The organism is Rhodobacter sp. P2_H5, from assembly GCF_056403335.1.
Genome location: NZ_JBFUFS010000001.1, coordinates 1 through 111524, shown reverse-complemented (window position 1 = coordinate 111524; position 111524 = coordinate 1). Strand labels below are relative to the sequence as shown.

General features: G+C 63.5%; 109 protein-coding genes, 1 tRNA gene and 1 pseudogene (1 of these 111 running past the window's edge). 68 read left to right on the top strand and 43 right to left on the bottom strand.

Going from position 1 to position 111524, the window contains the following annotated elements; all coding sequences use genetic code 11:
• The 3 genes in view from AC1DVR_RS00555 to AC1DVR_RS00545 are tightly spaced (at most 21 nt apart) and all read right to left on the bottom strand, a layout consistent with a single transcriptional unit that may run on beyond the window.
• Positions 1-96: the 5' portion of a hypothetical protein gene (locus AC1DVR_RS00555; RefSeq protein WP_477998562.1), read on the bottom strand. 123 nt of this gene lie to the left of the window's left edge; 96 of the gene's 219 nt are visible here — the first part of the coding sequence; it begins with the start codon at positions 94-96; its stop codon lies beyond the left edge, outside the window.
• 21 nt (positions 97-117) lie between these two features.
• Entirely contained in the window at positions 118-1224 is a 1107-nt protein-coding gene (locus AC1DVR_RS00550; RefSeq protein WP_477998561.1) for a WD40 repeat domain-containing protein, read from the bottom strand.
• Positions 1225-1237: 13 nt separating this feature from the next.
• Positions 1238-1522 carry a hypothetical protein gene (locus AC1DVR_RS00545; RefSeq protein ID WP_477998560.1) on the bottom strand — a complete coding sequence of 95 codons (285 nt, stop codon included), beginning with the start codon at positions 1520-1522 and terminating at the stop codon, positions 1238-1240.
• Between the two features lie 395 nt (positions 1523-1917).
• Here AC1DVR_RS00545 and AC1DVR_RS00540 point away from each other — a divergent pair, with 395 nt between their 5' ends.
• The 8 genes from AC1DVR_RS00540 to AC1DVR_RS00505 all read left to right on the top strand — a co-directional run bounded on the left by AC1DVR_RS00540 (position 1918) and on the right by AC1DVR_RS00505 (position 10901).
• Positions 1918-3585 carry an aromatic/alkene/methane monooxygenase hydroxylase/oxygenase subunit alpha gene (locus AC1DVR_RS00540; RefSeq protein ID WP_477998559.1) on the top strand — a complete coding sequence of 556 codons (1668 nt, stop codon included), beginning with the start codon at positions 1918-1920 and terminating at the stop codon, positions 3583-3585.
• 111 nt (positions 3586-3696) lie between these two features.
• Positions 3697-4764 carry a 2Fe-2S iron-sulfur cluster-binding protein gene (locus AC1DVR_RS00535; protein ID WP_477998558.1) on the top strand — a complete coding sequence of 356 codons (1068 nt, stop codon included), beginning with the start codon at positions 3697-3699 and terminating at the stop codon, positions 4762-4764.
• A gap of 39 nt (positions 4765-4803) precedes the next feature.
• Positions 4804-5862, top strand: coding sequence for an aromatic/alkene monooxygenase hydroxylase subunit beta (locus tag AC1DVR_RS00530; protein WP_477998557.1), 1059 nt, complete (start codon positions 4804-4806; stop codon positions 5860-5862).
• Positions 5863-5886: 24 nt separating this feature from the next.
• Positions 5887-6255, top strand: a complete 369-nt coding sequence (locus AC1DVR_RS00525) for an MmoB/DmpM family protein (protein WP_477998556.1) — start codon at positions 5887-5889, stop codon at positions 6253-6255.
• A 72-nt stretch (positions 6256-6327) separates the two neighbouring features.
• Positions 6328-7353: an amidohydrolase family protein gene (locus tag AC1DVR_RS00520; RefSeq protein ID WP_477998555.1), complete on the top strand. Its 1026-nt coding sequence runs from the start codon at positions 6328-6330 to the stop codon at positions 7351-7353.
• Between the two features lie 4 nt (positions 7354-7357).
• The gene (locus tag AC1DVR_RS00515) at positions 7358-8152 is read left to right on the top strand and encodes an iron-sulfur cluster assembly protein (protein WP_477998554.1); all 795 of its coding nucleotides are present in this window, start codon (positions 7358-7360) and stop codon (positions 8150-8152) included.
• 51 nt (positions 8153-8203) lie between these two features.
• The gene (gene groEL / locus AC1DVR_RS00510) at positions 8204-9835 is read left to right on the top strand and encodes a chaperonin GroEL (RefSeq protein ID WP_477998553.1); all 1632 of its coding nucleotides are present in this window, start codon (positions 8204-8206) and stop codon (positions 9833-9835) included.
• A 22-nt stretch (positions 9836-9857) separates the two neighbouring features.
• Positions 9858-10901 (top strand): NAD(P)-dependent alcohol dehydrogenase, encoded by a 1044-nt coding sequence (locus AC1DVR_RS00505; protein WP_477998552.1) that lies wholly within the window; start codon positions 9858-9860, stop codon positions 10899-10901.
• A gap of 58 nt (positions 10902-10959) precedes the next feature.
• Here AC1DVR_RS00505 and AC1DVR_RS00500 read toward each other — a convergent pair whose 3' ends face one another.
• Together AC1DVR_RS00500 and AC1DVR_RS00495 are read right to left on the bottom strand one after the other, a co-directional pair.
• A complete protein-coding gene (locus AC1DVR_RS00500; RefSeq protein ID WP_477998551.1) occupies positions 10960-13323 on the bottom strand; it encodes a transketolase in 2364 nt (787 codons plus the stop codon).
• Between the two features lie 134 nt (positions 13324-13457).
• The gene (locus tag AC1DVR_RS00495; RefSeq protein WP_477998550.1) at positions 13458-14123 is read right to left on the bottom strand and encodes a GntR family transcriptional regulator; all 666 of its coding nucleotides are present in this window, start codon (positions 14121-14123) and stop codon (positions 13458-13460) included.
• Between the two features lie 155 nt (positions 14124-14278).
• Here AC1DVR_RS00495 and AC1DVR_RS00490 point away from each other — a divergent pair, with 155 nt between their 5' ends.
• From AC1DVR_RS00490 to AC1DVR_RS00475, 4 genes are all read left to right on the top strand, one after another.
• Positions 14279-14572 (top strand): ribbon-helix-helix domain-containing protein, encoded by a 294-nt coding sequence (locus AC1DVR_RS00490; RefSeq protein WP_477998549.1) that lies wholly within the window; start codon positions 14279-14281, stop codon positions 14570-14572.
• 119 nt (positions 14573-14691) lie between these two features.
• Complete coding sequence (locus AC1DVR_RS00485; protein ID WP_477998548.1) at positions 14692-15087, top strand: VOC family protein; 396 nt, start codon at positions 14692-14694, stop codon at positions 15085-15087.
• 20 nt (positions 15088-15107) lie between these two features.
• Entirely contained in the window at positions 15108-15632 is a 525-nt protein-coding gene (locus AC1DVR_RS00480) for a Twin-arginine translocation pathway signal (RefSeq protein ID WP_477998547.1), read from the top strand.
• A gap of 12 nt (positions 15633-15644) precedes the next feature.
• Positions 15645-17216: a GMC family oxidoreductase gene (locus tag AC1DVR_RS00475; protein WP_477998546.1), complete on the top strand. Its 1572-nt coding sequence runs from the start codon at positions 15645-15647 to the stop codon at positions 17214-17216.
• Positions 17217-17279: 63 nt separating this feature from the next.
• Here AC1DVR_RS00475 and AC1DVR_RS00470 read toward each other — a convergent pair whose 3' ends face one another.
• A complete protein-coding gene (locus tag AC1DVR_RS00470) occupies positions 17280-18572 on the bottom strand; it encodes an MFS transporter (protein ID WP_477998545.1) in 1293 nt (430 codons plus the stop codon).
• A 95-nt stretch (positions 18573-18667) separates the two neighbouring features.
• On the opposite strand from AC1DVR_RS00470, the gene AC1DVR_RS00465 reads away from it, so the two are divergent.
• The 13 genes from AC1DVR_RS00465 (at position 18668) to AC1DVR_RS00405 (ending at position 31005) form a co-directional block, all read left to right on the top strand.
• Positions 18668-19120 carry a MarR family winged helix-turn-helix transcriptional regulator gene (locus AC1DVR_RS00465; protein ID WP_477998544.1) on the top strand — a complete coding sequence of 151 codons (453 nt, stop codon included), beginning with the start codon at positions 18668-18670 and terminating at the stop codon, positions 19118-19120.
• A gap of 132 nt (positions 19121-19252) precedes the next feature.
• Positions 19253-20464, top strand: a complete 1212-nt coding sequence (locus tag AC1DVR_RS00460; RefSeq protein ID WP_477998543.1) for an amidohydrolase family protein — start codon at positions 19253-19255, stop codon at positions 20462-20464.
• Complete coding sequence (locus tag AC1DVR_RS00455) at positions 20461-21693, top strand: amidohydrolase family protein (protein WP_477998542.1); 1233 nt, start codon at positions 20461-20463, stop codon at positions 21691-21693. Before AC1DVR_RS00460 ends, AC1DVR_RS00455 begins: the two co-directional genes overlap by 4 nt.
• Positions 21694-21745: 52 nt before the next feature.
• On the top strand, positions 21746-22747 hold the full coding sequence (locus AC1DVR_RS00450; RefSeq protein ID WP_477998541.1) for a GntR family transcriptional regulator: 1002 nt from the start codon (positions 21746-21748) through the stop codon (positions 22745-22747).
• A 1-nt stretch (position 22748) separates the two neighbouring features.
• Complete coding sequence (locus tag AC1DVR_RS00445; RefSeq protein WP_477998540.1) at positions 22749-23906, top strand: ABC transporter substrate-binding protein; 1158 nt, start codon at positions 22749-22751, stop codon at positions 23904-23906.
• A gap of 292 nt (positions 23907-24198) precedes the next feature.
• Positions 24199-25176, top strand: a complete 978-nt coding sequence (locus AC1DVR_RS00440) for an ABC transporter ATP-binding protein (protein ID WP_477998539.1) — start codon at positions 24199-24201, stop codon at positions 25174-25176.
• 36 nt (positions 25177-25212) lie between these two features.
• Positions 25213-26478, top strand: coding sequence for an ABC transporter substrate-binding protein (locus AC1DVR_RS00435; RefSeq protein WP_477998873.1), 1266 nt, complete (start codon positions 25213-25215; stop codon positions 26476-26478).
• Between the two features lie 78 nt (positions 26479-26556).
• Complete coding sequence (locus tag AC1DVR_RS00430; RefSeq protein ID WP_477998538.1) at positions 26557-27408, top strand: ABC transporter permease; 852 nt, start codon at positions 26557-26559, stop codon at positions 27406-27408.
• 1 nt (position 27409) lies between these two features.
• Positions 27410-28249 (top strand): ABC transporter permease, encoded by an 840-nt coding sequence (locus tag AC1DVR_RS00425; protein ID WP_477998537.1) that lies wholly within the window; start codon positions 27410-27412, stop codon positions 28247-28249.
• Positions 28249-28914 carry an aspartate/glutamate racemase family protein gene (locus AC1DVR_RS00420; RefSeq protein ID WP_477998536.1) on the top strand — a complete coding sequence of 222 codons (666 nt, stop codon included), beginning with the start codon at positions 28249-28251 and terminating at the stop codon, positions 28912-28914. Before AC1DVR_RS00425 ends, AC1DVR_RS00420 begins: the two co-directional genes overlap by 1 nt.
• 9 nt (positions 28915-28923) lie before the next feature.
• On the top strand, positions 28924-29826 hold the full coding sequence (locus AC1DVR_RS00415) for a polysaccharide deacetylase family protein (RefSeq protein WP_477998535.1): 903 nt from the start codon (positions 28924-28926) through the stop codon (positions 29824-29826).
• The gene (locus tag AC1DVR_RS00410; RefSeq protein ID WP_477998534.1) at positions 29826-30101 is read left to right on the top strand and encodes a hypothetical protein; all 276 of its coding nucleotides are present in this window, start codon (positions 29826-29828) and stop codon (positions 30099-30101) included. The genes AC1DVR_RS00415 and AC1DVR_RS00410 overlap by 1 nt, the downstream gene beginning before the upstream one ends.
• Positions 30094-31005, top strand: coding sequence for a GTP-binding protein (locus tag AC1DVR_RS00405; protein ID WP_477998533.1), 912 nt, complete (start codon positions 30094-30096; stop codon positions 31003-31005). Before AC1DVR_RS00410 ends, AC1DVR_RS00405 begins: the two co-directional genes overlap by 8 nt.
• A 54-nt stretch (positions 31006-31059) precedes the next feature.
• Here the strand turns inward: AC1DVR_RS00405 and purU are convergent, their stop codons facing one another.
• Positions 31060-31944, bottom strand: coding sequence for a formyltetrahydrofolate deformylase (gene purU / locus AC1DVR_RS00400; RefSeq protein WP_477998532.1), 885 nt, complete (start codon positions 31942-31944; stop codon positions 31060-31062).
• A 287-nt stretch (positions 31945-32231) separates the two neighbouring features.
• Between purU and AC1DVR_RS00395 the strand changes: the two genes are divergently transcribed.
• The 4 genes from AC1DVR_RS00395 to AC1DVR_RS00380 all read left to right on the top strand — a co-directional run bounded on the left by AC1DVR_RS00395 (position 32232) and on the right by AC1DVR_RS00380 (position 35279).
• Positions 32232-32681: a PaaI family thioesterase gene (locus AC1DVR_RS00395; protein ID WP_477998531.1), complete on the top strand. Its 450-nt coding sequence runs from the start codon at positions 32232-32234 to the stop codon at positions 32679-32681.
• Positions 32682-32694: 13 nt separating this feature from the next.
• Positions 32695-33771 (top strand): C45 family autoproteolytic acyltransferase/hydolase, encoded by a 1077-nt coding sequence (locus AC1DVR_RS00390; protein WP_477998530.1) that lies wholly within the window; start codon positions 32695-32697, stop codon positions 33769-33771.
• A gap of 10 nt (positions 33772-33781) precedes the next feature.
• Positions 33782-34129 (top strand): diacylglycerol kinase family protein, encoded by a 348-nt coding sequence (locus tag AC1DVR_RS00385; protein ID WP_477998529.1) that lies wholly within the window; start codon positions 33782-33784, stop codon positions 34127-34129.
• 112 nt (positions 34130-34241) lie between these two features.
• Positions 34242-35279, top strand: a complete 1038-nt coding sequence (locus AC1DVR_RS00380; protein ID WP_477998528.1) for an AI-2E family transporter — start codon at positions 34242-34244, stop codon at positions 35277-35279.
• 15 nt (positions 35280-35294) lie between these two features.
• Here the strand turns inward: AC1DVR_RS00380 and AC1DVR_RS00375 are convergent, their stop codons facing one another.
• Positions 35295-35990 (bottom strand): TetR/AcrR family transcriptional regulator C-terminal domain-containing protein, encoded by a 696-nt coding sequence (locus AC1DVR_RS00375; protein WP_477998527.1) that lies wholly within the window; start codon positions 35988-35990, stop codon positions 35295-35297.
• Between the two features lie 117 nt (positions 35991-36107).
• Between AC1DVR_RS00375 and AC1DVR_RS00370 the strand changes: the two genes are divergently transcribed.
• Positions 36108-37313 carry an HlyD family secretion protein gene (locus AC1DVR_RS00370; protein WP_477998526.1) on the top strand — a complete coding sequence of 402 codons (1206 nt, stop codon included), beginning with the start codon at positions 36108-36110 and terminating at the stop codon, positions 37311-37313.
• 12 nt (positions 37314-37325) lie between these two features.
• On the top strand, positions 37326-38876 hold the full coding sequence (locus AC1DVR_RS00365) for a DHA2 family efflux MFS transporter permease subunit (protein WP_477998525.1): 1551 nt from the start codon (positions 37326-37328) through the stop codon (positions 38874-38876).
• 8 nt (positions 38877-38884) lie between these two features.
• On the opposite strand, the gene AC1DVR_RS00360 is transcribed toward AC1DVR_RS00365, so the two are convergent.
• Positions 38885-39661: an IclR family transcriptional regulator gene (locus tag AC1DVR_RS00360; RefSeq protein ID WP_477998524.1), complete on the bottom strand. Its 777-nt coding sequence runs from the start codon at positions 39659-39661 to the stop codon at positions 38885-38887.
• A gap of 98 nt (positions 39662-39759) precedes the next feature.
• Between AC1DVR_RS00360 and AC1DVR_RS00355 the strand changes: the two genes are divergently transcribed.
• A complete protein-coding gene (locus tag AC1DVR_RS00355; protein ID WP_477998523.1) occupies positions 39760-41937 on the top strand; it encodes a malate synthase G in 2178 nt (725 codons plus the stop codon).
• Complete coding sequence (locus tag AC1DVR_RS00350) at positions 41934-42356, top strand: GlcG/HbpS family heme-binding protein (RefSeq protein ID WP_477998522.1); 423 nt, start codon at positions 41934-41936, stop codon at positions 42354-42356. Before AC1DVR_RS00355 ends, AC1DVR_RS00350 begins: the two co-directional genes overlap by 4 nt.
• A gap of 9 nt (positions 42357-42365) precedes the next feature.
• Here the strand turns inward: AC1DVR_RS00350 and AC1DVR_RS00345 are convergent, their stop codons facing one another.
• The 5 genes from AC1DVR_RS00345 to tsaD all read right to left on the bottom strand — a co-directional run bounded on the left by AC1DVR_RS00345 (position 42366) and on the right by tsaD (position 45569).
• Entirely contained in the window at positions 42366-42764 is a 399-nt protein-coding gene (locus AC1DVR_RS00345) for a DUF1761 domain-containing protein (protein WP_477998521.1), read from the bottom strand.
• A gap of 61 nt (positions 42765-42825) precedes the next feature.
• Entirely contained in the window at positions 42826-43245 is a 420-nt protein-coding gene (locus AC1DVR_RS00340) for an EVE domain-containing protein (protein WP_477998520.1), read from the bottom strand.
• Complete coding sequence (locus tag AC1DVR_RS00335) at positions 43242-43514, bottom strand: YciI family protein (protein WP_477998519.1); 273 nt, start codon at positions 43512-43514, stop codon at positions 43242-43244. Before AC1DVR_RS00335 ends, AC1DVR_RS00340 begins: the two co-directional genes overlap by 4 nt.
• A gap of 1 nt (position 43515) precedes the next feature.
• Positions 43516-44475, bottom strand: coding sequence for an NAD(P)H-dependent glycerol-3-phosphate dehydrogenase (locus AC1DVR_RS00330; RefSeq protein ID WP_477998518.1), 960 nt, complete (start codon positions 44473-44475; stop codon positions 43516-43518).
• Positions 44472-45569: a tRNA (adenosine(37)-N6)-threonylcarbamoyltransferase complex transferase subunit TsaD gene (gene tsaD, locus AC1DVR_RS00325; RefSeq protein WP_477998517.1), complete on the bottom strand. Its 1098-nt coding sequence runs from the start codon at positions 45567-45569 to the stop codon at positions 44472-44474. The genes AC1DVR_RS00330 and tsaD overlap by 4 nt, the downstream gene beginning before the upstream one ends.
• Positions 45570-45666: 97 nt before the next feature.
• On the opposite strand from tsaD, the gene AC1DVR_RS00320 reads away from it, so the two are divergent.
• From AC1DVR_RS00320 to AC1DVR_RS00305, 4 genes are all read left to right on the top strand, one after another.
• The gene (locus AC1DVR_RS00320; RefSeq protein WP_477998516.1) at positions 45667-46362 is read left to right on the top strand and encodes a uroporphyrinogen-III synthase; all 696 of its coding nucleotides are present in this window, start codon (positions 45667-45669) and stop codon (positions 46360-46362) included.
• 55 nt (positions 46363-46417) lie between these two features.
• Complete coding sequence (locus AC1DVR_RS00315) at positions 46418-47503, top strand: COG4223 family protein (protein ID WP_477998515.1); 1086 nt, start codon at positions 46418-46420, stop codon at positions 47501-47503.
• 3 nt (positions 47504-47506) lie between these two features.
• Complete coding sequence (locus AC1DVR_RS00310; RefSeq protein ID WP_477998514.1) at positions 47507-48952, top strand: heme biosynthesis HemY N-terminal domain-containing protein; 1446 nt, start codon at positions 47507-47509, stop codon at positions 48950-48952.
• Between the two features lie 246 nt (positions 48953-49198).
• A tRNA-Thr gene (locus tag AC1DVR_RS00305) sits at positions 49199-49274 on the top strand.
• 77 nt (positions 49275-49351) lie between these two features.
• Here the strand turns inward: AC1DVR_RS00305 and dcd are convergent.
• The 8 genes from dcd to AC1DVR_RS00265 form a co-directional block, all read right to left on the bottom strand.
• Complete coding sequence (dcd, locus tag AC1DVR_RS00300) at positions 49352-49966, bottom strand: dCTP deaminase (protein WP_477998513.1); 615 nt, start codon at positions 49964-49966, stop codon at positions 49352-49354.
• Positions 49950-51008 carry a M48 family metalloprotease gene (locus tag AC1DVR_RS00295; protein WP_477998512.1) on the bottom strand — a complete coding sequence of 353 codons (1059 nt, stop codon included), beginning with the start codon at positions 51006-51008 and terminating at the stop codon, positions 49950-49952. The genes dcd and AC1DVR_RS00295 overlap by 17 nt, the downstream gene beginning before the upstream one ends.
• A complete protein-coding gene (locus AC1DVR_RS00290; RefSeq protein WP_477998511.1) occupies positions 50953-51318 on the bottom strand; it encodes a hypothetical protein in 366 nt (121 codons plus the stop codon). Before AC1DVR_RS00290 ends, AC1DVR_RS00295 begins: the two co-directional genes overlap by 56 nt.
• Before the next feature lie 558 nt (positions 51319-51876).
• Positions 51877-54183 carry a virulence-associated E family protein gene (locus AC1DVR_RS00285; protein ID WP_477998510.1) on the bottom strand — a complete coding sequence of 769 codons (2307 nt, stop codon included), beginning with the start codon at positions 54181-54183 and terminating at the stop codon, positions 51877-51879.
• Positions 54180-54425 carry a helix-turn-helix transcriptional regulator gene (locus tag AC1DVR_RS00280; protein WP_477998509.1) on the bottom strand — a complete coding sequence of 82 codons (246 nt, stop codon included), beginning with the start codon at positions 54423-54425 and terminating at the stop codon, positions 54180-54182. The genes AC1DVR_RS00285 and AC1DVR_RS00280 overlap by 4 nt, the downstream gene beginning before the upstream one ends.
• Before the next feature lie 304 nt (positions 54426-54729).
• Positions 54730-55893, bottom strand: coding sequence for a tyrosine-type recombinase/integrase (locus AC1DVR_RS00275; protein ID WP_477998508.1), 1164 nt, complete (start codon positions 55891-55893; stop codon positions 54730-54732).
• 1237 nt (positions 55894-57130) lie between these two features.
• The gene (locus AC1DVR_RS00270) at positions 57131-58456 is read right to left on the bottom strand and encodes a hypothetical protein (protein ID WP_477998507.1); all 1326 of its coding nucleotides are present in this window, start codon (positions 58454-58456) and stop codon (positions 57131-57133) included.
• Positions 58449-59495 (bottom strand): hypothetical protein, encoded by a 1047-nt coding sequence (locus AC1DVR_RS00265; RefSeq protein WP_477998506.1) that lies wholly within the window; start codon positions 59493-59495, stop codon positions 58449-58451. Before AC1DVR_RS00265 ends, AC1DVR_RS00270 begins: the two co-directional genes overlap by 8 nt.
• A gap of 382 nt (positions 59496-59877) precedes the next feature.
• Here AC1DVR_RS00265 and AC1DVR_RS00260 point away from each other — a divergent pair, with 382 nt between their 5' ends.
• Positions 59878-60189 (top strand): hypothetical protein, encoded by a 312-nt coding sequence (locus AC1DVR_RS00260; protein WP_477998505.1) that lies wholly within the window; start codon positions 59878-59880, stop codon positions 60187-60189.
• A gap of 1186 nt (positions 60190-61375) precedes the next feature.
• On the opposite strand, the gene AC1DVR_RS00255 is transcribed toward AC1DVR_RS00260, so the two are convergent.
• The 5 genes from AC1DVR_RS00255 to ahcY form a co-directional block, all read right to left on the bottom strand.
• The gene (locus tag AC1DVR_RS00255; RefSeq protein ID WP_477998504.1) at positions 61376-61771 is read right to left on the bottom strand and encodes an acyl-CoA thioesterase; all 396 of its coding nucleotides are present in this window, start codon (positions 61769-61771) and stop codon (positions 61376-61378) included.
• Between the two features lie 136 nt (positions 61772-61907).
• On the bottom strand, positions 61908-62369 hold the full coding sequence (locus tag AC1DVR_RS00250; RefSeq protein ID WP_477998503.1) for a hypothetical protein: 462 nt from the start codon (positions 62367-62369) through the stop codon (positions 61908-61910).
• Positions 62370-62687: 318 nt separating this feature from the next.
• Positions 62688-63908, bottom strand: a complete 1221-nt coding sequence (locus tag AC1DVR_RS00245; RefSeq protein WP_477998502.1) for an MFS transporter — start codon at positions 63906-63908, stop codon at positions 62688-62690.
• Positions 63909-64006: 98 nt separating this feature from the next.
• Positions 64007-64348 (bottom strand): DUF2853 family protein, encoded by a 342-nt coding sequence (locus tag AC1DVR_RS00240; protein WP_477998501.1) that lies wholly within the window; start codon positions 64346-64348, stop codon positions 64007-64009.
• 186 nt (positions 64349-64534) lie between these two features.
• On the bottom strand, positions 64535-65935 hold the full coding sequence (gene ahcY / locus AC1DVR_RS00235; RefSeq protein WP_477998500.1) for an adenosylhomocysteinase: 1401 nt from the start codon (positions 65933-65935) through the stop codon (positions 64535-64537).
• Between the two features lie 75 nt (positions 65936-66010).
• On the opposite strand from ahcY, the gene AC1DVR_RS00230 reads away from it, so the two are divergent.
• Both AC1DVR_RS00230 and AC1DVR_RS00225 read left to right on the top strand, forming a co-directional pair.
• A complete protein-coding gene (locus AC1DVR_RS00230; RefSeq protein ID WP_477998499.1) occupies positions 66011-66601 on the top strand; it encodes an HD domain-containing protein in 591 nt (196 codons plus the stop codon).
• Between the two features lie 186 nt (positions 66602-66787).
• On the top strand, positions 66788-67663 hold the full coding sequence (locus tag AC1DVR_RS00225; protein WP_477998498.1) for a LysR family transcriptional regulator: 876 nt from the start codon (positions 66788-66790) through the stop codon (positions 67661-67663).
• A gap of 33 nt (positions 67664-67696) precedes the next feature.
• Here AC1DVR_RS00225 and AC1DVR_RS00220 read toward each other — a convergent pair whose 3' ends face one another.
• The 3 genes from AC1DVR_RS00220 to AC1DVR_RS00210 all read right to left on the bottom strand — a co-directional run bounded on the left by AC1DVR_RS00220 (position 67697) and on the right by AC1DVR_RS00210 (position 69281).
• The gene (locus AC1DVR_RS00220) at positions 67697-68008 is read right to left on the bottom strand and encodes an H-NS histone family protein (RefSeq protein ID WP_477998497.1); all 312 of its coding nucleotides are present in this window, start codon (positions 68006-68008) and stop codon (positions 67697-67699) included.
• Positions 68009-68077: 69 nt separating this feature from the next.
• Positions 68078-68632, bottom strand: coding sequence for an ActR/PrrA/RegA family redox response regulator transcription factor (locus tag AC1DVR_RS00215; protein ID WP_477998496.1), 555 nt, complete (start codon positions 68630-68632; stop codon positions 68078-68080).
• A gap of 37 nt (positions 68633-68669) precedes the next feature.
• The gene (locus AC1DVR_RS00210) at positions 68670-69281 is read right to left on the bottom strand and encodes an SCO family protein (RefSeq protein WP_477998495.1); all 612 of its coding nucleotides are present in this window, start codon (positions 69279-69281) and stop codon (positions 68670-68672) included.
• A gap of 85 nt (positions 69282-69366) precedes the next feature.
• On the opposite strand from AC1DVR_RS00210, the gene regB reads away from it, so the two are divergent.
• The 12 genes and pseudogenes from regB to AC1DVR_RS00150 all read left to right on the top strand — a co-directional run bounded on the left by regB (position 69367) and on the right by AC1DVR_RS00150 (position 85303).
• A complete protein-coding gene (gene regB / locus AC1DVR_RS00205; RefSeq protein ID WP_477998494.1) occupies positions 69367-70746 on the top strand; it encodes a sensor histidine kinase RegB in 1380 nt (459 codons plus the stop codon).
• Between the two features lie 86 nt (positions 70747-70832).
• Positions 70833-72413 (top strand): PAS-domain containing protein, encoded by a 1581-nt coding sequence (locus tag AC1DVR_RS00200; protein WP_477998493.1) that lies wholly within the window; start codon positions 70833-70835, stop codon positions 72411-72413.
• Positions 72414-72455: 42 nt separating this feature from the next.
• Positions 72456-72923: pseudogene (tsaE, locus tag AC1DVR_RS00195) on the top strand (tRNA (adenosine(37)-N6)-threonylcarbamoyltransferase complex ATPase subunit type 1 TsaE); the annotation flags it as partial.
• Positions 72912-73919: an aminoglycoside phosphotransferase family protein gene (locus AC1DVR_RS00190; RefSeq protein WP_477998872.1), complete on the top strand. Its 1008-nt coding sequence runs from the start codon at positions 72912-72914 to the stop codon at positions 73917-73919. The pseudogene tsaE and the gene AC1DVR_RS00190, both read left to right, overlap by 12 nt.
• Positions 73901-74587 (top strand): nucleotidyltransferase family protein, encoded by a 687-nt coding sequence (locus tag AC1DVR_RS00185; RefSeq protein WP_477998492.1) that lies wholly within the window; start codon positions 73901-73903, stop codon positions 74585-74587. Before AC1DVR_RS00190 ends, AC1DVR_RS00185 begins: the two co-directional genes overlap by 19 nt.
• Positions 74580-77513, top strand: a complete 2934-nt coding sequence (gene addB / locus AC1DVR_RS00180) for a double-strand break repair protein AddB (RefSeq protein WP_477998491.1) — start codon at positions 74580-74582, stop codon at positions 77511-77513. The genes AC1DVR_RS00185 and addB overlap by 8 nt, the downstream gene beginning before the upstream one ends.
• Positions 77500-80820 carry a double-strand break repair helicase AddA gene (gene addA, locus AC1DVR_RS00175; RefSeq protein WP_477998490.1) on the top strand — a complete coding sequence of 1107 codons (3321 nt, stop codon included), beginning with the start codon at positions 77500-77502 and terminating at the stop codon, positions 80818-80820. The genes addB and addA overlap by 14 nt, the downstream gene beginning before the upstream one ends.
• A 32-nt stretch (positions 80821-80852) precedes the next feature.
• Positions 80853-81179 (top strand): thioredoxin, encoded by a 327-nt coding sequence (gene trxA, locus AC1DVR_RS00170; protein WP_477998489.1) that lies wholly within the window; start codon positions 80853-80855, stop codon positions 81177-81179.
• Positions 81180-81266: 87 nt separating this feature from the next.
• Positions 81267-81824, top strand: a complete 558-nt coding sequence (gene hslV / locus AC1DVR_RS00165; protein WP_477998488.1) for an ATP-dependent protease subunit HslV — start codon at positions 81267-81269, stop codon at positions 81822-81824.
• Positions 81821-82873 (top strand): hypothetical protein, encoded by a 1053-nt coding sequence (locus AC1DVR_RS00160; protein ID WP_477998487.1) that lies wholly within the window; start codon positions 81821-81823, stop codon positions 82871-82873. Before hslV ends, AC1DVR_RS00160 begins: the two co-directional genes overlap by 4 nt.
• Complete coding sequence (hslU, locus tag AC1DVR_RS00155) at positions 82870-84165, top strand: ATP-dependent protease ATPase subunit HslU (RefSeq protein ID WP_477998486.1); 1296 nt, start codon at positions 82870-82872, stop codon at positions 84163-84165. Before AC1DVR_RS00160 ends, hslU begins: the two co-directional genes overlap by 4 nt.
• Before the next feature lie 28 nt (positions 84166-84193).
• Positions 84194-85303 (top strand): alpha/beta hydrolase, encoded by a 1110-nt coding sequence (locus AC1DVR_RS00150; RefSeq protein WP_477998485.1) that lies wholly within the window; start codon positions 84194-84196, stop codon positions 85301-85303.
• Positions 85304-85306: 3 nt separating this feature from the next.
• Here the strand turns inward: AC1DVR_RS00150 and AC1DVR_RS00145 are convergent, their stop codons facing one another.
• Genes AC1DVR_RS00145 through AC1DVR_RS00135 form a run of 3 tightly spaced genes read right to left on the bottom strand, consistent with a single transcriptional unit; the run spans position 85307 to position 87595 of the window.
• Entirely contained in the window at positions 85307-85909 is a 603-nt protein-coding gene (locus AC1DVR_RS00145; protein WP_477998484.1) for a Smr/MutS family protein, read from the bottom strand.
• Between the two features lie 3 nt (positions 85910-85912).
• On the bottom strand, positions 85913-86938 hold the full coding sequence (gene mltA / locus AC1DVR_RS00140) for a murein transglycosylase A (protein ID WP_477998483.1): 1026 nt from the start codon (positions 86936-86938) through the stop codon (positions 85913-85915).
• A 9-nt stretch (positions 86939-86947) separates the two neighbouring features.
• Positions 86948-87595 (bottom strand): Tim44/TimA family putative adaptor protein, encoded by a 648-nt coding sequence (locus tag AC1DVR_RS00135; RefSeq protein ID WP_477998482.1) that lies wholly within the window; start codon positions 87593-87595, stop codon positions 86948-86950.
• A gap of 119 nt (positions 87596-87714) precedes the next feature.
• On the opposite strand from AC1DVR_RS00135, the gene AC1DVR_RS00130 reads away from it, so the two are divergent.
• Together AC1DVR_RS00130 and secB are read left to right on the top strand one after the other, a co-directional pair.
• Entirely contained in the window at positions 87715-88203 is a 489-nt protein-coding gene (locus AC1DVR_RS00130) for an FxsA family protein (protein WP_477998481.1), read from the top strand.
• Positions 88204-88245: 42 nt separating this feature from the next.
• Positions 88246-88743, top strand: a complete 498-nt coding sequence (gene secB / locus AC1DVR_RS00125; RefSeq protein ID WP_477998480.1) for a protein-export chaperone SecB — start codon at positions 88246-88248, stop codon at positions 88741-88743.
• On the opposite strand, the gene dnaQ is transcribed toward secB, so the two are convergent.
• Genes dnaQ through AC1DVR_RS00105 form a run of 4 tightly spaced genes read right to left on the bottom strand, consistent with a single transcriptional unit; the run spans position 88740 to position 91450 of the window.
• Positions 88740-89435 (bottom strand): DNA polymerase III subunit epsilon, encoded by a 696-nt coding sequence (dnaQ, locus tag AC1DVR_RS00120; RefSeq protein WP_477998479.1) that lies wholly within the window; start codon positions 89433-89435, stop codon positions 88740-88742. The two genes, secB and dnaQ, sit on opposite strands and share 4 nt — an antisense overlap.
• Positions 89428-90021, bottom strand: coding sequence for a dephospho-CoA kinase (gene coaE / locus AC1DVR_RS00115; protein ID WP_477998478.1), 594 nt, complete (start codon positions 90019-90021; stop codon positions 89428-89430). The genes dnaQ and coaE overlap by 8 nt, the downstream gene beginning before the upstream one ends.
• Positions 90018-90857: a shikimate dehydrogenase gene (locus AC1DVR_RS00110; protein ID WP_477998477.1), complete on the bottom strand. Its 840-nt coding sequence runs from the start codon at positions 90855-90857 to the stop codon at positions 90018-90020. The genes coaE and AC1DVR_RS00110 overlap by 4 nt, the downstream gene beginning before the upstream one ends.
• Entirely contained in the window at positions 90854-91450 is a 597-nt protein-coding gene (locus AC1DVR_RS00105; protein ID WP_477998476.1) for a Maf family protein, read from the bottom strand. The genes AC1DVR_RS00110 and AC1DVR_RS00105 overlap by 4 nt, the downstream gene beginning before the upstream one ends.
• Positions 91451-91849: 399 nt before the next feature.
• Here AC1DVR_RS00105 and AC1DVR_RS00100 point away from each other — a divergent pair, with 399 nt between their 5' ends.
• The 7 genes from AC1DVR_RS00100 to AC1DVR_RS00070 all read left to right on the top strand — a co-directional run bounded on the left by AC1DVR_RS00100 (position 91850) and on the right by AC1DVR_RS00070 (position 99251).
• Entirely contained in the window at positions 91850-92308 is a 459-nt protein-coding gene (locus tag AC1DVR_RS00100; protein ID WP_477998475.1) for a CopD family protein, read from the top strand.
• A gap of 149 nt (positions 92309-92457) precedes the next feature.
• A complete protein-coding gene (rho, locus tag AC1DVR_RS00095) occupies positions 92458-93729 on the top strand; it encodes a transcription termination factor Rho (protein ID WP_477998474.1) in 1272 nt (423 codons plus the stop codon).
• A gap of 9 nt (positions 93730-93738) precedes the next feature.
• Positions 93739-95016, top strand: coding sequence for a tRNA uridine-5-carboxymethylaminomethyl(34) synthesis GTPase MnmE (gene mnmE, locus AC1DVR_RS00090; protein WP_477998473.1), 1278 nt, complete (start codon positions 93739-93741; stop codon positions 95014-95016).
• Positions 95017-95027: 11 nt separating this feature from the next.
• Positions 95028-96896 (top strand): tRNA uridine-5-carboxymethylaminomethyl(34) synthesis enzyme MnmG, encoded by a 1869-nt coding sequence (gene mnmG / locus AC1DVR_RS00085; protein ID WP_477998472.1) that lies wholly within the window; start codon positions 95028-95030, stop codon positions 96894-96896.
• The gene (gene rsmG, locus AC1DVR_RS00080; protein WP_477998471.1) at positions 96893-97522 is read left to right on the top strand and encodes a 16S rRNA (guanine(527)-N(7))-methyltransferase RsmG; all 630 of its coding nucleotides are present in this window, start codon (positions 96893-96895) and stop codon (positions 97520-97522) included. Before mnmG ends, rsmG begins: the two co-directional genes overlap by 4 nt.
• Positions 97515-98336 carry a ParA family protein gene (locus AC1DVR_RS00075; protein ID WP_477998470.1) on the top strand — a complete coding sequence of 274 codons (822 nt, stop codon included), beginning with the start codon at positions 97515-97517 and terminating at the stop codon, positions 98334-98336. Before rsmG ends, AC1DVR_RS00075 begins: the two co-directional genes overlap by 8 nt.
• 3 nt (positions 98337-98339) lie before the next feature.
• A complete protein-coding gene (locus AC1DVR_RS00070; protein ID WP_477998469.1) occupies positions 98340-99251 on the top strand; it encodes a ParB/RepB/Spo0J family partition protein in 912 nt (303 codons plus the stop codon).
• A 3-nt stretch (positions 99252-99254) separates the two neighbouring features.
• Here AC1DVR_RS00070 and hemW read toward each other — a convergent pair whose 3' ends face one another.
• From hemW to rph, 4 genes are read right to left on the bottom strand one after another with little or no spacing between them, the layout of a single operon-like run.
• On the bottom strand, positions 99255-100412 hold the full coding sequence (gene hemW / locus AC1DVR_RS00065; RefSeq protein WP_477998468.1) for a radical SAM family heme chaperone HemW: 1158 nt from the start codon (positions 100410-100412) through the stop codon (positions 99255-99257).
• A 2-nt stretch (positions 100413-100414) separates the two neighbouring features.
• Positions 100415-100789 carry a RidA family protein gene (locus AC1DVR_RS00060; protein WP_477998467.1) on the bottom strand — a complete coding sequence of 125 codons (375 nt, stop codon included), beginning with the start codon at positions 100787-100789 and terminating at the stop codon, positions 100415-100417.
• Positions 100786-101394 (bottom strand): RdgB/HAM1 family non-canonical purine NTP pyrophosphatase, encoded by a 609-nt coding sequence (gene rdgB / locus AC1DVR_RS00055; protein WP_477998466.1) that lies wholly within the window; start codon positions 101392-101394, stop codon positions 100786-100788. Before rdgB ends, AC1DVR_RS00060 begins: the two co-directional genes overlap by 4 nt.
• Before the next feature lies 1 nt (position 101395).
• Positions 101396-102112 carry a ribonuclease PH gene (gene rph, locus AC1DVR_RS00050; protein WP_477998465.1) on the bottom strand — a complete coding sequence of 239 codons (717 nt, stop codon included), beginning with the start codon at positions 102110-102112 and terminating at the stop codon, positions 101396-101398.
• Positions 102113-102217: 105 nt separating this feature from the next.
• Between rph and hrcA the strand changes: the two genes are divergently transcribed.
• The 3 genes from hrcA to AC1DVR_RS00035 all read left to right on the top strand — a co-directional run bounded on the left by hrcA (position 102218) and on the right by AC1DVR_RS00035 (position 105099).
• A complete protein-coding gene (gene hrcA, locus AC1DVR_RS00045) occupies positions 102218-103288 on the top strand; it encodes a heat-inducible transcriptional repressor HrcA (protein ID WP_477998464.1) in 1071 nt (356 codons plus the stop codon).
• 89 nt (positions 103289-103377) lie between these two features.
• Entirely contained in the window at positions 103378-103854 is a 477-nt protein-coding gene (locus tag AC1DVR_RS00040; RefSeq protein ID WP_477998871.1) for a nucleotide exchange factor GrpE, read from the top strand.
• An 87-nt stretch (positions 103855-103941) separates the two neighbouring features.
• The gene (locus AC1DVR_RS00035; protein WP_477998463.1) at positions 103942-105099 is read left to right on the top strand and encodes a WD40/YVTN/BNR-like repeat-containing protein; all 1158 of its coding nucleotides are present in this window, start codon (positions 103942-103944) and stop codon (positions 105097-105099) included.
• A 9-nt stretch (positions 105100-105108) separates the two neighbouring features.
• Here the strand turns inward: AC1DVR_RS00035 and mutS are convergent, their stop codons facing one another.
• On the bottom strand, positions 105109-107694 hold the full coding sequence (mutS, locus tag AC1DVR_RS00030) for a DNA mismatch repair protein MutS (protein WP_477998870.1): 2586 nt from the start codon (positions 107692-107694) through the stop codon (positions 105109-105111).
• A 112-nt stretch (positions 107695-107806) separates the two neighbouring features.
• On the opposite strand from mutS, the gene AC1DVR_RS00025 reads away from it, so the two are divergent.
• The 4 genes from AC1DVR_RS00025 (at position 107807) to msrQ (ending at position 111178) form a co-directional block, all read left to right on the top strand.
• On the top strand, positions 107807-108706 hold the full coding sequence (locus tag AC1DVR_RS00025; protein ID WP_477998462.1) for a D-amino acid aminotransferase: 900 nt from the start codon (positions 107807-107809) through the stop codon (positions 108704-108706).
• Between the two features lie 47 nt (positions 108707-108753).
• Positions 108754-109491, top strand: a complete 738-nt coding sequence (locus tag AC1DVR_RS00020) for a sulfotransferase-like domain-containing protein (protein WP_477998461.1) — start codon at positions 108754-108756, stop codon at positions 109489-109491.
• Between the two features lie 188 nt (positions 109492-109679).
• On the top strand, positions 109680-110579 hold the full coding sequence (gene msrP, locus AC1DVR_RS00015; protein WP_477998460.1) for a protein-methionine-sulfoxide reductase catalytic subunit MsrP: 900 nt from the start codon (positions 109680-109682) through the stop codon (positions 110577-110579).
• The gene (gene msrQ, locus AC1DVR_RS00010) at positions 110579-111178 is read left to right on the top strand and encodes a protein-methionine-sulfoxide reductase heme-binding subunit MsrQ (protein WP_477998459.1); all 600 of its coding nucleotides are present in this window, start codon (positions 110579-110581) and stop codon (positions 111176-111178) included. The genes msrP and msrQ overlap by 1 nt, the downstream gene beginning before the upstream one ends.
• Before the next feature lie 95 nt (positions 111179-111273).
• Here the strand turns inward: msrQ and AC1DVR_RS00005 are convergent.
• The coding region (locus AC1DVR_RS00005) for a hypothetical protein (protein WP_477998458.1) at positions 111274-111524 on the bottom strand (251 nt) is incomplete at its 5' end.

The following is a 111524-nucleotide window of genomic DNA, read 5'->3' as shown; positions in this document are numbered from 1 at the left end:
GGCGATCATCTCTTCGCCGATCAGGGCGATGCGCTGAAAGAAGGCGTCCTTGCTTTTCTCTTCTTCGGTCAGGTCGGCGGTCTGTTGCGTGGTCATGGTGGCACCTTTTGCAGGGTTTCAGGATTTGAACATGGCGTCGGGAAACTCAACCAGGGCGGCAGAGCCGTCAGACCCGGCGAGGGCGAGGAAATTGCCGTCCGGCGACCATTCCAGCGCGGTGATCCCCGCCCCGGTATCTTCGCGCAGCAGGATTTCCGAGGGCTGGCCGATCTCGGCCAGACTCAGCAGGCCATTGGCATAGCCCACCGCCACCAGATTGCGGTTCGGGCTGGTAGCCACGGCGTTGACAAGCACCAGACCGGGCTTGCCGGTCATCACGTCGTGCCCGGTTTCCAGCGACCAGGCGGCGACCCGGTAGGCGCCGGCCGCGACAACGCTGCCGGTGGTGGGGCTGAAAAGGGCACGTCCGACCGGGGCCGGGAAGTTGCGGCGCGGCGTGACGCGATTGGTGGTCGCGTCGATCAGGCAGAACCCTTCCGTGCCCAGCGCCGCCGTCAGGGCCAGGCCCTTGGGATGCCAGATCAGGCGGGTCGGAGTGCCGTCCAGCGCCGTCTCGACCGGCGGCGCCTCGGGCGTGGTCAGCGACCAGCGGCACAGGCCATTGGCATAGCCGACGGCGAGCGTCGTGCCATCCGGCGAAAAGGCCAGCGCCTTCACCGGATTGGCCGCCGGAATGCTGCGCGGCGCATCCTCGGTGGTGAGCGAGATCAGAACCTGCATCCCGCAGGCATAGGCCAGCGTCTTGCCATCGGGCGAGGCGGCCAGCACCGCGATTCCCTTGGGCGCCCGGGCCGCAACATGCGCCGCAATGCCCCCGGGGCTCAGCGAGTTGATCCGCCCGGTGTCCTTGGCAAAGGCAAAGCCCGAAGCCCCCAAGGCCACCACGTCCGAACTGCGCCCGGCCGAGAAATCGGCGGGCTTCAGCGGCAGGAAGGGCTTTTCGCGCGGCGCGATTGTCAGCCGCCCGGTGTCCAGCGCCCGCTTCGTGCGCAACCTGGGCGAAGCCTTGTCCGCGGTCGCCGCCAGCAGGACCGCGCCATCAGCGCAGGCAAAGGCCACGGCAGAACTGTCGGCGTTGAAGGTGATCTGCTGCACGGGTGAAGGCACCATCCAGTCACGGGCGATCAGGTCGAAAAGCTGCAGATGCGCGCGTTCGTCTCTCATGGGTATCCCCTTCTCAAGATTGGCAGAGTGCGGCGATGTCGGCGTCGATCTTGACCATCAAGGCCTCCATCCGGGTGATTTCGTCTTCGGTTTCCTGCAGGGCGGCGCGCAGGGCGGTGTCCTCGACATAGAGGGCGGCAAGCAGCGGGCTGTCGGCCTGCGCGGGGTCGCCTTCGGCCAGATCACGCTCGGCGGTCATGACCTCGATCTCTTTGCCGGCGACGCGCTGGCGGCGGCTCAGAAGCTTGGAGTTTTCCTGGCTCAGCAGAATCACCAGGGCGACCCGCAGTTTCTGCAACTCTCCCATCTTTCCTGAAAATGCCGCTGCATCAGCCACTTGAGTGCTCCATCCCCAGTTCGGTCCCCATTCGCAGATCCAAGGGTAACGGCGCGTGAAAAGATTGCGACAGAAACCCGCAACGTAAATTTCCGTTACATATTGTCGCAGTTCGTTACGGAAAATTATCCGTTTGGCCGCGCCGAACTTCCGGCCCTAGGTTTCCTCATCGAAGAAAAAAGACGGCTGCCGCCCAGATGCGGTGGTTCAAGAACGAAGGAAGGGAGGCCTGCGTTGCGACCGACATTCACATCCCGTGAAGCTGATCCGACGTGCTGGATGGCGGCGTCATGCCGTTCTCTGACCTTTGCCGACGGTCCTGCCCACATCAACCTTAACCAAAAAGGTGAGCAACAATGTCGACTCTGACACTCAACAAGATCACGGCGCAGAAGGGCATTTCGGTGGCCGAAGCCACCAGGAAATGCGCGGACCTGGGGTGGAATCCTTCCTATGTGCAGGAAGCGATGACCTATCCTTCGGATTACAAGATCACCAAGGCCCCCCGCGACCCGATGAAGCAGGTGCTGCGCTCCTACTTCTCGATGCAGGAGGAAAAGGACAACCGGGTTTATGGCGCGCTGGACGCCGCCCTTCGCGGTGACATGTTCCGCAATGTGGAGCCGCGCTGGGTCGAATGGATGAAGCTGTTCCTGGCGATCATCCCCTTCCCGGAAATCTCGGCCGCCCGTTCCATGGCCATGGTCAGCCGCCTGGCACCGGGCGAGGATCTGCGCACCGGCTTCACCATGCAGATGGTCGATGAATTCCGCCACTCCACCATTCAGATGAACCTGAAGAAGTGGTACATGGAAAACTACATCGACCCGGCCGGCTTTGACATTACCGAAGAAGCGTTCGGGAAGTGCTATGCCACCACCATCGGCCGCCAGTTCGGCGAAGGCTTCATCACCGGCGACGCGATGACCTCGGCCTGCATGTACCTGACCGTCGTGGCCGAAACCGCCTTCACCAACACGCTGTTCGTGGCCATGCCCTCCGAAGCCGCCCGCAATGGCGACTATGCTCTGCCGACCGTGTTCCTCTCGGTGCAGTCGGACGAAAGCCGCCACATCGGCAACGGCCACTCGCTGATGATGGCCGCGCTGAAAGAGCCCGAGAACCACCTGTTGATCGAACGCGACATGAAATATGCCTTCTGGCAGAACCATGCCATCGTCGACGCGGCCATCGGGACGTTCATCGAATACGGCACGACCGACCGCGACAAGAACAAGGAAAGCTATGCCGAGATGTGGCATCGCTGGGTCTACGAAGATTACTACCGCACCTACATGCTGCCGATGGAAAAGTACGGCATCAAGATCCACCATGATGACGTGACGGCGGCCTGGGAGCGGATCACCAAGAAGAACTACGTCCACAAGGTCGGGCAGTTCTTTGCGGTGGGCTGGCCGGTGAACTTCTGGCGCATCGAAGCCCAGACCGAGAAGGACTTCGAATGGTTCGAACACAAGTACCCGGGTTGGTACGCCGAGTTCGGTGAATTCTGGAAATGGTACGCCAAACTGTCCAAGCCCGGCCAGCAGGTCATCACCTTCAACCCGGATGTGGGCTATGTCTACCCGCACCGTTGCTGGTCTTGCCTGGTGCCCTGCCTGATCCGCGAGGATATGGTCACGGACACGATCAATGGCGAGCTGCACACCTTCGCCCATGAAATCGACCGCTGGACCGCGGTTGAGGCTTTCGCGGACGAATACCAGGGCCGCCCGACCCCGGCGATGGGCCGCTTCTCGGGCAAGCGGGAATGGGAGACGATCTATCACGGCGTCGACCTTGCCGATGCGATCGTGGACCTGAACTTTGTCCGCTCGGACGGCAAGACGCTGGTGCCGCAACCCCACCTGCGCTTTGACGACAAGGACATGTGGACGCTGGACCATGTGCGCGGCAATACGCTCGGCTCGCCCCTGATCACGCTGCGCGGCATGGATGAGGCCGCCCGCAAGGCGCACCTGGCGGAATACGCCAAGGGCTTCACCATCAACCCCTGCAACTGACCCCCGGAAGCTGAACCTCTGACTCTGGGCCGGATCTTCCGGCCCAGACCACCAAGAGCCGGCCCTTACGGGAGCCGGGTTGAAAGACATGGCCAAAAAAGGGGCTCACAGATGACAGAAACCTTCACCGTCAGGCTGGAACCCGTGGGCGTCGAATTTGACGTCGAAACCGGGGAAACCATCCTGAACGCCGCCTTCCGTCAGGGCATCTCGCTGCCGCACGGCTGCAAGGAGGGCCAATGTTCGGCCTGCAAATGCAACCTGCTGGAAGGTGACGTCGAACTGATGAAATACTCCACCTTCGCCCTGTCGGATGCCGAACGGGAGAATGGCGGGATCCTCTTGTGCCGGTCTCTGGCGCAGGAAGACCTGGTGATCGACCTGTTGAATTTCGATGAAGAGCTTTTGTCGAAATCCATCGCGGTCAAGGACTTCAAGGGGCGGATCACCGCAAAGTCGAACCTGACGCACGACATTCGTTCCATCGAGATCACACTGGAAACGCCGATCAAATTCTGGGCCGGACAATATGTCGACATCACCGTCAGGACCAAAGATGGGGAGGAGATTACGCGCTCGTTCTCCATGGCAAATACGCCGGACCAAGCCAAAAACCTGCGCTTCATCATCAAGAAATACCCCGACGGAAAGTTCTCCAATGAGCTCGACGCCGGAGGAATCGAAGTCGGCGCCAGCGTCTCCGTCCGCGGACCCTACGGCTCCTGCTTCCGCAGAGAAGGACGAGACGGACCCATAGTCCTGGTCGCCGCAGGCTCGGGCATGTCACCGATCTGGTCGATCCTGCATGACCATGTGGCCAGCGGCGAAAAGCGGCCCGTCTACTTCTTCTACGGCGCGCGGACCCAGGCCGATCTGTTCCACCTGCCGCAGATTGCCGCGATCACCGAAGCGCACCCGGAAGTCACCTTCATCCCGGTCCTGTCCCATGCCGGCGACGATCCGACCTGGAAGGGTGCGCAGGGCTTTGTCCACCAGGTCGTGGGCACCGAACTGAAACGCCTCGGGATCGAGGGCGGCGGCGATGCCTATGCCTGCGGCCCACCCCCGATGATCGACGCGCTGAGCCCGGTGCTCTTCATGCTCGACTTCGACCCGGACCGCACCTTCTACGACAAGTTCACGCCGTCCACCGCGCCGGCGCCGATCAAAGCACACTGACACCAAGGGGTTAGCCCCATCACCACAAGGGAGAGAGACATGGTTGCCACTTCAAGCTCGGTCGGTTCCGGCGCCGCAGGGGCCGCGATCTTCGCGGACAGCGAAAGCCGCCGCTACCGCTACTTTGAACCCCGCGCCAAGCGCGCCACCCATTACGAAGACGTGACGGTGGACGTGCAGCCCGATCCGGAGCGCTATCTGATCCAGAACTGGATCATCAACTTCTCCAACGGCAAGGGCGCCTACGAGAAGGACAACACCCATGCCAAAAGCTCGAACTGGCACGCCTTCCGCGCGCCGGATCAGGAATGGGAGCGCACCCATTACCAGCGCCAGTCCCGCATCGAGGTGATGGTGCAGGCCGTCATCGCCAATGGCCGCAAATCCGGCGCCCAGCATGTGTTCGACGCCGCCTGGGCCAAGACGCTGCAAGTGCATCTGGGGGCGTGGAAACATGCCGAATTCGGCCTTGGCACCAGCCTGATGCAAGCCCAGCGCTACGGCTATACCCAGATGATCAACAACGCGACGCTGACCAATTCCAGCTACAAGCTGCGGCTGGCGCAGGACATCACGCTCTATCTGGCCGAGATCGGCATGGACATGCCGGGTTGGGATGACGAGGCCGGCAAGACCGCTTGGCTGGAAGACCCGATGTGGCAAGGCACCCGCGAGGCCGTGGAGACCATCATGGGCTGCACCGACTATCTGGAGCAGTACTTTGCCATCAACCTGGTCTTCGAACCCCTGGTGGGCGAGCTGTTCCGCTCGGGCTTCCTGATGCAGTTCGGCGCGGCCAACAACGACTTCATGACGCCCTCGGTGATTGCGGCGGCGGAAGGCGACTACGAACGCAACCTCGCCAACACGATCGACCTGATGTGGCTTCTGGCCAATGACGAAAAGTTCGGCGCCCAGAACCGTGCCCTGTTCCAGGGTTGGGTGAAGAAGCACGCGGCGCTGGCCGACACGGCCGCCAAGCTTCTGCAGCCGATCTGGTCCAAGCCGCATTCCAAGCCGGTCAGCTTCGAAGAGGCGCGTGCCGTGTCCGAAGAACGTTTCGCCAAGATCCTTGGCGAACTTGCCCTGTCCCGCTGACCAGTTCCGCTGAAAGGAAAACCCATGTCCACGGTTGCACGCGACAATTCGCACGACAACATCTTCAAGTCGATGAAGGACATCACGTTTGAAAAAACCGTGTCCCATCAATGCGGCGTCACCATGTCGGATTCGGTCGAGGCCCGCGCCATCGCCGAATTCATGGACCAGAAGCCGGGGGTGACGGTCACCTACAACCCCGCGCTGATCCGCATCGACGGCTCGGGCAAGCTGATCTTCAAGATGGACGAGATCAGCGAATTTCTCGGCCGCGAGATGACGGCCGAACTGTTCGAGGTGAACTCCTCCACCCACTACGGCCGCATGGTCAGGATCGACGACAACACCGTGATCCTGTTCGGCGACATGAACGAAATGCTCGAATTCATCTGACCCGGCCCCCGGGCGCGGGGGAGGCTCCCCCCTCGCGCCCCTCTTTCCAAACCCATCCGAAAGGCATCCCAGATGTTTGTAACCCCTGAAGGCAAAGAGATCTTCGTTCTCGACGGCCACACCCATTTCTGGGACGGCAGCCCCGAAAACCAGAAGAACATCCACGGCAAGCAGTTCATCGACTGCTTTTACGCCTACCACACCGGCCTCTCGCCCAAGGAGCTGCTGTGGGAGAAGTCGAAGTTCGAGAAATACTCGGCCGACGATCTCTACAACGACCTGTTCATCGACGGGCCGGATGACATGGCGATCCTGAATTCGACCTATCTGTCGGACTTCTACAAGACCGGCTTCAACAACATCGAACGCAACATGTCGGTGGCCAAGAAGTTCCCGAACCGCTTCATCGTGAACGGCGCCTTCGACCCGCGCGATGGCGAGAAGGCCCTGGAATACATCCACTTCATGAAAGAGACCTACGACATCAAGGGCGTGAAGATGTACACGGCCGAATGGAACGGCTCTTCCAAGGGCTGGCGGCTGAACGACCCGGACGCTTACAAGTGCTTCGAGCTTTGCGACAAGCTCGGCATCAAGAACATCCATGTCCACAAGGGCCCGACGATCATCCCGCTGAACAAGGATGCGTTTGACGTGCATGACGTGGACTATGCCGCGACCGATTTCCAGAACCTGAACTGGATCGTCGAACACTGCGGGCTGCCGCGTCTGGACGACTTCTGCTGGATCGCGACGCAGGAAACCAACGTTTACGCCGGTCTGGCCGTGGCCCTGCCCTTCATCCATTCGCGCCCGCGCTACTTTGGCGAGATCATTTCCGAACTCTTGTTCTGGCTTGGACCTGAGAAGATCATGTTCGGTTCCGACTATGCGATCTGGACGCCGAAATGGCTGGTCGAAAAGCTTTGGGCCTTCCAGATCCCGGAGGATATCTCGGCCGAACGCGCCGGCGTGCAGCTGACCGACGAGATCAAGGAGAAGATCCTCGGCCTCAACATGGCGCGGCTCTACAACATCGACGTGGCGGCGAAGAAGGCAGAGCTTGCCGCCAGCCCGCTGTCGATCGCGGCGGAGTAAGCCCATGACCGCGCCCCTTTTGGACGACGCCCAGTTGAACCAGGTATGGGCGCGGCTGGATCTGGTGATGGACCCCGAGCTGGATGAACCCGTGACCGACATGGGCTTCATCGAGGCGGTATCCGTCACCAGCCAGGGCCAGAACTCGGCCACGGTGCAGGTCAGCTTCCGGCTGCCGACCTATTGGTGCTCGCCCAACTTCGCCTTCCTGATGGCCGAGGATATCAAGCGCCAGGTCGAGGTTCTGCCCTGGGTGGCCCAGGCCGTGGTCACCCTGCACGACCACATGGCGGCGGAGGAGATGAACGCCGCCATCAACGCCGGCGCCAGCTTCGGCTCGGTCTTTGCCGATCTGCACCCGGATGAGGACCTGAGTGCTTTGCGCGAGAAGTTCGACATCAAGGCGTTTCAGCGCCGGCAGGAAAGCGTGATCAAGGCCCTGATTGCGATGGGGTTCCTGCCCGCCGAAGTCATAGCCATGCCGCGCGCCCTGCTGGAGGCTACGGACCTTTCTGACCCGGAAGCCGCCCGGCAGAAGGTCCGCTACCTCGCCATCCTCAGCCAGAAGGGGCTGTCGCCCCTGCCGCAGGACCTGGCCTTCCCGACCTACCAGGGCGATCCCATCACCGACTACCCCGCCTATATGGGCCATCTGCGTTCGGTCCGGATCAACATGGAGTTTTCCGGCTCGCTCTGCCGGGGGCTGAAACGCTCGCGCTACATGGAGGCTGACCTGTCGGGCGAGGTGCCCGTTCTGGTCGATTTCACCACCCCTGCCCCTGCTCACGCCTGCCGCTGACAGGCGATCCCAAAAACACTGCAAACACCGGCTTTGGCCGAAGGAGGAACTATGCCCAAGATCATGATCCACGGCAACGACGCCCGCCGCGCTCTGGCACATGGCGTGCAGAAGCTGTCCGCCGCCGTTGAATCCACCCTCGGCCCGATGGGCATGAACGCGATGATCGACCGGCCGATGGGCACGCCTCTGATCAGCCGCGATGGCGTCTCGATCGCCTCGGAGATCGAGCTTTTCGACCGGTTCGAGAACATGGGCGCCCAGGTGGTGCGCGAGGTCTCGATGCAGACGAACGAGGTTGCGGGCGACGGCACCACGACCTCGATCGTGCTGGCCAATGGCATGATCCAGTCAGGCACCATCCTGATCGACAAGGGGGCCAAGCCGGTCGAACTGTGCCGGGGGATTTCCCTTGCGGTGGAGGCCACGACCCGCGCCCTGCGCGCCGTGGCCAAACCGGTCAAGGATCATGCGGCGCTGTCGGCGGTGGCGAGGATCTCCGCCTCGGATGCCGATCTGGGCGGGCTGGTGGCCGAAGCCTTCCGCCGTGTCGGCGCGCAAGGCGTGATCACCACCGACTACGGCACCGGCAACCAATCCACCCTGCAGGTGGTCGATGGCATGGCCTTTGACCGCGGCTATGTCTCGCACCACATGGTCACCGATCTGGAGGCGATGCGGGCCGTCGTCCACAAGCCCTATATTGTGCTGACCGACATCAAGCTGAAGAGCCCAAGCCAGCTGGACGCCGCCAAGGCCATCGCCGCCGAGGACAACCGCCCCCTCGTCATCGTCGCCGAGGAAATCGCGCCGGAGGTTCTGCTGACCCTTCTGGGCAAGGATGGCCCCGGCAAGTTCCTCGTCGTGCATCCGCCGGAATTCGGCCATTGGCGCCGCAACATGATGGAGGATCTGGCGATCCTGACCGGCGGCAAGGTCCTCGCCCGCGATCTGGGCGACAGTCTGGAGGCGATCACCAAGCTGGACCTCGGCAGCGCCGAACGGGTCGAGGCGACCCATACCGACACGATGATCATCCGCGGCAACGGCGACCCGCAGGCGATTGCGGCGCGGCGGGCGCAGGTGCAGCGGCTTTATGAAATCGCCCCGCCCAACATCGACAAGGACAAGCTGCAGGAACGCCTGGCCAAGCTTTGCGGCGGCACGGCGACCATTCTTGCCGGCGGCGTGACCCCGGTCGAACAGAAGCGCACCATCCAGCTGATCGAAGACGCGCTGAACGCGGTACGGGCGGCTTCGGAAGAGGGCGTTCTGGTCGGCGGCGGCGTGGCGCTGGCCCGCATCGCCCCCGCACTGGCCGACCTTGCCAAGACCGAACAGGGCGATGTGCGCAAGGGCATCGAACTGGTGCAATCCGTCCTGACCCTGCCCCTGGCCCGCATCGCCTTCAACGCCGGGGCCGAGCCCAACGACGTGGTCCGCAAGGTCTGCGCCCTGCATGGCGACCACGGCTTCAACGCGGCAACCGGCGCTTATGAGGATCTGATGCAATCGGGCGTGATCGATCCGGTCCGCGTCACCTGTTCCGCCCTGATGAACGCAGGCTCCGTCGCCACCCTGATCCTGACGACCGAAACCCTGATCGCCGATTTGGCCGAGGACGAGGACCCCACCGCCGGCGGCGCCCTGGGGGGCGGCGCAGAGAAACTCGGTCGCAAATAACCAATTCAGGAAAGGGCGCGCCATGAAAGCCGCAAGACTTTACGAATACGACCCGACGATGAACGTCCAGCTGAAGATCGAGAACGTCAAAGCCCCGACCATCATGGGCCCCAATGATGTGATCGTGAAGGTCGGCGCCGCGGGCCTCTGCCGCACCGATCTGCACATCATCGAAGGCGTCTGGAAGGATATCATGGATCAGGGCGGCAACCTTCTGCCCTATATCATGGGGCATGAAAACGCCGGCTGGGTCGAAGATGTCGGCTCCGGCGTCACCTCGGTCAAGCCGGGCGATACGGTGATCTGCCACCCGCACCGGACCTGCGGCATCTGCCTGTCCTGCCGTTACGGCGACGACATGCATTGCGAGCACAGCCTGTTTCCGGGCCTTGGGCTGGACGGCGGTTTTGCCGAGTATTTCCTGACCTCGGAACGTTCGCTGATCAAGCTGAACCCCAATATCACCCCCTTGGACGTGGCGCCGATGGCCGACGCCGGGATCACCGCCTACCGCGCGGCCAAGAAGGCCGCCAAGGGGCTGCGGCCGGGGGCCTATTGCGTGATCGTGGGGGTCGGCGGTCTGGGCCATATCGCCTTGCAATGCCTCCATGAAATCTCGGGCTGCCGGATCATCGCGGTGGACCGCGAACCGGCCGCGCGCCAGCTCTGCAAGGAATTGGGGGCTGATTTCGTGCTGGATGGCGGCCCGAATGTGGTGGAGGAGATCAAGTCGATCACCGGCGGCGGCGCCCAGGTGGTGATGGATTTCGTCGGCGAGCTGGGTGTCGAAAACCTCTGCTGGAAGATGGTCCGCCCGGGTGGCGAGCTGATCATGATCGGCTATGGCGGCAAGATCGAGGTGCCGACCGCGCATCTGGTGATCAACGAAATCAACATCGGCGGCTCCCTTGTCGGCAACTACACCGAACTGGTGGAGCTGATGGAGCTGAACGCCGATGGCAAGGTCAAGATGCACTATGCCCAGTACAGCCTCGACAACATCAATCAGGCGCTGGACGATTTCAAGAACCGCCGCTTTACCGGACGTGGGGTGATCGTACCGTAAGGGCGAAACCGCAAGGGAAATCAAAGGGGAGCGAGATCACTCGCCCCCCTTTGCTTTGTCAGCCGTGGCCCGCGATCTTCGCCCCCGGCGTCAGCCCGGCCACCCGCTCCACGATGCTGCGGGTGTCGATGCCGAAATGGCGGTAAAGGTCGCCGATCGTGCCGGTCTGGCCGAAATGCTCGACCCCCAGCGAGACGGTCCGATGCCCGCGCACCCCGCCAAGCCAGGCGAGCGTCGCAGGATGGCCGTCGATCACCGTCACCAAGGTGCAATGCGGCGGCAGATCGGCCAGAAGCCGTTCGGCCTGCGACAGGGCCGCCGGATTGCCCCGCGCCCGGGCGCGCTGTGCCGCTGTCCAGCCCGCGTTCAGCCGGTCGGCCGAGGTGACGGCCAGCACGCCGACATCACGCCGCCCTTCGGCGATGAGGCCCGCCGCGCGGATCGCCTCGGGTGCGACGACGCCCTGATAGGCGATCACCACGTCGCAATTCGGCCCCGGCTTGCGCAGCCAATAGGCGCCGTCGATGGCGCCCTGCCGGAAGGCCTCGTCAGCGCGCTTGCCCGGCTGCTCGATGGGATTGGTCGACAGGCGCAGATAGACCGAACCGCCGGTCTCGTCGCGCAGCCAGGTCCGCTCATCCGGGTCCGCATCGCCATCGCGTTGCAGATAGTCGAAGGCCCAGGCCATGATGACCTCCAACTCATCGGCAAAGGCCGGTTCAAAGGCGGCAAGCCCATCCTGCGCCATGCCGATCAACGGGGCAGAGATCGACTGATGCGCCCCACCCTCCGGCGCCAGCGTCACGCCGGAGGGGGTGCCGACGATCATGAAGCGGGCATCCTGATAGCAGGCGTAGTTCAAGGCATCCAAACCCCGCGCCACGAAAGGGTCATAGACCGTGCCAATCGGGATCAGCCTTTTGCCGAACAGCGAATGCGCCAGACCTGCCGCGCCGAGCAGCAGGAACAGGTTCATCTCGGCAATCCCCAGCTCGATATGCTGGCCTTCCGGGGTGAATTCCCATTTCGCGGTGGAGGGGATCTTTTCATCCAGAAAGGTATCCGCCTGCGCCTTGCGGGCAAAGAGTTTGCGGCGATTGACCCACGGCCCAAGGTTGGTGGTGCCCGTCACATCGGGCGAGGTGGTGACGATCCGCGCGGCCAGCGCCGAATCCCCCTTCGACAGATCATCGAGAATCTTGCCAAAGGCCATCTGGGTCGAGATATCCCGCTCGGCCCCGGTCGAAAGCGCGGGGACCGGCAGCTTGGCATCCTGCCACCGCCGTGGGTATTTGGCGAAGAACGGCGCGCGGGCCAGGAAATCCTTCAGGCCAGCGACATCCGCCACGCCAGCGAAAGGTTCCCACTCCTGCCCCTCGGGAATGCCCATATGGGCCTGCCATTCGGCCATCTGCGCCTTGGTCATCAGCCCACCATGGTTGTCCTTGTGGCCGGCAATCGGGGTGCCCCAGCCCTTGATCGTATAGGCGAGAAAGCAGGTCGGGCGGTCGTGGTCCACCGCGGCAAACACTTCGGCCATGGTCTCCACGCAATTGCCGCCGAGGTTTTCCATCAACTCTGCCAGCTCAGCATCGCTGCGCCGCGCGATGAGGGCGCTGACCGGGCCCTGATCGCCCAGATCCTCCAGCAGCCGCGCCCGCCAGACCGCGCCGCCCATATAGGTCAGCGCGGAATAAAGCTGGTTCGGGCAGGCGTCGATCCAGTCCCGCAGGGCGGCCCCGCCCGGCTCGGCAAAGGCCGCGCGCTGCAGGGCGCCGTGCTTGATGCGCACGACGTCCCAGCCGAAGGCGTCAAAGATCTTCTCGACCCGCTGGAACAGGCCTTCCCGCACGATGCCGTCCAGCGATTGCCGGTTGTAATCGATCACCCACCAGGTGTTGCGCAGGTCGTTCTTCCAGCCCTCTTGCAGGCATTCGTAGATGTTGCCCTCGTCGAGTTCGGCATCGCCCACCAGCGCCACCATCCGGCCCAGGGGCAGATCGCCACCCCAGGACTTGGCCGCGATGTAATCCTGCACGATCGAGGCAAAAGAGGTGATCGCCACGCCGAGGCCGACCGAGCCGGTCGAGAAATCCACGTCATCGGTGTCTTTCGTCCGGCTCGGGTAGCTTTGCACGCCGTGATAGCCGCGGAAATTCTCCATCTTTTCGCGGCTCAGATGTCCCATCAGATACTGGATCGCGTGAAACACCGGCGAGGCATGCGGCTTGACCGCCACCCGGTCCTCAGGCCGCAGGGCGGAGAAATAGAGCGCCGCCATGGTCGAGACCAGCGAGGCGGAAGAGGCCTGATGCCCGCCCACCTTGATGCCATCCACCTTGGGGCGGATGTGGTTGGCGTGGTGGATCATCCAGTGCGACAACCAGAGCAGGCGCTGTTCGATGGTCTTGAGATGGGTCATGACGGGCTTTCCGAATGTGCTGGGGATGATGCAGGATATCGCCAAGGATCGGGTGAAACCCGGCGTTCTCTGGTGCCCTCCGGATGAAATTGAGCGGAAGGCAGCAAGAATCCGGCCGATATTGGCGGATGCCGCTAAGGGTCTTTCTCGAGGACCGAAGGGATCCCGGGCTGGATATGAGACCGATCGATATGGCGCTCCATGATCTGCGCCGCCTCTTCCGTCTGGCCCGAGAGCAGCGTCTCGACAATCGCCCCATGCTCCTGCCAGACCGGAGCGGCCGCGGCGGTATCGCGCAACACCTCGGCCATGGCGCGGCGGAGGTGGTGCCAGTTGGTTTTCATCGCGGCCTGGATGACGGGATTGCCGCTCCACGCGTAGATCATTTCGTGGAAAAGGACATCGGCCTGCACCAGTTCGGCCAGATGCCCACGCTCGACCGCCCTTTGCCCCAGCTTCAGAACCCGCGCCGCCTCCTTGCGGTGGTGGTCGTTCAGGGCGCGGCCGGCGAGACGGACGGCAAAGGGCTCCACGACCCGGCGGTATTCGTGAATGGCGCGGAGCAGCCCGGCGTCGATTCGCGTGACGACAACGCTGCGCCGACCGGTGTCCTCCACAAGCCCCTGCGCTTTCAGGATCGCGATGGCGCTGTTGACCGGCTGGCGCGACACCTTCAGCCGGGCCGCGATCTCGTCCTGATTGAGCCGGGCACCGGGGGAAAGCTCGCCACTGCAGATGGCATGGGCCAGGATGTCATAGGCCTCTTCGACCAGGGACCGCTTGGGCTTTACCGCTTCCATGGCCGGCTCCTTCGCATCGGGGGACTGGCAGACTTGTCACGTCACGGGCAGAGGCGTAGTCTCGGATCTGCATCTCGCATACGAAATGCAAAGCAGTGACTCGCTGCGGAGGTTTTCGCGTCTTTGGCAGCGAGCGGTTTCGGGGAGGAAATCGGATGTGCCAAGTTTTCGCCGGGCAAGACCCGCAGAGCTATGCCTGCACCACGCGCAGATTGCGCCTGAACGGTCAAAGCACCAGCATCCGTTTGGAGAATGAATTCTGGGGCGTTCTGGACATCATTTCCCGCAATGACGGCATGACAACCCCGGCCTTCATTTCAAAGTTGCATTCCGAAGTGCTGCAATTGCGCGGTGAACCGGAGAATTTTACCTCGCTCTTGCGCTGTGCCTGCCTGAAATTCATGGAAATGTCTCCGGCTCAAACAGCGATGGCGGTCGCTGCGGAATAAACGGGCCGATGGGTGGTCTGATGATGCCCGTCAAAGAATCGCAAGGGTAGTACGTCCATACTACCAGCCGCTTCCGCCGCAAACTTAGCCTTGTCTTGCGGGCATGCAGGGAGGGCACTATGGCCAAGACCATACATTCGATGATCCGGGTTCTTGAGGAGGAGCGTTCGGTTCATTTCTACCAGAAGGCCTTTGGCCTGTCCGTGGCGGACCGTCTCGACTTCACGGGGTTCACGCTCGTCTACCTGAGCAATCCCGAAAGCAGCTTCGAGCTTGAGCTGACAATCAACAAAGGCCGGACCGAGCCCTACAATCTGGGCGACGGCTACGGCCATCTTGCGGTGTCGGTCGATGACCTTGACGCGGAACACGCCCGCTTTGAGGCCGAGGGGTTGGCCCCCCGCAAGCTCGTGGCCTTCAGTCCCGACGGCACACTCGTCGCACGCTTCTTTTTCGTAGCCGATCCAGATGGTTACCAGATCGAGGTGCTGGAGCGGTCCGGTCGTTTCAAATGATGATCCAGGGAGGATGAGATATGCTAGACAAGGCAAGCCCGAAGGGGCTGACGCGCCGCCAGCTGTTATCACGCGCAACGGCCGTCGGGGCGACATTTGTGATCGGGGCCGGGTTCATGGCGGCGCCCGATGCGGCTTGGGCGGTGGAAACCACGGCGCTGAAACCCGAAACCCTCGCGACGCTGGTGCAGATGGCGCGGGATATCTACCCGCATGACAAGATCGCGGACGAGTTTTACGTCATTGCCGTCAAGGGCTATGACACCGCCGAAGCCGCGCCCGGAATTGAGGCCGGAATTGCCGCGCTGAATGCGGCGGCCGTTGGCAAGGGATTTGCCAGCTATTCCGCCACAGGTTGGGAAAGCGACCGCGTCGAGATTCTGCGTGGCATGGAGAAGAGCGCCTTCTTCCAGCAAATCCGCGGCGGGCTTGTGACCGGTCTTTATAATCAAAAGGCGGTCTGGCCGATATTTGGCTATGAGGGCGAAAGCTTCTCGAAGGGCGGTTATATCAACCGCGGCTTCAACGACATCAACTGGCTGTAAGGGAGAACGGATATGGTTGCGAAATTCGACCTGACAGACAATTCCGTTGTCGTGATCATCGGCACCGGCGCAGGTGGCGGCACTTTGGCCAACGAGCTGGCGCAAAAGGGCATCAAGGTGGTCTCGCTGGAAGCCGGCGGGCGCTATCTGCCGGAAGATTACATCAACGACGAATGGGAGAGCTTTGGCCAACTGGCCTGGCTCGACAAGCGCACCACAAGCGGCGATTGGCGCGTGGCGCATGACTTCTCTGGCCTGCCGGCCTGGATCGTGAAGGCGGTCGGCGGCACGACAACCCACTGGGCCGGCGCCTCCTTGCGGTTTCAGGATCATGAGTGGAAGCCCCTGACCAACTATGGCCCGGTCGATGGCGCCAACCTGATCGACTGGCCGATCGACGCCGCCGAAATGGCGCCGTGGTACGAGAAGGCCGAAGAGAAGATGGGCGTCACCCGCACCGGCAAGCGCCCCGGCCTGCCCGGCAACAACAATTACAAGGTGCTGGAAAAGGGCGCTTTGGCAGTCGGCTACACCAAGGTCCACACCGGCCGCATGGCAATCCAGTCCGACGATTCAGGCAATCGCACCTCCTGCCAGCAGACCGGCTTCTGCTTTCAGGGCTGCAAATGGGGCGCCAAATGGTCGACCGCCTATACCGAGATCCCGGATGGCGAGGCGACCGGCAATCTGGAGGTGCGCGAGCATTCCCACGTCGCCAAGATCAACCATGACGACAAGGGCAAGGTGACTGGCGTCACCTATTTCGACAAGGATGGGAAATCGCAGACCCAGGCGGCGCGGATCGTCTGTGTCGCGGGCAACTCGATCGAAAGCCCGCGTCTCTTGCTGAACTCGGCGTCCGAGATGTTCCCGGATGGCCTCGCCAACTCCTCCGGTCAGGTCGGGCGCAACTACATGCGGCATGTCACCGGCTCGGTCTATGGGGTCTTTGACAAGCCGGTGAAGATGTGGCGCGGCACGACGATGGCCGGGATCATCCAGGACGAGGCGCATCTCGACCCCTCACGCGGATTCGTCGGCGGGTACGAGATGGAGACGCTCTCGCTCGGCCTGCCCTTCATGGCCGCCTTCCTCGACCCCGGCAGCTGGGGCCGCGAGTTCACCACCGCGCTCGACAGCTATGAGAACATGGCGGGCATGTGGATCGTGGGCGAGGATATGCCGCAGGAAACCAACCGCGTCACCGTCAACAAGGACAAGCTGGACCAGTTCGGCCTGCCCTCGCCCAATGTCAACTTCTCGGACCACCCGAACGACGTGGCGATGCGCAACCATGCCTACAAGCGCGGGGCCGATATCTACAAGGCCGTGGGGGCAACCCGGATCTTCCCGACGCCGCCCTATCCGTCGACCCACAACCTCGGCACCAACCGGATGTCGGAAAATCCGCGCGACGGGGTGGTGAACAAATGGGGTCAAACCCATGATATCGCCAACCTTTTCATCTCGGACGGCTCGCAGTTCACCAGCGGCGCGWCAGAGAACCCGACGCTGACCATCGTCTCGCTGGCGATCCGGCAGGCCGATCATATCGCCTCCGAAATGGCCAAGGGCACGATCTGAGCCCAGGGGCGCAGAAAGAACGGCCGGGCGGCATTCCTTGCAGGGATGCCGCCCGAAACTGTATCACGCCAGTGCGGCTGTGCGCTTCGGCTCGGGCTTGGCGATGGTCAGGATGGAAAGTGCTGCGATCAGGCACAGGATCCCGGCGGCAAACAGCGCAGGCATATAGGTGTCAAACCCGGTGCGAACCGCCCCCGCGACAAAGGCGGCCGAGGCGGCACCCAATTGGTGGCCCATGAAGACCCAGCCGAAGACCAAAGGCGCGCGTTCCGGCCCGAAGCGTTCTGCGGCGAGCTTCACCGTGGGCGGCACGGTGGCGACCCAATCAAGCCCGTAGAAGACCGCAAAGACCGACAGCTCCGCGATCGAAAAGCTGCTGAACGGCAGATAGATCAGCGACAGCCCGCGAAGCCCGTAAAAGCAGAACAGAAGCCAGCGGTTGTCATAGCGGTCCGACAGCCAGCCGGAGGAGATGGTGCCGATCAGGTCAAACACCCCGATCACCGCCAGAAGCCCCGCCGCCCCCACCGCCGCAATGCCAAAGTCGCCGCAGATCGAGATCCAGTGCATCTGGATCAGGCCATTGGTGCTGAAACCGCAGACGAAGAAGGTGAAGAACAGCACCCAGAACACCATGCTCCGCGACGCCTCGGCCAGGGCGCGGAGGGGTTGCAGGACCAGCGCCCCAAGGCTCGCCGCGCGAACCGGGGCCGGGGTGATCGCCGTCTCGCCAAAGCGCGGCAGGCCGAGGTCTGCGGGGCGATCGCGCATGAAAAGCAGGATCAGCAGCACGGTTGCCAGAAGGAAGCCGACCAGAACCGTCAGCGCCGTGCGCCACCCCACCGCCTCGGTCACCGCAGCCAGCATCGGCAGGAAGATCAGCGAGCCCGTCGCATTGGCTGCCGTCATCAACCCGACCACCAGCCCGCGCCGCGCGGCAAACCAGCGCGTCGCCACCGTGGCGCCCAGCACCAGCGCCGTCATGCCTGTGCCCACCCCGATCACCACACCCCACAACGCGATCAACTGCCAAAGCTGCGTCATGAAGAACGAGCCGATGACCCCGGTCATGATCAGCGCCAGCGCAAAGGAAGCGACCTTGCGGATGCCCCATTGGTTCATGAAGACCGCCGCAAAGGGCCCGAGCACGCCGTAAAGCACCAGCCGCACCGCCAGCGCGGTGGAGATCTGCTCGGTGGTCCAGCCGAACTCTTTTTCCAGCGGCTGGATCAGCACCCCGGCAGAGCCCATCGCCCCGGCAGTGGCCAGCATCGTCAGAAAGGTCACGCCGGCGACCACCCAGCCGTAGTGGATGCGACGGGCGGCCAGCGCCCTCGATAGAGGTTGTGCGATCATCGGTGGTCCTCTGCCCTATAATGTCTGCATATGCTTATATTGCGGCATACACCAGCATATGCTATCACTTCAAGAACAATCCGAAGGGGGACGCGATGGCCGATCAGGGCAGCAGGGGCGTGAAATGCTATGCGACGGCGCTGCGCAAGGCCTCTCGGCTGATGTCGCAGGCCTATGATGCGGCTTTGGACGGCAGCGGCATCAAGACAACCCAACGCGCCATCCTCGCCACGCTGGAGCGTGACGGGCCAATGACCGTGGGCGCGCTGGCCCAGGTGATGGTGATGGACCCCGGTGGTCTGGCCCACACGCTGAAACCCTTGATCCGCGACGGGTTGGCGGTGACCTCGGTCGACCCGGACGACAAGCGCAACCGGCTGATTGAAGCCACGGCAGAGGGCATCCGGCGCCTGCGCGCTTCGGATCAAGGGTTTGCCGCGGCGCAGACCCGGTTTGAACAGGCTTTTGGCGCGGAAGAGGCCGCCCGCCTGCGCGCGGCGCTGAATCTCCTGATCTCCGAACCGGTCCAGCAGGCGCTGCGGGGCTGATCGGCCAAAGCCTTGCAAATGGGCATCCGGGCGAGCCGTGCGAGAAAGCCACCTTTGCCTTGGTCCGTATCCTTGGCATTGCCGCGAAAGCTGGTGCATCCTTGGCCGGGCCAGCAAATCCGCAGGGACCCCATGCCTCCGACACCCTCTCACAGCCAGATCTTCGACAACGCCCGCCTGCCGGATGGCTCTCTGGTCCGAATTACGGTGGAGGCCGGGCGCTTCGCCGCCTTGGCGCCGATGCAAGGGGCGACTGTCGTCGAAGGCACGCAGGATCTGGCCGCAGCACTTGTCCTGCCCGCCTTTGTCGAAGGGCATATCCACCTCGACACCAGCTTCTGGGGTGACAAGTGGATCCCGCATCAGCCCTGCACCGCAGGTTTTGATGTGCGCGAAAGGGTGGCGTTTCAGGCACAGAACATCGCGAAGGCCGCACCCATGCAGGACCGCGCCCGCGCCCAGCTGGAGCTTTGCCTTGCCAATGGCTCCACCGTGATCCGCAGCCATGTGATGGTCTCGGCCGAGGTCGGCCTGTCGCATGTCGAGGCGGTTCTGGCCGTGCGCGAGGAATACCGCGGCCGCGCCGAGGTGCAGCTTGTGGCCTTCCCGCAAAGTGGCATCCTCTCCAGCCCCGGCACCGGTGCCCTGCTGGATGCGGCGCTGGGCGCGGGATGTGATCTGATCGGCGGGCTGGACCCGGGGTCGTTTGACCGCGACATCGCCGGGCATCTGGATGTGGTCTTTGGCCTGGCCGAGAAGCACGGCTGCGGCATCGACGTCCATCTGCATGACCATGGCTCGCTTGGCATCTATCAGATCGAGGACATCGCGCGGCGGTCTCGCGCCGCCGGGATGCAGGGTCGGGTGGCGATCAGCCATGCCTATGCGCTGGGCGAGGTCGATGCCGACACGCTGGCGCGCACCGCCGCGACCTTGGTTGCGGGCGGCGTGGCGATCATGACCAACGCGCCCGGCTCGCATCCCTTCCCGCCGGTCAAACCGCTGAGCCGCGCCGGGGTCACGGTCTTCTCCGGCAGCGACAATATCCGTGACAGCTGGTGGCCTTACGGCGATGGCGACATGCTGGGGCGGGCCATGCTGATCGGCTATTGCTCGGGTTTTTACGAGGATGCCGAGCTGGAGCTGGCCTTCGATTGCGTGACAAGCGCGGGGGCCAAGGCGCTGGGTCTGGGCGCCCACGGTCTGACGCCCGGCGCGCCCGCCGATTTCGTGGCGCTTGACGCCGCCCATATCCCGCAAGCCGTGGTCACCCCGCACAGATCCCGCCGGGTCTTCAAAGCCGGGCGGCTGGTGGCAGAGGATGGCAAGGTCTTGGCCCCGTGAGTGACTTTCTGCTGACCAACCTGTCCCTGCCGGGCCGCGAGGGTCTGTGGGACATGGCCATCGGTGCGGGCCGCATCGCCGGGATCGAGCGCCGCATCGAGGCCGACCTGCCCCGCCAGGATGCGATGGGCTGTTTCGCCTTCCCGGGCTATGTCGACGCCCATATCCACCTCGACAAGGCGCATATTCTTGACCGCTGCGACATGACGGCCCCCAGCCTCGCCTCTGCCGTGCGCGAAACCGCCCGCGTCAAGGCCGGGGCGAGCGCCGAAGACGTCTACGCCCGCGCCGCCCGCGTGGTCGAGGCCGCCATCCTGCACGGCACCACACTGATGCGCAGCTTTGTCGAACTGGACCCCCGCGCCGGCATGCGCGGGTTCGAGGCGCTCACCCGGATCAAGCGTGACTATGCCCATGCCATCGAAATCCAGATCTGCGCCTTCGCCCAAGAGGGCCTGACCAACGAGCCCGAGACCGAGGGCCTGCTGATCCAGGCGCTGGAGGCCGGGGCCGATCTGGTCGGTGGCTGCTCCTACCGCGACCCCGACCCCGTGGCGCATATCGAGCGGATCTTTCAACTGGCCAAACGCTACGGGGTAGATGCCGATTTTCACATCGACTTCGACCTGAACCCCGAAGGCGGCGATCTGCCCGCGCTGATCGCCGCCACTAAGGCGCATGGCTACCAAGGCCGGGTTGTTGCGGGCCATGTCACCAATCTGTCGGCGATGGCGCCCGATAGGGTCGAGAGCCTCGGTCGGACGCTGGCCGAGGCGGGGATTGCCGTGGTGGCGCTTCCGGCAACCGACCTTTTCCTTCTGGGGCGGGAGGCCGACCGGCTGATCCCGCGCGGCGTGGCGCCTTTGGGGCGACTGGCTGCGCTGGGCGTGGGCGTGGCGGTCGCCACCAACAATGTGATGAATCCCTTCACGCCCTATGGCGATGCCAATGTGCTGCGGATGGCCAATCTTTACGCCAATCTCGGCCATTTCGCCGCGCCGCAGGATCTGAACGCCTGCTTTGCCATGGTGGCCGAAGGGGCCGGCGCCATGATCGGCAAGCCCCGCGCTCTCACTCCCGGTGCCAGCGCAGATTTCGTTCTGGTCGAGGCGCCGGACCCCGCCGCCGCCGTCCGCACCCTCGCTCCGGCGCGGGCGGGCTGGCGTGCCGGCACGCCCACCTTCACGCGGCCTGCGGCAACGCTGTCGCAAAGCCGCGCCACCGCTTGACTTCACGGCCAAGCCCTGACGCACTGCGGCAGAAGCCAAGACCAGAGGCGAGATGGAGAAGACCGAGAGCCGCCCCTATTACCTGATCGTCCAGGATTGGCTGGCCGAGAACATCGCGCGTGGCACGCTGCCCGCCGGGGCGCGGCTGACGGTGGCCGGCGTGGCGCAGAGGCTTGCGGTCAGCCGCTCGCCGGTGATGCGGGCGATGGAAAATCTGGTGGCGAGCCGGACCCTGACGCCGCAGGGCCGGGCAGGTTATCTGGTTGGCCCCGAACCCGTCGATGGTGCGGGTCCGGGGCGGGCCGAGGTGCTGAACCTTTTCTCCCTCCCCGTCAGCCTGCCAGAAACGGATGACCTGCTGAACGCCCCGCCGGAATGGGAGCGGGTTCTGGCCGAGGTCGCCGTGGCGGTGGAAACCTCCATTCCCTTTGGCATCTACCAGATTTCCGAAAGTGCGATGTGCGAGCATTTTGCCGTCAGCCGCACCGTGACGCGTGAGGTTCTGGCCCGGCTGCACGAACGCGGCTCAATCCTGAAGGACCGCGGCGCGCATTGGACGGCGGGGCCCTTGTCGGCCCGTGCCCTGGACGAACAGCACGAGGTGCGTCGCCTGCTGGAACCGGCCGCGCTGCAAAAAGCCGCCCCGCTTCTGGCCCGCGCTGCCTTGGCCGAGATGTCAGCCCGGCTGGATGCCGCGGCGGCGGTCGGGCCGACGATCCCGCCCGATGTGATGGCGGCACTTGAGGCCGATCTGCACGACACCTGCCTTGCGACCCAACCCAACCGGCGGATCGGCGGGCTGATCGCGCAGGTGCAAAGCGCCCGGGTGGTGAACCGGCTTTTCGCCACCCATGTCGTCCAGCATGACGAGACCGACCTTCTGGCCGAACACCGCCTTGTGCTGGCACATCTGCGGCTGGGCGATGCCGCAGGTGCCGCCGGGGCGCTGCGCTTTCACCTTGACGCCGACCACGACCGCACCCGCGACCGGCTGAAGGTCCTGTCGGTCTTTGCCGACCCTTCGGTGGCGCCCTATCTCGTCCGGGTGTTCTGACATGCCCGCCCGCCCCCCGAAACTCCGCGTCCTTGGAAGGTCGGAACTGATCACACTGCCGATCCGCAAGCAGGCCCAGGCCGATCTGGGCTTTCCGATCGAGTTCGAGATGGTCGACAGCATCGAGGGCCTGCAGCGTGTGATCACAAGGCCCGACAGTTTTGACCTGTATCATCAATGGCATACCGTCGACCTGACCTGGACCGCCCGCTGCATCCAGCCGATCCAGCTGGACCGGCTGACCCATGGCGCCGAAATCCTGCAGACCGTGCGCGGCAAATCCGGCCCAAGCCGGGCCATCGACACCGTCTTTGACCGGCTGTTCGTGCAGGAGGACGGTCGCCTTGGCCCCGCGCCTACGGCCGAGCTGTCGATGCTGCCCTTGCTGCACGGGGTCGACAGCTTTGCCTATGGCGCGCGCCTGCGCGGCCTGATCGGGGATGAGGCCGAAAGCTGGGGCTGGCTTCTGGACCCGCGCCTGAAAGGCCACGTCGCGCTGATCAATGACCCGGTCCTCGGCATGATCGAGGCCGCCCTCGCGGTCGAGGCCGAACGCGGCGCCGCCTTCGCCAATATCGGCAACCTCACGCTGGAAGAAGTGGACGAGGTGGCCGAGGCGCTGATTTCGCGCAAGCGGCTGGGCCATTTCCGCGGCTTCTGGAACTCGGTCGAGGACTCGGTGCGCCTGATCTCCAAGGGCGTGCTGATCGCCTCGGTCTTCTCGCCCGCCGTGGCGCAGCTGCGCAGCAAGGGGGCGAAGATCACGGTGTCGACGCCGGTCGAGGGCTGTCGCGGCTGGCATGCCGACCTCTGCCTCTCTGCGGCCTGCGAGGGAGAGCAGCGCGACATGGCCTATGCCTATCTCAACTGGTGGATGCAGGGCTGGGCCGGCGCCTCTGCCGCACGGCAGGGCTATTACGCGACCTTTCCGGCCCGGGTGCAGGCCCATCTGGAGCCCGGCGAATGGGACTACTGGTACGAAGGCCAGCCCGCGCCCCATCCGCTGAAGGACCCCTATGGCCGGATCTCGATCCCGGCTGGCCATCTACGCGAGGGCGGATCGCACCGCGACCGGATGAGCCGAGCCCGGGTCTGGAACAGTTTCATGGACGAACACACCCATGTCGTCCGGCGCTGGCGCGAGTTTCTTTCCGCCTGAATTTTGAATCCATAGTGCATTTACATGGGATGTTTTCAGAGGCTCTGCATCGGCTGCACCACATTCAGAGTGCCTATTGATCAAGAATTCACCGTCATTGCGAATCACCCTGATAACGCTCTGATGCATTTCTTGTCCAAAATTCATGCAAAAGCGGATTTCCCTGCCTGAAATATTTCCTGCGTCCGAGATGCCGGATCGCTGCGGCTAGGATAGCGCAGACGGCACTTGGTGATGCCCCGGGACGGCAAGCTAGGCTGTTGCGTGACCCATCCGGCGCTGGAGCATCCCCTTGCGAACCCCCCATGATCTGGAACTCGTCCATGTGACCAAACGCTACGCCGGGGGCGCGGTGGCGGTGTCCGACATCAGCCACCTGTTCCGGGGCGGCAGCTATGTCTGCCTGTTGGGCCCCTCGGGTTGCGGCAAATCCTCCACCCTGCGGATGGTGGCGGGGCACGAGACGGTCTCCGAAGGCCAGATCGTGCTGGCGGGCAAAGAGGTCACCAGCCTGCCCCCTGCCAAGCGCGGCACGGCGATGATGTTCCAAAGTTATGCCCTGTTTCCGCATCTGAGCGTCACCGACAATGTTGCCTTCAGTCTGAAGATGAAGGGGGTCGAGGCCGATGTGCGCCGCAAGAAGGCGCTGGAGCTTCTCGAACTGGTCGACATGACGAAATACGCCGACCGCCTGCCCGCCCAGCTGTCGGGCGGCCAGCAGCAGCGCGTGGCGCTCGCCCGTGCCTTGATCACCAACCCGCAGGTGCTGCTCCTGGACGAACCCCTCTCCGCGCTCGACCCTTTCCTGCGCATAAGGATGCGGGCCGAGTTGAAGAAGCTGCAGCGTGAGCTGGGGATTTCCTTCCTCCACGTCACCCACGGCCAGGACGAAGCCCTGGCGCTGGCCGATGAGGTGGTGGTGATGAACAACGCCCGCATCGAACAGGCCGGTCCCGCGCGCGAGGTGTTCAACGCGCCCAAGACCGAATTCGTCGCGAAATTCATGGGGGGCCACAATGTGCTGGCCCTTCCGCAGGGCCGCTTCGCGCTGCGCGCCGACGAGGTGCGCCTGGCCGCGGACGGCACTGAGGCCATCGTCACCGCGGTTGAATATGCCGGCGCGCATGTGGCCCTGACCGTCAGGGCGGCCGGCGATCAGGAGATCGTCGCGATGATCCCGGAGGCTCTTTTCTTTGCCGACCCGAAATCACCGGGCGAGGCCGTCCGGCTGACCTGGGACCAGAGCCGCCTGCACCCGCTTTCCGCCTGAAACACCCCAAGAAACCAAAACAACAGCGAGGACATGATGAAGAAGAACCACTATTCCCGCCGCAGCCTGCTCAAGGGCGGCGCCGCAGCTTTCGCCGCCTCGGCCCTGCCCGCGCCGATGATCTGGGCGCAGGACATCAAAGACATCACCCTGCGGCAGGCCGGGACCGGCGTGTCGGCCTTCAACGAAGTGGCGGCCAAGGTGAAGGAAGACCTTGGCTTCACGCTGGAAATGACGGCGCTGGATTCGGACTCGGTCACGCAGAAGGTCGCGACCCAGCCCGACAGCTACGACATCGCCGATATCGAATACTGGATCTGCAAGAAGGTCTGGCCGACCGGCAACCTGCAGGCGATGGATGTCTCGAAGATCAAGAACTACGACAAGATCGTCGGCATCTTCACCACCGGCAAATTGACCCCCGACAGCGTGATCGCACAAGGCACCGCCCCCCATACCGTCGGCTTCGTCGATGCCGCGGATGGCAAGACCTTCGCCAAGGCGCCCACCGGCTGGATGACCCTGATCCCCACGATCTACAACGCCGACACGCTGGGCATCCGCCCCGACCTCATCGGCCGCCCGATCGACAGCTGGGCTGAACTTCTGAACCCCGAGTTCAAGGGCAAGGCCTCGATCCTCGACATCTCCTCGATCGGGATCATGGATGCCGCCATGGTCTGCGAAGCAATGGGCAAGATCAAATACGCCGACAAGGGCAATATGACCAAGGACGAGATCGACCAGACCATGGCGATTTTCACCGAGGCGAAGAAAGCCGGCCAGTTCCGCGCCTTCTGGAAGTCGTTCGACGAGAGCGTGAACCTGATGGCCTCGGGCGAGGTGGTGATCCAGTCGATGTGGTCGCCCGCCGTAACCGCCGTCCGCTCCAAAGGCATCGCCTGCAAGTTCCAGCCGCTCAAAGAAGGCTATCGCAGCTGGGGTGGCGGGCTGGGCCTGTCCTCGGGGCTGAAGGGCGTGGCCCTCGACGCGGCCTATGAATACATCAACTGGTATCTGTCGGGCTGGGTCGGCGGCTTCCTGATGCGTCAGGGCTATTATTCTGCGGTGCCGGAAACCTCCAAGCTGTTCATGTCGGACGACGAGTGGGGCTACTGGTTCGAAGGCAAGCCCGCCATGGGCGACATCACCAACCCGCAGGGTCAAGTCATGGAACATGCCGGCGCGGTCCGCGATGGCGGGTCGTTCGCCGACCGGATGGGCCATGTCGCCTGCTGGAACTCGGTCATGGATGAGAACCAGTACATGGTCCGCAAGTGGAACGAATTCATCGCCGCCTGAGGCTGTGATCACAAACCGCCCTTTCCCCGCCCGGGGAGAGGGCTTTTCCGGGCAATGAGGGCGCGCGTGGACCGGTTGATGAAATCCCCCAACCTTCTGGGTTGGCTTCTGGCACTGCCGCTGGTCCTGGTGCTGGTGGTCTTTCTGGTCATTCCGGTGATCATGATCGTGGTGGTCAGCTTCTGGCAGGCAACCGAGTTTTCGATTGTCCCTGCCTTCGACCTTGGAAATTACGAGTTCCTGTTCGGCTCTCCCGTCACCTATCAGGTGTTTTTCAACACCCTGCGCTATGCCGTGATGACTTGGGCCCTGACGCTGGGGATCGGCTTTACCGTGGCCTATTTCTTGGCCTTCCACATCCGCAGCCAGACGACGCAGATCGCCCTTGCGCTGATCTGCACTGTGCCGTTCTGGACCTCGAACATCATCCGGATGATCAGCTGGATTCCCTTCCTCGGGCGCAACGGGCTGGCCAATTCGGCGCTGCTGAGCATGGGGGTGATCGACAAGCCCCTGGAGTGGCTCTTGTTCTCCGACTTCTCGGTCATGCTGGCCTTCGTCCATATCAACACGATCTTCATGGTGATCCCGATCCTCAATACCATGATGCGGATCGACAAATCCCTGATCGAGGCGGCACGCGACAGCGGCGCATCCGGCGCGCAGATCCTGTGGAACGTGATCATCCCCCTGACCAAGCCCGGCATCATGATCGGCACGATCTTCGTGCTGACGCTGGTGATGGGCGATTTCATCACCGTGCGCTTCATGTCCGGCAGCCAGAGCGCCAATGTCGGGCGGCTGATCTCCAACGACATCGGGCTCTTGCAATACCCGTCCGCCTCGGCCACCTCGGTCGTGCTTTTGCTGTCGGTGCTGGTGGTCGTGGGCGGCCTGCTGCGTATCGTCGACATCAGGAAGGAGCTGTAAGATGGAACCGCGTCCGCGCAGCTTCTACATCCTCGGCGCCTTCTTCTGGCTTTATGTCCTGTTCCTGTATGGCCCGACCATCACCATCGGCATCCTCAGCTTTCAGGGGCCGACCGGTGGCCTGACCTTCCCGATGCGGGGGGTCTCGCTGAACTGGTTCCATGAGTTGTTCAAGCAGCAGGCGGTGGGCGATATCTGGGGTTCGTTCCGGCGTTCGCTGGCCCTGGGGCTCATGGTCATGGTGACGACGGTGGTCGTCTCGGTCATGGGGGGGCTGGCGTTCCGCAAAAGGTTCAAGGGCTCGGGTGCGCTGTTTTATCTCGCGGTGGCGGGGCTGGTGATTCCTTCCATTCTCGTCTCGCTCGGCGTCGGTCTGTTCTTCTCGCAGGCCGGGATCCCGGTACATTGGGCGACCTCGGCCTTCGGGGCGCAGCTGACCTGGACGCTGCCCTTCGGCCTCTTGGTGATGTTCGCCGTCTTCAACCGCTTCAACCCGGCCTATGAGGAGGCCGCCCGCGACCAGGGCGCCACCCCGTGGCAGACCGTGCGTCATGTGGTCCTGCCGATGATTGCGCCCTCGCTTCTGGGTGTGGCCTTGTTCGGCTTCACCCTCAGCTATGACGAGTTTGCCCGCACGCTGCTGACCTCTGGCAGCCGCAACACCCTGCCGTTGGAGATTTTCGGGATGACGACCAACGTCACTACCCCGGTGATCTTCGCCCTGGGCACGCTGACGACGGTGTTTTCTTTCTTCGTGATCGGCGTCTTCCTCCTGTCGGTCTGGGCGATGAACCGCCGCCGCAAGCGCGCCGGGTCAGATGCGGGCAAGGGCATGATCTGATGCGGATTTCTGTGATCAACCCGAACTCCACCGCCTCGATGACCGAAAAGATCGCCGAGGCCGCGCGCATCGCCGCCCCCGAGGCCGAGATCGAGGCGCGGACCTGCTTTGGCGCCCCGCCCGCCATCCAGGGCCCGGAGGATGGCGCCGCCGCCCTGCCCTACCTTCTGGCAGAGGTGATTGCCGCCGAGGCAGCCGGCGCCGATGCCGCCCTGATCGCCTGTTTCGACGATACCGGCCTGGCCGAGGCGCGTGAAGCCGTGTCCATCCCGGTTCTCGGCATCGGCGAGGCCGCCTTTCATGCCGCGATGATGCTGGGCAAAAGCTATTCCGTCGTCACCACGCTTTCGGTCTCGGTCCCCGTCATCGCGGGCAACATCGCGACCTATGGCCTGTCTTCGCATTGCCTGAATGTCCGCGCCTCGGAAGTGCCGGTGCTGGAACTGGAACGGGAAGGCTCCGACGCCCGTGCCAAGATCTCGACCGAGATCGCCCGCGCCATCTGCGAAGACGACGCTGGCGCCATCGTTCTGGGATGTGCCGGGATGGCCGACCTTGCTGCGGCTTTGGAGGCTGAGCATGGGGTGCCGGTCATCGACGGTGTGGCGGCGGCCACCGCCTTTGCCGCGGCGCTGGTGCGGATCAGACCCAAGTCACATCTATAGGAGACCGATATGGCCAAGAAAATCCTCTGCGCCTTTGGCACCGATATCGACTCGGTCGCGGGCTGGATCGGCTCTTACGGCGGCGGCGACAGCCCCTCCGACATCCAGCGCGGCATCTTCGCGAGTGAGGTCGGCATCCCGCGCCTGCTGCGCCTGTTCAAGCGGTACGGCCTCAAGACCAGCTTCTTCATCCCTGGCCATTCGCTGGAAACCTTCCCCAAAGAGATGGAGATGATCGTCAAGGACGGCCACGAGGTGGGCGCCCACGGTTACCTGCACGAAAACCCCATCGCCATGACGCCGACGCAGGAGGAAGACGTCCTCGTCAAGTCGATCGAGCTGATCAAGGACCTGACCGGCGCCGCCCCGCGCGGCTATGTGGCGCCCTGGTGGGAGATGTCGAATTCCACCGCCGCCCTGCTTCTGAAACACGGCTTCCAATACGACCACAGCCAGGGCTACCGCGACTTCCAGCCCTTCTACGCCCGCGTCGGCGACAGCTGGACGACCATCGACTATTCCAAACAGGCCAAGGACTGGATGAAGCCCTTGAAGCACGGGGCCGAGATCGACCTCGTGGACATTGCCGCCAATTGGTATGTCGATGACCTGCCGCCGATGATGTTCATGAAGAAGGCGCCGAACAGCCATGGTTTCGTGAACCCCCGCGACATCGAGGAGATGTGGCGCGACCAGTTCGACTGGGTCTACCGCGAGATGGATTACGCCGTCTTCGCCTTCACCATCCATCCCGATGTGGCGGGCCGCCCCCAGGTGCTTTTGATGCTGGAACGGCTGATCGAGTATATCTCGAAACACTCCGGCGTCGAATGGTTGCCTTTCGAAGATATCGCCGCCGATTTCCGTGCCCGTTACCCCTTTGGCGGCACGGCGCGGCCAGAGGTCATCTGATGTGCAACGCCTGCGGCTTTCCGGCCCGGCCCGGGCATTGGACGGATGCAGGGCTTCTGACCGCACACGACCGCCTGCGCGCCCGCTTTCGCCGGGCCCAGGTGCTGGCGCGGGTGCTGCGGCCCTATGGCCTGACCGCGCATGATGATGGGGTGACGGAGGGCATAACCCTGTCGACCCTGAGCGGGGCGAGCGTGATCGTCACCCGCCCCGACGACCTTTGGCCCACGGTCGAACGGCTGGCGGGGCGCCCGGTCGATGTGCTGAATGGCTGACACCCGCCTGCCGCTGACCCTGCTCGGCGGGTTTCTGGGTGCCGGCAAGACCACCTGGCTGCGCCACCAACTGCACCACGGCCTGCGCGCCCACGTTGTGGTGAATGAGGCGGCGGGCGTTTCGGTCGACCATGCCTTGCTGGCCGGGGCCGCCGGGATCACCGAACTTGCCGGCGGCTGCGCCTGTTGCGAGGGGCGGGCCGCCATGGTGGCAGCACTGCGCCATCTGGTGGACCGGCGCAGCAAGGGCGAGGATCTGGCGGACCTGGTGCTGGAAACCTCAGGCCTTGCCGATCCGGCGGCGATCCTTGATGCCATCGCGGCGGACCCGGTTCTGGTGCATCACATCCGAATGACCGGCACGGTGGTGCTGGTGGATGCGGTGAACGGGCTTGCCGGGGCCTCGGTTGCGCCGCTGGCTTTGGCGCAGATGCGGGCGGCGGATCGGTTGATCCTGACCAAGACAGACGCCACCGCGCCGGAGAGGGTGGCCCGGCTCGCCGCCACATTGCGGCAGCTCAACCCCCTGGCGGCGATCTCCGCCGCCGTTGCAGGCCAGCCCGTGGCCTTTCCGGCGAGCGAGGCGCTGCCGTTGGACCTGCCCGCCACCGCCGACACCCCGATGCGTGCCGTGACCCTGTCCTTGCCACCCGAGGCCGATTGGGCCGCGCTGTCGCTTTGGCTTTCGGCGCTGCTCCACGGCCATGGCGACCGGCTTTTGCGCATCAAGGGCGTGGTGGACAGCCCCGCCGGGCGGCTGTTGATCCAGACCGTGCGGCACAGCGTGCAGCCGCCCGAAGTGCTGCCCGAAGGCCATGGCACCAGCAACACGCTCGCGGTGATCGGTGCGGTGGAGGACGGGCAGGCACTCGCCGCCTCACTCGCGCGCTGGTGTGGGGCATGAAAAAACCCGGCGCCGTGGCACCGGGTTATTCAAGATACCAGGGGCGAGGAAGCCTCAGCCCATCCGTTCCGAAGCATAGGAACCGGGCGAGGCCGGGAAGACCACGGTCTTGTTGCCGTTCTGGAAGACGCGGTGGTGGATATGGGCGTGGATGGCGCGCGACAGGACTTGGGCTTCGACATCGCGGCCAAGGCTAACGTAATCCTCGGCGCTTTGGGCATGGGTGATGCGGACGGTGTCCTGTTCGATGATCGGACCCTCGTCCAGATCGGCGGTGACGTAGTGGGCGGTGGCGCCAATCAGCTTCACGCCGCGTTCGTAAGCCTGCTTGTAGGGGTTCGCACCCTTGAAGGATGGCAGGAAGGAGTGGTGGATGTTGATGATCCGCCCCGACATGCGCTGGCAGAAGGCATCCGACAGAACCTGCATGTAGCGCGCCAGAACCACCAGCTCGGCGCCGGAATCGTCGACCAGCGCCAGAAGGCGGGCTTCCGCCTCGGCCTTGTTCTCCTTGGTCACCTTGATGTGGTAGAAGGGCAGATCATGGTTCACCACGACCTTCTGATAGGTCAGGTGGTTCGACACCACGCCGACGATATCGATCGGCAAGGCGCCGATGCGCCAGCGGTACAGAAGGTCGTTCAGGCAATGGCCGAAGTTCGACACCATCAGCAGAACCTTCATGCGGTCCTTGCCGGCGTGCAGGGCCCATTCCATGCCGAAAGCCTCGGCCACCGGGGCGAAGCCTTCGCGCAGCGCCTCGGGCGTCGCCCCGGTTTCGGCGCGAAAGGAGATGCGGGCGAAGAACATGCCGGTCAGGTCATCATCAAACTGCGCGGCATCCGTGATGTTGCAACCCTTGTCCGCAAGATAGGTCGAAATCGCGGCCACGATGCCGCGGCGTGAGGTGCAATGCACGGTCAGAACATAAGTCGTCATGCCGGTAGTCCCTTGTCTTTCTCTGGAGGGCGAGCGGTGATGTGCAAACAGGGGCCGCGGCCCATGCCGCCACCCTTGCTTCGGACCGGGATCCAAACAGAGCAGCCCGCCGAAGACAAGCGCAGAAGCGATTTCCGACCGATTCCGCCGCATTTGGCGCATCAAATCGCACAGCTTTCCAGCGTCACCCCGACCGGACTGACAAATTCCGCTGGCGGGCGCGCATGATTGACAGTGCTCTGCTTCTCCCGTTTCACTGCGAGGGGCAATGACAAGGCAATCCCGACATGACAAGCCCGACCCTTTTTCCGCCTGACGCGCTTCTGCAACCGCCCTTTGCCGAACTTCTGGAGATCCGCATCGTCTCTGCCGCCCCCGATCGGGTCGAAGCCGAGATGCGGGCGGACCCGAAGCTGATGAACCGCAACGGCGTGTTGCATGGCGGGGCGATCATGGCGCTGGCCGACAATGTCGGCGGCGTGGCGGCAAGCCTGTCGTTGGGCGAGGGGGCGATGACCACCACGCTGGAAAGCAAGACCAACTTCTTCCGCTCGATCCCGCCGGGCGATCTGGTGCGCGCCGTGGCGGTGCCGCTGCATCAGGGCCGCAAGACCGAGGTCTGGCAGACCAGCATCCTGCGCAGCGATGGCAAGCTGGCGGCCCAGGTCATCCAGACCCAGATGACCCTGCCGAAGGACCGCGCGCCGCTGGCTGCCTCCCCCATCTCCGGCGCCTGAAAGGATCGGCCAGATGCCCGTCATCGACTGTCACGGAACCGGCCTCGCCCGCGGGCTTGCCCATGGCGAAGGCGCGCGCGACCTGATCGGGGCGGCGCTGGCGCGGTGGGAGGCGGCCACCCTCTCCGCCCAGCCCGGCAAGCTGCGGATCGCGGACTATGCCGCGACCTTCCTGGGCCGGACCGGGCTTTTCGCCCGGGTGCGCGCCCGCTTTCCCGACCTGGCCGAGGAGGTGCGCGGCATCGCCCTTGGCGCCGGCGTGGCCGAGGATCTGATCGCCGCTTACAACCTGATGGACGAACAGTGGTGGTACGATCTGGACCAGACGCCCCACGCCGCGCCAAGACCTGAACCCGGCTGCAGCCTGATCGGGCTGGCCGGGCCGGGGCACAGCCTGCTGGCGCAGAACATGGACCTGCCCCGGGATATGGACGGCGCACAGATCATCCTGCGCCTCAGCGGCCCGGACCTGCCCGAAACCTTGTTGCTGAGTGCAGCCGGCATGATCGGGCTGACCGGGGTAAACCGGGCCGGGGTCGCGATCTGCGTCAACACGCTGTTGATGTTGCGGCACCAGACCGGCGGCCTGCCCGTGGCCTTCGTGCTGCGCGCCGCCCTGGCCAAGCGCAGCGCAGCCGAGGCTTTGGCAGTGCTGCGCGATCTGGCCCATGCCAGCGGCCAGCATTACGCCGTGGCCGATGCCTCTGGCGTGACCGGGCTGGAATGCGCGGCCGGAGGCGCCGTCACCAGCAGCGCGGGGCAAAGTGTTCTGCTGCACACCAACCACCCCCTGCGCAGCGCCGATCTTGACGGCACGGCACTGGCGCTTCTGACCGGGCGCGGCAGGATCGCCAATTCCGAGGAAAGGCTCGCCTGTCTGCAAGACCGGGTCACGGCCCTGACAACCGGTGCAGAGGTCGAGGCGCTGCTTTCGGACCCGAGCCTGCCGATGTGCATGGTCGCCGAGGAGGACGGCCGCAGCCAGACCTTCGGGACGGTCCTGTTCCAGCTGGGCGACCGGACCGAGGCGCGTTTTCGTCTGGGTCTGCCGGGGCGGGCCCCGTGGCAGAGCCTTGGCTTTGCGGATTAGGATGGCCTGGATGAAACAGCGCCTGGGCTCTTTCCGCCATGCGGCGCGCGGGGTCTGGCTGCTGCTGGCGCAGCCCAATGCGCGGATCCATCTTGCGGCGGCGCTGGGCGTGATCGTGTTGGCGCTGGTGCTGCGGGTCAGTGCGGGCGACTGGGCCCTGCTCGTCCTCGCCATCACCGCCGTTCTGGCCGCCGAGGCGATCAATACCGCGGTGGAGCGGGTGGTCGATCTGGTCAGCCCAGAGTGGAGCAGCCTCGCCCGCGATGCCAAAGATCTGGCGGCGGCCTGCGTGCTGATCACCGCAATCGGGGCTGTGGCCGTCGGGCTGGTGGTGTTCCTGCCCTATCTGCGGGCCTGACCCCCCGCGCCTGCCGCGGGGGCGCCGCCCGAGTAACCCCTTGTGCAATGTTGCAAAAACCCATTCTACTTTGGCGCGGACCCGCATCGGGTGGCAGCGACGGAGGGCGGACGTGCCAAACAGCAAAACCTTCACCACGCTTCTGATTGCGGTGAGCCTTGGCTTTGCCTGGATGATCTCGCCCCTGTTCGGCGCGATCTTCTGGGCGGTCACGCTGGCCATCGTGTTCGACCCTCTGGCGCGGCGCTTGCAGGTCCGGATGGGCGGGCGGCGCAATCTGGCCTCGGCGGTGATGATCCTGGGCATCCTGCTGGTGATCATCCTGCCGGCCCTGCTGATCCTTGCGGCGGTCTTCCGCGAGGCGGCCTCGCTGGTCGAGGCGGTGAAATCCGGCCAGATCGACCTGCACGCGATGTTTCAGGACCTGATGAACGCCCTGCCCGTCTGGACCAAGGACATGCTGGCGCGCGTCGGAATCAGCGATCTGACCACCCTGCAGGACGGCATCCCCGCCGCGGCCAGCGACTGGATCGCGGCCAACGGGCGGACCTTCCTGTCCTTCGGGCGCTCCACGGCGGGGGCGGTGGTCGCCATTTGCGTGATGCTGTACCTGACCTTCTTCCTGTTTCGCGACGGCGACAAGCTTCTCGCGCGGATCAAGGCGGCCATCCCGATGGAGCGCGACCTGATGGAGGATCTGCTGCAGACTTTCACCATCGTGGTGCGCGCCACGGTGCGCGGTGATCTTGTGGTGGCGCTGCTGCAGGGCACGGTGGCGGGACTGGGCTTCTGGGTGCTCGGGGTCCATGCCGTGCTTTTGTGGATGGTGCTGATGTCCGTCCTGTCGCTGTTTCCGGTCTTCGGGGCGGCGCTGGTCTGGGTACCGGTCGCGATCTATTTCCTGGCCAAGGGAATGATCTGGCACAGCATCGCGCTGACGCTTTATGGCGTGCTGGTCGTCGGCCTGATCGACAATCTGGTGCGGCCCTGGCTGGTCGGGCAGGCGACGCGGATGCCGGATTACCTTGTGCTGATCTCGACCCTGGGCGGGATCTCGACCTTTGGGATGCAGGGCTTCATCACCGGACCGGTTCTGGCCGCCCTGTTCCTCGCGGTGTGGAGCACTTGCCTGTCGCGCCCGAAGGGTTGACGGGCGCCAAAAGGCTCAGCCCTGCGCCGCCTGGGTCTCGGTGCCGTAGAACTTGAGGAACATCGCCGTGGCGCTGCCGGCGTTGCGGGCGATTTCGGCCTCGGTGGGCAGGGTCGTCACCTTGCCGAACAATCTCCGCCGAAACAGACCGGCGGTCGCCAGTTCGACGAATTGCGAGGAGGCGAATTCGACGTCGGGGATGGTAAGCCTGCCCTTGTCGATCTCGGCCTGCAGGATCGTCGACAAAAGCCGCACCGTCCGCGCCGCGCCCCGGTCGAAGAAGCGCATCCCAAGCTCTGGCATCCGTTCGCTGACCCCGATCACGACGCGATGCGCCCGGATCACCGTGTCCGAGCACAGGATGCGGATCACCGCCGCCGCAAAGCTCTGCAACCGCTGCTCCAGCGTGCCGGTGCCCTGCAGGGCCGCCTCGACCCCGGCGAAAAGCACGGCGCGTTCGCGTTCGATCAGGGCCTCGAACAGGTCTTCCTTGCCAGTGAAATAGACATAGATCGTGCCCTTCGACACCCCCGCCTCGCGCGTGATGTCATTCATGCTGGCGGCGTCATAGCCCATCGAGGAAAACACCCGGTGCGCCCCTGACAGGATCTGCTCGCGCTTGGCCGCGTCCTGCCCTGCAGCACAGCGGCCCCCGGTCGCCATCGGCTTACCGGGGCATTCGCCCGCAACCGGATTGTCTGCTTCAGTCATCGGAACACTCTCTGAAAATAAATCGAACCGCTCAGTTCGATTTCAGTTGATTTTACCGCGCGGCCGTCCTACGTGCTGAATCGAACCAATCAGTTCGATCTGGACAGAGATAGACACATGTCGCTTGATGATCAACCCCAGCCTAACGCCGGAACTGGCAATGCGCGCCTCGCCCTTGTGCAGACTCCCGCGGTCCAGTCGCCCGCATTGAAAGAAACGCCCGCCCCCGCCGCACCCGTGGCAGAGGCGCCCAAAGCGGCGGCCTCGGCCAAGCCGAAAAGCCGGCGCAAGACGGTGGTGCTGAGCATCATAGCCCTGGCCCTGGTCGGCTTCGGTGCGACCTATGGCCGCGACTACTGGCTGAATGGCCGCTTCATGGTCAGCACCGATGACGCCTACGTTCAGGGCAACATCGCGCAGGTTTCTGCCAAGATCCAAGGCTATGTCAGCGAGATTCCGGTGGTGGAAAACCAGAAGGTGCAGGCCGGCGACGTGCTGGTGCGCCTCGACGATGGCGACTACCGCATCGCGCTGGACCTCGCCAAAAGCAAGATCGCGACCCAGGCCGAGACGCTGAAGCGGATCGAGGCCCAGACCGAAGCCGCCAAGGCCGCCGTCCTGCAGGAACAGGCCAATCGGGATGCGATGACCGCGGCCCTGAAGAATGCCAAGCTGGTCGATGACCGCGCCCGCAGCCTTGCCGCCTCGAACGCGGCGACGCGGGCCCAGGTCGATTCCGCCGATGCAGCCCTGGCGCAGGCCACCGCCGATCTGGCCGGCGCCGAGGCGAAAATCGCCAGCGCCGAGGCGAATGTGGCCGTGATGCAGGCCGAATATCAGGAAACCCAAAGCGGGACGCGGGCGCTGGATCTGGCCGTGCAACAGGCGCAGCGCAATCTGGACCTGACCCTGCTGCGCGCGCCCTATGCCGGCACGATCACCAATCTAAGCCCGCAACAGGGCGATCTCGTCAGCCCCGGCCAGATCCTCGGCGCCATCGTGCCGACCGATCAGCTTTATGTCGAGGCGAACTTCAAGGAGACCCAGCTGGACGGGATCAAGACCGGCGCCACGGCGAAGATCGTGGTCGACGGCCTGCCGGGTCAGGATTTCGCCGGCACCGTCACCTCGATCTCGCCTGCGACCGGCTCGATGTTCTCGCTGCTACCGGCCCAGAATGCGACCGGCAACTTTACCAAGGTCGTCCAACGCGTGCCGGTCCGGATCAGCCTGCCCGAAGATGTTCTGGCCAGCGGCAAGATGCGCGCCGGCCTGAGCGTGGTGATCGACATCGACAGCCGCACCGGTTCGGTCGGCAACTGAGGCGAACACATCATGGCTGGCCCCGCCGCCCCCACCACCATCAGCAAGCGCAAGGTCTTTGCCTTTCTGGCGATGGTCTTCGGCATGTTCATGGCGATTCTCGACATCCAGGTCGTCTCGGCCTCGCTGGCCGAAATTCAGGCGGGGCTGAGCGCCAGCTCCTCGGAAATCTCCTGGGTGCAAACCGCTTACCTCATCGCCGAAGTGATCATGATCCCGCTGTCGGGCTTCCTGAGCCGGGTCCTGTCGACGCGGATCCTGTTCACCGTCGCGGCGGCGGGCTTCACGGCCTCGAGCTTCCTGTGTGCCACGGCCAGCAACATCGACCAGATGATCATCTACCGCACGCTGCAGGGCTTCCTCGGCGGTGGCATGATCCCCAGCGTCTTCACCGCCGCCTTCACGATTTTCCCGAAGTCGAAACAGGCCATCGTCTCGCCGATCATCGGGCTGGTCGCCACTCTGGCCCCCACCGTTGGCCCGACCATCGGCGGCTATCTGAGCCACACCCTGTCCTGGCACTGGCTGTTCCTCGTCAACGTCCCCCCGGGCATCGCCGTGACCATCGCGGTCTGGTTCCTTGTCGATTTCGACAAGCCCAACTTCGCCCTCTTCAAGAAGTTCGACTGGACCGGGCTGGTGGCCATGGTCGCCTTCCTCGGCTCCTTCCAATATGTGTTGGAGGAAGGCCCGGGCAACGACTGGCTCAACGACGAGACGGTCTTCGCCTTTTCGATCACGCTGGTGATTGGCGCCGTGGCCTTCTTCTGGCGCGCCTTCACGGTGGAGGAACCTGTGGTGGACCTGCGTGCCTTCAAGGACGTTAACTTCGCCTTCGGTTCGACCTTTTCCTTCGTCATGGGGTCGGGCCTGTACGGCATGACCTATCTTTACCCGCTCTACCTCGGCCAGATCCGCGGCTTTGACAGCATGATGATCGGCGAGACGATGTTCGTCAGCGGCTTGGCCATGTTCTTCACCGCGCCCTTCGCCGGCATTCTCGCGCGCAAGGTCGACATGCGGATCATGATCATGATCGGCCTTCTGGGCTTTGCCGTCAGCAGCTGGATGCTGACCGGCCTGACCGGCGACTGGGACTTCCGCGAGCTTTTCCTGCCGCAGATCCTGCGCGGCGTGTCGTTGATGCTCTGCATGGTGACGGTCAACAACCTGGCCCTGGGCACCCTGCCGCCCGAGCGGATGAAGAACGCTTCCGGCCTCTTCAACCTGACGCGGAACCTTGGCGGTGCGGTCGGGCTGGCGCTGATCAACACCCAGCTGGTGGACCGTGGCCGGCTGCACTTTGCCCGCCTGGCCGATGATGTCACCTGGTCAAACCCGGCGGTGACCCATCAGCTGGACACGATGGCGCAGGCGATGTCCGCCAAGGGGCTGGACGGCCACAAGGCGGCGCTGGCGCAGATGATGGCGCAGGTGAGCCAGCAGGCGCGGCTCTTGTCCTTCATCGACGTGTTCTTCCTGCTGGCCGTGCTTTTCGCCTCGCTGGCGGGCTTTGCCTTGCTGATGCGCAAGCCGGGCGGGCCGGTGGGCGCGGGGCACTGAAACCGCAGTCAGGCCTCGCCCTCGATCGCCGCTGAAAGCTGCTGGGCAATCACGCGCACCGTCTGGCCATAGCGGGCGATGCGGTCCGGCGTGACCCTTGCGGCGAGGCCCGAGATCGAGATGGCGAACAAGGGCTCGCCCTCTGCCGACAGGACCGAGGCCGCAACGCAGCGCATTCCCGTGACGAACTCCTCGTCATCGACCGCGTATCCCTCCACCCTGATCCGGGCAATTTCGGCCAGCACATCCTCGGGCTTCATCAGGCTGGTCGCGGTCAATGGCCGCAGTCCATTCCGCCGGATCAGAGCCACAATCGCCTCATCCGGCCAGGCCGCGATCATCGCCTTGCCCATGGCCGAGTTGATCACCGGCGCCCGCCCACCGGGCGGGGCGATGGCGCGCATGATCTCGCGGCTTTCCACCTGGGCCAGGGTGACGACCTCGCCATCGTCCAGCACGCCAAGGTTGGCCGTCTCGCGCGTCGCATCGCGCAGGCGGCGCAGGTAGGGCAGGGCCACGGTGGCATGATTGACCCGCCGCGCATAGGCGGAGCCGACGAAACCGGCCCGCCGCCCCACGACCCAAAGTCCGCTTTCAGCGGAGGCCTGGGCAAAGCCACGCTGTTCCAGCGTGGTCAGCAGGCGGTGCGTCGTGGACACCGCCAGATCAACGCTGCGCGCCAGATCGGACAGGCGGATGCCCTCGGTCCGGGTGGCAAGCTCCTCCAGGATCCGCAAGGCGCGTTCCACCGACTGAACGCCTTGCCCCTCCGAGGTCTTGGTCATGCTCCGCCCCTTTTCCACATGGTGGAAAGTTTTGCGGTTGTTTTGGCCGCAGGGCAAGGGGCTGGTTATAGCGGAAGGGCCTTAGTTCGGAGACCGCCATGTCCGCTTACGTCCCCCGCGCCGGCTTGCGCGTTGATGCCGCCCTTGCCAGCTTTGTCGAAACTTCGGTTCTGCCCGGCACCGCCGTGGCACCCGAGACCTTCTGGCAGGGCTATGCCGCCCTCCTCGCCGATCTGGCCCCCGAAAACCGCCGCCTGCTGGAACGCCGCGAAACGCTGCAGGCCGAGATTGACACCTGGCTTGCAGCCCGGCGCAGCGCGCCGCTGGATGGGGCGGAGTGGCGGGCGTTTCTGACCGGGATTGGCTACCTTGTACCCGAGGGCCCCGACTTCGCCATCGAAACCGGTCCGGTGGACCCGGAGATTGCCAGCCTTGCCGGGCCGCAGCTGGTGGTGCCGGTGTCGAATGCCCGCTTTGCGCTGAATGCCGCGAACGCGCGCTGGGGCAGCCTTTACGACGCGCTGTACAGTTCGGACGCGATGGGCACGAAGCCCGAGCGTGCAGGTCTGGACCCGACCCGGGCGGCAGAGGTCGTGGCCTGGACCGCCGATTTCCTTGACAAGGCGGTGCCGCTGCAGGGGGGCAGCCATGTCGGCGCCCGTGCCTACAGCGTTAAAGACAATATGCTTTTGGTTCAGACCGCCGATGGCTCCCTCGCGCCGCTTGCCAGCCCCGCACAATTCGCCGGAACCGGGCAGCAAGGCGACCGCCGCCTGATCCTGCTGCAGAACCACGGCCTCCACATCATCCTCGGCTTTGACGCCACCCACCCGGTCGGCGCGAAAAGCCCCTCGGGCCTGTGCGATGTGGAAATGGAAAGCGCCCTCAGCGTCATTCAGGACTGCGAGGACAGCGTCACCGCCGTCGATGCCGCCGACAAGGTCGCGCTCTACGGCAACTGGCTGGGCCTGATGAAAGGCGATCTGGCCGAGACGCTGACGAAGAACGGCAAGACCATCCACCGCCGCCTGAACCCTGACCGAGTCTTCGCGGCCCCGGATGGTGCGACCCTCACCCTGCCCGGTCGCGCCGTCATGCTGGTGCGCAATGTCGGGCATCTGATGACCACCGATGCCGTCCTGTGGAACGATGCCGAGACCCCCGAAGGCATGCTCGATGCGCTGATCACCGTCGCCTGCGCCCTGCATGATCTGCAACGCGGCAGCGGCCTGCGCAACTCCCGCACGGGGTCGGTCTATGTGGTGAAGCCCAAGATGCACGGGCCCGAGGAAGTGGCCTTTGCCGACAGGCTCTTCGCCCGGGTCGAGGATATCCTGGGCCTTTCCCGCAATACGGTAAAGCTTGGCGTGATGGATGAGGAGCGCCGCACCTCTGCCAACCTGCTCGAATGCATGCGCGCGGTGAAGGATCGCCTCGTTTTCATCAACACCGGTTTTCTGGACCGGACGGGGGATGAGATCCACACCTGCATGCAGGCCGGCCCCGTCGTGCCCAAGGGAGAGATGAAGGATATGCCCTGGCTTGCCGCCTATGAGGCCGGCAATGTCGATGCCGGCCTGGCGACCGGCCTGCCCGGACATGGCCAGATCGGCAAGGGCATGTGGGCCAAGCCCGACGCGATGGCCGAGATGCTGGCTGCCAAGGCCGCGCATCCGATGGCCGGGGCCAGCACTGCCTGGGTGCCCAGCCCGACCGCCGCCACCCTGCACGCGATCCACTACCATCAGGTCGATGTCACCGCCCGGCAAACCGCGCTGACGTCGCGACCGCGCGCCAGCCTTGACGCCTTGCTGACCCCGCCCTTGCTTCAGGGTCGCAACCTTTCCGCCGAACAGATCGCCCATGAGGTCGATCTGAACTGCCAGTCCATCCTCGGCTATGTCGTCCGCTGGGTCGATCAGGGCATCGGCTGCTCCAAAGTGCCCGACATCGACAATGTGGCGCTGATGGAGGACCGGGCGACCCTGCGCATCTCGGCCCAGTTCCTCGCCAACTGGCTGCTGCATGGGTTGATCACCGAAGCGCAGATCGACGCCAGCCTACGGCGCATGGCCCTGCGGGTCGATGACCAGAACGCTGGCGATCCGGCCTATCGGCCGATGGCCCCGGGCTTTGACGGGCCGGCCTTCCACGCCGCCCGCGATCTGATCCTGCAAGGCGCCACCCAGCCTTCGGGCTATACCGAACCCCTGTTGCACCGCGCCCGTCGTGTGGCAAAGTCTGGCATCACCCACATCGAGGAAGCAGCCCAATGATCACGATCACCCGCCTTGATATCGCCGATGCCCGCATCCTGATCGCCGGGGCTGCGGCCCGGGCCACGGCCATCGGCGTGCCGATGTGCATCGCCGTCACCGACGAAAGCGGCCAACTGGTGGCGTTCGAGCGGATGGATGGTGGCAAGGTCACCTCGACCACCATCGCGATCGACAAATCCTTTACCGCCTCCGCCGCGCGCAAGGCCACGCATGAATATGGCGCCGCGAGCCAGCCGGGCGCGCCAGCCTATGGCATCGCTTCCGCCATCGGCGGCAGGCTGATGGTGGTGGGCGGCGGCTTGCCGGTTCTGGTCAAGGGCGAGGTCGTGGGCGGCATCGGCGTCTCCTCCGGATCGCCCGCGCAGGATCAGGACGTGGCCCAGGCCGGGATCGACGCTTTCCTCAAAACGATCTGAGCCGAGGCTTCAGAGGAACAGGGACAGGATCACGCCCATGATGGTGCAGCCCACCACGGCATTGACGGCATCCAGAGCAGCCAGCTTGTAGGGCCGCCCAGCGAAGGCGTAGTTCATCGTCACCCAGGGCGTTATCAGGAAAGCCCCGATGCCGAAACCGCCCATGATCCCCTCGGGCAGGGTGTCGAGGCCGGCCTTCACGAAGACATGGCGCATCATGCCGGCGACCAGCAGTTCGGCCAGAAAGCCCACGACGAAGGGCAGGGGGCTGCGGTTGCCCATCGGCTTTCCCGCCGCATCCAGAGGGATGCCCGCCGCCTGCATCCAGGGTTTGGACATCCGGATGTACCAGAAGGCGCCAAAGCCATAGGCCACGGCTGCGGCCAGGATCACGGCGAAAATCTGCATGGGTCATCTCCTGTTCTGACCGCGCGACGTTACCGCTTTTGGCGGCGGCGCGGAACGGGTTTCACGGGGTCACACCGCCCAGACCACAGATGATCCGCCATTCCTCCGGGCTGACCGGCTGGACCGAGAGGCGCGAATTGTTGATCAGCACCATCTTTTCCAGCCCCGGCTGGACCTTGCAGGTCTCCAGCGTCACGGGCGTGACAAAGGATTTCACCGCGCGGATATGGACACAGTCCCAGCGCGGATCGTCGGTCGTGCTGTCATGCGCGGATTCGGCGGAAACCTCGACCACGCCGACGATCTCCTTGCCGACGTTGGAATGGTAGTAGAAGCCAAGGTCGCCGATCTTCATCGCCCGCATGTTGTTGCGCGCCTGATAGTTGCGCACGCCATGCCATTCCTCGCCCGCTGCACCGCGGGCGACTTGCTCGTCCCAGCTCCAGGTGTCGGGCTCGGACTTGAAAAGCCAGTAGTTCATCCGATCACCCGGTTCCACGCGCGCAGTTCGACCGAGGCGAAGAGCCCGGCCTTGGCATAGGGGTCGCCGGCGGCCCAATCCTGCGCCTGCTGCATCGTCTCGACCTCCACCACGACGAGCGAGCCGCACATGGCGCCATCGGCATCGAGGAAGGGCCCGGCAAGGTCAACGACGCCGCTGGATTTCAGATACTCCACATGCGCCGGCCGGTTTTCGGTGCGGATGTGAAGCGAATTGGGCTTGTCGGTGCAGATCAGGGCTACGCGCATGTCATTCCTCTTTCAACGGGCGGGACATCAGGCTGCGGATGGCCTGGTCCAGCGGGATATCCTTGGCGATCAACCGTGCCACCATCGTGGCAATCGGCATGTCGATCGACCGGCTTTCGGCAAGGTGTCTGACCGCTTGCGAAGTGGCAACCCCCTCCACCGTGGTCCGCGCATCAAAGCTTTGCCCGGCGCCCAGCGCGAGGCCAAAGCGCAGGTTGCGCGACTGGGTCGAGGTGCAGGTGAGGACCAGGTCGCCGAGGCCGGAAAGACCGGAAAGCGTCTCTGATCTGGCCCCCAGGGCCGAGGCGAAGCGTTGCATCTCGGCAAAACCCCGGGTGATCAGGGCTGCACGGGCTGACTCGCCAAGCCCCGCACCGATCACCACACCGGCTGCAATGGCAATCACGTTTTTCAACGCCCCGCCGAGTTCTGCGCCGATGACATCGGCGGTGCGGTACAACCGCAGGGTCTGGGTCGAAAGCAGGTGTTGGAGCGCCTCGGCCTCGGGTCCCGCGCAGGCGAGGGTCAGGGCGGTCGGAAGCCCGCGTGCGATATCGGCGGCAAAGCTCGGGCCGGTCAGGATGGCGGCGGGGCTTTGCGGGCAGTGCTGCGCGATCAAGGCTGTCGGGCCGCGCAGGCTGGTCAGATCGACCCCCTTGCAGCAGGCCACCAGCGGCAGGCCATCCAAGGCGCCGCCCTGCGCCGCCAGAAACCCGCCGAGCGCCTGCATCGGCAAGGACAGCAGGACCGCCTCGGCCCCCGCCAGATCCGCGATTTCCGCCGTAACAGAGACTGTTTCGGGCAGCGTCACCCCCGGCAGGCGCGCCTCATTCGCGCGGCAGGCCCCCATCTCGGCGACCTGCGCCGCATCGCGCGCCCAAAGCCTGACGGCATGGCCTTCGCGCCCCAAGGCAATGGCCAGCGCCGTCCCGAAAGCTCCTGCGCCTACGACGCCGATCATGCCTTGGCCCCCTTCTTGCCCGAGCCGATCAGCGGAGCCGCCAGCTTGTCCAGCGGCCAGCGCGGGCGGGCCACAAGATCGCTGCCACTTTCGGCGCCCATCAGGTGACGCTCGATCCCGGCCCAGGCGATCATCGCGGCGTTGTCAGTGCAAAGCCGCAGGGGCGGGGCGGTGAAACGCACGCCGAGACGGTCAGAAACAGTCTCTAACGCCGCCCGAATGGCCTTGTTGGCCGCAACGCCACCCGCCACGGCGAGGGCGGGGCTTTCTGGGTTCAGGGCCAGATAGATCTCCAAGGCTCGGCGGGTTTTCTCGGCAAGAACGGCGACGACAGCGGCCTGAAACCCGGCGCAGATGTCGGCGCGGTCTTGCACGGTGATGCCACCCTTTTCGGCCACCAGCGCATCGCGCACCCGCAGAACCGCCGTCTTAAGCCCGGAAAAGGACATGTCGCAGCCCGGACGATCCAGCAGCGGGCGTGGCAGGGGGAAGCGTCTCGCGTCACCCTTGGCCGCCTCGGCCTCCACCCAGGGGCCGCCGGGCTGCGGCAGGGCGAGAAGCTTGGCGACCTTGTCAAAGGCCTCACCCGGAGCGTCGTCGATCGTTCCCCCCAGACGCTGGAACAGGTCCGGCCCCTGCACGATCAGGAACTGGCAATGCCCGCCGGAGACGAGCAGCATCAGATAGGGAAATTCCAGCCCATCGGTCAGGCGCGGCGTCAGCGCGTGGCCGGCGAGATGGTTCACGCCCAGAAGGGGCAGGCCCGTCGCGGCGGCGATCCCCTTGGCGATCATCACCCCCGACAGCACCCCGCCGATCAGCCCCGGCCCCGAAGTCACCGCCACCGCGTCCAGATCGGCCAGCGTCAGCCCGGCCGAGGCCAAAGCGCGCTCCACCGAATGGTCCAGCCGTTCGGCGTGGGCACGGGCGGCGATTTCGGGCACCACGCCGCCGAAATCGGCATGAAGGGCGGACTGCCCCTCGACATCCGAACTCAGCACCTGAGCTGTACCGTCGGGAAAGCGGCGCACCACGGCGGCTGCGGTGTCATCGCAGCTGCTTTCAATGCCCAGAAAGGTCAAGGTTGCGTCCATGGCATCCATCACGAATGTTCGGGCCAGATTGCCCCGGAACCTTTGCGGAGGTAACACCTTGGTCATGGCCATACAATCCTCTCGCCCCGTGGTTTTGTTGACCCGCCCGCAAGCGCAATCGGCCCGCTTCGCCGAAGACCTGCGCGCGGCGGCGCCGGGGATGGCGATCGTGATCTCTCCGCTGCTGGAAGCCAGGCTCCTGACCCCGGCTCTGACCGGCGGGCCATGGTCCTCGGTGATCCTAACCTCGGAGACCGGGGCCTTGGCGGCGGGGCGGCTGAAGGCGCAGCTGCCCGACACGGCCTTTTGCGTCGGGCGCAAGACGGGGGAGGCGGCGCGTCTGGCGGGCTTCAGCCCCATCACCTCTGACGGCGACGCCGAGGCCCTGCTGGCGCTGATTCTCTTGCACCCCAAGGCGCCCCTCCTGCATTTGCGCGGGCGCGAGGCGCGGGGCGATCTGGCTCGGCGGCTTTCGGCCAGCGGTTGGCCTACGGAGGAGCTGGTGGTCTACGCGCAGGATCCCCGCCCCCTGACCTCCGAGGCGGTCGCCCTGCTGCAGGGTGCCGCACCGGTGATTGCGCCGCTGTTTTCGCCGCGCAGTGCCGAAATTCTGGCATCCGAGTGCCGCCGGGTCGCCGCCACCGCCCCAATGACCGTGATCGCGATGAGCGCAGCCGTGGCCCGATCCGCCGATATCAGGCAAGCCGCGATGCAGATTGTCGCCCATCCGGACGGAACAAACATGCGGGATGCGGTGTTAACCCATTGGTCGCAGGCCAGCGCGCTTGAATAGCGGCGCTGCCCGGCATTACCTTGGAACCAGAAGTGCAGTGCGAAGAGGACGAACCATGGCCGACACGGATGACACGGGCGCGATTGATCTGGGCAAGGCGGATGCGGGCACGGCGGAGCCTCTGCCCGCCGCTACCCCTACGCCCGATCCGGTTCCGACACGGCCTGTCAAACCGCAAAAGGGCCGCTCGGTGATCTGGCCGATCTTTGGCGGCGTTCTGGCCGCCGCGGCGGGCTTTGGTTTGGCGCAGGTGGTGCCGAACGGTTGGCCCTTGCAGGACACCAGTGCCCTGTCCACCCAGCTTGCCGCAGAGGTGAACGAGGTCAAGGCGCTGAAGGCGCAGATCGTCGAACTGGGTCAGCGCATCGAAACCGTTTCCGCCCTCGCCGACCGGGTCAGCAAGCTGGAAACCACGCCCCCCGCCGCGCAAGGCGGCGATCAGGTCACCGCCCTTGAAGCGCGGATTGCGACGCTGGAGGCGCGGCCGGCTGGCACCACTGGCGACCCCGCCGCGCTGACCCAGCTGAGGTCCGAGGTCGAGGCGCTGAAGGCCAATGGCGCGGGCATCGTCTCGCCCGAAGTGCAGGCGGCTTTGGATGCCAAGGTCAAGGACACCGAGGCAAAGCTGGCCGCGATCGAAGCGGCGGCGCAAAGCAATGCGCAGGCCGTCACCGCCCGCGCCGCCCTTGTCCAGATTGCGGCGGCGCTGGACAGCGGGGCACCCTATGCGGCGGCGATCGCCGATCTGAAGGGCACCACGCTGCCCGCCGTTCTGACCGACCACGCCACCTCCGGCCTGCCAACGCTGCAAGGCCTGCAAGCCGATTTCCCCGCCGCCGCCCGTGCCGCTCTTGAAGCCGCCCTGCGCGCCAACATGGGACAGACCTGGAGCGAGCGTGTGACCACCTTCCTGCGCGCCCAGACCGGCGCCCGTGCCCTTGCCCCGCGCGAAGGCAACGACCCCGATGCCGTCCTGTCGCGTGCCGAGGCCGCAACTGCCAAGGGCGACCTTGCCGCGGCGCTGAAAGAGCTGACCGCCCTGCCGCCCGAAGGTCAGGCAGCCATGGCGGATTGGCAAGCCCGCGCCCAGCTGCGGCTGGATGCGGCGGCTGCCCTGCAATCCTTGACGCAGGCGGGGTAAATCATGCTGTGGTCGCTGCTCCGTATCCTGTTCTTCGTCGTCGTGGTGCTGGCCCTCGCCTTTGCCGCCAACCTCCTGCTGCAGGCCGATGCCGTGATGCGGATCGCCTTTGCCGGGTGGGAGTTCAGCCTGCGCCCGTTGCAGCTGGCCATTGCGGTTTTGGTCGTGATGCTGGCGGTCTGGGTGATCTTCAAGGTGCTGGGCCTGCTGGTCGCCGTCCTGCGCTTTCTCACCGGGGATGAAACCGCGATCTCGCGCTATCTGGACCGCGACCGCGAAAGGCGCGGGTTTCAGGCGCTGGCCGATGGCGCCATGGCGCTGGCCGCGGGCGAAGGGCGTCTGGCGCTGATCAAGGCGCAACGGGCGGCGGGCTATCTGCAACGGCCCGAGCTGACCAACCTGCTGATCGCCCAGGCCGCCGATTTCGCCGGCGACACCAAACGCGCGGGCGAGGCCTACAAGGCGCTTCTGGCCGACCCCCGCTCGCGCTTCATCGGGATTCGCGGGCTTCTGAAGCAAAAGCTGGCCGAGGGTGACATGGACACCGCGCTGAAGCTGGCCGAAAAGGCTTTCGAGATGAAGCCGCGCCATGCCGAGTCGCAAGAGATCCTGCTGAAGCTGCAATCGGGCGCCGCCGATTGGAAAGGCGCGCGCGCCACCCTGACCGCGCAGTCGAAATCCGGCGCTCTGCCCCGCGATGTCTACCGTCGCCGCGATGCCGTGCTGGCCCTGCAAGAGGCGCGCGGCGTGATGGATGAAAGCGCCAGCATCGAGGCGCGTGAGGCGGCGATTGCCGCCAACAAGCTGTCGCCCGACCTGATCCCCGCCGCCGCCATGGCCGCGCGCAGTTATATCGACAAGGGCGATGCCAAGAGCGCCACCCGCGTTCTGAAAAAGGCCTGGGAGGCGCTGCCGCACCCCGACCTCGCCGCCGCCTTTGCCGAGATTGCGCCGGAGGAAACCCCCGACGCCCGCCTGAAGCGCTTCCGCATCCTGACGGCGATCCACCCGGATGATCCGGAAACCAAACAGCTGCTGGCCGAGTTGAACATCGTCGCCGAGGACTTCCCCGCCGCCCGCCGCGCCCTGGGCGATCTGGCCACCAGCCACCCGACGCAGCGCAGTCTTGCCATCATGGCGGCCATCGAGCGTGGCGAAGGCGGCGATGACGCCACTGTGCGCGCCTGGCTCTCCAAGGCGATCATCGCGCCGCGCGGCCCGCATTGGTGCTGCGACAAGTGCCAGGCCGTCCACGCCGCCTGGGCGCCGATCTGCGAGAATTGTCAGGGCTTCGACACGCTCAGCTGGCGCGAGCCCGCCGAAACCGCCGGCGCCACGGGAAGCGAGCTGTTGCCCGTGTTGGTCCACGCCCCGCACCCACCCGCCGCAGAACCGGAGCCGGAGCCCGAACCCATCGACCTGGAGGCCATCGGCCGCCGCGCGAACTGAAGCTGATCTGGCCTTACCCCGGCCAGATCAGCACTTTCCAACCGATTGAAACGCGCGAGAGCGCCGCCTTCCTCTGGACAACAGCGCCGAGTGTGGTTACACGACGCCTCGTGCCCCAATAGCTCAGCTGGTAGAGCAATTGCTTCGTAATTGTTGGGTCCGTCCCAGAATGATGCGCAAAACCAGTCGCTTACGGGGCTTGACTTGGGAATAGTAGGGCCATAGTAGGGGCCTGACCAGAAAAGTGCCGCCGTAGCTCAGCTGGTAGAGCACGTCATTCGTAATGATGGGGTCGGGAGTTCGAGTCTCTTCGGCGGCACCAGTTTCTCAATTGCTTCGGTCACCTACTCTTCGTCTATGCGCTTTCTGCCGTAATTGTTGGTTATGCCCAGCAAAGGGCTAACCCTTTAGCGAAACGACTTTTGTGAGCACAACAAGGTCGGCATCTTCTGCCGCGCGCGACGTAGTCGGCCTTACATGCCCGACGTACTTACGTTCCTCACCCGGCCCCATGTACATCGCGTCTTCGGCCAGCTTATGAAACCTTGCCTGTACGATCCTACTGCCAACAATTAGTTCCACTGGGCTGTTGGAATGGTTAAAAAGTTCAAGAGATATGCAACCCCTAAACCCCGGCTGAAACATCGAATTAAGCGCCATTCCAAGACGGTTGTAGCTGCTTCTGGTAACTACGTCGGCGTACAGGTCATTTGGGAGGCCCACATACTCAAGGGTTGTCGCCAACACCGTCTGGGATGGATACAAAATGAAACTTTCACCTAAATCGCGACGCGACTCTTGGAAAAACATCGACGGGTCGCGAAAGTCGCTCCCCTTTACCAACGTGATGCTTGATTTTCTTGTTTGGACTGAAACCAAAAAGTCACAGCCAAGCCGAAGGTCAATTGAAATTTCACCGACTTGCTCACCGGACAAAATAGGGTCAATGAATATCTGGTCGGCATCGCCACTGTTAAGGCGGCGTGCGATTTCTGACTTAGGGACCAACGGCATCTTTCCACCTCACGCGAATTTCATAATTTCTTAGAGACTTTTCGCAAAGATCGTTCACAATGCTTTCGATCCTTAACAATGAAGTCTCTGCTCGAACCCATGGTGCGGTTCTGTTGTCCAGTTGGTCTTCTAGATATCGCCATGCCGCAGGGAAGAAACCAAAGAATTCTTGATCCGAGGCTATCGGGTAGGTTCTAACATCGTGAAAGCTTGGCGTAACGTCTGGAACGACAAACCTTTGAGCAAGGGCGGGCAGTCCGCGCATAGAAAGCGCGGTTTGGAACATATTCACAATACTGTTAGTTTGCCCAGACAGGAAGTCGTCGACAACGGAAATTCGATCTGACGTCGCCGGGTGAGTTGCTGAGGCCGCTTGCAAACCCCCTAAGCGTACGAGGATTTCATTTAGCGAATTCGCACAATAACATGCTGCGAATAGATCTGCAAAGTGCTCCATTCGATGAACGTGCGCACGCTGCATAGCTTGTGCGTCACCCAAATTGACACCTATCGGTGGTGCGATCATTAGAGTGGTTGCCGATATTTGACTTCTCATATCAATAAAATGGCCAAGCTCGTGAAACAATGGAATACAAAACACCGGTCGATGCTTGTATACGCTTGGAGCCATTATTCGAACAACTGTCGGATCGTAGCCACTTGAGTCATAGTGGACAATCGTGGTTTTAATAAACTCCCATAAGTCGAGTAGATTAAAAAAGAAGCCTATGTCCTCCAAATCCGCATTCGAGATTAATGCATCTATCGAAGTCCACTGCTTAAGCGCAACACGCAGCGCGTACTGAATCTCGTAAGGGCTATCACTGGATCTGCTGCCCTTGACGAACTTCCGTGCGTTCCACAAATGGAATTCAAACGCCTTTACAACATCATCCGGATAAATGCCCAAGTTCGCGAGAACGTGCTCAATTACACTTAATGTTTTTGAGCAGAACTGTTTGAAGCCGTTATCGAAATAGGCGCTCTCAGCAAGCGATGCGAATTCCTGTTGTAAAATGTGCAGGTTGACAGTTGAACGCAACTGAGCCCTCCATGGCCTTTAGAACAACATCGGCTTGCTCTTTTGAAGGACCCTCCGACAAGTCAATTGCCTCAAAGACAGTGCGCAGATTTTGATCTTTTAGCATTTGAACTGCAAGTGAAACAACCTCAACGGGCGTTTCATGAGAGATTCCGCTTGGATCTTTCAATACCACTTTTGCTCGGCTTAGCGTCTTAACGAAAGAATCGAAAAGCGCGCGGGAATAACTATCATCCTTCGATCTTAGCGCAAGGAACATCCGAAAGCTCTCTAGCGCACGATCGCCCTTAGGGGGTGTTGCAGCAAGCATCGCCATCCTCCACTGATTCGCAGATGATGCCTTATTGCGGAGTCAAGCGCAAACTGAAAAATTATATGATTCTCTACAGTTACTTAGCATGGACTTGCATCCAGCCACATGAGGAAACGGGGCCATGGGGGGTGCTGAAGGATCGTCCCGTATACCTAGTCTGAATTGCTGACCACGCCTCCAACTTGATGACGCCCGCGCAAAGCGCAGGCAGACCATAGGGCGATGGCAGGTGGTTTTGCAGGGCACAGTAGCCCTTGGGCCGCCAACACCCACAGGCGGCCCGCTGCGGCGGGCTTTGGCCCATAGCGCAGGGGCCAAAGGTTGCGCCAAGCGCTCACAGCCTACAGCGCCGATCACTCGATGAAATGGCGAGCTACACTACCATCTGCCGAAACTTCGGAAAATGATGATTTGTAACTTGTAACAACAACTTAGTATATGAAAAGGCTAGCGTAAGCGCAGGGGTGTGGAGGCAGTACGCCCCCACGCCCCTTGCCTAGTTTGTTGGGCCGCTATGTTACAAGGCGCGGTTGGTACAGGCCCCGGCAGGTCGGCTCAGAAGGGCGGCTCCTGAAGGGTTTGTCTGCTGGCAGGGACGATAGCAACAGCCCCTCCAAGCTTGCGTTCAGCGACATACTCCACCTTTCGTTCGTCGGCGCTTCCACGCGCAAAGCCCTTTCTTTGGGTATGTTCGCTCTGCGCCAAGTCGAACAGACGGTGCGTGCCTGTCTCCCAGCCCAAGTCTTCCATAATAGAGCGCACCCGGCGCGCCTCATGCGGGGTCATCCTCGCCGTGTCCAGCCCGAGAAGCAGTTTGACGCTGTCCATGGAAACCCGGCCCGTCCGGTTTCCGAACGTCCCCTCCAAGACATCCTTGAAAGCATCTTCGACCATCCTTTTCCCTTGTGCCGCCTGTGCCACGGGCCACAAGTGCTTCGAGAGTTCGATGGGTTCGCCCGCCCGTTCGCGGACCACGGCCTCTGCCCACAGCTGATCGACGTCGGTGGCAAGCCGCTTGAGGTCGATCGTACTTACTTGCACGGGCCAAATGCGCCGGTTCCCGGTCAAGTCGTGCAGATACGCTCCCTCGTTCGTCGTGCCAAGGATGATGCAGTGCCGCGCGAAGGACGACGCATCCCGGGCATAGGCGCGCCGGAACATGTCGATGCAGGTGCTGAGGAAGCGTTTCAGGGTTTGGCTTGCCGTCTTGCTGATACCGTCCAACTCCTGACATTCGACAATCCAAGCCCGAGAAAGGAGTTCGGCTTTGGTCTTGTCATCGCTTTTCAAGTCAAGACTGCCGCAAAACCATTCCGGCCGAACAGCGAGCCGCGCCGCAAGCTGGGATTTTCCGGCACCCTGCGGCCCTTCAAGGACAAGCATGGTGTCGAATTTCACCCCAGGACTCTTGATGCGCCGAACGCCCGCGATCAGAAACTTGCTGCCAAACTCTTTGTTCAAGTCCGAATCTTCGGCCCCGCAGTAGGTGGCAAGCCAAGAATCAAGACGGGTCTGACCGTCCCAGTGCAGGTCATCAAGATACTCGATGACCGGATGGTAGGTCGCCTCGTGGGCAAGGCTGATCAACTCCCGTTTGATGGACGCCGGGGCGGCGCTGAAATGCAACTCTCTGCTGAAGGCACTTGCCAAGATGTCCCCGATGTCGTTCAAGTCTCGCCCCTCTAGACCAAAACCGGTCACCTCGTCGGATTGAGTGAATGCGTTTCTCCTTGAATCAACGCAGAGCAAGGAAAGCGCGTATCGCACGTTCTGAGGCAAGTCGCTTACCGGCTTTCCTTTTTCGGTCACTGGCCAAACCCCCGTGCGGGCATCGAGAAATGCCATCGCCCTCGCGATCTGGCGGATGCCATACTTTACCGGACCGTCTTGCGCCAATATATGAGCGCTAATGGGAAGGTCAGGGTCTGTGATGATCGACAGAACGTGACCCGGTGCGACACCTTTGCCCAGCATCCAGACTGTCGCCGCCAAAACCAACTCTGATCTGGAGGAATACTCTTTGTCTGGCGGGTTCTGTCCGGTCAGGATGACGTTCTGCCACTTCGCATCACGTGGCAAGAAGTCCTCCACATCTGCGGGCAGCGGAAGCGGCACCAAGTCGGCCAGCTCGACTTTCCTTTTCGACAAGGCACTCACGTTAGACGCCGAACTGGCGGGCGTATTGGTTAGAGCAAGTTTCAGCGTGAAATCTGCAGCACCGTATTCCACGGGCGGCCTTTCAAGTTTGACGGGCTCCAAACAAACGGACAGTTCCGGCACTCGACCGGCTGCCCGCTTTGCGTCATTCAACCAGTTGACCGTTGATGGCAGTCGCAGGAGACGGCTTACATCGTGGGTCGGACCGCTCCCTTGAAATGCCGCCAAGAGGGCAGAGTTCAGTCGCTCGGCGGCGCTGATTTCCATCGGTTCAGCCAGCCGCCAGACAGCCTGATAGCCGCCGCCGGTGAACCAATAGGCAGTAGCGGCAGGGACACCCTTGGGCCTCAGACTGGGATCGGCAAGCATCCCCAGAATGCGATCGCGGGCTTGGTCGGACGTCCCCGGATAGTCCTTCGCGTCTAGATCGACGTGGAGGAAACGGGCCGCACTAATGTTGTCCTTTCCGCGCGCGCCGACAAGAAACTCGGCATTCATAAGGAAATAGACGTTCCGCTTGTGCTGCTCCCCGTTGTGGGCAACGACGTAGTGTTCTGCAAGTCCGACCTCCTCTGCTCCGAAGGTCTTGCTCTTGGGGGCAGCCGGGCCGTCGCTTTCCATATGTTCAAGGTGGAAGTCACTCCCGCGCGTAAGCCAACGAATGAATTCAATGCTGCGCTGGGGTTCGGGATGGAGGCCGGTCATTGCTTGCCCTCCACTGCCTGATACTGGCCTGCCAGCCAAGCGTCGATGTCGCTCTTGCGATAGAGAACGCGGTTCCCGATCTTGAAATAGGCTGGGCCTTTCCCTTGCCAACGGCCCTTTTCGAAAAAGGACGTACTCAAACCCAAGGTCTTTGCGAGTTCCTTGGTGTTCAAATAGGCTTCGTTGTCGGATTTGACGGGGCGGCTACCCGCGAACGCGGGCGCTCTGGCGATGAAATTCATGTGTTACCTCGGTCTTGACCCAGACCTTTGCTGGATCGGTTTCAAACTGGGTGCATCTCTTTGCAATCGTTCGAAGACCAAGGCCGGGAGTCTCACCCGATGTTTCAGGGGCCATACCATGGGCACCCGCCTTCATGATTTCGGGCTTTCACCGACCAGCGCTCGTCACGCGTTTTTGGGCACGTCGTCTTCCATGTGGGTCCAGTTATACATCCTCTTCAGGCCCCGGCAACGGGGCAAACGCCCCCAAAATGGGCTGTCCAAAACAATCTAGGAACATCCAAGCCAGAGGGTCGAGGTTGCGTCACTTGGGTGCGGCAATCTTGAGGATTTGTTCTGCAACACGCTCGACCGGCCCGCGCAGTCGCTCCGAATCAATGACGATGTAGCCGCCCGTCACGTCGCCGCTGATCCTGTGGTTCAGCAAGCGTTTCAGCGCATAGTGGGGGATGTCCAGGCTTTCTGCTATAGTGATGAAGGTACGGCGCAGGTCGTGCATCGTGAAATCCAGTCCACAACGCTCGGTGACGCGTGCCGTGAACTTCTTGGTTTCCACAATGTGTCCCACCTTGCTGACGCTCGGGAATACCCACGACGACTGGCCAGCATCGGTCTTGCGCCGCGTGAGAAGTTCCACCAGGAATTCGGACAGGGGTAGGTCAAGTGGATCGCCGTTCTTGGTCGTCGGAATGTGCAAGGTGCGCGCCGGAAGGTCGATGTTTTCCCACCGCAGCCCGCCAACTTCTGACCGACGCATCCCTGTGAACAAGGCGATCAGGAGGAAGTCGCGAGAGTATTCCGGCTCCTCCATTACTGCCGCCCACCAGTCCGGCAGGCTTTGGGCGCTCACGACTCCACGGCGGCGCTTTTCGGGAAACCAAGCGCGTGCCTGTGTCAGAATAGTCACCGGGTTTGCAGGGAACTCGTCGAACCCCGCCGCCGTGAAGTTATACACTGAGCGCAGGTGCCGCATGGTCTGATTCGCCGTCACCTCCCCGTGGTCCTTTGCGATGCGCTGATGCCGTTTTAGAACCATTTGACGGCTGATCTTGACGACTGGCATTTTCCGCCAGTCTTTCAGGTGGATGTTCTGGGTTCGTGTATAAAGGGTTACGGTATTGACTGCCAAAGCGGACCGGGCCGCAAAGAAAGAAGTGAAGGCTTGGTCAAGTGTGATGGCCTCCATCGCCGCTTTGCGCCGGTCGGCAGAGGGGTCTTTGCCCGCCGCCATGTCGCTGAGCACCGCCATCGCTCGTTTGCGCGCATCGTCCACCGACATGACATCGGTGCGCCCGATGGTCACGCGCTTGGTGCGGCGGTTAACCTGACCTTCAACGACGAAGACTTTGGATTGCTGGCCGACCCGAAGCCCGAAGCCGCGCAACATGCTGTCGCGGTGCAGAACCTGCCCCGTCTTGGGCAGTTCGATTTCTTCGACGGCACGTTTGGTAAACTTGAAAGTTGACATTGAGACCTCCTTTGGCCTCAACTCACCTTATGTCGAAAAGGTCGAATTTGCAATCATTTTCAGATACTTATCTCTTCAAGCGCGGTCCAAAACCATCCAACCCCGGCTATCGCGCGCGTAAGGGAGCGAAGGTTTGGACGGGGGTATTAACACTTAAAGTGCTTCAAGGCATATTGCACGTGCAATCCTTTGTTGGACAAACAGCAGGAGGGTCGGACCGGTTTGTCGCTCGCAAGAGCAGCCTCTTGGGCGCGTGGGCAAGCGTCAGACGCGTTGAGTTGCCCACCATCCCAAGGGCGCATTAGTAGGATGCTTAAGTTGGACAGCAGATCAGGACGCGAGCGGCGGAATCGCCAGCGGTCTATCCGATGATCTGCGAGGGTGAGCCCTCTAGTCCTGCCGGTTGGTTGGTTGGATGCAGCCCAACAGACGCAAAATCATTAAATCCCCCTCCGGTGCCCGCTCTCTGTCCCGTTTCAAACAAAGTCCCCAACGGGGATCGTCCGTAAATGTAAACCGCCTTACCTTTATACATACCGAACAGAATCTTTCCCCCTTTCGTGATACTGCGCGTGTACGATCTCGGCCTGCCGGGCGGCCCGTCCGTTTACCTCACAATCCATGTCTATATGGATAATCGCGCCCATTGACCCGTGCCGCGCCTCCTCGCCCAGGAAGCGCGCGATCTCTCCGTGAATATACGAAGTAACAGTCCATAGCCCTCGGTTGGACGAAACAGTGTGAGCCACGGCAATAGTTCCTGTTGGTTCGGCCACCGCTGGCCACAAATCCATTATACGGGTCAGCGCACCGCACGATGCTCCAAGTTTGCAATCTGGCAGAGGCGACGAATGGAACCACTATATTGGACTCCCCTCAGGACGCCAATGGCTAGATCGACAACCTGCGGCAAGAGTGAAGAGCCCTTAAGCCTAGGGCCGCAAAAGCGAACGAAATTTCGTCACTTGATTTCGTACCTATCTAAAAATTGAATATGTCAATATTTTCAACTGTCCCATCAGAACTGATCGCTACAACGAACTTTTAAGAGCAATTATTACAATTTCCAAGCTACAAAACCTAGTCGGCATCGCCACATAAAACCGACTGACAAGCTGAGCTCAAATTAAGCGCCAGTCATGTATCCTGTCCACCAATCACCCGTAAACGCGATTGGAGGCCACCCTTTCATCCAAGAATTGCAGGCACCAAAATGAAATTTGGCGCGGAACCATCTTCACTTGGCCCCCAGTGACGCCCGCAGAAAGTGCTGACAGGACTTCTGCACCGACGCAAAATCGTTCCGTACGCTTGCCTCCAAGAATACCTTGAGGCCCTTACTCGCGTTCTTAGGCACCTCGAGCCCGATCTCCTTAATAAGGGCACACCACCGCTGGGCCGGACCCGTGCTGGTAAGCTCAGCAAGAATTACACGGTCGTTAAGCAGGCGCTCGGAGACATAGTACATCCAACGATCTATCGATATACTCGAAATCATTTCATCGGCGGCTTCTTGGGCCGCCCATGAAACTCCGTAGAGGTTTCCGAGTCGAACACAGAGAATGGCAGTAAAACAAATACTCAGTGCAGGGCCAGGAATGGATGTGCCGAGACTCGCAAGCTCACGCATTGGCGCTGGCTCATTGTAGAAATTATTAGACCCTTGATGGGCGCGAATTACTTTAGCCGCCACCTCCGTGAAAGTGCCAGAACGAAGACTCTCGGGAACATAGTCGAAGCCGTGCACAGCCGTAAGGATGGCATTTAGGCACCGAATTGATCCTGAATTTCCCTCGTTAAATTCCGCCGCATAGGCCTGACCGATCTGCCAGCGTTCCGACTCTTTCAGTTTTGTCCAGAAAGTAACGACCACCAAAATCGCATTGCGAGACGCATGCTCAAGTTGAGCGCCTTTGGCTGATCGAACTGTCGATAGCAGAACGCTGACTGCAGTCCTGAGAAAAAAGTACGGCGATCCGCGAAGCTTTGCAATTTCTGCCGAGTCGGCCGTCAAAGTCTCCTGCGACAATTTCTCGCGGAACTTCTTAAAATCCTCTGCAACAGCTACGCTTTCTTGGCCAAGGATCGCTTGGACGCAAACTCTCAGGCAAATTATAGCTTCTTCCCTAGTCATATACTCATCTTCATCACCGGCGGTGATATCCAACGAGGAGAAGTGGGATATAACAGCCTGAGACTGAAGGAAGCGAAGCGCTTGGGTCGAAGTTAACACACCAAGATCTCTGGCGAGCGAAATGGCCTCGGCGTCAGAAACTGATACCTGAACATCGGAAGAGCCCGAGATATCCGGTCGCTGGAGCAGCTCGCCAATAAACTCCATTCCAAGGAGGCCAAGCTGGTTTTTCAACAGCGCCATCGCTCGCATCCACGTAAAGGATGCAGCAATCTCGTAGTTCTCAGCTTCAAAATTGGTAGCGATCTGCGTACGCTCGCGCTGGCGAAGTTGAGTTGCGAAAGCCGCGATTTGTTTTGGATCGGACATATTGTCGGGAACTTTAGCAACTGAGTTGCTCTTCCACACAACGATTTCATCGCTAGCCATCGATCTTCCTTTCCAGCTCCATTCCGCCGTCTTGCGATCTGAATAGAATGGCCGTGAGATTTTCTGGAACGAGCGATTTGGCACCTTCGAATGCACGTCGCCTCGCGCCACCAATTATAGATGCATTTGGACTAGACTTCTTCGGCCTGTAGAAAACTCGATACGCAAACACCCTACCAGTCTCATCAAAGAAGACAATTCCGTCACACCTCATAAACCCGTTTAGTAACTCCTCAGCACGTTGAAGGCTCAAGAGAGACTCTGCACTTCCCTCGGCACGATATCGCTCAAATTGTGCGAATAGGTCCAATGGTGGATTCAGAACAACGGCATCTTTTAATTCCGTTAGCTTTAGACAAGTCTCATCTTTTGAGCAAGCCAACATCGTGCCATGAGAAGCAGAAAGCCCCTTATCTAACAGCTGAATGAAGTAGGTAATAAACTGATTTCGGTATACTTCGTTTTGTAGAGATGAGGTGCAGGCCTCGCCGAAGTGATTTAAGTCAGGCTGCGTTATTTGGGCGTCTCGGGAGGTCGAAAACATCAACTTCAAGCGGGAACCTTTGCCGCCCACAAGCTCTATTGTATTTTCTCCAACTTTCTTCGCCAAAACCGCCATTTGATCGCTGGTGATTGAAAGCCCGCCAAGTAAATTGACTGATGTTGGGCTGATCGAATACGTAAAAACGCCAAAGCGAATCGTCTTCGCGGTAATTCTTTCAACATAAACAAACCAGTTATCGCCAGATAGCGGCGCGCATTCTTTTAATATTCTCTTGCCGGGAGAGCCCTCCAGCGGCCCGCTGCCAATTTGATAAAACGATGAACCTGGAAATCTGGTTAGGAAGCGTCCAATAGATTCACAGAGTAGTACGGTAGGCGTTAGCTCCACTCCTTCTTCTTTATAGCTTAAGAGCGCACCTGATAGATACGACAACAAATTCTGAGTGTGCCCACAAATAAGTCCTTCGTCCCCGAGAAGATCGTTTATCTTACCAGTCGCCTGGTCTCGAAATGAAATAATAGCGGAGTAAGCCATTGTTTGCCCGCATGTCATGTGCACCCGCAGAAAGCCGTAGGCGAGACACCAAGTCAATTGCCTTTCGTCCTAACCATCCGAAATTGTTGCGGTGTTTGTCGCGACGGTCATAGTGTCGATAGGTCGAGATGTGGTGCTACTATACGCTTTTCTCCGTCTCAAGGGTGACGGTCCTTGCCCAAACGTGGAAGAGCGCCTGTCTGACTCCTTGTTCGATTTCTGATGGGGAGTCTCCTTCAGCTCGCCAAGTGGGGGTGGACCGAGGTGGCGCTGCCAAGTGAAAGCCCCAAAAAGCTGTCGATGGGGGGGGGGCAAGGTCCAAAAACGCCACGGCTTCGAACGCCGATGAAGAGTTGATGAGACTACACTGCCCAGGAGCACCATGCAGAACGTGCATATTCGCTCGGTGTTCAATGCTTTCGTTGGGTTCAAGTTCCCCAGTGAGTCGCAGCTATCGCTTTCGAACCAACAGCGACCAAGGTTCAACGCCCAAGGCCTCGGCCAGCCGCGCAACGATCTTAACCGTTGGGTTGCGGACGCCGCGTTCAACGCCGCTGACATAGGTGCGGTGGAGGTCGGCACGAAAAGCAAGCTCCTCTTGCGAGAGGCCAAGGCGCTCCCGTTCAGCCCGCAAATTTTCCCCAACGACCAACCTGATGTCCATGCAGGTTGTGAAGGCTGGCGCAGCCTATGAATCTACAGACTATGAGTCTCATTTCGTTGTGCGGCTGGTCAAATCGCCACAGTCCAGCCAAGAATGTAGACTATCAGTCACAAATGAACGCGCAGGTGCGAGGGAGGATAGCAACATGGGGCGCAGTACCGCCGAAGCGAGAAGGGCAGATGCCGAAACACTCAAAAGACACCGCATGGTGCTCGGTGCTTGTGTGGACTGCGGAAAGCGTGAGGCAGCAATTCTTGCGGCGAAGGCACCCTGCGACCGGGTTCTCCCATCCGCTAAGCCCTTGCCTGCTCCGCTCCATGCCGTTCTGCCTAGTTCGACCAAGCCTCAGGTCGCGCGGCCCTTACCGACGACAGCGGGGATGAAACGCTGCCCCCATTGTGCCGAGGACATCAAAGCCGAGGCCGTGGCGTGCAGGTCTTGCGGTCGCGACCTTGACTGCGGCGATGAGTCAGAGGGCCGGATGCAGCACGACTTTCAGTTCGGAAAGTGCATTCATTGCGGCTACGCTGAAGCGTGGGTCGCCAAATATGAGAACCTCTGCATTCTTGACCTAAGCAAGCCGCAGAAGGTTGTGCCAAGACAGGTAGCGACCGGCATAACCTGCCCCAAGTGTTCGTCAACCTCGATCACAGATCATAAACGAGGCTTTGGCGTTGGAAAGGCATTGGTCGGTGGGGTGCTCACTGGTGGAGTTGGTCTGTTGGCAGGGTTCATCGGTAGCAACGCAGTCATGGTGACTTGCCTCCGCTGTGGTCACAACTGGCAGGCAGGAAAACGGCGATAGCGAAATCGCCTTTTCGGTTCCGGGGACTTCCCCTTAGCTCGCCAACGGGGGTGGACCGAGGGCGCGCCGTGGGGTGGAAGCCGGAAAAGCCGTTGAGGGGGGGTAGTGCAGGGGTGCAGTTGCCACAGCGGCCCGCTTTGCGCCCGGTTTTGCTAGTAGGGCGTTAGTAGGGGAGAGGGGTCAAATCGCCGCAAATGGCATCGAAGCCCGTCCAACACCACTGGCTCAGAAAGCGCTTTCGTTGTAGTGTGTTAGCTAGCTTGAGCCGACCCAAGGCAACCCTGTCCAAGAGGTCAAGTTTACAATTCGTAAGCAATGGGTCGGCGGTTCGAGTCCGTCTTGGGGCACCAGTTCCTTCATTTCCTTCGCAAAACCGCCTGGAGAAATCCGGCGCACCGGTATCTTTCCGCGTCAGTCCAATGTGGCCTTGACCGGAATCGGCTGGCCGTGTTCGTCGAGTGCCACGAAGATGAAATTGGCTTCCGTCACCTTTTCGCTGTCATGCAATTGCCGCGGGCGGCGCCAGGCATCGACATGAATGGTCATCGAGGTGCGGCCGACCTTGACCAGAGTGGCGTAGAGCGAAACCTCATCCCCCACCTTGACCGGGCGGTGAAAGATCATGCCGTCCACCGCGATCGTCGCACTGCGGCCACCCGAGGTCAGGGCGGCGATGTTGCCGGCGGCAAGGTCCATCTGGCTCATCAGCCAGCCGCCAAAGATATCCCCGGCGGGGTTGGTGTCGGCGGGCATGGCGACGGTGCGGATCGTCGGGTTGCCCAGCGGCGGCTTGTCCTCGCGGCCCATCGGCGGTCTCTCCTTTGGCTTTTTCGGTCCCGGCCATCCTGTCCCCCGGGATGGCGGGCAAATCAAGCCCTCGCTCCGGCCTTTGTGCGGCCAGAGAGAAGATTGCCCAGGCGCGCCGCAGTTTCGGTCACTCGGCCTATTCCGGGTCGTCAAAACCGGCGGGAATGCCGCCGTGCTGGCCTGGGGGCAGACCTGCGTCCTCCATAAGCTCCAAGGCCATGCTGTCGGCATTGGGTCCCGCCGCCGACAATTGGCGCCAGATGTCGCGCGCGGCGGGGGCGATGCGCGGCTCGGTCAGGGCGCGGGCGGTATGCAGCCAGACCGTCAAGCCATCGCTGCGGGCATATTCACGCTTCTTGCGCAGCGCCGCCACCTCTTTGGCCGCGGCAGTGGCAAAACGCACAGCTTCCGCCGGCGGCCATTGGGCCATCTCGTGAAGGTTGACACCCTTGGTAAGATAGAACGCCACCCAGTAGCGCGCAGAGGCGGCCTGCTCGTCCACAAAATGGCGCTTCGCTGCCGCGAGTTTGTCGGCCAGAGCCTGCGCCTCATCGATGAGGGCGGTCTTGGCCTTCTCTTGCTGCCAATTGCTGAACATGGGGTCCTTTCTCGCCAGCGGGGATGGAAAGGAAACCAGCGATCCGGGGATGTCCCTAGCACGACCGGGCGAAGGACCCAAGCACAAGGGCATCCCTTTGGGTCTTTCCGGTTGGCGATGTTAGGAGGAATGGCGGGCAATAAAATGAGGGGCCCCCACCCCTAGGGACCCCTCATCCACCCCACGCGCACCCAGCACCGCACGTGTTTGATAAAAGGTCCAGGACATGATGCCCTTCTCATAAACGTAGCGGAAAACCGCCCCGCAGGCAAAGACCAAGCGTGGAAAACTTGAGCTAATCGCCCGGCGCGGGTGGCCTCAATCCCTCAGGTCGGGGAGGAGGAATGCCACCAGACCCAGCGCCGGCAGGAAGGCGCAGAATTTGTAGACCATCACGATGCCAAGATGGTCAGCCACGATGCCCAGGCCCGAGGCGCCGAAGGCGGCGATGCCGAAGGCCAGACCGAAGAGCAGCCCCGCCACCATCCCGGTGTGCTGCGGCATCAGATCCTGCGCATAGACCACCATCGCCGGAAACGCCGATGCCAGAACCAATCCGGCGGCAGCGGCACAGATGACGCTCGGCACCAGCGGCAGCCAGGGCTGCACGATGGTCAGCGGCAGGATACCAAGGATCGACAGGATGATCACCCGGCGACGGCCGATCCGGTCGCCGATCGGGCCGCCGATGATGGTGCCGGCGGCCACAGCGGCAAGGAAGATGAACAGGCACAGATTGGCCTCAGCCTTGGACAGGCCAAACCGCTCGATCAGGTAGAAGGTGTAGTAGCTGGAATAGGAAACATTGTAGATGAACTTGGACACCATGAGCACGATCAGAACGCTCATCCCCAGCCGCACCACGGCGCGCGGCACCGGCACGGCGCTGCGGGCGCGACTTTTGCGGGCGAGGGCGCGGGCGGCGCCGACCGCGATGTACCAGCGGCCCACCAGATACAGCAGGCCCATCCCGGCCAGGGCGACCACCGCGAACCATTCAATGGCGATCTGGCCGCGCTGCAACACGATGAAGGCGGCCGCCAGCGGGCCCAGCGCCGAGCCGGAATTGCCGCCAACCTGAAACACCGATTGCGCAAAGCCCGGCCGCATTCCGGCACCCAGACGCACGATGCGCGAGGCCTCCGGGTGGAAGATTGCCGATCCAAAGCCGATCAGCGCCACCGAGAGCAGCACCAACAGGAAGCTTTCCGAACGTGCCAGCATCACCAGCCCGATGCCGGACGACGCCATGCCCAAAGCCATGGCATAGGGCATGGGCCGCCGGTCGGTGTAAAATCCGATCAGGGGCTGCAGGACCGACGCGGTGCCCTGAAACACGAAGGTGATCAGCCCGATCTGGGTGAAGCTCAGCGCCAGGTTGTCCTTGAGCAGCGGATAGGCCGCGGGGATCAGCGACTGCATCAGATCGTTGAGGAAATGGCCCAGCGCGACCGCAAGGATCACCGGCAGCACCGTGGATTCAGGCTTGGGCGCGGCAATGGTTTGGGCGGTCGACTTGGCGGGTGATTCGGCGGACATGACGGCCTCGGATAGGATCGAGCGGCACATTGGCCGCCCGATCCGAGAATGGCAATTCCACCGGTGTCTCCGCGGCAGCTTCCCTCATCAGAAAGTGTTCAGGCGAAAGCGCTTTCCTTGCCGAAATGCTTGGTCAGCATGTAATAGACCACGGCGCGGTACTTGTTGCGCTCCGAGCGACCGTAGGTGTCGAGGACGGCGGAAATCGCCTCGTCCAGCGCAGGCCCGTCGGACAGGCCCAGCTTCTTGATCAGGAAGTTCTTTTTGACAGTCTCAAGCTCGCCGGCATTGGTGCCGGCAACGGTCGCCGAATCCGCATCGTAAATGGCCGGGCCACAGCCGATCGTGACCTTGGTCAAAAGAGCGAGGTCCGGATTCATCTTGCATTTGGTCGTCAGATCCTCGGCATATTTCGCAATCAAATCATCCCTCTTACCCATGATACTCTCCCTTTTCATGCCAAAATACCCCAGCGCCCGCAGGCTCTGGATGGGATGACAGCTTAGGTCCGCCCCCCGAAGCCGCAAAGGGAATATTTGCCGCAGGGTCCGGATCGGCGGGAAGGCCACAGGCAAAAGGCCCGCCGGTGAGGGCGGGCCTTGCAGGACTGCGCGGGCAGCTTGCGCTTAGTAGCGGTAGTGCTCGCTCTTGAACGGGCCTTCGACATTGACGCCGATATAGGCAGCCTGTTCCGGCTTCAGCTGGGTCAGCTTCACGCCGATCTTCTTAAGGTGCAGGCGGGCGACTTTTTCGTCCAGCGCCTTCGGCAGGATATAGACGCCCGGCGCATATTCGGCGCCCTTGGTGAACAGCTCCAGCTGGGCCAGAACCTGGTTGGTGAAAGAGGCCGACATCACGAAGGACGGGTGGCCGGTGGCATTGCCGAGGTTCAAGAGACGGCCTTCCGACAGAAGGATGATCCGGTGCCCGTTGGGCATCTCGATCATGTCGACCTGTTCCTTGATGTTGGTCCATTTGTGGTTGCGCAACGCCGCCACCTGAATCTCGTTGTCGAAGTGGCCGATGTTGCCGACGATGGCCATGTCCTTCATCTCGCGGATATGCTCGATGCGGATCACGTCCTTGTTGCCGGTGGTGGTGATGAAGATGTCGGCGTTGGCCAGCTCATCCTCAAGCAGCGTCACTTCATAGCCGTCCATCGCGGCCTGCAGGGCGCAGATCGGGTCGACTTCGGTAACCTTCACCCGGGCGCCAGCGCCGCGCAGCGAAGCGGCAGAGCCCTTGCCCACGTCGCCATAGCCGCAGACGACCGCGACCTTGCCGGCCATCATCGTGTCGGTGGCGCGGCGTATGCCGTCGACCAGCGATTCCTTGCAGCCATACTTGTTGTCGAACTTCGACTTGGTGACAGAGTCGTTCACGTTGATCGCCGGGAAGGGCAAGAGACCCTTCTTGTGCAGGTCGTACAGACGGTGGACGCCCGTGGTGGTTTCTTCCGACACGCCCAGGATGTCGCCGCGCTGCTTGGTGAACCAGCCGGGCGAGGCGGCAAGGCGCTTCTTGATCTGATTGTAGAGGCAGACCTCTTCGTCCGAGGTCGGGACGGCGATCAGGTCGGTCTCACCGGCTTCGACACGGGCGCCCAAAAGGATGTACAGCGTTGCGTCGCCGCCATCGTCCAGGATCATGTTGCAGGTGCCGCCAACGCCGCCGAACTGGAAGATCCGGTCGGTGTAATCCCAGTATTCTTCCAGGCTTTCACCCTTGATCGCGAAAACCGGGGTGCCCGAGGCTGCAATCGCCGCAGCCGCGTGGTCTTGCGTCGAGAAGATGTTGCAAGAGGCCCAGCGCACATCGGCGCCCAGCGCCTTCAGCGTCTCGATCAGGGCGCCGGTCTGGATCGTCATGTGCAGCGAACCGGCGATCCGCGCGCCTTTCAGCGGCTGCGAGGGGCCGAATTCCTCACGGCAGGCCATCAGGCCGGGCATTTCGGTTTCGGCGATGGTCAGCTCCTTGCGGCCGAAGTCGGCCAGAGCGATATCCTTGACGATATAATCGGCGGCCATGCGGCGCACTCCTTGATCCTGTGGTTGGCGGCCAGATAGCATCTACAGGGCAATTCGACAACCGATGGTAAAGACATGAAGCAACCCAGGGCCTGGCAACGCATGCTTTCAGGGCGCAGGCTGGACCTTTTGGACCCCTCTGCCGTCGATATAGAGGTCGAGGACATCGCGCATGGCCTGGCCTTCGTCGCACGCTGGAATGGCCAGACGCGGGGCGACTGGCCCTATTCGGTGGCCGAGCACTCGCTGCTGGTCGAAGAGATCTACCGCAGGCGCGGCGGTGACGATCCGCGCTGGCAGCTGGCGGCCCTTCTGCATGACGCGCCGGAATATGTGATTGGCGACATGATCAGCCCGGTGAAGGCCGCCGTGGGGCCCAGCTATGGCGAGCTGGATGCGCGGCTGACGGCGGCGGTGCACATCCGCTTTGGCCTGCCTGCCGCTTTGCCCGCGGCGATCAAACGCGAGATCAAGCAGGCGGACAAAGTCTCGGCCTGGCTGGAAGCGGTGCAGATTGCGGGGTTTTCCGAAGGGGAGGCCGACAAATTCTTTGGCCGTCCGGCAGATCAGATCTTGAGGGGTCTGGAAATAAGACTGCGTCCGCCCGCTGTGGTGCGGGCGGACTATATTGCCCGGCACAAGGCCTTGTTGGAACAGCTTGGCTGAGACTTAGCGGCCACGCTTGGTTTCCTTGCGGCGAGGCAGCGGGTCGATCCGGGTCGCCAACATCAGGGCGTCTGCAAGCAGGGTTAACATATCTATCTCCATTTGAGTGTTTCGATAATCCGTATATAGGGAGATATCGGCGGTTTTCCGAGTCAAAGAAACTTTTGGGATGTTAGATAGACTATCATGTCAATCGACTGGCGCAGCTTCCCCTCCCTCACCTCGCTGCGCGCCTTCGAGGCGGCGGCGCGGCTGCAAAGCTTTTCGCTGGCGGCGCGCGAGCTGAACGTGACCCATGCCGCCATCGCCCAGCAGGTCCGCGGGCTGGAGGATCATCTGGGCCGCGAGCTGATCTATCGCGCCGGGCGCGGCCTTGCCCTGACGGCCGAGGGCACGCGGCTGGCGCAGGCCCTTGCTGACGGCTTTCGCAACATCGCCCTGGCGCTGGAGGAGGTGAAGGGTGCGGGCCCCGGCGCCCCCCTGCGGGTGACCCTGACGCCGGCCTTTGCGGCGCAATGGCTGATGCCGCGCCTTGGCGCTTTCTGGAAGGCGCATCCCGAAATTGAAATCTCGCTGAACCCCGAAAAGCGCGTGGTGGATCTGCGCCGCGAGGGGATTGATATCGGGCTGCGCTTTGGCAATGGCAAATGGCCGGGGCTGGATGTCGAATTCCTCACCGCCGCCGATTATGTCATCGTGGCGGCGCCCCTATTGCTCAATGGCAAAAGCAATCTTTCTCCGGAGGAGCTGTCCGCCATGCCCTGGGTGATTGAACAGGACTGGCCCGAGGCTTTGACCTGGCTCAAAGGCTTTGGCCTGAAACCGGATGCCATGAATATAGCCTATATGCCAACCGAAGAGCTTGCGCTTTCAGCAGCGCGGCAAGGCTATGGCCTGCATGTCGAAGCCGAGGCCCTGGTGGAGCACGATGTGGAAACCGGCGCCCTGCAGATTGTCGGGCGCGTCAAGGATGACAGCCTGGCCTATTACATGGTCACCCGCCCCGGTCCGAAACGCGCAGAGCTCAAGGTTTTCATCAAATGGTTAAAGGCCGCCCTTTAGGCGGCCAGCAACCCTTTTCAACGACCGAGGCAATCAGATGGCGAGGTCTTCGGGATGCTTGCCCGAGGACAGCGCATCGATGAACCAGCGCGGCTTGCGGCCACGGCCGGACCAAGTGTCTGATGCATCGGCCGGATTGGCATATTTCGCGCTCGCCGGGGCGCGGCGGCGCACGACGGTGGCGCCGGTCAGCTCTTCCAGCGAAAAGCCTTTGGCGCGGGCGAATTCCTGGAGTTCCGAAAGAGCTTCTTTCTTCTTGCGATCTTCAAAAGTGGCAATAGCCTTGACCACTTGAGATTGCAGATCCTTCAACTCTTTAAGCGTCAAATTGTTTAGGTTTTCCACAGCGTCTGTCCTTTTTGTCCCGATAGGGATTTATTAGGAGGCATCGCCGTGAAACGCAAGCGCGAGGCTTTATTTGGGGCTGCGTTTTGCAAGAATACGCTGAAGCGTGCGGCGGTGCATCGACAGCCTGCGCGCTGTTTCCGACACATTGCGGTCACACATTTCATAAACGCGCTGGATATGTTCCCAACGCACCCGATCTGCCGACATCAGATGATCCGGCATCGGCGGAGGAATTTCGCTGCGGGCCAAAAGCGCATTCATCACATCATTGGCATCAGCGGGCTTGGAGAGATAATCAATCGCCCCGATCTTGACCGCCGCAACTGCCGTGGCAATCGCGCCATATCCGGTCAGAACCACAACCCGGCAGTCCGGCCGGGTCTGGTGCAATGCTTCGACCACATCCAGCCCATTGCCATCGCCCAAGCGCAAATCGACCACGGCATAGGCCGGCGGGCGCGCCAGGGCGATCACTTTGCCTGCGGCGACACTTTCCGCGGTTTCAGTTTGAAAGCCGCGCTTGTCCATCGCCCGGGCCAGTCGCTTTACAAAGGCCTCGTCGTCATCGACCAAAAGCAGCGAACGGTCCGGGCCGAGATCGGGTATTGCTTCATCCGCCACGTCTGTCCTCCCCGACCACCGGCCCGTGCAGGGTAACCTAGCTTGCCTTCAGGAAACAAGCAGTCCTGTCGGCAATTTGCTCGGGTGTCGCATCTCTCTGGAAGAAATCGGCAAATCCGGTCTTGGGCAACATCAGATAGGTCATGGTCGTATGATCGACCGTATAGCCCGGGTCACGCTTTTCGGGCAGCTGGTAAAAGACCTTGTAGGCCTTGGCCGCCGCAGCAATCTGCTCTTCGGTGCCGGTCAGACCGACAAGGTGATCGAAATTGCTGACGTAATCGCCCAGGACCTGCGGCGTATCGCGGGCCGGATCGACGGAAATAAAGACCGGAGTCACCTCCAACCCCTGTTTGGCCAGAAGATCCGCCGCCTCGGCATTGCGCGCATTGTCGATCGGGCAGACATCCGGGCAGGAGGCATAGCCGAAATAGATCAGCGCCGGTTTGGCGAGCAGGGTCTGATCGGTGACCGCGGCCCCCTTCGTGTCGCTCAGCGTGAAGGGCCCGCCAATCTGCCCGCCCGCCACCGCGCCACTGCGGCATTCGGCAAAGGCATCGCTGCTTTGGGCCCGCATGATCTGATAGCCCTGCCAACCCAGCAAAGCGGAAAGGGCAACAGCGCCGGCAGCGGCGTAAAACTTGAGCATCGGGTCCTCCATCACGGTCGCGCATTGATCCGACCTTTGCGCATCAATAACAATGCGTGACGCAAGGGGCGAGGGGCCGATTTTCATGAGTCACACAGATGTGCATCCCGGCTTTCGCTATGTCCATGGCGATTGGGTGCGGTTGCGCACGCTCACCATGCTGCGCTGGATCTCGATTGCCGGGCAGATGGTGGTTCTGGTGGTGGCGCCCTGGTACTTCGATCTCGTCCTGCCGATCGGCCCCTGTTCGGTGGCCATCGGCGCCTCGGTCGCGCTGAACATCTGGATCACCCTGGTCTTTCCCGCCAACAAGCGGCTCGCCGATCACGAGGCCATGCTGATGCTGCTGTTCGACCTCGGGCAGATGGTCTTTCTGGTCGGCGTGACCGGCGGGCTCAACAACCCCTTCGCCCTTCTGGTCATCGTGCCCGTCACCATTTCCGCCTCGGCGCTGGAGCTGAAATCGACGATCTTCCTGGGTGGGCTGTCGATCCAGCTCGTGACGGCGATCGGCTTCATCTACAAGCCCCTGCATTTCAAGGACGGCTCTCTGCTGATGCTGCCCACGCAGCTGGAAATCGGGTTCTGGGCGGCGATTGTCAGCGGGACTGTATTCCTCGCCGCCTATTCCCGGCGCATCGCGGTGGAAATGCGGGCGATGTCGGATGCCTTGCTGGCGGCCCAGATGGCGCTGGCGCGCGAACAGAAGCTGACCGATCTGGGCGGCGTGGTGGCCGCCGCCGCGCATGAACTTGGCACTCCCCTCGCTACGATCAAGATGGTCGCCGCCGAACTGTTCGACGAGTTGGCGGGTCAGCCCGGCCTGCAGGACGACGCCAAGCTGATCCGCGACCAGACCGACCGCTGCCGCGATATCCTGCGCTCGATGGGGCGGGCCGGGAAGGATGACCTTCTCTTGCGCCAGGCCCCCCTGATCACCGTGGTGCGCGAGGCGGCGGAGCCGCATCTCAACCGTGGCAAGACGGTCGAGATCACCGACCATGACAGCGCGCCCTTCCAACCCGCCGTTCTCCGCCGGCCCGAGATCATCCACGGCCTGCGCAACCTGATCCAGAACGCGGTGGATTTTGCGGCCTCGACGGTCTGGGTCGATCTGGAATGGCGCAACAGCGAGATCCGGGTGCGGATTGTCGATGACGGCGCGGGTTTCCCGCCCCATCTCATCCACCGCATCGGCGACCCCTTTGTGCGCCTGCGCCGCGAACCCCAGCAGGAGGGCCTGCGCCCGGAATATGAAGGCATGGGTCTGGGCCTGTTCATCGCCAAGACGCTTCTGGAACGTTCGGGCGCCACCTTGACCTTTGCCAATGCCACCGACCCCTTTCTGGCACCCAGCGAGCGCCCGCAACGCGGCGGCGCGGTGGTCGAAGTCGTCTGGCCCGAAGCCGCCCTGCGCGCGCCGGAGAATCTCGTTTCGGGCGAAAACCAACCCAACCTTCCATAGGTCCGCTCAAATCTTACCCGAAAGCCTAACCGTTCGTTAACCGCCACCGCCTTAGGTTGCAGATCGGGATTGTCGGGGATGGCATCATGGATCTGGACTGGGTAACGAGTGTGGAGCTGGCGCTGACCGCCCTGTCAGCTGCCGGGTTGGCTTTGGCGGCAACAGTCTATTGTGAACGACGGCACAGGGCTGCCCGGGTCACGATCTTTACCGAGGATACTTCGGCCACGGTCTTCCTGTTCGATGGCGATATTCTGGTTGACAGCACCCCCTCGGCCCGGGCGCTGCTGGCTGCCAGCCCGGTCAGCGGGTCGGCCTGGGCCAAGCTGATGATCTACCTCGCCCCGCATTTCGCCGAGCTTGAGGCCCGGCTTTTGCAGCTGCCCTATGAAGGCGCGCTGACGCTGGCTTCGGCTCCTGCGCGGGGCAACCCCTTGCTTTTGCAGGCTGAACAGCGGGGCGGCCTGACGCGCGTGCTTCTGGCCGACCCCAGCCGCGAGGACCGGACCCCCGGGCAGGACCTGATGGCGCAGCGCGCCATGCAGGAAGAACTGGACCTTCTGCGCGACACCATCGCCCGCGCGCCCCTGCTCATGTGGCGCGAACGCAGCAACGGCGACATCATCTGGGCCAACGCCGCCTATATGCTGCGCGCCTCCGAGGTGCTGGACGCCGGGCAGGACCTGACCTGGCCGCTGCCCCGCCTGTTCGAACGCCAGGCCAGCGCGCAGGGCATCACCGGCCAACGCCAGAAACTCTCCCCGCGCGAGGTCAAGGCGCAGTGGTATGAACTGACCGGATTTGTCGATGGCGAGGATCGCCTGATCTTCGCCAGCCCGGCCGACGCCGCCGTCCACGCCGAAACCGCGCTGCGTGATTTCATGCTGACGCTGACCAAGACCTTTGCCCATCTGCATGTCGGGCTTGCGATCTTTGACAACCAGCGCCAGCTCGTCCTGTTCAACCCCGCGCTGATGGACCTGACCGGGCTGCCGGCCGATTTCCTCTCGATGCGGCCCTCGCTCTTGTCGGTGCTGGACGGGATGCGCGACCGCAACATGATCCCCGAGCCGAAGGATTACCGCAACTGGCGCCGCCAGCTGATGGAGATGGAGCGCGCCGCCGCCTCGGGTCTTTACGAGGAAACCTGGAGCCTGCCGGGCGGTCAGACCTACCGTGTCATCGGACGGCCGCATCCGAACGGCGCCCTGGCCCTGATGCTGGAGGATATCTCGGGCGAAATGCTGCGCACCCGCCGGTTCCGCGCCGATCTGGAGCTGAGCCAGTCGGTGATCGACGAGGTGGACGAGGCGATTGCCGTCTTCTCTCCGGCGGGGCAGCTGGTAATCTCGAACTCGGCCTATGCGCGGCTTTGGGGCGGGGATCCGGCGGCCTGCCTGTCAGAGGCGACCCTGCGCTCCCTCTCCGGCCATTGGCGCGACCAGTGTTCGCCCAGCGCGGTCTGGTCCCAGCTGGAGGAATTCGCCTCCAACCCCGAGGACCGCGCCCAGTGGAAGGCCGAAGTGCGCCTGCTGGACGGACGCCTGATCGACTGCCGCTTCGCGCCCCTGTCCGGCGGGGCGACCATGACCGCGTTTCGCCTGCGCGATGCCGGAAGCGGGCCGAAGCCGGTCTTGGCCAGCGATGTGAACCTCAAGCGGGCGTAACGGGCGATTTCCTCTGCCGCCAAGGTCGACTAAGCTTGGCGGATGACCGACGACCTGATCCTTGACCTTGCCACCGAAGCCGACACAACCCGCCTGGGCCGCGCCCTAGCCAGCCTGTTGCAGGCCGGCGATGCGCTGCTGCTGGAGGGCGCGATCGGGGCCGGGAAATCGCATCTGGCCCGCGCCTTCATCCGCGCCCTTCTGGGCGAGGCCGAGGACGTACCCTCGCCCACCTTCACGCTCGTGCAGACCTATCCCGGCGCGACGGCGGAAGCGCCGGAGATCTGGCACGCCGACCTTTACCGGCTGAGCCATCCCGACGACGTGCTGGAACTTGGGCTGGAGGAGGCCTATCCCACCGCGATCTGCATGATCGAATGGCCCGACCGCCTGGGCAGCTATCTGCCCGCCAACCCCCTGCGCCTGCGCCTGGAACCTTTGGGCGAAGGCCGCCGCGCCCATCTGTCCCCCGGGGATCGCGCGGGCTTTGCCACGGCGCTGAAAGCTGCGCTGCGCGCCGCAGCACTGGCCGATTTCATCCAGGAGGCCGGCTGGTCCGACGCCGCCCGCCTGCCGCTGGCTGGCGATGCCTCGGCCCGCCGCTACGAGCGTCTGACCCGCCCGGACGGCAGCGCCATCCTGATGGATGCCCCGCCCGGCCAGGCCGATTCCGTCGCCGACTTTGCCCGGATCGACCGCCATCTGCGCGCACTCGGCCTGTCCGCCCCCGCCATCCTTGCCGAGGATGAAGCCACCGGCTTCCTGCTGCTTGAGGATCTTGGCGATGCGCTTTACCCCCGCCAGATCGCCGAAACCCCCGCTGCGGAGCTGCCGCTTTACGAGGCCGCCACCGATGTCCTCTTGCACTTGCAGGCCCATCCCGCACCGCCAGGCTTGCCCGTTCTCACCGCCGCCGCCTGGGCGGAAGCCGCCGCCATGGCCATCGACTTCTACCGCAAGGCGCTGCTGGGCGATGCCGAAGGGCGGGAAGACTTCGTCTCTGTTCTGGCGGAAACGCTGGCCCGCCATGCCGATGGACCCCGCGTCCTGATCCTGCGCGACTACCATGCGGAAAACCTGCTTTGGCTGCCCGCACGCGAAGGCATCGCCCGCGTCGGCCTGCTGGACTTCCAACTCGGCCAGATGGGTCAGCCGGGTTACGACCTTGTCTCCCTTCTGCAAGACGCCCGCCGCGCCGTGCCGCAAAACATCGAGACCATGATGATCCGCCGTTTTGCTGAGGGCTCGGGCGCGAACCTTGCCGGCTTTCAGACCGCCTATGCCGCGCTTGGCGCCCAGCGGGCCCTGCGCATCCTGGGTATCTTCGCCCGACTGGCTGCGGTCGAGGGCAAGACCCGCTACCTGCCGATGATCCCGCATGTCTGGGCCCAGTTGCAGCGCAATCTGGCCCATCCCGCCCTGCAGGATCTGCGCGCCACCTGCGACCGGCTCTTGCCCGCCCCCGACCTGCAAAAGCTGGAGGCCACATGCCGGCTTTCCCGCTGATGCTGTTCGCCGCAGGCTTTGGCACCAGGATGGGCAGCCTGACCCGCGACCGGCCGAAACCCCTGGTGCCGGTGGCCGGAAAACCGCTGCTCGACCACGCGCTGAACCTCAGATCCGCCGAAACAGTCTCACATACCGTGGTCAACCTGCACTACCTGGGCGACCAGATCGCCCGCCATCTTGCGGGCCAGAACATCACCCTGTCCTGGGAGCGCGAGCAGATCCTGGAGACCGGAGGCGGCCTGCGCGCCGCCTTGCCGCAGCTGGGCGCGGGCCCGGTGATGACGCTAAACACCGATGCCATCTGGACCGGGGCCAACCCGCTGTCCGAACTGGCCAAGGCCTGGGACGGCGCGCGGATGGATGCGCTGTTGCTGCTGGCGCCGGTGAGCCGCGCCCTGGGCCACAAGGGCAGCGGCGATTTCCTGATGGATACCGGCGGCCGTCTGACCCGGGCCAATGGCGCGACGGGCCTTGTCTACCTTGGCGCGCAGATCCTGCGCACCGAAAGGCTGGCGGCGGTGGCGGCGGAAGCCTTCTCGCTCAACCTCCTCTGGGACCAGATGATCGCCGAGGGGCGCGCCTTCGGGCTGGTGCATGACGGCGGCTGGTGTGACGTGGGCCAGCCGGAGTCGATCCCGCTGGCGGAGGCGATGCTGCATGGCTGACAAGGTCTTTTCCGTCCCGCTCGGCGTCGATTTCGCTAGGGCGCTGGTATCTGGCCTGCAAGCGCGACTGCAGGGCCAGCCACCCGAGGCGATGGCCGGGGTGACGCTGTACCTCAACAGCCAGCGGATGCGCCGCCGGGTGACCGAGGTTTTTCTCGAAGGCGCCGCCAGCTTTCTGCCCCGGATGTTCATTCTGTCCGAACTGGCGCAGCACCCGATCCTCGCCGACCTGCCCGCCCCCTCCAGCCCCCTGCGGCGCGAGCTGGATCTGGCGCGGCTGATCGACAGTCTGCTGCAGGCCCAACCCGACTTGGCCCCGCGCTCGGCCTTGTTCGACCTCGCCCGCAGCCTTGGATTGCTGCTGGACGAGATGCAGGATGAAGGTGTCGCGGCCGAGACGATCGCGACGCTGGACGTCTCAGGTCATTCGGAACACTGGGCGCGCACGCAGGCCTTCCTGCGCATCATCGCCCCGATCATGGCGGCACAGGACGGCCCCGCCCGCCACCGCATCGCCGCCGAACGGCTGGCCGAGGTTTGGAAGACCGCGCCGCCGCAGGGTCCGGTGATCATCGCGGGCTCCACCGGGTCGCGCGGGCCGGTGGCCGTGCTGATGCGGGCGGTGGCCGCGCTGCCGCAGGGCATGCTGGTGCTGCCGGGCTATGACACCGACATGCCCGATGCCGTCTGGGCCCGGATGGACGACGCGCTGAGCGCCGAGGACCACCCGCAGTACCGCTACCGCCGCCTGATGGACCTTTTGGACCTGACGCCGGCGCAGATCGCCCCCTGGCATCCGGCGATGCCCGTGGACCCCGACCGCAACCGCCTGATCTCGCTGTCGCTGCGCCCTGCCCCCGTCACCGACCAATGGCTGGTCGAGGGTCAGGCCCTGCCCGATCTGGTCGAGGCCACCCGCCACATGACCCTGATCAAGGCCGCCAACCCGCGGCAAGAGGCGCTGACCCTGGCGCTGGTCCTGCGCCGTGCAGTCTCGCGCGGGCAAAGGGCGGCGCTGGTCACCCCGGACCGCAATCTGGCCCGCAGGGTCGAGGCGCAACTGGACCGCTGGGCGATCCTGCCCGACGATTCCGCCGGGATGCCGCTGGCCCTGTCGGCGCCGGGACGCCTGTTGCGCCACGTTGCCCGCGCGTTCGAGGCGCCGGTGACCGCCGATGTGCTGATGACCCTGCTGAAGCATCCTTTGGCGGCGAGTGGCGGCGATCGGGGCACGCATCTTCTCCTCACCCGCGATCTGGAGCTGGAACTGCGCCGCCACGGCCCGGCCTTCCCGACCGCCGAGGCGCTGCTCCACTGGGCCAATGCCCGCAAGGAACCCGCCGCCGCCCCCTGGGGTCAGGCCATGGCCGAGGTTCTACGCCTGATCGCCGCGCCCCCGGTCACCCGGCTTGCCGATCACATCGCCCGCCACCGTGCCGCGACCGAAATCCTCGCCCGCGGCACCGCGACCGAGGGCAGCGGCGGTTTGTGGGACAAGGAGCCCGGCCTTGCCGCCCGGAAGCTGATGGAGATGCTCGCCCGCGACGGCGACCATGAAGGGGCTTTGTCCACTGCCGATTACCGGATGCTGTTCGACGGGCTGATCGCCAAGGAAGAGGTGCGCAGCCCGGTCACCGGCCACCCGCTGGTCAGTTTCCATGGCCCGCGTGAGGCGCGCGAGATCGAGGCGGATCTCGTCATCCTCGCCGGTTTGAACGAAGGCACCTGGCCCGCCGCGACCGATCCCGACCCCTGGCTGAACCGCAAGATGCGCAAGGATGCGGCTCTGTTATTGCCCGAACGGCAGATCGGCCTTTCGGCACATGACTATCAGCAGGCGGTGTCCGCGCCCCTCGTCATCCTGTCGCGCGCCCTGCGCGATGCCGAGGCGGAGACGGTCCCCTCACGCTGGCTCAACCGGCTGGGCAACCTGATGAGCGGGCTGGGCACCAGGCGGGGCGATCTGGCCCAGAAGGCGATGGAGGCGCGGGGGCAGGTCTGGCTCGACCGTTGTGCTGCGCTGGAACAGCCCGTGGCGGTCATGGACGCCAGCCTTGCCCCGGCAAAACGCCCGCAACCGCGCCCTCCGCTCGGCGCGCGGCCGAAGGAGCTGTCGCTGACAAGGATCCGCACGCTGATCCGCGACCCTTACGCGATTTACGCGCAATATATCCTGCGCCTGCGCCCGCTCGACCCTTTGCGCGCCGAGCCCGACCCGCGCGACCGGGGCACAGCGCTGCACCTGATCCTCGAACGTTTCGTGGGCGAGCGGCCCGCGGCGGAAACCCAGGACGAGGCCCGCGCCCGGCTTCTGGCCATCGGGGCCGAGGTTCTGGCGGCAGAGACGCCCTTCCCTTCCGCCCGGATGCTCTGGCTCGCCAGGTTGGAGCGCGCGGCGGGGCATTTCCTGCATCAGGATCAGAAGCTTGGCGGGCAGACCCTGCAAATTGAAACCAAGGGCCGCACCAAGGTCGAGGGCACTGATTTCACGCTCTATGGCACGCCCGACCGGATCGACCTTCTGCCCGACGGGCGGCTGCATCTGATCGACTACAAGACCGGCACCCCGCCCTCCAAGGCGCAGCAGACCGTGTTTGAACTGCAACTGCACCTCGCCGCCGCCATGGCCGAACGGGGCGGCTTCACCCCGCATCCGATGGAGGTGGCGCTGATCAGCTACATCGGCCTCGGCGCCTCGGAAAAGGTCGAGGAGACGCCGCTTTCCCCCGAAGAAATCACCGCGATCTGGGACCGCTTTGTGACCCTGATCAAGCGCTATGGCCAGCGCAGCACCGGCTACACCTCGCGCCGCGCGGTGTTTGAAACCCGCTATCCCGGCGATTATGACCACCTCGCCCGCTTTGGCGAATGGGACATGACCGAAAACGCCACCCCGATCACAGTAGGCCCAGATGACCCCGCGTGAGGCGATCACCGCCCAGATCGCCGCCGCCGACCCCGAGGCCTCGACCTGGCTTTCGGCCAATGCTGGCTCTGGCAAGACGCGGGTGCTGACCGACCGCGTGGCGCGGCTGTTGCTCGCCGATGTCGAACCGCAGCGCATCCTCTGCCTGACCTACACCAAGGCCGCCGCGACCGAGATGCAGAACCGCCTGTTCCAGCGTCTGGGCGAATGGGCGATGATGCCGGAACCGGCGCTGATGGTCGCTTTGGCTGAACTGGGCGAGACAGCGGTGCTGGACGCTGCCCACCTTGCCCGCGCCCGCCGCCTGTTTGCCCGCGCGATCGAGACGCCGGGCGGTTTGCGGATCCAGACCATCCACAGCTTCTGCGCCAGCCTGCTGCGCCGTTTTCCGCTGGAGGCTGGAGTCTCGCCCAACTTTGTCGAGCTGGACGACCGCGCCGCCCGCCTGCTGCGGCAGGACCTACTGGAAGAACTGGCCGACACGCTGGCGCCCGAGGCCCTGCGCGCCGCCGCGATGGTGTTCGGCGGCGAAGACTTCACCACTTTGATGGAGGAAGTCGCGGGCTATCCGGACGGCTTTTCAGGCTCTGTTCCCGCACTTTTCGAGATGCCCGCGGGGGAGAGCGAGGCAAAACTTCTCGCCGATGTCTTTCTTGGCGACGAGGCGGATATCATCCAGACCCTGCTGCCCGCACTGGCCACGGGCGGTGCGAATGACAACAAGGCGAGGGAAAAGCTGGCGGCGACGGACCTCGCCTCCCCCAGCCTTGGCACGCTGGAGCGGCTGGAGGGCGTCTTTCTTTACGGCTCCGGGCAGAAGGCCGGGCAGGCCAAGATCGGCGCTTTTCCCACCGCCGACACCCGCAAGAAGATCCCCGCGCTGATGCCCCGGCTGGAAAATCTGATGGGCCGTGTCGAGGGTGCCAAACGGCGCCGGCAGGTCTTGCAGGCGGTGCAGAAGACCGAAGCGATCCACGGTTTCGCCCGCGCCTTTCTGCCGCGCTATGCGGCGCGCAAGGCGGCGCTGGGGGTGCTCGACTTTGACGATTTGATCTCCCGGGCGCGGCACCTGCTTTCGGACCGCTCGGTTGCGGCCTGGGTTCTGTTCCGTCTTGATGGCGGGATCGACCATGTTCTGGTCGACGAAGCGCAGGACACCTCCCCCGCGCAATGGCAGGTGATCGAGGATCTGACCGCCGAATTCACCGCTGGCGAAGGCACAAGGCCCGGCGGTCGCACCTTGTTCGTGGTGGGCGACAAGAAGCAGTCGATCTACTCTTTCCAGGGCGCCGATGTCGCGGCCTTTGATGAAAAGCAGCGCAGCTTCCAGGGCAAGTTTCAGGCCGCCCGCCAGCGCTTTCAGACCCTACCGCTGGAGTATTCCTTCCGCTCCTCGCCCGCGATCCTCAATCTGGTGGATGCGGCTTTGGGCGGGCTGTCGGATGCCGCTTTGGGTGATACCGTCCAGCACCGCGCCTGTTTTCCCGATCTGCCGGGGCGGGTCGACCTCTGGCCGCTGATTCAGGCCGAGGAGGAGAAGGAAGACATCAACTTCGAAGACCCCGTCGATCTGATCCGCGAAACCCATCCGGTGGCGCAGCTGGCGGACCGGATTTCTGCCGAAATAGAGACGCTTTTGGCCAGCGGCACCCAGATCACCACGCGCCACGGCCCGCGCGCCGTGCATGCCGGGGATTTCCTGATCCTGGTGCAGACGCGCGGCACCCTGTTTGACGAGATCATCGGCGCCTGCAAACGCCGGGGCCTGCCCATCGCAGGGGCCGACCGGCTGAAACTGGGCGAGGAGATGGCGGTCAAGGATCTGGTCGCCCTCCTCTCCTTCCTCGCGACGCCTGAGGATGACCTTTCGCTGGCCGCTGTCCTGCGTTCTCCCCTCATCGGTCTCTCGGAGGCAGCACTTTACGACCTGGCCCATGGCAGGACCGGTTACCTGTGGGAGAAGCTGCGGCAAGAGGAAAGCCCCGCCGTCGCCCTGCTGAAGGACCTGCGCGATCAGGTCGACTTCCTGCGCCCCTTTGACCTGCTCGAAAGGGTTCTGGTCCGCCACGATGGCCGCCGCCGCCTGATCGCCCGGCTGGGGGCCGAGGCGGAGGATGCGATTGATGAGCTTCTCAATCAGGCGCTGGCCTATGAACGCGGCGCTGTGCCCAGCCTGACCGGGTTCCTGTCCTGGCTGGAGGCGGATTCGGTGCAGGTCAAGCGCCAGGCCGATGGCGCAGGGGAGCGGATCCGGGTGATGACGGTCCACGGCTCGAAAGGGTTGGAGGCCGAGATTGTCATCCTGCCCGACACCGCCGACCGCAACCCGCGCGAGCGCGATACGCTTTATGAAGACGCCCAAGGCAACATCCTGTGGAAGACCCCGGCTGACGACAGCCCGCCGCAGATTGTGGCTCTGCGCCAGCAGAAACAGGCCCGCGAGGCGGAGGAGAACCTGCGGCTTCTGTACGTCGCCCTCACCCGGGCGCGCTGCTGGCTGATCGTTGCGGGGGCGGGCAAATCGACCAAGCCGGGCACCTGGCACAAGATCGTGTCAGACGGCATGGCGCGTCTTGCGACGGAGACCACGCCGCAAGGCCTGCGCCACGCTTCCGGCATCTGGCCCGAGGTGGCTGCGACAAGCGCGCCGAAGGCCGAGGTCGTCGAAGCGCCCGAGGACTGGATGTTCCTGCAGACCGAACGCCCGGCCAAGGCGGCGCAGTCGCTATCGCCCTCGGACCTTGGCGGGGCCAAGGCTTTACCGGGGTTCGGCGAGGAGACCGAAGTGGCCAAGGCGCAGGGCACGGCGCTCCACCTGCTGCTGCAGCACCTGCCCGACCATCCGCCGCAGGATTGGGAGATGGTGGCAGCTCATCTGGTGGGCGATCTGGCGCCCGTTCTTCTGGCGCAGGTGACGGGGCTGTTGCAGGACCCCACGCTCAGCCCGCTGTTTGGCGTGGACAGTCTGGCCGAGGTGGGCTTGACGGCGCCCTGGGGCGCGCAAAGGCTCCTGGGCACGATTGACCGGCTGATCCTGACGCCAACCCTGGTCCACGCCGTGGATTTCAAAAGCAATCGCAGCGTGCCCGCCAGTGCCTCTGCCGTGCCGGAGGGCATTTTGCGGCAGATGGGGGCCTATCTGCATATGCTGGAAAGCCTTTATCCCGACCGCGCCATCCGCCTCAGCATCCTGTGGACGCAGACCGGGCAGCTGATGTCGCTGGACCCCGATATGCTGCGGGCGGCACTGGGGCGGGCCACGATACTTGGGGCTGCGACCCTTGACGCGGCGGTGCAGCACACCTAGGTTCTGAGTCCGAAATCCTCAGGAGAATTATCATGGGCGCTGCCACCGTTGCCGTGACCGATGCCACCTTCGACAAGGAAGTCCGTCAATCCGCCGTTCCGGTGGTCGTGGACTTCTGGGCGGAGTGGTGCGGCCCCTGCCGTCAGATCGGCCCGGCTCTGGAAGAGCTGGCCGTTGAATTTGGCGACAAGATCAAAGTCGTCAAAGTGAACGTCGACGAAAACCCCGACAGCCCGGCTGCTTTGGGCGTGCGCGGGATCCCGGCCCTGTTCCTGTTCAAGGACGGCCAGGTCGCCTCGAACAAGGTGGGTGCCGCGCCGAAGGCCGCACTGGCCAACTGGATCAGCGCAAACATCTGATCCACCCGGACGACACGTCAGGGGCGCCTTCGGGCGCCCTTTTCGTTTGGCCGCTTTGCCCCCATATTGCGCCAAACGGAGGCTTTCATGTCTGAAGACAAATTTCCCGGCTGGCACGGCACCACCATTCTCGCGGTGCGCAAAGGGGGCGAGGTTGTGGTGGCAGGCGACGGCCAGGTCAGCCTCGGCCAGACCGTGATCAAGGGCACCGCGCGCAAGGTGCGCAGGCTCTCACCCGGCGGCAAGGATGTGGTGGCTGGCTTTGCCGGATCGACCGCTGATGCCTTTACCCTTCTGGAACGGCTGGAAAAAAAACTGGAGGCTTCGCCCGGCCAGCTTGCCCGCGCCTGTGTGGAGCTGGCGAAGGACTGGCGCATGGACAAATACCTGCGCAATCTGGAAGCCATGCTGATCGTGACCGATGGCGAGGGGCTTTTCGTGCTGACCGGCGCGGGCGACGTGCTGGAACCCGAACATGACGTGACCGCCATCGGCTCGGGCGGGAACTATGCTTTGGCCGCCGCGCGGGCGCTGATGGACAGCGATCTGCCGGCAGAGGCGATTGCCCGCAAGGCCATGGCGATTGCCGCCGATATCTGCGTCTATACCAATGGCAACCTGACGGTGGAGACGATCCGGAAATGATGATCTCGACCGAGGATCTGCGCGCCGCCGTCAGCCGTGGCATCGTGACCGAGGCGCAGTCGGCGCAGCTGATCGCGCTTTCCTCCGCCCGGCAAAGCGCCGTGGCCGGGGTATCGGCGGCGGAAGAACCCTTTGTCCTGTTCAAGGGCTTCAACGAGATCTTTGTCGTCGTAGGCCTCACCATCCTGTTCATGGGCTGGGTCGGGGTGACGGTGCTGTTTGGTTTGAACATGAGCGCGCCTGCCGGTTCCACCACGGCCTTTCTTGCCTTGGTGACGCTGGCCGGGCTGGCGGCTGTCGGGCGGTACTTCACCCTGACCCGGCGGATGATCGCGCCTTCGATCGCGCTGTCGATCATGGCGGCGCTGACGGCCACGGTGTTGGGCATGGCGCTGGCCGGGATCGGGGATTTTGCGCTGGTCGTGGCAGGACTGGTCGTTCTGGCGGTGATGAGCCTGCATTACGCGGTGTTCCGCGTGCCCTTCTCGGCGGCGATCATCGCGGGGGCGGCGTTCTTCACGCTTTGGGCGCTGGCGTTGGCGACGGGCTTCCTGCCACCCACGGCCACCGGCATGCTTCTGGTGCGTGAAAGCCCGGCCCTGTCGCTGCTGACCTTCTGCTTTGGCCTTGCGACCTTTGCGGTGGCCATGCGGCTGGACATGTCGGACCCGATGCGCGTTTCCACCCGTTCGGCCACGGCCTTCTGGCTGCATGTCACGGCGGCGCCGGCCATCGTCAACACCGTCGCGCTGAACCTGCTGGGCCAGCCGGGCGCCCTGCCCCAGGTCTTGCTGCTGGGCTTCCTGTTCGTGATCGCCGTCGTGGCCATCGTGATCGACCGGCGCTCGTTCCTCGTCTCGGGCGCGGGCTATTCGGTGGTGCTGGCCTCCACCCTTTTCTCGGGCAGTGCGGCCCTGGCGATCCTGATCCTGGGCGCGGTGCTCGTGGCGCTTGGCGCGTTGTGGGAACGTCTGCGCGCCCGCCTGATGACTGCCTTGCCGGACTTTCCCGGCAAAACCAACCTTCCGCCTTATGGAATTGCCCAATGACTGACCTGACCCCGCGCGAGATCGTCTCGGAGCTTGACCGTTTCATCATTGGCCAGCGCGATGCCAAGCGTGCTGTGGCCGTGGCCCTGCGCAACCGCTGGCGCAGAAAGCAGCTCGGCGATGATCTGCGCGATGAGGTGTATCCCAAGAACATCCTGATGATCGGGCCGACCGGCGTTGGCAAAACCGAAATCGCCCGCCGTCTGGCGCGGCTGGCCAAGGCGCCCTTCCTGAAGGTCGAGGCGACCAAGTTCACCGAGGTCGGCTATGTCGGGCGCGATGTCGACAGCATCATCCGCGATCTGGTCGATGTGGCGCTGGTCGATACAAGGGCCCGGATGCGCGACGATGTCAGCGCTCGCGCCAAGGCGGCAGCGGAGGAGCGCGTGATCGAGGCGCTGGCCGGCAAGGACGCCCGCGAACAGACGCGCGAGATGTTCCGCGGCAAGCTGCGCCGGGGCGAGCTGGACGATACCGTGATCGAGCTGGAGGTGGAGGATTCCGCCCCCTCGCCCATGATGATGGGCGGTCAGGGGATGGAGCTGCAGATGCAAGGCCTGCAAGACCTCTTCAAGGCCTTTGGCAACCGGACCAAGACCAAAAAGGTCACTGTGGCGGCCAGTTATGACCTTTTGCTGGGCCAGGAGGCCGACAAGCTGCTGGATGACGAGGCGGTGAAACTCGCCGCCTTGGAGGCCGTGCAGCAAAGCGGCATCGTCTTTCTGGACGAGATCGACAAGATCTGCGCCCGCTCGGATGCGCGCGGCGCCGATGTCAGCCGTGAAGGCGTGCAGCGCGACCTTCTGCCCCTGATCGAGGGGACGACGGTGTCGACCAAATACGGCCCGGTAAAGACCGACCATATCCTGTTCATCGCCTCGGGCGCCTTCCACATCGCCAAACCTTCGGATCTTCTGCCCGAATTGCAGGGCCGCCTGCCGATAAGGGTGGAGCTTCAGCCCCTGACCGAAGAGGATTTCGTCCGCATCCTGACGGAGACGGAAAACGCCCTGACCCTGCAATATGCGGCCTTGATGGCGACTGAAGAGGTCAAAGTCACCTTCACGCCCGACGGCATCGCCCAGCTCGCCTCCATCGCGGCGGAGGTGAACCGCAGCGTTGAAAACATCGGCGCGCGCCGGCTTTACACGGTGATGGAGCGGGTGTTCGAGGAGCTGTCCTTCAACGCGCCCGACCGCGCCGGCAGCGAAGTCGTGGTGAACGAGGTCTTTGTCGAGGCCAATCTCGGCGCGCTGTCCCGCTCCGCCGACCTGTCACGGTATGTCTTGTGACGCCGCTTTCGGCGGAAAGCGGGGTGGTGTGATCCACCGCGCGCTGTGCATCCTGGGTCTTGTCATCCTCACGGCCTGCGCGCCGCGCGGCGCGGTGACCTTGATGCCCGAGGCGGCCCAGATCGGCTCGGTCGAGAATATCTTCATCGGCACCACCCGCAGCCCGAAGCCCGATGGCAGCTTTGGCGGCGGCCGGTCGGAAATTGTGCGCTTTGGGCTGTACCAGATCTCGGTTCCGCCGGACCGCAAGCCGGGGCAGATCACTTGGCCCAAAGCCGGGCAGAAGGCCGATCCGCAAACCCAATTCGTGACGGCGGGCGAAGAGGTCTATGCCTCCGACCAGCAATTCCGCACCCGGCTGCGCGCCGAGTTGCGCAAGACCGGCGGCGAGGCGGTGATCTTTGTCCACGGCTACAACAACAATTTCGCCGAGGGCATCTACCGGGTGGCGCAATTCTCGCATGATCTGAACCTGCCCGGCACCGTTGTGGAATATTCCTGGCCCTCGGCGGCGGCGGCACTGGGCTATGCCTATGACCGCGATTCCGCCCTCTTCGCCCGGGATGGACTGGAAAAGCTGATCCATGAAGTCGCCGCCGCCGGGGCCAAGCGGATCCTGCTGGTCGGCCATTCGATGGGCGCCGGCCTGACGATGGAGGCGCTGCGGACCGCCGCCCTGCGTCAGGACCGGCGCACCATGGGTCTGATCGGCGGGGTGATCCTGATTTCCCCGGATATCGACATTGATGTGTTTCGCGAACAGGCCCATGCGATCGGCGCCCTGCCCCAGCCCTTTGTCATTTTCGGTTCGGGCCGCGACAAGGTCTTGCGCCTGTCTGCCGCGCTGACCGGGCAAGCCGACCGGCTCGGCTCGCTGGAGGATCTGTCGCGGGTGTCGGATCTGAAGGTCACCTATATGGATGTCAGCCAGTTCTCGCAGGGCACGGGGCATTTCGTGGTGGGCGACTCCCCGGCGATGATCGCGCTGATGAACCGGATCGCCGATATTCAGGGTGCTTTCGAGTATGACCGGCGGACCAATGTCGGGCTGTTGCCCGGGCTGGTGATCACCGCAAGGAACGCCACCGGCATCATCCTGCGCCCGCTGACCGAGGGCGAGGCGCGTTACGGCCGCTAAAGCCTAGCGGCGGCGCAGGTAGACGTAATAGGCCCCGCCGCCGCCGTGCTTCAGATGCGCCTCGGTCACCTGCAGGATCGCCGGGCCCAGCGGCGCCATGCGCAGCCAATGCGGCACCTGATGGCGCAAGACGCCCATGCGCTGCGGGATCGGCCCGTGATCCGGGCCGGGCTTGCCCTTGCCGGTGATCACCAGAACCAGCCGCAGCCCCGCCGTCTGCGCGTTGAGGATGAAGCGGATCAGTTCGGGATGCGCCTCGGCCAGGGTCATGCCGTGCAGGTCGATCCGGGCTTCCGGGTCGAGCTTGCCGCGCGTCATCTTGGCGTGTTTGCGCGCGTCCATCTGCAAGGGCGCCTGGGCCAGCGCCTCGGCCGGGGTGGGGGCAATATGGGCGGCAGAGCGCAGGGGCCGCGTCTTTTCGCCCAGGCGGAAGGCGGTGAACAGCGGCACCTGCTCGGGCGGCGCGGGTTTGACCGGCTGCGGGTCGATCATCGGCGCGGGTTTGCGCAGGCGCGCGAGCGCCGCCTCGGAGGTGGGGCGGATCGAACGGGCGACTTCCTGCCAGAGTTGCTCTTCCTCTGGCCGCAGGGTTCGGCGGCGTACCATGGGTCAACCGTCCGGCAACATGGCAAAGGCGCGGTCGATCGGCAGCAGCATGATGAGCCGCCCGGCATCCTTGATCGTGCCAGCGGCCAGGCCGGCCGCGTGGCCCGTGCCGTAGAAGATATCCGCCCTTTGCGCGCCCTTGATCGCGCCGCCGGTGTCCTGCGCCACCATCAGCCGGTGTAGCGGCGTGTCGCCCTCTTTCTCGACCCAGACCGGGGTGCCCAGCGGCACATGGGCCGGATCTACGGCGACCGAGCGCATCGGCGTGATCGACCGCCCCATGGCGCCAATCGGCCCCTGATCCGCGGCGAGGTTGGGCAGCTTGCGAAAGAAGATATAGGAGGGGTTCTGGTTCAACAGATCGGCCCCGGCCACCGGGTTGGCGCGGACCCAGGCCCGGATCGATTCCGCCGAAAGCTGATCCTGGCTCAGATAACCGCGCTGCACCAGGATCGACCCGATGGAGCGATAGGCATAGCCATTGCGCCCGGCGTAACCCACCCGGATCACCGAGCCGTCGGTCATCTGGATCCGGCCAGAGCCTTGGATATGCAAGAAAAACACCTCAACCGGGTCGTCGAGCCAGGCAATCTCCAGCCCGCGGCCGCGCAGGATGCCGCGCTCAATCGTGGCGCGGTCATGCCAGGCCTGACCATCGCGCAGTTCCGGCGGGCGGCGGTAGATCGGCCAGGCAAAGCGCGGGGTGCGGACGGGGGAGCCTTCGAGGACCGGCTCGTAATAGCCGGTGAACAGGGCAGGCGGGTTGCCGACCAGAACCGGGCGGAAGAGAAGTTCGAAGAAGGCGCGGGCGGCCGCCTCGTTCGGCTCTATCGTGGCGGCGACGCCGCAGATCGGTTGCCAGTCGGGCTGATCGAGCAGATCGCAGGTGCGCTGAAAGCTTTGCAGGGCGGCCAGATGGTCATCCTTGTCCCAGTCGGGCAGGGATTCATACTCCAGCACCTGCGCCATGGCGGGCATCACGGGCGCAAGCCCCAGAACAACGGACAGGGCAAGCAGCAGCGCACGCATTCCCCCGCCTTAGTCGCTTGTGGCCGTCAGCTGCCAGTTCGGATCGCCGGCGCCCATCAGGCGCGAGAAAGTCCAGGTCTCGCGCTGGCGCTGGATGGCGGTGGCGTTGCCCTCCACCACGGTGCCCGAGGCATCGCGCACGGCGCGGATCAACTCGCCCATGAACCGCACCGAGATTTCGGCGCGCTTGGTCGCGGGGTTGTACTCGGCCGCGGCCAGCGTCAATTCGCGGATGCCCACGAAGGTCGATGTCACGGTCAGGCCCCGTTTGGCGCGGTCGGCCACGGCGGCGTCAAAGCTCGCCTCGACCTCATCGCCAACAAAGGGGCGGATGCGGTCGATCTCGCCCTTGTCGAAGGCCATCAGGATCATCTCGTAAGCGCCACGCGCGCCTTTGAGGAATTCGGTCACCGAAAAATCGGGCTCGACCCCCTTCATCGCAGCCAGCGCCGAGCGCGAGGCATCGTCGGCCACGTTGTCGATGATGTCATTGTCCAAGGTCCCGTCGACCACCACGCCATCGCGCGCAGGTGTGGCGCCGGGTGCAGCCGTTGTCGGCTCGAAGCCATCGCGCGTGCCCAGAACGGAACGCAGTTTCAGGATCAGGAAGATCGCGATCCCGGCGAGGACGAGAAGCTGGATCGGTGCGGAACTCATGCGGAACCTTTTGCGATGGCCGATTGGACTGGCCGTGGAGGGATGTGACCCCTATGTAAGTGCTGGGTGGGTCCAAGTCCACCTTCCGGGGCTGCAAGTTTTTGCATCAGGGGTCCAGAATGCGCTTCGTTTGGCTTTTTCTGCTATGGACGATGGTCGAAATCGGGCTTTTTGCCGGTTTGGGCGGCTATATCGGCGTGCTCGCGACCTGGGCCGTGGTGATCGGCACCGCGATTGGCGGCTTTTTGCTGATCCGCTGGCAAAAGCGCAGCGTTCTGGGGCAGGTCCTGCAAGATTTGCAGACACTGGGCGACCCGCTGACGCCCGCCGCCCATTCGGCGCTGATCGTGCTGGCGGGGGTGCTGCTGATCCTGCCGGGGTTTTTGACCGATGCTTTGGGGCTGGTCCTGCTGATCCCTCAGGTCCGCGACCTGATCATTGATCACTTTCGCGAAAGGGCGCGTCTGGCCGCGATGGACAAGGCCGTGGCCACCATGTTGCGCCCCCGGTCGCGACCCCGCGAAGAAGAGGTGCAAGAGGCTGAATTGGTCGACATTCAACCGACCTCGCCCCGGCCGCACAAGCCTTCGGGATGGACCAAACCCTGACCGCCTGATAGGAAGCGCTGACCTATCGCGGAGGGAAATTTCATGGCCGACGAAAACGAAACCGGCGCCGGTGCGCCGCAAGTCAAGATGCAGGTTCTGGCGCAGTTCATCCGTGACCTGTCGTTCGAGAACATGGTGGCGCAAAAGGGCCTGAGCGGCACCGAAATGCAGCCGGAGATCACGGTTGGCGTGAACCTGGACGCGCGGCAGCGCCCGCAGCCGAACACCTATGACGTGATCGCGAAGTTCAAGGTCTCGTCGATCAACAAGGCCAACAACGAGACGCTGTTCCTGCTGGAGCTGGATTATGCCGGCGTTTTTCAGGTCGAAGGTGTTCCGACCGAACAGCTGCATCCCTTCCTGCTGATCGAATGCCCGCGCCTGCTGTTCCCCTTCATCCGCCGCATCATCTCGGATGTGACGCATGACGGTGGCTTCCCGCCCCTGAACATCGACAACGTGGATTTTCTGGCCCTGTACCGGCAGGAAATGGCCCGCCGCGCCCAATTGGCCGCCTCGGCGCCGACCGCCTCGGCCTAAGAGCGTTTCAACCAGACCGCCGCATCGCCCATCTTGGCCACAAAGGCCTGATGGGCGGCGCTTTCTTCCTCGGTCAGGCGCGAGGGCAGGGGTGTCGGCCTTGGCCGCGCCCGCCCGGCCTGCGTGTCGCGCTGCCGTGCCGCGGTGTGCGCCGCAGCGGTGGCCAGCATGAAATCGGGCTGTCGGCCGCCGATCAGCTCCAGATAGACCTCTGCCAGAAGCTCGGAGTCGAGCAAGGCGCCGTGCTTTTCGCGCGAGGAATTGTCGATGCCAAAGCGCCGGCACAGCGCGTCCAGCGTGGCGGGCGAACCGGGGAACTTCTTGCGCGCAATCGCCAGCGTATCCAGCGCCTGGGTCATCGGCAGGCCGGGATGGCCGAGGGTTTTCAGCTCGGCATTGAGGAATTTCATGTCAAAGCTGGCGTTATGGATCACCATCGTGGACTCGCCGACAAACTCGATGAACTCGCGGGCGATGGCCTTGAACACCGGCTTGTCGCGCAGGAAGTCGTCGCCCAGACCATGCACCTCGAACGCCTCTTTCGGCATCATGCGTTCGGGGTTTATATATTGGTGATAGGTCTTGCCGGTCGGCATGTGGTTGAACAGCTCCACCGCGCCGATCTCGACGATCCGGTGCCCTTCGGAGGGTTCAAAGCCGGTGGTTTCGGTATCAAGGACGATTTCACGCATTCTGGCACCGGATATGGGTCAACAGGGCCTGCACATAGGCCCGGACCGAGGCGACGTCGAGGGTTTCGACAATATGGGTGGCGCGGGCGCGCTTTTGACGGTCTGGCATCTGGCGCGACAGGATCAGGCGGAACTGGTCTTCGGTCATGCCGGGGCGTTCCATCACGCGGCTGCGCTGCAGGCTGGCGGGGGCGGTGACGAGAAGGGTCGCATCAAATTCCGCCTCCGAACCCTTCTCAAACAGCAGGGGAATGTCGAAAACCGCGATGTCAGAGACGATTTCTGCGGCAAACCGGTCCCGGTCGGCGGCGACGAGCGGATGAACGACGGCTTCGATCGCAGGCAGGGCCTGCGGGTCGCGGGCGATCCAGGCCTTGAGGGCGCCACGGTCAAGCGCGCCATCCTGCAAGGCGGCGGGGCAAAGCTGCGACACCGGGCCCACGGCGGCGCCTCCGAAGGCATAAAGCCGGTGCACGGCGGCGTCGGCGTCCCAGACCGGCACACCTTCCGCCGCAAAAAGCGCCGATGTGGTGGACTTGCCCATGCCGATGGACCCGGTCAGCGCGAGCTTGAACGGGCGTTTCATGCCGAAAGAACAGCGGCGCGGGTCGCCTCGTCCACCTCGGGGCGGTGGTTGAACCACCGCTCGAACCCGGGGGCGGCCTGGTGCAGCAACATGCCCAGGCCATCGACGATATGCGCGCCGCGGCTTTGCGCCTCGATGAGGAAGGGGGTCATAAGCGGGGTGTAGACGAGGTCGGTCGCAACCGCGCCACGCTCCAGCGCCTCCAGCGGCAGGCGCAGGTCGGGCTTGCCCGCCATGCCGAGCGAGGTGGAGTTGATCACCAGCCCCGCACCTTCCAGCATGGCACCGGCATGGACCCAGTCATGGACCACGACCTTGGCGCCGAAATCATGGCGCAGGGTCTCGGCACGCAGGCGGGTACGGTTGGCGATGCGGATTTCCGGAACACCGACCTCGATCAAGGCGGCGATGACGGCACGAGCGGCCCCGCCGGCCCCGAACAGCGCCACCGGGCTGTCATAGGGTTCCCAATGAGGCGCCAACTGGCGCAGATTGGCCATGAAGCCCGCGCCGTCGGTGTTGTCGGCGTGGATCTTGCCATCCTTGCGGAAAATCAGCGTGTTGGCGGCCCCGATCAGCGCGGCACGGTCAGTGACGACATCGGCCAGCTTCAGGATGGTTTCCTTGTGCGGGATCGTCACATTGATGCCGACAAAGCCGAGTTTCGGCAGCATCTTCAGCGCCTCGGCCAGATCGGCGGGGGCCACGTCCATCGGGATGTAGTGGCCTTTGATGCCATAGCGTTTCAGCCAATGGCCATGCAGGGCGGGAGAGCGGCTGTGCGCGATCGGATGGCCGATCACACCGGCCAGGGGGATGCGGGGCAGGTCGGTCACGACGGGATGAAACCTCGCAAGGACAGGTAATTGAGCAGGGGTAACAGGGGCAGGCCCAGAATGGTAAAGTAATCGCCTTCGACGGCCGAGAAAAGCCTGATCCCTTCGGACTCGATCTGATAGGCGCCGACGGAATGGCCGACTTCGGGCCAGTTCCGGTCGAGATATGTCTCTATATAGGCCGGATTGGCCTCTTTCATCGTCAGACGCGCCACGCCGACATGGCGCCAGATCGGTTTGCCCTTGTCATAAAGGACGAGGGCGGAAAGGAGTTGATGGGTCTGGCCCGCAAGGTCGAGCAGTTGCTGGCGCGCCTCGTCGCGGCTTTCGGGCTTGGCGAAGATGCGTGGACCAAGCGCGAGGATCTGGTCGCAGCCGAGGACCAGCGCCGAAGGGTGGCGCTGCGCCAGTTTCAGTGCCTTTGCCTCGGCCAGGGCGTCGGCGATGTCGCGCGGGGTAGCGTCCTCGGCGGCAAGGGCGGCGCGCAGGGCCTCCTCGTCGATGCGGGCGGGATGGGCGGTGACCTCGACTCTTGCGTTGCGCAAGAGGTTCAGGCGGATCGCGGATTGCGAGGCGAGGAGGAGCGGGGTCATGCGGTTTCCCTTGGGGGCGGATCTGTGGACAATGCTGCTTTGTTCCCGAGGTGAAAAGGGGGTCTGGCGCAGAGGTCCGCAGTTTCGGGAAAGTCGGCCTGAGAACGAAAACAGATTGTCCCCATGGGGACGAGTGATCGCTGCCCCTGGGGAGAAGTGCGCGGCGGCGGTTTCGAGGGGCCGAAACTTCGGACGCGTCGCCGGCGATAACGATTTGAATTGTCGCAAAATTATGCGGGATTGACTCGGAGTTCGCGGAGAACTCTTCTCGATTCCTCCACAGCTTTGCCCCTGTGGGCAAGTTCGCGGAGGAAAGATGCAATCCAGATACCCACCACCTCTATTACATCATCAATCCTTTCTTTATTCTTATTAATAAGAAGTAGGGGGACGGCGGACATGGCAGGGATCACGGACGTTCTGGCGGTGTGGTATCCGTGGATCAAGGCAGGCCATGTGGTCAGCGTGATCGCCTGGATGGCGGGGCTGTTCTACCTGCCAAGGCTTTATGTCTACCATGTGGAGCAGGTTGAGGCGGGATCCCCCACGGATGCGATGTTCCAGACCATGGAGCGGCGCCTCTTGCGCGGGATCATCGGCCCGGCCTCGATCGCGGCCTGGGTGTTCGGGCTGTGTCTGGTCTTCACCCCGGGGATCGTGGACTGGTCGATGGTCTGGCCCTGGACCAAGGCGGCGTCGGTTCTGGCGATGACCTGGTTCCAGCATTGGCTGGGCTGGCGGAGGAAGGACTTCGTGGCGGGGTCGAACACGGTCACCGGGCGGCAGTACCGGCTGATGAACGAGCTGCCGACGGTGCTGATGCTGGTGATCGTCGCCTCGGTCATCGTGAAGTTCTGAGGGGAGGAGCGTGCGCGCACGCACCCTGCCGTTGACTTTCGCAGTGGTTGCAGGTAGGGGACGGATTGCGTGGCCGTCCGGCCGTAACCGCATTCCGTTGACATTGCTGCACTGCACCGGGGCCGCCCCGGTTGCCTTAAGGGTTTTCCATGACTGTAGAACATCTGAATCTTGCTGATCTGAAGGCAAAGACGCCGGCTGAATTGCTGGCGATGGCCGAAGAATGGGAGATTGAGAACGCGCCGAGCATGCGCAAGGGCGAGATGATGTTCTCGATCCTGAAAGAGCATGCCGAGGAAGGCTGGGAAATCGGCGGCGATGGCGTCCTGGAAGTGCTGCAGGACGGCTTTGGCTTCCTGCGCTCGACCTCGGCCAACTATCTGCCGGGTCCGGATGATATCTACGTCTCCTCCGACATCCTGCGGCAGTTCAGCTTGCGGACGGGCGACACGATTGAGGGCCTGATGCAGGCGCCGCGCGATGGGGAACGCTATTTCTCGATCACCAAGGTGACCAAGATCAACTTCGACGACCCGGAAAAGGCACGCCACAAGGTTTTGTTCGACAACCTGACGCCTTTGTATCCCGATGAGCGGCTGAAGATGGAAGTCGAAGATCCCACCATCAAGGACCGTTCGGCCCGGATCATCGACCTGGTCTGCCCGATCGGCAAAGGCCAGCGCGCGTTGATCGTGGCGCCGCCGCGGACGGGTAAGACGGTGCTGTTGCAGAACATCGCCAATTCGATCGCGGTGAACCACCCGGAATGCTACCTGATCGTGCTGTTGATCGACGAACGGCCCGAGGAAGTCACCGACATGCAGCGGAGCGTGAAGGGGGAGGTTGTATCCTCGACCTTTGACGAGCCGGCGAGCCGCCACGTTGCGGTGGCGGAGATGGTGATCGAAAAGGCCAAGCGTTTGGTCGAGCACAAGCGAGATGTTGTGATCTTGCTCGACTCGATCACAAGACTTGGGCGGGCGTTCAACACGGTTGTGCCGTCCTCGGGCAAGGTTCTGACCGGGGGTGTGGATGCGAACGCGTTGCAGCGGCCGAAGCGCTTCTTTGGTGCGGCGCGGAATATCGAAGAGGGTGGCAGCTTGACCATCATCGCCACGGCGCTGATCGACACCGGCAGCCGGATGGACGAAGTGATCTTTGAAGAATTCAAGGGCACCGGCAACTCGGAAATCGTGCTGGACCGCAAGGTGGCCGACAAGCGGACCTTCCCGGCGATCGACATCCTCAAGTCGGGCACCCGGAAGGAAGAACTGCTGGTCGAGAAGACCGATCTGCAGAAGACCTATGTGCTGCGCCGCATCCTCAACCCGATGGGGACGACCGATGCGATCGAATTCCTATTGGGCAAGCTGAAACAGACCAAGACCAACGCCGAATTCTTCGAATCGATGAACACCTAAGAGGGCGACATGGGCGACACGATCTTTGCCCTGGCCTCGGCGCGGGGCAAAGCGGGTGTTGCGGTGTTCCGCATCTCGGGTCCCATGGCGCATGGGGCGGTAGCGGCGTTGTGCCCGTTGCCAGAGGTGCGGCGGGCGGCCTTGCGGCGGTTGATCTGGCGCGGTGAGGTGCTGGACGAGGCCTTGGTGCTGGTCTTTGAGGCCGGAGCGAGCTTTACCGGTGAGGCTGCGGCAGAGCTGCAGGTCCATGGCAGCACGGCGGTCGTGAAGGCCGTCACGCGTGCTTTGGGCGAGGCGGGGCTGCGGCTGTCTGAGGCGGGGGAGTTCACCCGCAGGGCGCTGGAAAACGGGCGTCTGGACCTGGCGCAGGTCGAGGGGCTGGCGGATCTGATCGAGGCCGAGACCGAGGCGCAGCGACGGCAGGCGATGCGCGTGCTTTCGGGGGCGATTGGCCGGCGGGCGGAAGGTTGGCGCAAGGCGATGATCCGGGCCGGCGCTTTGATCGAGGCCACGATTGATTTTGCCGATGAGGATGTGCCGGTCGATGTGACGCCGGAGGTCATGGGCCTGATCGACGGGTTGCTGGGCGAACTGCGGCGCGAAATCGCAGGTACGGGCGTGGCAGAACGGGTGCGTGATGGGTTTGAGGTCGCGATCCTTGGCGCACCAAATGCCGGAAAATCCACGCTTCTCAATGCGTTGGCGGGACGTGAGGCCGCGATCACCTCTGAAGTTGCGGGGACGACGCGGGATGTGATCGAGGTCCGGATGGACCTTGGTGGGCTCGCCGTGACCCTGCTGGATACGGCTGGTTTGCGGGAGACCGAGGATGTGGTTGAGCAAATCGGCGTGGCGCGGGCCTTGGAGCGGGCCGGGGCGGCGGATTTGCGGGTATTCTTGCAGGAGCACCCGGGCGAGGTTTTGATGATGACGCCGCTGGCGGGCGATATCGTGGTGCTGGGCAAGGCAGATCTGCATGGGCAGGATGGCGTCTCGGGGCGGACGGGGCAGGGGATTGATGCGCTTGTTGCGCGGATTTCTGCCGCTCTGGACGAAAGGGCGGCCTCTGCCGGAGTTATGACGCGGGAGAGGCACAGGGTTGCAATGATCAGCGCGGTCGAGGCTATGGAATCAGCGCGGGATCAGATACAGAAGCAGGGGAGTGCCGCGGAACTGGTCGCGGCGGACCTGCGGCGGGCGGCGCGTGCGCTGGACGTTCTGGTGGGGCGGTTGGACGTTGAGAACTTGCTGGACGAGATTTTCGCCAGCTTTTGCATAGGCAAGTGAGGATGTTTCACGTGAAACATTTCGATGTGGTGGTGATCGGTGGCGGGCATGCGGGCGCGGAAGCGGCGGCTGCTTCGGCACGTGTCGGGGCGCGGACCGCGCTGGTTTCGATGCGCAAGGATCGCATCGGGGTGATGTCGTGCAACCCGGCGATCGGCGGCTTGGGCAAGGGGCATCTGGTGCGCGAGGTCGATGCGCTGGATGGGATCATGGGTCTTGCGGCGGATGCTGCCGGCATCCAGTTCCGCCTGTTGAACCGCCGGAAGGGTCCCGCCGTGCAGGGCCCGCGGACCCAGGCGGATCGCCGGCTGTACCGTGAGGCGATCCAGGGCTTCCTGACCCGCCAACCGGGGCTGGAGATCATCGAGGGTGAGGTCGTCGACCTGATCGAAGGCCCGGGCGGCCGGATCACCGGCATCGAATTGCTGGACGGGACGGTTCTGCAGGCTGGCGCCGTGGTCCTGACAGCCGGGACCTTCCTGAACGGCATCATCCACGTCGGCGATCAGCATCGTTCCGGCGGGCGCGAGGGCGATGTGGCCTCGATCCGGTTGGGGCAAAGGCTTGGCGGTTTCGGACTGCGGCGCGGGCGCCTGAAGACCGGGACACCGCCTCGGCTGGATGGCCGCACGATCGCCTGGGAGGGGTTGGACGAGCAGCCCGGCGACGAGACGCCGGTGATGCTGTCCTTCCTCAGCAAGGCCCCGGTCGTTCGTCAGGTGGCCTGTGGGATCACCCATACCAACGAGCGGACGCATGACATCGTGCGCGCGAATCTGGGTCGCTCGGCGATGTATGGCGGCCATATCGAGGGCGTCGGTCCGCGCTATTGCCCCTCGATCGAGGACAAGGTGGTGCGGTTTGCCGACAAGACTGGCCACCAGATCTTCCTGGAGCCCGAGGGTCTGGACGACCACACGGTTTATCCGAACGGCATTTCCACCTCCTTGCCGGCCGAAGTTCAGGTCGATTACGTGCGCAGCATCAAAGGGTTGGAGCAGGTGACCATCCTGCAGCCCGGCTACGCGATCGAGTATGACTACTTTGATCCCTCTGCCCTGCGGCCGACCCTGGAAAGCACCGTCCCCGGCCTGTATTTCGCCGGTCAGATCAACGGCACGACCGGCTACGAAGAGGCCGCGGCGCAGGGGCTGGTTGCGGGCGCAAATGCGGCGGCTGCGGTGCTGGGTTTGGAGCCGGTGCTGTTTTCGCGCACCGACAGCTATATCGGCGTGATGCTTGACGATCTGATCTCGCGCGGGGTGACGGAACCTTACCGGATGTTTACTTCGCGGGCGGAGTTCCGGTTGCACTTGCGCGCTGACAATGCGGATCAGCGGATGACGGCCTTGGGTCTCTCCAGCGGGTTGATTGGCCCTGCACGGGCGCAGGTGTTCGCTGAGAAGATGGAAAGGGTCAATGCGGCGGCGTCGATGCTGGCCGAACGCTCTTGCACCCCGCAGGAGCTGCAGTCCGTTGGTCTGACCGTAAGCCAGAACGGCGCGCGCCGGACGGTGCTGCAAGTCTTGGGCGGGTCGGAGTCCGATTGGACCAATGTCTTGCGGTTGGAGCCCCGGGCAGCAGATGTCGACCTGGAGACCCTGACCCAGGTCTGGCGCGACGCGCTTTACGCGCCCTACCTTGACCGGCAGCGTGCCGAGGCGGAACGCCTGCAACGCAACGAACTTGTGGCCATCCCCGCGGATCTGGAGTTTGCGGGCCTGTCGGGCCTGTCGAATGAGCTGGTTTCGAAACTGCAACGCCGTCGCCCCGCAAATCTGGCCGAGGCTGAGCGGATCGAGGGGATGACTCCCGCGGCGTTGCTGTTGATTCTGGCGCATTGCCGCAAGGCGGATCAAGCGCGGGCGGTTGGTCAATGACCGAATGGGCGCGGGGGGAGGTGCCGCCTTGGCTGAATGTTTCACGTGAAACATTGGCCCGGATGGAAGCCATGCTGGCCTTGGTGGAGCGCTGGACTCCCGCAATCAACCTGGTGGCAGCTGGAAGCCTTCCCGTAGCGTGGCAACGCCATGTTCTTGATTCGGCACAGCTCTTTCTGAACCTGCCCGATTCGGCCCGGCATTGGGTGGATTTTGGCAGTGGCGCGGGGTTTCCCGGCCTGGTCGTCGCAATTCTTGCAGCGGAACAGCGGCCGGATTTGCGGGTAACCCTTGTCGAATCGGATAAGCGAAAGGCGGCCTTCCTGATTCAAGCCGCACGGGAGTTGGGCCTCAAGACCTCAGTTCTGTCGCGCCGCGCCGAAGATCTGCCCCCGCAAGCCGCCGATGTCGTATCGGCCCGCGCCCTGGCATCCCTGACGGACCTTCTTGCGCTGGTACAGCCCCATCTGAATTCAGAGGGGCTGGCCCTGTTTCCGAAAGGTGCCCGCGCCCAGGAGGAACTGGCGGAGGCGAGAAAGGCCTGGAGTTTCGACATTGAAAGCCAACCCAGCCAGACCGATCCCGCTGGTCTTGTCCTCAAGATAAAGAATCTGCAGCATGTCTGACCTGAGCCGCGATCACGAGCCCCGCATCATTGCCATCGCGAACCAGAAGGGTGGGGTGGGCAAGACCACGACGGCCATCAATCTGGCGGCGGGTTTGGTCGGCCTTGGGGCGCGGGTCCTGTTGATCGACCTCGATCCGCAGGGCAATGCTTCCACCGGGCTCGGGATCGCCGCCGAGGCGCGCAAGGCCACGACCTACGATTTGCTGATCGAAGAACGTCCGATTGAAGAGGTCATCCAGAGGACGGCCATCGAAAACCTCCTGATCTGCCCGGCGAATTCAGACCTTGCTTCGGCCGATATCGATCTGGTTGCCAATGAGAAGCGGGTTTACCTGCTGCATGACGCCCTGCATCAGCCCGCGGCCGAGCAATTGGGGCTGGATTTCATCCTGATCGATTGCCCTCCGTCGCTCAGCCTGCTGACCATCAACGCCCTGGTCGCGGCACAATCGGTCCTCGTGCCGCTTCAGGCAGAGTTCTTCGCGCTGGAAGGCCTGTCGCAGCTCATGCTGACGATCCGCAAGATCCGTTCAACCGCCAATCCTGCGCTGCGGATCGAAGGGGTTGCGATCACCATGTATGATGGCCGCAACCGCTTGAGCCAGCAGGTTGAAGCCGACGCGCGGGCCACCCTGGGCGATCTGGTCTTCAAAACCGTCATCCCGCGCAATGTGCGGCTGAGCGAGGCACCCTCTTTCGCCATGCCCGTGATGCAGTATGATGCGGCCTCCAAGGGCAGTGAGGCCTACCGCAATCTGTCAGCCGAGATTCTGGCCCGCCACCCGCGCGCCGTCGAAAAAGTCAGGACCTGAGTTATGGAAAAGAAGCTGGATCGTCGCGGCCTTGGTCGGGGGCTTTCTGCCCTTCTGGCGGATGCGAACCTGGGCGAACCTGCGGCTGAGGGCCCCGAGCAGCCGCGCCCGACGCAGTTCATGCCTGTCGAGCGGATTCAACCCAACCCGGATCAGCCCCGCCGTGAGTTCAGCCCCGATGCGCTGGAGCAACTGGCCCAGTCGATCCGCCAAAAGGGCATCGTCCAACCGCTGATCGTGCGGGCGATCGGCGGGCAGGGGCAGTACGAAATCGTCGCGGGTGAGCGTCGTTGGCGGGCAGCCCAGATCGCTGGTCTGCATGAAGTGCCGATCGTGGTGCGCGAGTTCACCGATGTCGAAGTCCTCGAAATCGCCATCATCGAAAACATCCAGCGCGAGGACCTCAATCCGATCGAAGAGGCCATGGCCTACCGTCAGCTGATCGAGCGTTTCGGCCATACTCAGGAGAAGCTGGCGGAGGCCCTGTCGCGCAGCCGCAGCCATGTGGCCAACCTTCTTCGCCTTCTGACGCTGCCCGAATCGGTGCAGGACATGCTGCGCAAGGGGGATCTTTCGGCCGGCCATGCCCGCGCCTTGATCACCGCGCCGAACCCCGCGGTTCTGGCCAGTCAGGTGGTGCGCCGCGGTCTTTCGGTGCGCGAGACGGAAAAGCTTGCCAAAACGGTGGGCACCAAGCAGCCGCGCAGTGGCGGCAAGGCCGAGAAGGACGCCGACACCCGCGCGATCGAGGCCGATCTTTCGGCCAATCTGCGCATGGTGGTCAAGATCGACCACCGTGGCATTGATGAGGGCGGGGTGCTGAGCATCAGCTATCGCACCCTGGAAGACCTCGACTTGCTCTGTGACGTGCTGTCCAAGATTCCGCGCGACATGATGCCTGAACGGACGATGTAAGCCCTAGTTGACCAGCAATTCCCGCAAGATGGCGTTCAGCAGCAGCCGGCCGTTCGGCGTGGTCTGCAGCCGGTTCTGGGTCGTTTTCAGCAGACCGTCGGCAACAAGCTCGTCGATCTTGGCCTGTGGCAGGTCGCGCCCGGCGATGGCTGCAAAGCGCGTCATGTCACTGCCTTCGGCAAGGCGCAGCGACATCAGCAGATATTCCATCGCATGGTCTTCGCTGGTCGACCCGTGCCGGGGATCTTCCCCCGCAGCACCGCTTTCGACCTGTTCCAGCCAGCGCCCCGGCTGCTTTGGCGCCTCGGTCGCCCAGCGATGCCCGTTCAGCGTCAGGCGACCATGGGCGCCTGGCCCGATGCCGGCGTAATCGCCCATCCGCCAATAGATCTGGTTGTGCCGCGATTCCTGCCCGGGCTGGGCGTGGTTTGAAACCTCATAGGCCGGAAGCCCCGCCGCTTCGCACATCTCCTGAGTCAGCAAGTACATATCGGAGGACAAGTCTTCATCCGGCAATCCGCGCAGCTGGCCCAAAGCGTGGCGCGCGCCAAAGACGGTGCCGTCTTCAATTGTCAGCTGGTACAGCGAAAGGTGAGTCGGCGCCATCGACAGGGCCTCGCGCAATTCGGCCTGCCAGGCTTCGGCGCTTTGATCCTGTCGGGCGTAGATCAGATCGAAACTCACCCGGTCAAAGGTACTGCGGGCGATCTCGAAGGCCGCCCTGGACTCCGCCACACTGTGCATGCGGCCCAGACGTTTCAGGTCGGCATCGTTCAGCGCCTGCATCCCGATCGAGATGCGGTTCACCCCAGCGTCGCGATACCCGGCAAACCGCCCGGCTTCGACCGAGCTGGGATTGGCCTCCATCGTGATCTCGATGTCATTGGCCAAGGTCCAGCCGTTGCCGACCGCCTCCAGAATCGCAGCCACCAGGTCCGGGTTCATCAGGGAAGGCGTGCCGCCGCCAAAGAAGACCGAGTTCAGCACCCGGCCCTTGGTTTCAGCCGCAACGCGCGAGATTTCGGCCAGATAGGCCTTGCGCCAGAGATTCTGGTCAACATGGCTCGCAACATGGCTGTTGAAGTCGCAGTAGGGGCATTTGGACTGGCAGAACGGCCAATGCAGGTAAAGGCCGAAGCCGCCGTTGCGCCAGTCTTCCATCATCATCCCTTGAACGCCGTCACTTCGATCTCGATCTTCATCTCGGGCCGGATCAGCGCTGCGATCACCATGGTCGCGGCGGGCCGGATCTGGCCAAGGTTTGCGCCCAGAACCGGGATCACCTCTTCGACCAGTGCCGCATCGGTCACCGTATACTGCACCCGCACGATGTCGCCCATCGCAAAGCCCGCCTGATCCAGCACGCCGGAAATTGTCGCAAAGCAGTTGCGGGCCTGGTCGGCGATGCCCGGCGGGATCTCCATGGTCTTGTAGTCATAGCCGGTCACGCCCGACACAAAGCACCAGCCGGCCTTCACGACCGCCCGGCTGTAACCCATTGTCGCCTCGAAGGGCGATCCGGTGGAGATAAGTTTCACGTGAAACATTCCTTGATGAGTTTTGCAAAGGCATCCGCCCGATGGCTGATGCGATTCTTCAACGCCTCTTCCATTTCGCCAAAGGTCTGGTCATGGCCATCCGGCACGAAAATCGGATCATAGCCGTGACCTTGCTGGCCCCGCGCCGGCCAGACGATCTGGCCATGCACCTTGCCGGCAAACACCTGCGATTCTCCATCGGGCCGCACCAGGGCCAGCGTGCAGCAAAAGGCGGCGCTGCGCGGGGTAGGGGCCCTGACCGCCTGCAAAAGATCCCAGGTCTTTGCCATCGCCACGCCAAAGTCGCGCCCCTTGGCACCTTCGGCCCAGTCGGCGGTGTAAACCCCGGGCGCGCCGCCCAGGGCATCGACCATCAGCCCCGAATCGTCGGCGAGCGTCACCAGGCCAGAGGCTTTCGCCCCCGCCCTGGCTTTCAGCAACGCATTGCCGGCAAAGCTGCGTTCGGTCTCTTCCGGCTCACCGAGGCCCAGGTCGGCCAACGACACGGCTTTCACCCCGTAAGGCGACAGCAAAGCAGAGATCTCCACCAGCTTCCCGCGGTTCCCGGTCGCTACCAGTAGCGTCTCACCTGGCAGAATACGCATCCTATGCCCCAATCGCTGCCTTTTGCGCCGCAACCAGCGCCGCAACGCCCGCCTCGGCCAGATCCAGCAGCTTGGCCATCTCATCGCGCGAGAAGGTCGCCCCTTCGGCCGACATCTGCACTTCGATCATCCGCTTGCGCCCGGTCAGGACGAAGTTCCCATCGGTCCCCGCAACCGAATCCTCGGCATAATCCAGGTCCAGCACCTCCTGCCCGGCATAAACGCCGCAAGACACCGCAGCTACATGGTCAATCATCGGGTCGCTGATGATCACGCCCGCCTTCATCAGCTTGTTCACCGCCAGCTTCAACGCAACCCAGCCCCCGGTGATCGAGGCGCAGCGCGTCCCGCCATCGGCCTGCAGCACGTCGCAGTCGATCACGATCTGCCGCTCGCCCAAGGCCGAGCGGTCGACCCCGGCGCGCAAGGCCCGCCCGATCAGCCGCTGAATCTCCTGCGTGCGCCCCGATTGCTTGCCCGCCGCCGCCTCGCGCCGGGTCCGCGACCCGGTTGCACGCGGCAGCATGCCATATTCCGCCGTGACCCAGCCGAGGCCGGTTCCCTTCAGGAAACTCGGCGGCTTCTCCTCGATCGAGGCCGAACACAGCACATGCGTGTCGCCCATCTTGATCAGGCAAGAACCCTCGGCATGTTTCATCACCCCGGCCTCGATCGACACCGTCCGCAGTTCATCCAATTTCCGGCCAGAAGGACGCATTTTCCACCTTTTTCTCAAGTTTTTCTGTCAAGGCCAGATATGACGCTGCAGCCCCCGGGTGCAACCCCGATTGACGGCGCGGCCCCCCGGTCCCTACATAGGGACATGGCCGACAAATCCGCGATCCTGACCGAACTGAACGACCGCTCCCGCGAGGTGTTCCGTCGCGTTGTGGAATCCTATCTCAGCTCCGGCGATCCGGTCGGCTCCCGCACCCTGACGCGCTCGATGACCGAAAAGCTGTCAGCCGCAACGATCCGCAACACGATGCAGGATCTGGAATACCTCGGGTTGCTCGACAGCCCGCATGTCTCGGCCGGCCGCATCCCGACCCAGCTGGGCCTGCGGATGTTCGTCGATGGGTTGATGGAGGTCGGCACGATCGATCAGGCCGACCGCGCCAAGATCGAATCCTCGGTCGAGCGTGAGGATACCGACGTGGCCTCCCTCCTCGATCACGTCGGCGCGGCTTTGTCCGGCATCACCCGCTCCGCCTCGCTGGTGCTGGCGCCAAAGCAGGAAACCGCGATCCGCCATATCGAATTCGTCAGCCTCTCGGCCGAACGCGCTTTGGTGGTCCTCGTCTTCGTCGATGGCCATGTCGAAAATCGCGTCTTCAACCCGCCGCCCGGCCAGACCCCCTCTTCGATGCGCGAGGCGGCGAATTTCCTCAACTCCATCGCCGAAGGCCGCCGCCTCTCGGAACTGCGCCCCCTGATCGCCGCCCAGATTGCCCTGAACCGGCAAGAGATCGACGTTCTGGCCCGGGACATGGTCGAAAACGGCCTGGCCCTTTGGGAAAACGCCGGCGAGCGCGGCGAGCGTCTGATCGTGCGCGGCCAGGCCAATCTGATTGACGCCGACCCCGAATCCCTCAACCTCGACCGCATCCGCACGCTCTTTGACGACCTCGAACGCAAGCGCGACATCGCCGATTTCCTTGAAATGACCGAGACCGGCGAAGGTGTCCGCATTTTTATCGGTTCCGAGAACAAGCTTTTCTCACTTTCTGGTTCCACTCTGGTGGTTTCTCCCTATATGAACGCCGACCGAAAGATCATTGGCGCCATTGGCGTCATCGGCCCGACCCGACTCAACTATGGGCGGATTGTTCCGATCGTGGACTATACGGCGCAATTGGTGGGCCGCATGGTCTCCGGACGGGGCAAGGGCTGAGTTTGAAAAGGTGGAACAGAATGGCAGATGACAAGACAGGCCCGAAGACCGACGGCGAAGAGATTGATCTGAAGGATCTCGAATCCTTCATGGAAAGCGAAGAACTGGCTGCCGCCAAGGCCGAGCGCGACGAGATGCGCGACCGCTACATGCGCGCCCTGGCCGATGCCGAAAACGCCCGCAAGCGTGGCGAACGTGACCGCCGCGAGGCCGAGCAATATGGCTCGACCCGCCTCGCCCGCGACCTCCTGCCCGTCTACGACAACCTCAAGCGCGCTCTGACCGCCGTGCCGGAGGAGCTCAAGACCCAGGCCGCCGCCCTGACCGAAGGTGTCGAACTGACGCTGCGCGAGCTGACCCATGTGATGACCAAGCACGGCGTGCGCCCGATTTCGCCCGCCGTCGGCGATGTCTTCGATGCCCAAAGCATGGAGGCCATGTTCGAGGCACCCCTGCCGGGCACCAAGGCCGGCACCATCATCCAGGTGATGACCGAAGGCTTCATGCTGCACGACCGCCTGCTGCGCCCGGCGCAGGTTGGTGTTTCGTCCAACACCCAAGGCTGAGACCCCTGACGGGACGCAGCGCGGCAAGGACTTTGCGCCCTGCGTCCCTCATGCTACACTCCGCGAGGTTCCGGAACGGAGGCTCGCATGGCCCAAGGCTTGACCCTGCTCGTCGGCACGACCAAGGGCGCTTTCCTGATTTCAGGCGGCGCTGACCGCTCAGGCTGGGCCGTGTCCGGTCCGTTCTGCGATGGTTGGGTCATCAACCACATGATCGGCGATCCCGAAACCGGCGAGATCTGGGCCGGTGGCGGCAGTGAGTGGAGCGGCGCCGGAATCTGGCGCTCCGCCGATCAGGGCGCAACCTGGACGCTGGCCAAGCTGACCAAGGGCAAGATCGACGACTGGGCCGCCAACGACCCGGATTTCGCCCGCAGCATCGGCTGGACCGAAAGCCCGCTGCCCTTCGGCGACACGTTCGCCCAAATCTGGTCGCTGGGGCAGGCGGGCCAGACCCTCTACGCCGGCACCAAGCCCGCAAGCCTGCTGGCCAGCCACGACCAAGGCGCCACCTGGCAGCTTTTGCCCGGCCTGACCGATCATCCCTCTGCTTCAAGCTGGCAGGGCGGGGCGGCTGGTCTGGTGCTCCACACCATCGTCAGCGACCCCAAGGACCCCAAAAAACTCTGGATCGGCATTTCCGCCGCCGGAGTTTTCGCCAGTGAAGATGGCGGCGTGACCTGGGAGCGGCGCAATCGCCTTTCGAACACCGTGCCCCACATCCATCACGACCACCCCGCCGCCCCGAGGGATGGCGACACCGGGCACTGCGTCCACAACATGATGCGCGCCCCGGGGGCCGAGGATGTGCTCTACCAGCAGAATCATCACGGCGTCTGGCGTTCCGCCGATGGTGGCCGCAGCTGGGAGGATATCACCGAGGGCCTGCCCTCGACCTTCGGCTTCCCGATCCGGGTCCATCCGCGTGACCCCGATGTGCTCTGGACCCTGCCGCTGAACGGTGACACCGCCGGGCGTTATCCGCCGGGGGCCGCCGCTGCCGTCTGGCGCTCGCGCGATGGCGGCAAAAGCTGGACCGATCTGCGGAACGGCCTGCCGCAGACCGCCTGCTATTTCACCGTCCTGCGCCAGGCCATGGCAGGCGATATGCGGGACAAGGCCGGCATCTACTTCGGCACCAACAGCGGCTCGGTCTTTGCCAGCACGGATGAGGGTGACACCTGGACCGAGGTCGCCCGCCACCTGCCGACCATCCTCGCGGTCGAGGTGCTGGACCGCGCCTGACCGGGTCGCCTAGGGCATCAAACCTTTCAGTTCATAAAGCAACCCCAAGGCCTCCTTGGGGGACAGATCATCCGGGCTGATCTCCTTCAACCGCGCCTCCACCGCGGAGGCTGCAACCCGCAAGGTCGGCTCTGCCTTCACGGCGCGAAACAACGGCAGATCGTCAATCAGCGCCTTTTGCGACGGCCGGTCCCGGTCGCCCTTCTCCAAGGCCTCCAGCACGACCTTGGCCCGTTCCACCACCGCATGCGGCAGACCGGCGAGCCGCGCCACCTGCACCCCATAGCTGCGATCCGCCGCCCCCTCCCGCACCTCGTGCAGGAAGATCACGTCGCCCTCCCACTCCTTGACCGTGACGGTGGCGTTCTTCACCCCCTTCAGCTTGCCCGCCAAAGCCGTCATCTCGTGGTAATGCGTGGCAAACAGCGCGCGGCAGCGGTTGACGGCATGCAGGTTTTCCAGCGTGGCCCAGGCGATCGACAACCCGTCATAAGTCGCCGTCCCGCGCCCGATCTCGTCCAGAATGACCAAAGCCCGGTCATCCGCCTGATTGAGGATCGCCGCCGTCTCGACCATCTCGACCATGAAGGTCGACCGCCCGCGCGCCAGATCATCCGCCGCCCCGACCCGGCTGAACAGCTGGCTGACAAGGCCGATCTGCGCCATCCGCGCCGGGACAAAACTCCCCATCTGCGCCAGCAGCGCAATCACCGCGTTCTGCCGCAGGAAGGTCGATTTCCCCGCCATGTTCGGTCCGGTGATCAGCCAGATCGCCGGCGTCTCCTTTTCCGTCAACCGGCAGTCATTCGGCACAAAGGCCACGCCCTGCCGCTTCAGGCTGCGCTCCACCACCGGATGCCGCCCGCCTTCGACCACGAAGGCGCGGCTATCATCCACAACTGGCGCGCTCCAATCCTCCGCCACCGCCAGATCGGCCAGCGCCGCCGCAAGGTCCAGCTCCGCCAACCCACGCGCCGCCCCGGCAATCGCCGCGGCCCGGGCCAGAACCTCGGCCCGCAGCGCATCGAAATGCGCCTTCTCCTGTTCCAGCGCGAGGTTCCCCGCGTTCAGGATCCGCGTCTCCATCTCGCTAAGCTCCACGGTCGAAAACCGCATCACATTGGCATTGGTCTGCCGATGGATGAACCGCCCGCCGCCCAAAAGCTTGTCGGCATGCAGCGAGGTCACCTCGATGAAATAGCCCAAGACATTGTTATGTTTGATCTTAAGCGATGATATCCCGGTCTCCCCGATGAACTGCGCCTGCATGTCGCCCACCACAGCGCGCCCCTCGTCGCGCAAGCGGCGGGTGGCATCCAGATCAACGTCGAACCCCTCGGCAATATAACCGCCATCGCGCACCATCGGCGGCGGTTCCGCCACAAGCGCCCGGTCCAGCAGCGCCACCAGATCCTCTTGCCCACGCAGCGCTTGGCAAGCCTCGACCAAGGCCTCCGGCGCGCCGGGCAGATCAATCCGCGCCGCCTGCGCAAGCCCGGCCCGGATCGCCGCCAGATCGCGTGGCCCGCCACGCTCCAAAGCCAGCCGCGACAGCGCCCGGTCCATGTCCGGCACCATCCGCAAGGCATCGCGCAGATCGTGGCGCGCAGACCCCTCGACCAACCAGCGCACCGCCTCCAGCCTGGCGCCGATCACCGCCAGATCGCGTGAGGGGCTCGACAGCCGCACCTCCAGCAGCCGCGCTCCGGGTGCCGTCACCGTCCGGTCAATCGCCGCCAGAAGCGAACCCTCGCGCCCGCCCGACAGGGCCTGCGTCAGTTCCAGATTGCGCCGCGTCGCTGCATCAATCTGCACCGTCCCGCCCGAGGCTTCCCGCACCGGGGGCCGCAGCAAGGGCAGTTTCCCGCGCTGCGTCAGTTCCAGATAATCCACCAGCGCGCCCATGGCCGACACCTCGGCCCTGCCGAAGGCGCCAAAGCTCGCCAGCCCCGCCACACCATGCAAGGCCGCCACCCGCGCCTCTGCCCCCGAGGAATCAAAACTCCCCCGCGACAGCGCCGTGATCGCAGCGCCAGCTTCGTGCACCACCTCGGCCCAGACGCTTTCCCGCGTCTCGGATACCAGCACCTCGCGCGGGGCCAGCCGCGCCAGTTCGGCGGCCAACCGGGCAGGGGGGCAGGGCATCACGCGAAACTCCCCGGTCGAGATATCGGCCCAGGCCAAAGCCCCTTCATCCCGCAACTCGGCAAAGGCGCAAAGATAGTTCGACCGTCGCGCCTCCAGCAGGCTGTCCTCGGTCAGCGTGCCGGGGGTCACCAGCCGCACCACATCGCGTTTCACGACGGATTTATAGCCGCGCTTCTTGGCCTCGGCCGGGTCTTCCATCTGCTCGGCAATCGCCACGCGAAAACCCTTGCGGATCAGGCCCAGCAGATACCCTTCCGCCGCATGGACTGGCACGCCGCACATCTGGATAGGCTGGCCGCCATGCGTCCCGCGCTTGGTCAGGGCAATGTCCAAAGCCTCCGAGGCCTCGACCGCGTCCTGAAAGAACATCTCGTAAAAGTCGCCCATCCGGTAGAACAGCAAGGCGCCGGGATAGCGGCCCTTGATCTCCAGATACTGCGCCATCATCGGCGTGACTTCGTCTTGCACATCTTCCCCCGAACTCTGGCCGCAAACCCTAACCAACCCTTCCCTTCCCCGAAAGCCCCCCTTACCTTCTGCGCCAAATCGAGGGCACCAGATGACTGACAATGTTTCCACCCACCAAGCCGAGGATGACGCCCGCAACGAGGCGATCCTGATCTACGTCAACGGCAAGATCGTCCCCAAGGCCGAGGCCATGGTTTCCGTCTACGATTCCGGCTTCATGATGGGCGATGGCGTGTGGGAGGGGATCCGGCTGTACAACAACCGCTGGACCTTCATCGAAGAACACATCGACCGCCTGTTCGAGGCGGCCTTGGCCATCGACCTCGATATCGCCCTGACCAAGGCGCAGGTCATTCAGGCGGTCTATGACACCCAGGCCGCCAATGGCTTCACCACCGATGCCCACGCCCGCCTGATGGTGACGCGTGGCGTCAAAACCCGGCCCTTCCAGCATCCGAAACTCAGCCAGCGCGGACCGACCATGGTGATCATCATGGAACATTCGCGCCAGAAACTGCCGCGGCCGATCCGCCTGGCCACCGTGCCGCATATGCGCGGCCTGCCGATGACGCAGGACCCCAAGCTGAACAGCCATTCCAAGCTGAACTGCATCCTCGCCTGTATCGCGGCCGAAAAGGCCGGCGCGGACGAGGCGCTGATGCTCGACGTCCACGGCTTTGTGAACACGACCAACGCCTGCAATTTCTTCATCGTGCGCAAGGGGCAGGTTTGGACCTCGACCGGGGATTACTGCATGAACGGCATCACCCGTCAGAAGGTCATCGACCTCTGCCGGACCAAGGACATTCCGGTTTTCGAACGCAATTACTCTCTCGTTGACACCTATAGCGCCGACGAGGCCTTCCTGACCGGCACCTTCGGCGCGCAGACCCCCGTCAGCACCATCGACGGCCGCAAGATCGGCAGTGGCGAGATGGGGCCTGTAACCCAACGCATCCGGGCGCTCTACAAAGAGCTTGTTGGAGCCTGAAAATCGGGGCCTGAAAAAAGACGCGCGTAGAGACGCAAGGAAGACAGATGCAAGACGCCAACAAGACCACCCGAATCGCCATGTGGAGCGGCCCGCGCAACCTCTCCACCGCCCTGATGTATGCCTTCGCCGCCCGCGGCGATTGCGCCGTCTGGGACGAGCCCTTCTACGCCGCCTATCTGAAAGCCACCGGAATTGCCCATCCGATGGCGCCCGAGGTCATTGCGGCGGGCGAGCCGGATCCCGCAAGGGTGGCGGAAGCCTGCTTGGGTCCAATCCCGGAGGCGCAGCAACTTTTCTACCAGAAACACATGACCCTCCACATGATCAAGGAGTTCGAGCGCGGCTTCATGCTGGGCCTGACCAATGTCTTCCTGATCCGCCATCCGGCCTATGTCGTCGCCAGCTACTCCAAAAAACGCGAAAGCCCGACGCTGCACGACATCGGCTATGTCCAGCAGGCGCATCTTTACAACGAGGTCACCGATTGGCTGGGCGAGCCGCCGGTGGTGGTCGACAGCTACGATATCCGCGCCGCTCCGCGTGAAACCCTGACCCGGCTCTGTGCGGCGCTCGACATTCCCTTTACCGAAAAGATGCTGTCCTGGCCCGCCGGCCCCAAACCCTATGACGGCGCCTGGGCGCCGCATTGGTACAACGCCGTCCACCAATCCACCGGTCTGGATGCGCCCGAAGGCCCGCTGCCCAGCCTCGCGCCCGAGTTCCAGCGCCTCGCAGATGAGGCGCTGCCCTATTACGACTATCTGCGCGCCCACAAGATCTGAAGACCCGCGGCCCCGCGCTGTGGGGCCGCCTTGCCAGCCAAAAGCACCCGGACTTCCGCCGATCACGGAATTGTGTGCCCGATATTTGAAACGCGGCCGCCTTCAAGGCCGTAATGTCCTCAGAGGCGGCCCGTTGTTTCCCGGTGCCCGGCCCCATCATCCGCCTTTGGGCATGAGAGGAGATTCGAATGTCTTTCAAAACTCACCTGCGTTGGTCCGACGTGACCCCGCAATCCGTTTTCCTGAACCGCCGTCAGATCATCGCCGCCGCGGGTGCCGCCCTGCTGGCCTCGCCTGCGCTGGCCAAAAGCCAATATTCCACCGACGACAAACCCAACACCTTCGAGGAGATCTCGGGCTACAACAACTATTACGAGTTCGGCACCGGCAAGGAAGACCCCGCTGCCAATGCCGGCAGCCTGACCACGACGAACTGGAAGGTGAAGGTCGACGGCATGGTCGACAAGCCGGGCGACTACGATCTGGGCGACCTGATTTCCGGCCTGACCGTCGAAGAACGCATCTACCGCTTCCGCTGTGTCGAGGCCTGGTCGATGGTCATCCCGTGGAACGGCTTCCAGCTCTCCGCCTTGCTTGGCAAGATCGGGGTACAACCTTCGGCCAAATATGTCGCCTTCGAAACCCTGGTCCGCCCCGAGGAAATGCCCGGCCAGAAATCCGGCATCCTCGATTGGCCCTACCGCGAGGGCCTGCGCCTGGACGAGGCGATGAATCCGCTGACCCTGATGGCCACCGGCCTCTATGGCAAAGACCTGCCCAACCAGAACGGCGCGCCGATCCGTCTGGTCGTTCCGTGGAAGTATGGTTTCAAAAGCGTCAAGTCGATCGTGCGGATCAGCCTGACCGATCAGATGCCGCAAACCACCTGGAACATGATGGCCGCCAACGAATACGGCTTTTACGCCAACGTGAACCCCGAGGTCGACCACCCGCGCTGGAGCCAGGCCTCCGAACGGCGCATCGGGGCAGGGCTCTTTGCCGGCCGCCAGGACACACTGAAGTTCAACGGCTATGGTGATGAGGTGGCCAGCCTCTATGCCGGCATGGATCTGGCGAAGAACTACTGATGCTGGACAAGATCAACAAATCCCTGCGCCGGGTGCCGGTCTGGACGATCTATCTCCTGGGTCTCGCTCTGGCGGCCTGGGTGATCTTTCAGGGGCTCTCCCAGACCGACCCGGTGCGCGGCATCGAATGGGGCCTCGGCCTCTGGGCCCTGCGGCTGCTGATCGCCACGCTCTTCGTCTCCCCCCTGCGCTGGGTCGGGCTGAACCTGCTGCGGTTCCGCCGCCAGTTGGGCCTGGTGGCCTTTGCTTTCGTCGTGCTGCACTTCGCCGCCTGGCTGACCATCGACATGGGCCTGCGCTGGGGGCAGATCCTGCCCGACCTCTATAAGCGCTGGTACATCCTGATCGGGATGACGGCCTTGGTCCTGCTCATCCCGCTCGCGGTGACCTCGAACAACCTTTCAATCCGCAAGCTCGGCGCGCAAAGGTGGAACCAGCTGCACAGGTTGGCCTATCCGGCGACGATTCTGGCCGTCCTGCACTTCACGATGGTCGGAAAGGTCTACACGACAGAAATGCTGACCTACGTGGCGATCCTGGCCGCGCTTCTGCTGGTGCGTCTCGTCCGGAATGGGCCGAAAAGTCTGGTCTGGGTCTGATTCCCCGACTTTCTGGCGCAACAATCTTGCGCCAGAACCCCTGACCACTTGGTCAAAGTTTCACCAAGCCACGGATTTTGCTATAAAATCAGGATTTACGAAGAAAATGCGACGGGATGTGTTTTTTGTGCTTGCGGGTTTTGTTGTGTTTCCCTAAATACCGCCTCACCGAGACGCAGACGACGCCAGACGGTGGCGGAAGCGGGTGGGTGGCAGCGGTTTGAGGCGGAAGCTGAAGGCGGTTGTGGGAAATTCTGAAGATACGGCGGTTCGGGGAACGCTAGGAAACTGGCGCCTCGAAAAGTTTTGTCCTCACGCTCTTTGAAATGTAGATGAATGAAGGGAA

What these genes read in the sequence shown, in the direction of transcription:
- AC1DVR_RS00550 (WP_477998561.1), bottom strand. Translation starts at nt 1,224, where the DNA reads ATGAGAGACGAACGCGCGCATCTGCAGCTTTTCGACCTGATCGCCCGT.
- AC1DVR_RS00540 (WP_477998559.1), top strand. Translation starts at nt 1,918, where the DNA reads ATGTCGACTCTGACACTCAACAAGATCACGGCGCAGAAGGGCATTTCG.
- AC1DVR_RS00535 (WP_477998558.1), top strand. Translation starts at nt 3,697, where the DNA reads ATGACAGAAACCTTCACCGTCAGGCTGGAACCCGTGGGCGTCGAATTT.
- AC1DVR_RS00530 (WP_477998557.1), top strand. Translation starts at nt 4,804, where the DNA reads ATGGTTGCCACTTCAAGCTCGGTCGGTTCCGGCGCCGCAGGGGCCGCG.
- AC1DVR_RS00525 (WP_477998556.1), top strand. Translation starts at nt 5,887, where the DNA reads ATGTCCACGGTTGCACGCGACAATTCGCACGACAACATCTTCAAGTCG.
- AC1DVR_RS00520 (WP_477998555.1), top strand. Translation starts at nt 6,328, where the DNA reads ATGTTTGTAACCCCTGAAGGCAAAGAGATCTTCGTTCTCGACGGCCAC.
- AC1DVR_RS00515 (WP_477998554.1), top strand. Translation starts at nt 7,358, where the DNA reads ATGACCGCGCCCCTTTTGGACGACGCCCAGTTGAACCAGGTATGGGCG.
- groEL (WP_477998553.1), top strand. Translation starts at nt 8,204, where the DNA reads ATGCCCAAGATCATGATCCACGGCAACGACGCCCGCCGCGCTCTGGCA.
- AC1DVR_RS00505 (WP_477998552.1), top strand. Translation starts at nt 9,858, where the DNA reads ATGAAAGCCGCAAGACTTTACGAATACGACCCGACGATGAACGTCCAG.
- AC1DVR_RS00500 (WP_477998551.1), bottom strand. Translation starts at nt 13,323, where the DNA reads ATGACCCATCTCAAGACCATCGAACAGCGCCTGCTCTGGTTGTCGCAC.
- AC1DVR_RS00495 (WP_477998550.1), bottom strand. Translation starts at nt 14,123, where the DNA reads ATGGAAGCGGTAAAGCCCAAGCGGTCCCTGGTCGAAGAGGCCTATGAC.
- AC1DVR_RS00490 (WP_477998549.1), top strand. Translation starts at nt 14,279, where the DNA reads ATGTGCCAAGTTTTCGCCGGGCAAGACCCGCAGAGCTATGCCTGCACC.
- AC1DVR_RS00485 (WP_477998548.1), top strand. Translation starts at nt 14,692, where the DNA reads ATGGCCAAGACCATACATTCGATGATCCGGGTTCTTGAGGAGGAGCGT.
- AC1DVR_RS00480 (WP_477998547.1), top strand. Translation starts at nt 15,108, where the DNA reads ATGCTAGACAAGGCAAGCCCGAAGGGGCTGACGCGCCGCCAGCTGTTA.
- AC1DVR_RS00470 (WP_477998545.1), bottom strand. Translation starts at nt 18,572, where the DNA reads ATGATCGCACAACCTCTATCGAGGGCGCTGGCCGCCCGTCGCATCCAC.
- AC1DVR_RS00465 (WP_477998544.1), top strand. Translation starts at nt 18,668, where the DNA reads ATGGCCGATCAGGGCAGCAGGGGCGTGAAATGCTATGCGACGGCGCTG.
- AC1DVR_RS00460 (WP_477998543.1), top strand. Translation starts at nt 19,253, where the DNA reads ATGCCTCCGACACCCTCTCACAGCCAGATCTTCGACAACGCCCGCCTG.
- AC1DVR_RS00450 (WP_477998541.1), top strand. Translation starts at nt 21,746, where the DNA reads ATGGAGAAGACCGAGAGCCGCCCCTATTACCTGATCGTCCAGGATTGG.
- AC1DVR_RS00445 (WP_477998540.1), top strand. Translation starts at nt 22,749, where the DNA reads ATGCCCGCCCGCCCCCCGAAACTCCGCGTCCTTGGAAGGTCGGAACTG.
- AC1DVR_RS00435 (WP_477998873.1), top strand. Translation starts at nt 25,213, where the DNA reads ATGAAGAAGAACCACTATTCCCGCCGCAGCCTGCTCAAGGGCGGCGCC.
- AC1DVR_RS00430 (WP_477998538.1), top strand. Translation starts at nt 26,557, where the DNA reads ATGAAATCCCCCAACCTTCTGGGTTGGCTTCTGGCACTGCCGCTGGTC.
- AC1DVR_RS00425 (WP_477998537.1), top strand. Translation starts at nt 27,410, where the DNA reads ATGGAACCGCGTCCGCGCAGCTTCTACATCCTCGGCGCCTTCTTCTGG.
- AC1DVR_RS00420 (WP_477998536.1), top strand. Translation starts at nt 28,249, where the DNA reads ATGCGGATTTCTGTGATCAACCCGAACTCCACCGCCTCGATGACCGAA.
- AC1DVR_RS00415 (WP_477998535.1), top strand. Translation starts at nt 28,924, where the DNA reads ATGGCCAAGAAAATCCTCTGCGCCTTTGGCACCGATATCGACTCGGTC.
- AC1DVR_RS00410 (WP_477998534.1), top strand. Translation starts at nt 29,826, where the DNA reads ATGTGCAACGCCTGCGGCTTTCCGGCCCGGCCCGGGCATTGGACGGAT.
- AC1DVR_RS00405 (WP_477998533.1), top strand. Translation starts at nt 30,094, where the DNA reads ATGGCTGACACCCGCCTGCCGCTGACCCTGCTCGGCGGGTTTCTGGGT.
- purU (WP_477998532.1), bottom strand. Translation starts at nt 31,944, where the DNA reads ATGACGACTTATGTTCTGACCGTGCATTGCACCTCACGCCGCGGCATC.
- AC1DVR_RS00395 (WP_477998531.1), top strand. Translation starts at nt 32,232, where the DNA reads ATGACAAGCCCGACCCTTTTTCCGCCTGACGCGCTTCTGCAACCGCCC.
- AC1DVR_RS00390 (WP_477998530.1), top strand. Translation starts at nt 32,695, where the DNA reads ATGCCCGTCATCGACTGTCACGGAACCGGCCTCGCCCGCGGGCTTGCC.
- AC1DVR_RS00385 (WP_477998529.1), top strand. Translation starts at nt 33,782, where the DNA reads ATGAAACAGCGCCTGGGCTCTTTCCGCCATGCGGCGCGCGGGGTCTGG.
- AC1DVR_RS00375 (WP_477998527.1), bottom strand. Translation starts at nt 35,990, where the DNA reads ATGACTGAAGCAGACAATCCGGTTGCGGGCGAATGCCCCGGTAAGCCG.
- AC1DVR_RS00370 (WP_477998526.1), top strand. Translation starts at nt 36,108, where the DNA reads ATGTCGCTTGATGATCAACCCCAGCCTAACGCCGGAACTGGCAATGCG.
- AC1DVR_RS00365 (WP_477998525.1), top strand. Translation starts at nt 37,326, where the DNA reads ATGGCTGGCCCCGCCGCCCCCACCACCATCAGCAAGCGCAAGGTCTTT.
- AC1DVR_RS00360 (WP_477998524.1), bottom strand. Translation starts at nt 39,661, where the DNA reads ATGACCAAGACCTCGGAGGGGCAAGGCGTTCAGTCGGTGGAACGCGCC.
- AC1DVR_RS00355 (WP_477998523.1), top strand. Translation starts at nt 39,760, where the DNA reads ATGTCCGCTTACGTCCCCCGCGCCGGCTTGCGCGTTGATGCCGCCCTT.
- AC1DVR_RS00350 (WP_477998522.1), top strand. Translation starts at nt 41,934, where the DNA reads ATGATCACGATCACCCGCCTTGATATCGCCGATGCCCGCATCCTGATC.
- AC1DVR_RS00345 (WP_477998521.1), bottom strand. Translation starts at nt 42,764, where the DNA reads ATGCAGATTTTCGCCGTGATCCTGGCCGCAGCCGTGGCCTATGGCTTT.
- AC1DVR_RS00340 (WP_477998520.1), bottom strand. Translation starts at nt 43,245, where the DNA reads ATGAACTACTGGCTTTTCAAGTCCGAGCCCGACACCTGGAGCTGGGAC.
- AC1DVR_RS00335 (WP_477998519.1), bottom strand. Translation starts at nt 43,514, where the DNA reads ATGCGCGTAGCCCTGATCTGCACCGACAAGCCCAATTCGCTTCACATC.
- AC1DVR_RS00330 (WP_477998518.1), bottom strand. Translation starts at nt 44,475, where the DNA reads ATGATCGGCGTCGTAGGCGCAGGAGCTTTCGGGACGGCGCTGGCCATT.
- tsaD (WP_477998517.1), bottom strand. Translation starts at nt 45,569, where the DNA reads ATGGACGCAACCTTGACCTTTCTGGGCATTGAAAGCAGCTGCGATGAC.
- AC1DVR_RS00315 (WP_477998515.1), top strand. Translation starts at nt 46,418, where the DNA reads ATGGCCGACACGGATGACACGGGCGCGATTGATCTGGGCAAGGCGGAT.
- AC1DVR_RS00310 (WP_477998514.1), top strand. Translation starts at nt 47,507, where the DNA reads ATGCTGTGGTCGCTGCTCCGTATCCTGTTCTTCGTCGTCGTGGTGCTG.
- dcd (WP_477998513.1), bottom strand. Translation starts at nt 49,966, where the DNA reads ATGCCGTTGGTCCCTAAGTCAGAAATCGCACGCCGCCTTAACAGTGGC.
- AC1DVR_RS00290 (WP_477998511.1), bottom strand. Translation starts at nt 51,318, where the DNA reads ATGCTTGCTGCAACACCCCCTAAGGGCGATCGTGCGCTAGAGAGCTTT.
- AC1DVR_RS00285 (WP_477998510.1), bottom strand. Translation starts at nt 54,183, where the DNA reads ATGACCGGCCTCCATCCCGAACCCCAGCGCAGCATTGAATTCATTCGT.
- AC1DVR_RS00280 (WP_477998509.1), bottom strand. Translation starts at nt 54,425, where the DNA reads ATGAATTTCATCGCCAGAGCGCCCGCGTTCGCGGGTAGCCGCCCCGTC.
- AC1DVR_RS00275 (WP_477998508.1), bottom strand. Translation starts at nt 55,893, where the DNA reads ATGTCAACTTTCAAGTTTACCAAACGTGCCGTCGAAGAAATCGAACTG.
- AC1DVR_RS00270 (WP_477998507.1), bottom strand. Translation starts at nt 58,456, where the DNA reads ATGGCTAGCGATGAAATCGTTGTGTGGAAGAGCAACTCAGTTGCTAAA.
- AC1DVR_RS00265 (WP_477998506.1), bottom strand. Translation starts at nt 59,495, where the DNA reads ATGGCTTACTCCGCTATTATTTCATTTCGAGACCAGGCGACTGGTAAG.
- AC1DVR_RS00260 (WP_477998505.1), top strand. Translation starts at nt 59,878, where the DNA reads ATGCAGAACGTGCATATTCGCTCGGTGTTCAATGCTTTCGTTGGGTTC.
- AC1DVR_RS00255 (WP_477998504.1), bottom strand. Translation starts at nt 61,771, where the DNA reads ATGGGCCGCGAGGACAAGCCGCCGCTGGGCAACCCGACGATCCGCACC.
- AC1DVR_RS00250 (WP_477998503.1), bottom strand. Translation starts at nt 62,369, where the DNA reads ATGTTCAGCAATTGGCAGCAAGAGAAGGCCAAGACCGCCCTCATCGAT.
- AC1DVR_RS00245 (WP_477998502.1), bottom strand. Translation starts at nt 63,908, where the DNA reads ATGTCCGCCGAATCACCCGCCAAGTCGACCGCCCAAACCATTGCCGCG.
- AC1DVR_RS00240 (WP_477998501.1), bottom strand. Translation starts at nt 64,348, where the DNA reads ATGGGTAAGAGGGATGATTTGATTGCGAAATATGCCGAGGATCTGACG.
- ahcY (WP_477998500.1), bottom strand. Translation starts at nt 65,935, where the DNA reads ATGGCCGCCGATTATATCGTCAAGGATATCGCTCTGGCCGACTTCGGC.
- AC1DVR_RS00230 (WP_477998499.1), top strand. Translation starts at nt 66,011, where the DNA reads ATGAAGCAACCCAGGGCCTGGCAACGCATGCTTTCAGGGCGCAGGCTG.
- AC1DVR_RS00225 (WP_477998498.1), top strand. Translation starts at nt 66,788, where the DNA reads ATGTCAATCGACTGGCGCAGCTTCCCCTCCCTCACCTCGCTGCGCGCC.
- AC1DVR_RS00210 (WP_477998495.1), bottom strand. Translation starts at nt 69,281, where the DNA reads ATGCTCAAGTTTTACGCCGCTGCCGGCGCTGTTGCCCTTTCCGCTTTG.
- regB (WP_477998494.1), top strand. Translation starts at nt 69,367, where the DNA reads ATGAGTCACACAGATGTGCATCCCGGCTTTCGCTATGTCCATGGCGAT.
- AC1DVR_RS00200 (WP_477998493.1), top strand. Translation starts at nt 70,833, where the DNA reads ATGGATCTGGACTGGGTAACGAGTGTGGAGCTGGCGCTGACCGCCCTG.
- AC1DVR_RS00185 (WP_477998492.1), top strand. Translation starts at nt 73,901, where the DNA reads ATGCCGGCTTTCCCGCTGATGCTGTTCGCCGCAGGCTTTGGCACCAGG.
- addB (WP_477998491.1), top strand. Translation starts at nt 74,580, where the DNA reads ATGGCTGACAAGGTCTTTTCCGTCCCGCTCGGCGTCGATTTCGCTAGG.
- addA (WP_477998490.1), top strand. Translation starts at nt 77,500, where the DNA reads ATGACCCCGCGTGAGGCGATCACCGCCCAGATCGCCGCCGCCGACCCC.
- trxA (WP_477998489.1), top strand. Translation starts at nt 80,853, where the DNA reads ATGGGCGCTGCCACCGTTGCCGTGACCGATGCCACCTTCGACAAGGAA.
- hslV (WP_477998488.1), top strand. Translation starts at nt 81,267, where the DNA reads ATGTCTGAAGACAAATTTCCCGGCTGGCACGGCACCACCATTCTCGCG.
- AC1DVR_RS00160 (WP_477998487.1), top strand. Translation starts at nt 81,821, where the DNA reads ATGATGATCTCGACCGAGGATCTGCGCGCCGCCGTCAGCCGTGGCATC.
- hslU (WP_477998486.1), top strand. Translation starts at nt 82,870, where the DNA reads ATGACTGACCTGACCCCGCGCGAGATCGTCTCGGAGCTTGACCGTTTC.
- AC1DVR_RS00145 (WP_477998484.1), bottom strand. Translation starts at nt 85,909, where the DNA reads ATGGTACGCCGCCGAACCCTGCGGCCAGAGGAAGAGCAACTCTGGCAG.
- mltA (WP_477998483.1), bottom strand. Translation starts at nt 86,938, where the DNA reads ATGCGTGCGCTGCTGCTTGCCCTGTCCGTTGTTCTGGGGCTTGCGCCC.
- AC1DVR_RS00135 (WP_477998482.1), bottom strand. Translation starts at nt 87,595, where the DNA reads ATGAGTTCCGCACCGATCCAGCTTCTCGTCCTCGCCGGGATCGCGATC.
- AC1DVR_RS00130 (WP_477998481.1), top strand. Translation starts at nt 87,715, where the DNA reads ATGCGCTTCGTTTGGCTTTTTCTGCTATGGACGATGGTCGAAATCGGG.
- secB (WP_477998480.1), top strand. Translation starts at nt 88,246, where the DNA reads ATGGCCGACGAAAACGAAACCGGCGCCGGTGCGCCGCAAGTCAAGATG.
- dnaQ (WP_477998479.1), bottom strand. Translation starts at nt 89,435, where the DNA reads ATGCGTGAAATCGTCCTTGATACCGAAACCACCGGCTTTGAACCCTCC.
- coaE (WP_477998478.1), bottom strand. Translation starts at nt 90,021, where the DNA reads ATGAAACGCCCGTTCAAGCTCGCGCTGACCGGGTCCATCGGCATGGGC.
- AC1DVR_RS00105 (WP_477998476.1), bottom strand. Translation starts at nt 91,450, where the DNA reads ATGACCCCGCTCCTCCTCGCCTCGCAATCCGCGATCCGCCTGAACCTC.
- AC1DVR_RS00100 (WP_477998475.1), top strand. Translation starts at nt 91,850, where the DNA reads ATGGCAGGGATCACGGACGTTCTGGCGGTGTGGTATCCGTGGATCAAG.
- rho (WP_477998474.1), top strand. Translation starts at nt 92,458, where the DNA reads ATGACTGTAGAACATCTGAATCTTGCTGATCTGAAGGCAAAGACGCCG.
- mnmE (WP_477998473.1), top strand. Translation starts at nt 93,739, where the DNA reads ATGGGCGACACGATCTTTGCCCTGGCCTCGGCGCGGGGCAAAGCGGGT.
- rsmG (WP_477998471.1), top strand. Translation starts at nt 96,893, where the DNA reads ATGACCGAATGGGCGCGGGGGGAGGTGCCGCCTTGGCTGAATGTTTCA.
- AC1DVR_RS00075 (WP_477998470.1), top strand. Translation starts at nt 97,515, where the DNA reads ATGTCTGACCTGAGCCGCGATCACGAGCCCCGCATCATTGCCATCGCG.
- AC1DVR_RS00070 (WP_477998469.1), top strand. Translation starts at nt 98,340, where the DNA reads ATGGAAAAGAAGCTGGATCGTCGCGGCCTTGGTCGGGGGCTTTCTGCC.
- hemW (WP_477998468.1), bottom strand. Translation starts at nt 100,412, where the DNA reads ATGGAAGACTGGCGCAACGGCGGCTTCGGCCTTTACCTGCATTGGCCG.
- rdgB (WP_477998466.1), bottom strand. Translation starts at nt 101,394, where the DNA reads ATGCGTATTCTGCCAGGTGAGACGCTACTGGTAGCGACCGGGAACCGC.
- rph (WP_477998465.1), bottom strand. Translation starts at nt 102,112, where the DNA reads ATGCGTCCTTCTGGCCGGAAATTGGATGAACTGCGGACGGTGTCGATC.
- hrcA (WP_477998464.1), top strand. Translation starts at nt 102,218, where the DNA reads ATGGCCGACAAATCCGCGATCCTGACCGAACTGAACGACCGCTCCCGC.
- AC1DVR_RS00040 (WP_477998871.1), top strand. Translation starts at nt 103,378, where the DNA reads ATGGAAAGCGAAGAACTGGCTGCCGCCAAGGCCGAGCGCGACGAGATG.
- AC1DVR_RS00035 (WP_477998463.1), top strand. Translation starts at nt 103,942, where the DNA reads ATGGCCCAAGGCTTGACCCTGCTCGTCGGCACGACCAAGGGCGCTTTC.
- mutS (WP_477998870.1), bottom strand. Translation starts at nt 107,694, where the DNA reads ATGATGGCGCAGTATCTGGAGATCAAGGGCCGCTATCCCGGCGCCTTG.
- AC1DVR_RS00025 (WP_477998462.1), top strand. Translation starts at nt 107,807, where the DNA reads ATGACTGACAATGTTTCCACCCACCAAGCCGAGGATGACGCCCGCAAC.
- AC1DVR_RS00020 (WP_477998461.1), top strand. Translation starts at nt 108,754, where the DNA reads ATGCAAGACGCCAACAAGACCACCCGAATCGCCATGTGGAGCGGCCCG.
- msrP (WP_477998460.1), top strand. Translation starts at nt 109,680, where the DNA reads ATGTCTTTCAAAACTCACCTGCGTTGGTCCGACGTGACCCCGCAATCC.
- msrQ (WP_477998459.1), top strand. Translation starts at nt 110,579, where the DNA reads ATGCTGGACAAGATCAACAAATCCCTGCGCCGGGTGCCGGTCTGGACG.